We start from the raw sequence: 115343 nt of genomic DNA, 5'->3' as shown, positions 1-115343 counted from the left end.
GTCATAATAGTGCTCTCTGGATGATGTATGGTTCCAAGACCTAGATAGGCATCACTGGCTTGGCCACATTGCATATATAATTCATATGAAGACCAGTCGCCCATAATAGGTATACTTGCCCCAAATGTGGCATCTACTACTGCGCCTCCGCTCTCTATATATTGAGCAAGTACATTACCAAGAGCTATAGGATCACTAGGCTCATTATCTGTAAAGGTGAAGACCGCATCATACCCTTGTAATTCCTCAAGAGTAGGTGTGCCTGTAGTTGTGTTAAATGTGACAACATTATGTCTCCCTATTTCCTCTATTTTTTCCTCTACATCTAAAAGCCATACTTCGTGTGCTGGTGATGCTGCAATAAGCACAGTAGAGCTAGGTGAGTTAGGTAAAATCTGTTTACCAGAGTTATTTTGATAACCAGTAAGTGTAGGTAAATTTTGAGAGATAGCGCTGCTCCCCTGTGCAAAGCTTCGTAGACCATTTAGGAGTAAAAGGATCGAAAATAATAATGTTGTAAGTTTCTTCATAATAAAGGTTGTTTATTACGCAATTGCGTTGTTAATAATAAGTATGATTTGAGGGTAGTTAAATTTAATCGGTTAAAACAGTAGTTTATAGGTGTTTAGCCTGTTTGTTTAGTCCGAATATACTTACATTAAAATACTGAAAGTCAGAATATTACAAGTTAATAATCTCATTTTTTTATCAATACAACGATTTAGTGAAAAAACAGCTGTTTTTCTTACTTGTATTATTTTAAAGTATTGAAAATGAGCAAAAAATGAAAACGGCAGATAAAGGGAAGTTCGATCATCAAAATGAAGCAATTTTTACGTGTGCCGTTCTATAGTTATGAGTACTAGTACTTATATAAATATTGAGATTTTAAGCAGTACTCTCCTTAAAATCCCGTACTTTTACACCCCGTAAACGAACCTTCAGAAAATCCTTAAATGGCATCTACAAAATACATCTTCGTAACGGGCGGAGTATCCTCTTCACTAGGTAAAGGTATTATCGCAGCATCACTAGCAAAACTTTTGCAAGCGCGAGGATACAGAGTCACTATTCAAAAACTAGATCCTTATATTAATATAGATCCTGGTACACTTAATCCTTATGAGCACGGAGAATGCTATGTGACAGATGATGGTGCAGAGACAGATCTTGATCTGGGACATTACGAGCGTTTTCTTAATACACCTACCTCACAGGCTAATAATGTTACAACGGGACGTATCTATCAAAGTGTAATAGATAAAGAGCGTAGAGGTGAGTTTTTAGGTAAAACAGTGCAAGTAATACCTCATATTACAAATGAGATCAAGGAACGCATCCAGATTTTAGGGAAGAGCGGAGATTATGATATCGTAATTACCGAGATAGGAGGAACTGTAGGTGATATAGAGTCATTACCATATATAGAGAGTATACGCCAGCTCAAATGGGAGCTAGGTAAAAAGAACTCACTAGTTATACACCTTACACTTATACCATACCTTGCAGCAGCAGGAGAACTTAAAACTAAGCCTACCCAGCACAGTGTAAAAACACTTATGGAGAGCGGTATTATGGCAGATATACTTGTATGTCGTACAGAACACGAGCTAGGGTATGATCTTAAGGCAAAACTTGCACGTTTTTGTAACGTAGAGCAAGAAGCTGTTATAGAGTCTAGAGATGCTAGTACTATATATGATGTGCCAAACTTGATGCTAGAAGAAGGCCTTGATGCAATCTCTCTTAAAAAATTAGACCTGCCAGACGCCACACAACCAGAGCTTACGAGATGGAATGAGTTTCTAGCAAAGCATAAAAACCCAAAATCTGAAGTCACGATAGGCCTTATAGGTAAATATGTAGAACTTCAAGATTCTTATAAATCTATACTTGAAGCATTTATACACGCTGGTGCAGAAAATGAGGTTAGGGTAAATATAGAGAGCATACATAGTGAGCATATCACTCCAGAGGTGATTAAAAATAAAATTGCAAACCTAGACGGTGTGCTAGTAGCGCCAGGTTTTGGAGAGCGCGGTATAGAAGGTAAAATTAAGGCAGTACAATATGCAAGAGAGCATAAGATTCCGTTTTTAGGAATATGTCTTGGTATGCAAATGGCAGTTATTGAGTACGGAAGAAATGTTTGCGAGTTTACAAAAGCAAACTCAACAGAGATGGACCCAAACACTCCACACCCAGTGATAGATATAATGGAAGAGCAAAAGAGTATCACAGATATGGGAGGTACAATGCGTCTAGGGGCTTGGGCTTGTAAACTTGCGCCAGATAGTATTGTAAAAGACGTATATGGCGATGAGATTATTATGGAAAGACACCGCCATAGATATGAGTTTAATGACGCATATCGCGAGCGATTAGACAAAGCCGGTATGAAAATTACAGGTACTAACCCAGATACAGGTCTTGTGGAGATTGTAGAAATAGAAGATCACCCTTGGTTTGTAGGCGTGCAATATCACCCAGAGTATAAGAGTACGGTAAGCAATCCGCATCCGCTATTTGTAGCGTTTGTGAGAGCAGCCGTTAGTTATGCTCAAGACAGTACGCGTGCCAGTATGGCATAAATAAACCCTTTGGCGAGTAAATTGCTTTGAGAAAATCACGCTTTCGCGAAAGCGTAATCAAAAAACACCCACCTAAACAGGATTAATGAAAAAGAACTTTGACACAAATTCACTTATTGGAATGCTCCTTATGGGAGGTATCCTTTTATGGATCATCTACTTTAATAAGCCTACAGCCGAAGAGCTAGAAGCTGAGAAAGCAGCACAAACAGAGCAGGTAGAATCACAAGATACAGATGTGGCTAGCCTACCGGTTGCACAAACAGGTCCCGCAATAGCATCAGACTCTATTACAAATATTGCATTACAAAACAGATTAGGTGCATTTGCATATTCTGGCTCATTACCATCTGCAAAGGAGGGAGCAACCACTACCATTTCTAACGATGTTTTAGAAATTAAAGTGAGCAATAAAGGTGGGTATATAACAGAGGTGAAGTTGCTACAGCATAGCACTTATGACTCGATACCTGTATACCTTATTAAAGATGGTAACAGTACTTTTAATGTAAGTTTTAGTACGTCTGATAACCGTAATCTTAATACTAAAGACTTGTTTTTTGAGCCTAGTCTTTCTAAAAATGGTAATAACGATGTGTTGTCTATGAAGCTTAAAGTTTCTAATAATGAGTACCTAGAGTACCGTTATGAGCTTAAGGAAGGCGATTATATGATGGATTTTGGGATGCGTTCGCAAGGACTTTCTACTAGGCTTAACACATCAAACCCTATGCGTATGCAGTGGGACTTTAAAGGGATGCGTCACGCACGTAGCCAGTCTTATGAAAATAGATACACGCGTCTTACCTATAAGTACGAAGAAGATAAAACAGATAAGCTCTCACCAGCTGGAGATGATGATGAGATAGAAGAGGATCTTGTATGGATGAACTACCGCCAGCACTTCTTTAGCTCAATGCTTATTTCTGAAACTCCATTTAAAGAAGCGAGACTTACCTCAAAAGATCTTTATAAAGAAGCAGACGATAGAGATGAAGAAACCATATTTACAAAACAATATGGATCTGACGTTTTACTAGAAGCCAAAAACGGAGAGCTAGACTACGCTATGCAGATGTATTATGGCCCTACAGATTACACAATCCTTAAGTCTTATGATCAAGGACTAGATGAGGCTATGCCATTAGGGTGGGGGATATTTGGGTTCTTAAATAAGTACCTCGTTATTCCTTTCTTTGGGTTCTTATCTGGATTCTTACCAGCAGGTATTGCTATTATAGTAATGACTATTGTTATAAAATTATTTTTATCTCCTGTACAGTATAAACAGTACACGTCACAGGCTAAGATGAAGATTCTTAAGCCAGAAATTGCTGCTATCTCAGAGAAGTATAAAGATAACGCAATGAAGAAGCAGCAGGAGACTATGGCGCTGTATAGTAAAGCAGGGGCAAGTCCTGCCGCAGGTTGCTTACCAGCGTTATTACAAATTCCAGTGTTTTATGCGCTATTTACATTTTTCCCATCTGCGTTTGATTTAAGAGGAAAAAGCTTCTTATGGGCAGATGATTTATCTAGCTATGATGAGATTGCAAAGCTTCCGTTTGAGATTCCTTTTTATGGTGATCACGTGAGTTTATTTCCTATACTAGCTGCAGTTACTATTTTCTTCTCTATGAGATTAACTACAGGTAACCAGCAAATGCAACAGCCTACTCAAGAAGGTATGCCAGATATGAGTAAGATGATGAAGTATATGATGTACTTCTCACCATTGCTTATGCTTGTTTTCTTTAACCAGTATGCAAGTGGTCTGAGTTTATATTACTTTATTTCTAACTTACTTACAATAGGTATTATCTTAGTTATTAAAAATGTGATTATCGACGAAGAGAAGATTAGAGCAAAGATAGAAGTGAAAAAAGCTAAGCCTAAGAAGCAAGGTAAGTTTGCAAAGAAAATGCAACAAATGATGGAGCAAGCAGAGCAACAGCAGAAAAATAGAAAGTAAGCTGCTTCTTTATAAGTATCATATTAAAAACTCCTACCTCTTCAGGTAGGAGTTTTTTAAGTTTTATGGGGTATGAGAGCGCTTTCGCGAAAGCGTAAAAAGAATATGTAACAACCGCTGTAACAAAACCTATGATGTATCGTCTTCCTAATAACTAACCAATTAATCGATGGACCAACACTCGTTCATAAAGCTTGTAAATCCTTTTAAAGATAAGATATATCGCGTTGCAAAGCGATTGCTCGTATCACAAGATGAGGCGCAAGATGCTACGCAGGAAGTACTACTGCGACTATGGACAAAGAGGTCTAAAATAAAAGAATATCGAAGTGTTGAAGCATTTGCGATGACGATGACAAAAAATTATTGCTACGATAAGCTTAAAGCTAAGGGAAGCAATAATCTTAAAATCGTTCATAACAATTATGAAGATCACTCAGGTAATACAAGCAAGCATATTGAGGTTGCAGATGAGGTCGCGTGGGTGTTTAAACTTATGGAAGACCTACCAGAGCAACAACGACTTATTGTACAAATGAGAGATGTAGAGCAAATGGATAATGCAGAGATTGCCGTGGCACTCCAGATGAATGAGACCGCTGTGCGAGTAGCACTCTCTAGAGCCCGCAAAAAACTAAGAGAAGAATTGATTAAAAAACGAAATTATGGAATCTCATAATATAGAGAAACTACTAGAAGATTACTTTGAAGGAAGTACTACGCTCCAGCAAGAAGCACAACTACGTGACTACTTTACTGGTGATAACGTGGCGCCACATCTTAAAGAGTATGAAAGTATGTTTACAGCATTTGCCGTGGCAAGTGAAGAGACTTATGATAGACCTATTGTATTACCTAAGCAGCATAAGCCTAGATATAGATTTATGGCAAGTGCAGCAGCAGCGGTAATAGTAGGACTAGTAATCTGGACACAAGGTACTCAAGTAGATAATCGTATCTCTACAAATTATGAAAATGAAGAAGTAGCCATCTTAAAAACCAAGCAAGCCCTTGGTATGATGTCTCAAATGATTAACAGTAGCACCACACAGCTAGATGTGGTAGAAGAATTTGACAAAGCCTCTAGCACCTTATTTAAATAAAAATCAAAAAACAAAGAAGATGAAAAAGTTAATAATGATAGCAGCTCTTGCCTTAGTAACCCTAGCAAGTAACGCCCAGAGCCCTTTTGATAAGTACGAAGACCTTAAAGGAGTAAGCTCTATAGTAATGAACCAGAAGATGTTTAAGCTACTCAGTAAAGTAGACCTTAACTCATCAGATCCAGAGATGCAGCAGTACATAAACCTAGTAGATAACCTAGAAAACGTAAAGATGTATACCAGTGCAAATGCAGGTATAATGGACCAGATGAACGCCTCTATGAAAGGCTACATAGCAAGCAGCGGTTTACAAGAACTAATGAGAGCAAAAGATGATGGTAAGAATGTAAAATTTTACTATAAAGAAGGAAGTAGTGAAGACTATGTAAAAGAGTTTGTAATGTTTTTAAACGGAAATATGGAAGGTGAGCAACGCGCTGTATTCTTTCAGGTAACTGGAAACATAGATTTAAAGCAAATATCTAAGCTAGCTCAAGATCTAGATTTTAAAGGGAGTGAAGCTCTTAAGGAAGTTCAAAACGCAAAAAAGTCATAATATGTATAACACAATAAAAACAGTAGTAGCAGCCTTTGCAGTGTTGCTCACACTTGCAAGTTGTAGTAATAAACAATCGTTGCAAGAGTATTATGTAGATAATCAAGAAAACGGTGACTTTATTCTTGTAGACGTACCTACTAGTTTACTAGGTAAAAATGTAGAGGCGTTAAGTGAAGAGCAGCAAGAGGTTTTTAAAACCGTGCGTAAAATAAACCTTATGGCATACCAGACTAAGTCTGGTGACACGGCAGCAATGCAAGTAGAGCGAGACAAGGTAAAAGACATCCTTACCTCAGATGATTATGAGGAGCTTATGAAAGCCAGCGGAGATATGGGGCAAATGCGTCTCTATTTTAAAGGAGAAGAAGATGCTATAGATGAGGTGATCTTCTTTGGTGCAGATGATAATAAAGGCTTTATGCTTGCTCGCTTACTAGGTAATGATATGAACATAGGAGATATGATGCGTATGGCAGAGTCTCTAGAAAAGAGTGATATAGATGTATCACAATTTGGAAGCATTATGGAAGTTTTTGATAATAAATAAAGTCAAAAAATGTTGAACGCATAAGCCCTATTTGGCGATAGGCTTTCCATATATAGAGGTACCCGCAAGGGTACCTCTTTTTTTTGGAGCATATACAGCAGGTGTATTTACAAGAGCAGTATCCCGCTTTACGTTGCAATTCCTCGGGATGGCACAGCCAGCCCTGCGGGATTTACACTACAATCGGGGCTAGCTATGAGATTTATAGAGTACTCCCTTAGTACCCTATAATTGGCAAGTATATTTTCATCTAAACGTGTATCTTAGACAACCTAATTTTACGATATGAAAAAATACAGCATTCTCGCCATTTGTTTATTAGTCGCAACCAGCACCTTTGCACAGTTTTTAGATTCAAAAAAAGATCTAGTAACCTCAAAAGGATTTTTCACACTGCATTATGATGAGAGTGATGATAAGATATATGTAGAGGTAGATAAGCTAGATGAAGAATTCTTATACGTACACTCACTGCGCACAGGCTTAGGAAGCAACGACATAGGTCTAGATAGAGGACAACTAGGGGGTAATGCAGTAGTAAAATTTCAGAAAGTAGGTAATAAAATAATGCTCGTACAGCCTAATATGCGCTACAGAGCAAATACTACAAATGAGCTAGAACGCAAATCTATAGAAGAAGCCTTTGCAAAATCTGTGCTCTTTGGCTTTCCTATAAAAGAGCAAAAAGGAGGAAAGTACCTCATAGACTTCACACCGTTTTTACTAGAAGACACACACGGTGTAGCTGCGAGATTAAAACGTGGTAAGGAAGGTACTTATAAATTAGACAAAACAAGAAGCGCTATGTATATGGAGCGCACAAAGGCTTTTCCGGAAAACACAGAGTTTGAAGCGCTACTCACTTTTAAAGGCAGCCCAACGGGAAGAAACATACGCTCTGTTGCTCCAGATGCAAAGGCACTTACTGTGGTACAGCACTACTCATTTGTAAAGTTGCCAGATAATAAGTACGTCCCTCGTCCTTTTGATCCTCGAGCTGGAGTAAACGCAACTACATACCTAGATTATGCAACACCGGTACAAGAGCCTATAGTAAAGCGCTATGCAAACCGTCATAGACTGGAGAAGAAAAATCCTAATGCAGCTATGAGTGAAGCGTTAGAGCCTATTATCTATTACCTAGATCCTGGTACTCCAGAGCCAGTGAGATCTGCATTACTTGAGGGAGCAAGCTGGTGGAATCAAGCATATGAGTCGGCAGGATTTAAGGATGCATTTCAGGTAAAAATGTTGCCTAAGGATGCAGACCCTATGGATGTGCGTTATAATGTAATACAATGGGTACACCGAAGTACTAGGGGGTGGAGTTATGGAGCAAGCGTGCGTGACCCACGTACTGGGGAGATCATAAAAGGTCACGTAAGCCTTGGGAGTTTAAGAATACGTCAAGATTTTTTAATCGCTCAAGCGTTGATGAATAAACCTTTTGCAGAACGTGATGATAATTATGAGCCTATGCTAGAGATGGCGCTCGCAAGAATAAGACAATTAAGCGCTCACGAGGTAGGTCATACCATTGGGTTTGCACACAACTTTGCGGCTAGTTCAAATGGCAGAGCCAGCGTTATGGACTACCCGCACCCTACACTCACCTGGGACGGAAGTGAAGTAGATTTTTCTAATGCCTATGCAACTGGTATAGGAGAGTGGGATAAAGTTACTGTACAGTATAACTACGGAGTGGCTCCTAAGGGAGTTTCAGAAAAAGACTATCTCAATTCTATCTTAACTAAAGCAGAGCAAAGCGGCTTACGTTATATAACAGATAGTGATGCAAGACCACAAGGGGGAGCTCACGCTAAGGCGCACCTATGGGATAATGGGGCTAGTGCTTACCAAGAGTTAGATAAAATGCTTGCTTTAAGAAAAGGAGCTATCGCAAACTTCTCTGTAGATAATATACGTAGCAATGAGCCTTACTCTGTGCTTGAAGATGTATTTGTGCCACTATATTTTTACCACAGATATCAAACTGAGGCAGCGGTAAAAATGATAGGAGGTCTCGAGTATAATTATGCCGTAAAAGGTGATAGTAATCTTAGCATAACAAAGATTCTTGACGCTGGAGAGCAAAGAGCAGCGCTTAGTAGCGTTTTAAAAACCTTGACAGCTACAGAGCTGGCTATACCTAAAGACAAGTTGGCATTATTCCCTCCTCGAGCACAAGGGTATGGGAGATCACGTGAAAGTTTTAAAAGTAACGATGGTGTAGGCTTTGATGCTTTAGGTGCTGCAGCAACAGCAAGTGATATGACGTTGTCACTGCTTCTTCATCCAGAAAGAGCAAACAGACTTGTGCAGCAAGAAGCATTAGACCCGTCTCAAATGGGACTTGACGGAATGCTCTCTACGCTTGTAAATAGCACCATATTCAGTAACGAGCAAGATTCTTATAAAGCAGGAGTACAACAAACTATAAATTACAATGTGCTTAAACATCTTATGAATCTTTCGGCGCATAGTAAGTCTATACCACAGACTAAAGCTTTTACGAGAGCACAGCTTAAACAGGTGAGAGCAAAACTCGCTAGTCAAACTACAGATGCAAATGCAGTATTTATGGTAGATGAAATTGAGACATTCTTAAAAGCACCCGAAAAGTTTAAGGTGTTACCATCTCCAAAAATTCCAGATGGATCACCTATAGGATGTATGTAAATACGCTTTCGCGAAAGCGTAAACTTAAAACTCACCACCACATATTATAATTATATCATACACTAGAATTAATGAAAATAGATTTACGCTCAGATACACTCACAAAACCTACTCCGGCTATGCTCGATTTTATGATGCAAGCACAAGTGGGTGATGATGTTTACAAGGAGGACCCTACAGTAAACGAGTTAGAAAGTCGCCTGGCAAAAATGTTTAAGATGGATAGCGCTCTATACTTTCCTACCGGTAGTATGGCAAATCAAGCAGCCATTAAGTTACACACACAGCCAGGGGAGCAACTTATAGCAGATGCTTATGCTCACGTTTATAATTATGAAGGAGGAGGAGTATCCTTTAATAGTGGTGTGTCGTGCAAACTTATAAATGGTAATAGGGGTATGATAACTGCATCTCAAGTAGAGGCAGCTATAAATCCGCCGGATTTTTATCATAGTCCGCTCACTACATTGGTATGCCTAGAGAACACCACAAATAAAGGTGGAGGAGCTTGTTATGATATAGAAGAGATAAAGAAAATTAAAGAGGTATGTAATAAACACGGCTTAGGTTTACACCTAGATGGTGCACGATTATGGAATGCCCTTGTGGCAAAAGGAGAGGAGCCGTCTAGTTATGGAGAACTATTTGACACTATATCTGTATGTCTTTCAAAAGGCCTTGGAGCTCCTATGGGCTCTGTTCTTATAGGAAAACGACAATTTATGGATAAGGCAATGCGTGTGCGTAAAGTTTTAGGTGGTGGTATGCGCCAGGTAGGGTATATGGCCGCTGCTGGCCTGTATGCGTTAGACCACCACGTAGATAGAATGGCAGAAGATCACCAGAGAGCTCAAGAAATAGCAATATTATTAAAAGATCAAGCTTACATTAAATCTGTTGAGTCTACTGAAACAAATATTATAATATTTAACCTTAAGGATACTATAGATGGGGCTTCTTTTACTAACTATCTTTTTGAAAATCAAATAGCTATAAGTGATATGGGACAAGGTAAATTAAGAATAGTGACTCATTATGATTACGGTAAAACTGCTCACGCACGTGTTTTAGACGTTTTAGACAGATTTTGAGGCTGTTATTAGATTTAAATTATTTGAGTAAAATACATCTTTGCTTAAAGATTCGATTTTTTTGTGTTGTTGGTCGGTCTAAATACGTACTTAATCCCTTTTGAACTTTCTTAAAAAAAAGTTAACGTCTTTATAAGGGAAAGCGGTTATTTTTGTACTTTTAAATTGAATTCCAACACTTTAATCTTTTAACTATCAATTATTATGAAGAAAATTTTATTTTTATGTGCCCTAGTAGGATTTGCATTTGCAAATGTTCAAGCACAAGATTTACCTACTAATCCAGAACCAGGTAAATGTTACGTACGTTGTACAACTCCAGACATCTATGAGACTCAGAGTGTACAGATCCAAAAAACACCAGCTTACAAAGTACTTAAAGTTGTACCTGCTCAATACGATACAGTAACTGAGCGTGTAATGGTAAAAGAGGCTTCTAAGCGTCTTAGAGTAATACCAGCTACTTACAAAACTGAAACAGTAACTTATGTAAAGAGTACTTCTGGGTCTTCTTTAAGAGTAGTTCCTGCTTCTTTTTCTAACGATACTGAGACTATCGAAGTAAAATCTGCTTATGCGCAGTGGGAATTAGGTGCTCCAGCTCCTGATTGTGCTTCTTCTAACCCAGACGATTGTCGTTACTGGTGTTACAAAGGGTACCCAGCTGAGTATACTACAGTATCTAAGCGTGTACTTGCTTCAGATGCAACAGTACAGTCTACTCCAGGAGGTTCTGCAAACGGAACTTACACTAAGAGAGTTGTTGATCAGCCTGCAAGAGTAGTTGAGGAAGAAGTTCCTGCTGAGTTTGCAACTATCACTAAAACTGTTCTTGTAAAAGATGCTACTACTACTGAAGAGGTAGTTGCTGCAACTTTTGACACTGTATCTAAAGAAGTTCTTAAGCAAAAAGGTGGTCTTACTACTTGGAGAGAAGTTGAGTGTGCTCTTGTTGAGTACCAAGCACTTCCTATCAACTGGAATACTAACTCTGCAACTTTAACTCCTGCTGCAAAAAACATTATCGATACTAGATTAATGCCATTACTTGCTGAAAACCCAGGTGTAAAATTAGAGATCGCTTCTCACACAGATTCTAGAGGAGCTGCTTCTTCTAACCAAGATCTTTCTGAGCGTCGTGCACAGTCTGTAGCAAACTACCTTATCTCTAAGGGAGTAAACAACAGTCTTCTTGTAGCAAACGGATTTGGTGAGCGTAAGCTTAAAAACCGTTGTGCAGATGGTGTTTCTTGTACTGAGCGTCAGCACGCTGCAAACCGTCGTACTGAATTCCGTCTTATCAATAACTAAGACTTAAATTAGCACTAGCTAATCAGTTATATAGTAAAGCGCCTTCATTATGAAGGCGCTTTTTTTTGCTTCATATTTTAATAAGTGATTAGAACAAAAAAAGGCAACCACATAAAGTGGTTGCCTTTTTTAATACAGTATATATGTTGTGTTATTTAAACATATCCATTCCTGGTATGTTAGGCATACCTTCCTTAGCAACGGCAGCCATTTCTGTATCGTGTATATCTTGTGCCTTCTCAAGCGCTTTATTAAGGGTTAATACAAGATAGTCTTCTAGTTGTTCTTTATCTTCAAGTAAAGCTTCATCAAGGCTAATCTCTTTTATACGGCCACTTGCTGTCACAGTCGTTTTAAGTAATTGGTCTGACGATGCTTCGTCTATTAAAACTGTTTTAAGTCTTTCTTTAGTTTCTTCGGCTTTTGCTTTGGCTTCTTGTAGTTTACCCATTAAGCCCATCATATCTCCAAACATATGTATTGTTTTTAATCATTAGTGAGTACAAAGTTATTAAAAGCATTGATGACCTATTTCATACAACACAAAATAGTTAGACAGATGGGTTGTACTTTTGCATTTCTATAAAATATAAAGCTCTTGATAAAAAATAATATACCACCTGTAGCCAATAAATTACCTGTTCAACTAGAAAAGCATAATAATACCCGAGTAGATGATTATTTCTGGATGAATGAAAGAGATAGTCCGGAGGTGTTGTCACACCTTGAAGAAGAAAATAGGTATTACAATGAGATGACGGCTCATACCAAAGCATTTCAAGCTGAACTTTTTGAGGAGATGAAAGGTAGGATAAAAGAAGATGATGCTTCAGTACCTTATAAGCACAATGGCTACTGGTATTACAGACGTTTTGAAACAGGTAAGGATTACCCACTATATTGTAGAAAAGAGGGAAGTTTAGATGCTCCAGAGATCATCGTTTTTGATAATAATGAGATGGCTGTTGGTCATTCTTATTTTAGTCAAGCTAGCTACTCTGTCTCAGAAGATAATACCATTGCGGCTTACGGTATTGATACCGTAAGTAGACGCCAGTATACTATACGTTTTAAGAATCTCGTTACTGGAGAGATTCATAATACTGAAATTAAAAATACAACAGGCGGTGCTGTATGGGCAAATGATAATAAAACTGTCTATTATTCCAGAAAAGACGAAGAGACACTACGCTCTAACCAGATATTTAAACACACATTAGGTACAGATCCTAGTGAAGATGTGCTCGTTTATCAAGAAGACGACGAGACATTTTATACTTATGTATTTAAGTCCAAGTCAAAAAAATATATACTCATAGGTTCTGACAGTACGATGACGAGTGAGTTTAGATTTGCATCTGCAGCCCGAGGAACAACAGACTTTAAAGTTTTTCAAGAGCGTACACGAGGTCTTGAGTATGCCGTATCGCATTATGATGACGCGTTTTATATACAAACTAATAAAGATAAGGCTACTAACTTTAAGGTGATGAGAACTCCAGAAAATCAAACAGCGATGCAGTACTGGGAAGACCTTATACCTCACAGAGAAGACACGCTTATAGAAGACGTTGAGATTTTTAAGGAGTACTTAGTGATAAGTGAGCGTAGCAACGGGTTAAATAAGATAAGAATTAAAAGTTGGGATGATCGAGTAGACTACTACCTTCCTTTTGATAATGAGACCTATGATGCATACCCTACGACAAATATAGATTTTGATACTCATATTCTTAGATATGCTTACAATGCTCTAAACACGCCAGCCTCTGTTATTGATTTTAATATGGAGACTCAAGAAAAAACGGTTCTAAAAGAACAAGAAATTCTTGGTGGTAACTTCTCAAAAGATAATTATAAGATGGAGCGCATCTGGGCACCAGCCCAAGATGGTGTAAAAATTCCAATCTCAATCGTTTATCATAAAGATACAGTGCTAGACGGAAACGCTCCCCTACTGCAATATGCGTACGGAAGTTATGGAAGTACCATAGATCCATCATTTAGTAGTATACGTCTTTCTTTACTTGATAGAGGTTTTATCTATGCCATTGCGCATATACGAGGAGGGGAGTATCTAGGTCGTAAATGGTATGAAGATGGAAAACTCCTTAAAAAGAAAAACACTTTTACAGATTTTATTGATGTTTCAAAATTTTTGATAGCACAAAATTACACATCATCAAAACATCTATATGCATACGGAGGCTCTGCGGGAGGTTTACTTATAGGTGCGGTTATAAATATGGCACCAGAGCTCTATAACGGGGTTATCGCTGCTGTTCCATTTGTAGATGTAGTTACAACGATGCTTGATGATACCATACCACTCACAACGGGAGAGTATGATGAGTGGGGAAACCCTAATGATAAGGAGTATTATGAATATATGAAGAGTTACAGTCCTTATGATAACGCTTTCGCGAAAGCGTACCCTAATGTACTAGTAACCACAGGTTATCACGATAGCCAGGTGCAATACTGGGAACCTGCAAAATGGGTAGCAAAACTTAGGGAGAACAACATTTCTAATAACCAAATCATCTTCCAGTGCAATATGGATGCGGGTCACGGTGGAGCATCAGGGCGTTTTGAAGCCTTAAAAGAGGTGGCGCAAGATTATGCGTTTTTACTTGATTTAGAGGGGATTACTAAGTAGTGCCACAGCTTGATGTTTATAACTGTATGGAATAGAACCACTAAGAAAGATCTTATTTTTAAAAATTATAGTATTTTTGCTCTGTTTTGCGCGCACGTTTTAACCAGAAACTGCGCAAGGCACTAACCTAGATATATGAACAAGGACTTAAACGTTTATGATAACGCGTTACAACTTATAGGTAACACGCCCCTCATAAAATTAAATAGCATAACAGCCGATTTTGACGGTGAATTTTCAGCCAAAGTCGAAGCTTTTAACCCAGGTCACTCTTCAAAAGATCGTATAGCTCTTCACATTATAGAGGAGGCAGAGCGTACTGGAGTACTTAAACCCGGCGATACTATTATAGAGACTACATCTGGTAACACAGGTTTTAGTATTGCAATGGTGAGTATCATAAAAGGATATGAGTGTATACTTGCAGTGAGCTCAAAATCTTCGCCAGATAAAATAGATGCTCTTAAAGCAATGGGAGCAAAGGTGTATGTATGTCCTGCGAATGTGAGTGCAGACGACTCAAGATCTTATTATAGTGTTGCAAAAAGACTGCACGAAGAAACTAAGGGTTCTGTATACATTAATCAGTATTTTAATGAGCTCAATATAGATGCTCATTACTTATCTACAGGTCCCGAAGTGTGGAGTCAGACAGAAGGGAAGATTACTCACCTCATTGCTTGTAGTGGTACAGGTGGCACAATATCTGGAACTGCCAGATTCTTAAAAGAGCAAAATCCAGAGATAAAAGTGATAGGGATAGATGCTTATGGGTCTGTGATTCAAAAGTATCACCAAACGCGTGAGTTTGACGCTACAGAGATTTACCCTTACAGAATAGAAGGTTTAGGTAAAAACTTAATACCTACAGCTACAGATTTTGATGCTATAGATGAGTTTGTAAAAGTCAGTGATGAAGAGGCGGCACATAGTGCTAGAGAGATCGCTACTACAGAGGGCCTTTTTGTAGGTTATACAAGTGGTGCCGCTATACAAGGTGTAAAGCAGCTAGCTGCACAAGGAGAATTTACAAAAGATAGTAAAGTAGTAATAATATTTCCAGATCACGGAAGCCGTTATATGAGTAAGGTCTTCTCTGATAAATGGATGAGCGACCAAGGCTTTTTTGATAGTCAAAATGAAGAAGCTGTCGCAACTATAGAATACATAAAGTAATCTAAAATATTACGTATATTTAAACTCCTACCTTGTGTAGGAGTTTTTTGTTTTTGGCAATCATACTATTAGATTTTACTGTTAGGTAAAAATGTCAAAATTGTGTACTTTTGCACCTGTTTTCAAAACAAGCATATGAAAGATTTATTTGATAAAATTTACAAGGATAAGGGACCATTAGGTAAATGGGCATCAGTTGCAGAGGGATATTTTGTATTCCCAAAGTTAGAAGGGCCTATTTCTAACCGTATGAAGTTTCAAGGGAAAGAAGTGATCACGTGGAGTGTAAATGATTATTTAGGTCTTGCAAATCGTCCAGAAGTAAGAGCGGTAGACGCACAAGCAGCTGCAGATTATGGATCTGCTTACCCTATGGGTGCTCGTATGATGTCTGGTCACACAGAGCTACACGAGCAACTTCAAAATGAGTGTGCAGCCTTTGTACAAAAGGAAGCAGCTTACTTACTTAACTTTGGTTACCAGGGTATTATGTCTACTATAGACGCGCTGGTAGGTAAGGATGATATCATTGTGTATGATGTAGATACCCACGCTTGTATTATAGACGGTGTGAGACTGCATATGGGTAAACGTTTTACCTACAAGCATAACGATATGGCAAGTATCGAAAAAAATCTTGAGCGTGCTACAAAAATGGCAGAGCAAACCGGCGGAGGAATCTTAGTGATTTCTGAAGGTGTATTTGGTATGCGTGGAGAGCAAGGGAAACTAAAGGAGATAGTTGCTCTTAAGAAAAAATTTAATTTTCGTTTACTTGTAGATGATGCACACGGTTTTGGTACGCTAGGAGCTACTGGTGCAGGAGCAGGTGAGGAGCAAGGTGTTCAAGATGATATAGATGTATACTTTGCAACCTTTGCAAAATCTATGGCATCTACAGGAGCATTTATTGCTGGAGATCAAGAAATAATAGATTACTTAAAATATAACCTACGTTCACAAATGTTTGCAAAGTCACTGCAAATGCAACTTGTGGTCGGAGCACTTAAGCGATTAGATATGCTACGCTCTATGCCAGAACTTCGTGAGAAGTTATGGGAGAATGTAAATGCATTACAAGGTGGTCTTAAGGAAAGAGGTTTTGATATAGGTACAACACAATCTTGTGTAACACCAGTATATCTTAAAGGATCTGTGCCAGAAGCAATGGCACTTGTAAAAGACTTACGTGAGAACCACGGAGTATTCTGTTCTATTGTAGTATACCCTGTAATACCTAAAGGTCTTATACTTCTTAGAATGATACCTACGGCATCACATACACTTACAGATGTAGAAGAAACACTTAACGCTTTTGAGGCGATACGTGAGCGTCTTGATAACGGAACTTACAAGAGACTTTCGGCAAAGGTGGCTGAGGCTTTTGGAGCTTAAGTTTTAAGCATTATAAAAATGAAAACCCGTTACTAGTTATAGTAACGGGTTTTTTTATGCTTTCGCGAAAGCGTAATAACAACTATTCACTTTCATTTACCATTGATAGCTTGTTATCAAATTGAAGTGTTCTAATAGGGAATGGGATATTTACATCATTTGCATCAAAGGCTTTCTTAATTGCTAGCATCCCTTTATGCTTTGCTGTGAGCTTATCCTTACCGTTTTCACAGTCTACCCAGTAACGACATACAAAGTCTATAGAACTGCCGCCAAAGGCTGTGTAAAAGAATTCTACCTCCTCATTAGATCCCTGTTGTGCAAACGTATTGTTTATAGTATCCTTTGTGAGTTTTTCTACCATTTCAAGATCAGATTCATAGCCTACACCACATTCTATAATAATGCGTGCGCGGTCTGTGATAGAGTAATTTTTTAAAGGATTATCTGTAATTGTTTTGTTAGGAATGATTACAATATTGTTATCTGGTTCACGTATACTAAAATTATTAAGTTTTATATCCTCTACGTAGCCAGTATAACCACTTGTTTCTACCCAATCGCCTATATTAACTCGTTTTCTAAAAGATAGTATAATCCCTGCAATACCATTTGCAAGCGCTCCTTGCAAGGCGAGACCTATAACGAGTCCAGATACACCGGCACCGGCTATAAGTGTGTTGAGCGTTTTATCAAGATTAAGAACACCTAAGGCAAGAAATAAGCCTACAAGCACAACGATTACGGCAAGAGCTCTACCTATAAGTTTTGTAATAGATTTTTGCGGTACATACTTCTTTACTACTTTTTGTGAGTACTTATTTACTAGGCGTGATACAAAGTATGCGATCACGAGTACAAGTATAGCGACTGCTAGATTAGGAAGGTTTCTTATAAATGCTTCTACCCATCCCCATAATTTGGTCGATAGGTTATTTAATGATGCTGTTATTTTATCCATTCGGGTTTTTCTTTGGTTTGAAACCAAATTACCGCCAAATGTTAAAATTTTTATCTTATTTAACCTTCATTAACTAGTAAATGTGGGTATTTCTAAAAAAAATTAAGAAAAATAGGAGTACGCTTTCGCGAAAGCTATCTCGTGGCCTCTAGTTCTTCTTGCTCTGCAATGCGGGCAGAAATCTTTCCATCTGCTATGATTTCTTTGATGTCTTGAACTTCGTCTTTTGACATACTAGGGTTAGGAACATCTACATCTACGAGCGGGAAAGCGATATTGTAATACATCGCAAAATGATCTGAACCAAAGCGTGGCAAGCGCTTCATTTGTGTAACGTGCAAATCCTTTGAATAAAATAAATGATCTAGCGGAAATCTAAGTAACCAGTAGTTTGCGTGGAAGGATGGATACAACCCTCTTCCTACTCGTGGGTCAAGATATCCTGTCATTTTACTAAAAAGGCGTGAGGTTTTAGACCATACCACATCATTAAGATCACCACATACCACGGTAGCGTCTTGTGACTCTCTACATTTTTTACCCACAAGCATAAGCTCTGCATCACGTTCTTTTGACGTTTCATTTTCTGTAGGACTCGGTGGAGCTGGGTGTATTGCAATTAGATTAAATAGCTGGTTTGCGTAGTTTATCTCACAATGTATAGAAGGAATATCCTTTTCTACTAGATAGTGTATATCTGCACTCTTAAAGGGAATTTTAGAATAGATATGCATCCCATAAAAATTATCTAGCGTAGCCTTAACAGTATATATATACTCTGGAAATGCCGTAGAGATGGCATCATCCCACTTTTGGTCTGACTCCATCGTAATGAATATGTGAGGCTTGCTTTCCTTTATGAGCTTTATAAAGTCATCATAATTTGTATTGGTCTGTAAAACGTTTGCTGTGACCAGCGTGAGTTGTTCTTTGTGAAATTGCTGCTTAGGCTTACGTCTGTGATAAAAAGGCGTGTATGGTCTTATAAGAATGACCTGGTATAGCAGTACAGCTGCAATGGCAGTAATAGCAATTATTTGCACGACATTAAATTGCTTCCAGAAAATAAAAGCAAGGGCAATGAGTATAACTTGTATAACAGCCGTTTGTAATCGCACAAAATCAAAAAACCTAACGGTCCAGTGAGATATAGGCAATAGCGGTAGCAGTGGTGCTACAATAAACAAACAGATAAGCCCTATTAACATAGTAGTAAATGTAAAAAGGCTATATGATTTTTGCTATATTTTTTACAATACTTTGTGACGACAGCTTTTAGCTGTCACCTAAAAGCTCTTTCATTTTTGCACCTAGGGCAGATCCTCTTAGGTCTTTTGCGATAATAACGCCATTCTCATCAAGTAAAAATGTAGCTGGTATTGCACGCACACCATAACTTCTAGGTATTGGGTCTTGCCAGTAATTTAAGTTAGAGACGTGGTACCAGTCCATTTTATCATCTTTAATAGCTTTTTTCCATCTAGCTTCTTGACCTGGTCTGTCTAGGGATACACTTATAATATTAAGCCCTTTATCGTGATACTGGTTATATACGTTTACAACATTAGGATTTTCCATACGGCAAGGTCTACACCACGATGCCCAGAAGTCTATGATAGTATACTTTCCTAATGCATCAGATAAGGCAAGTTCTTTGCCTTCTGGAGTCTTTGCGCTAAACTCAGGCGCTTTATTACCTACACTAGCTAGAGCACTGGCAATACGTTGTGATTTGAGCTGTGCGATATAATTTTCTACGCTTTCACCTATAGGAGAATCTTGTATGTCTTTTGATAAGCTCTGGAAATAAGCATCAGACTCATCTACTTTAAGAACTTTTGCATTAATAAGGTCAGATAGGGCTATGATTGAGACCATCTTGTCTGTATTATTCTCTACTACTGCCTTTTTATCAACAATAAATTGCTCGTCTATATCTGAAATTTTTTCACGCATAAATGTGACCATTACGCCATCTGTCTCACGTTGCGCTTTTTGCATTTCTTTAATGTATTGTTGTTTTTTTACAGCTGTCTGTCTAGCGCTATTTCTGTAAGAATTAAACAATTCATTTTCTAAACTTCCTGTTACAATTGATGCGCCTAGACTATCTTTGTACAATTCTACAGTAAGAGGTTTTGCATCCTTTACTAGTAAGAGTTGGTTATTAGGTTTGCCTTGGCTCAAGATTAAGATACCAGTACCCTCTGTAATTGGTTTTTTAAAAGTAAAAGTTTCGGCAGTTACCTGGGCGGTGTCTAGAGCTATACGCTTATTGTTAGACCCCAGTTCTTCTAGATAAAGCTCTGTGCCATCTGGCATACCAGCAGCGGTTCCTTGTATTGGAGAAATATCATTATTCCCACAAGAATAAAGTAAGAAAAGTACGGCTATCGCTACTAATTGTTTCATAAATGATTATTTTAAGTAACAAAAATAAGAATAGTGCGTATAATAAAGAAAGAAAGAGGGCTATAGAAGCCAGAAGTTATGAAGACGAGTATGCAATTTAAAAATCAAGATTTTCCGTTGGACTTACGCTTTAGTGTGGAGAAGCTTATGGCGCACTACACCCAAGAAGCAGCAACAGATCATCTACAGGCTCAAAATAGAATTAAAGAGCTTACTCAAATAACACAAAAATTTCCTGAGCTTATCACAGGTATAAGCGATCTAGACAACTTATCACAATATCAAGAGCAGATAGATAATTTACTGTTAGATCTCTTTCCTGCAGTATTACAAAGCAATGAGATAAAGATAGTCTCAATGCCATTTCAGGAGACGGTATTACAGTCTACAAAGCGATATAAGTCTATTATAGCTAGCGGAGGAGAAGAGTATACTCCGGAAATAACAAACTTTGATGATAACCATTATTACATAATGGGCTGCAGCATTATCTTAATGCAGTATTATGGTTATAAAATAGACTTTAGAAGGCCATTTTATTACGAGATACCAGATGCAAGTGGTATGACACGTTCATATAGAATGCTATATAACGGAGACTTTGTAGGTATAGAAAAAAAGCCAGAAACTCCTGAAATCACAGAAGAGGATGTTGCCGTGTTATTAGATAACTTTGATAATATAGAGGTGTGGAAAGAAAAATTCCCCTCTCAAGGTTATATTTTTAAAGGCTTTGTAATCGCAAACCTATATGACGCTACGGTAGATGTATCCATATCAAATCTAAAATCTGGTCTATTACGATATGACCAAGATGATACAAACTTTACAGAAGATTTTCATAAAATCTTTCAAGCTATATTCAATTTACCAGAAATTCAAATAGGTTTTTCTAACTATAATGAGCAAGAAGGTAAATTTGAACTGGTACCACTTAAAAAAATAAACAGTTACATCCTTTACGGTGAGACTGAGGCGACTTGTACATCTGCCCTTTGTGAAGGATCATATGATGCCGTTTTTAAGACAGGTAAGTATTTTGCAGTATCAGATATTAAACAATATCATAAACGTTTTCCAGACATTAAGATGTATGAAAACTTTAAAGATCAAGGTATAGGAAGTGTGATACTAGCTCCTGTAAGGTATAAAGGTAACTTGCTAGGAATATTTGAGTTAGCTTCTCCCAATGTAGGTGAGCTTAACACTATTAATGCAAATAAACTAGAAGATGTAATGCCTTATATAGTCGAGGCAGTAGTGCGCAATAAAGAGCAGCAAGAAAATGAGATAGAACTCGTTATTCAAAACGAGTGTACGTCTATACATCAGAGTGTCTACTGGAAATTTGAGCAAGAGGCAAAACGTTTCTTAAAATTACAAGCTCAAGGAGATGCAAACGTTCAGTTTAGAGATGTTGTTTTTAAAGATGTATACCCACTCTTTGGGCAAATAGATATTAAAGGCTCTTCAGAAGCGCGTAATAAAGCTACACAAAAGGATATCTTATTACAGCTAGATAAGGCTATAGAAATTCTAAAAGAAGCACGTAGTATAGAATCTTTACCTATCTATGAGCAATTAGAATACAATCTCAATGAGTTTTTAGTAGAAACTAAAGAGCAACTGGAGGTAGATAGTGAGCGTAAGATTCTTAACTTTTTAAAAGAGAATATACGCCCATTATTTAGCCATTTATTAAAACGTAGTGATAAGCTCAAAGCACTCATTACATCATATAGAAGCCAGATAGAAGATAATCTAGGTCTTGTATACCGCCACCGTAAAGAGTACGACGAGTCTGTTATGTTACTCAACAAGCGTATGGCAGCCGTACTGGAAAAGAAGCAAAAAACAGCTCAAAATATGTACCCACACTTTTTTGAATTGTTTAAAACAGATGGAGTAGAGCACAATATGTACTTAGGAGAGGCTATTACAAAAGACGATAGCTTCAATAAAATTTACCTCTATAATTTACGACTGTGGCAACTACAAGTAATGTGCGAGATGGAAAATGAACATTTCTCGCTTTCGCGAAAGATGGATCACCCACTAGAGGTTGCCTCTATGATACTCGTGTTTAACACTTCACTATCTGTTCGTTACAGAATGGACGAAAAACGTTTTGACGTAGATGGCACTTATAATGCTAGGTATGAAGTGGTAAAAAAGCGAGTAGATAAAGCTTATATAAAAGGCACCCAAGAGCGTATTACACAAGCTGGTAAAATTACCATCGTGTACTCGCAATATGAAGACGAACAAGAATACTTACGCTATATTAAATTCTTGCAGACCAAGAATTATTTAGGATCTGAGATAGAGATACTTCAGTTAGAAGATCTACAAGCGGTTACTGGCCTCAAGGCACTACGTGTAAACGTGCTTTACGCTCAGAAAAAGGGAAAAGCAAAAAAGAGCTTCTATACTTATGAAGACCTTATGGAAGAGATAAAGGCATAAATAATATACCCTAGGCTTTATTTATATAAAGCCTAGGGTCATATTAGTAAGATCTCCCACACCTTCTACCACAGTTGCGGCTTTATCTCTATAGATAAAGAATACTGCAAACGTGATTACAGATATGATAATACCTATCATAAAGACATTATAGGTCATACGTAGCAACTTATATTTCCTGTCGAGTACGACTCCTAGGAAGTATAAATCTTTTGTAAGTGCAGAGTATATGTATTCTTTATCTTGCAACATCTCTCCTATAGCCCACTCATAATCTTCAAGTTTCATTTTATGAAAATTTCCAAAGAATAGTAGGTTTACCTTTTTTTGGCGCACATCCTCTTTGTCAAATTCGCCGCGGGTAACGTTTGGCCTGGTAGCTATAATAGACATTACCATAGAGATCATTGCAAAAAGTACAAATACCGCAGTAGGGTATATTAAGTGAGCATTACTTTCATTCTCAAGTTTTGGGATAAGATTTGCAAGGGCAAGAGAGATTACAATAGCATTTACAGAGAGTAAAATGTTTGCCTTTGTATCTGCAATATCACTAAGCTTGATGTGGTTACGTAAAGCAATACGATACATAGACTGGATACCCTTTTCTGGACTTGCGTCCTTGAGTTCCATTTTTATTTTTTCTTTCTTTCTAGCTTTTTTAGCCTTTTTACGTGCCTTTGTTAGATCGTTAAGATTGCTATCTTTTTTGGGCTTCCAGTTTTCTTGGGCATAGGTAGTATAGTACTTATGTTTTATTGTAAACATCTTTATGTTTGCTTTTGTCCACTCTTCTGGAGTGTACTCCTTGATGTTTTTAATTTTTAGTTCTTGACGCAAGTATTCACTAGCTTCCGGAAAATAATCTTTGGCAAAATGGGATGCATCTGCATCTCTTAGTACCTTTTCTAGATAGGTTTCTGGCTCAACTCGCATATCTGTTGCGAGTATTACTTTTTTAACTTCAGAGATAATATGATCATCTACACCTTCACCTTTTAAGAAGGTTTCTGCCATTTGTGCACTGCGTGCTTCGTGTTCTTTTGTGCCGTCTACATACCCTATATCGTGCAGTAGTGCACCTAGTTGAAGAATGAGTTTTTCTTCATCTTTAAGTTTTTCTTCACTATTATCTATAATTTCTTGGGTACTTTTAAGGACTCTCTTTGTATGTACATAATTATGATATATACACGTCTTAGGTAGTTCGTTATCAAAAAGTTGAGAGATATAGTTATCCGTTTTTTCGAGTAATTCGGTCATAGTAATTGCAAGCGATTAGACTTCTAAAGTACATTAAAATTAGCCATATGAACAAATATTACGTTTTTCTTAACTTCTTACTAGCCCTCTTCTTAAGTGGTTGTGCGACGTATGCCCCTAAGTATGCAAATGAAGTAGCTGAGCCTCAAAATTTTGATAGTAGTACGCTTTCGCGAAAGCGTATACATAAAACATTTTACCTCATAGGTGATGCTGGAGGTGATAGTGATGGCGGTAGTACATATGCGCTTGATGCTTTCAAAAAAGTAATAGATACGGCAGATACTAAGGATGACTATGCAGTCTTTCTGGGAGATAATATTTATGATGCTGGATTACCTAAAAAAGATCACCCAGAGCGCGCAGAAGCAGAGCGCAGGCTAGATATACAAATCGCAGCTGTAGAAAACTTTAAGGGAGAGACACTTTTTATACCTGGTAATCACGACTGGTATGCAGGTGGAGTAGAAGGAGTAAAACGCCAAGAAAAGTATATTGAAAAAGCACTAGATGATAAAGAAGCTTTTCAACCAGAAAATGGATGCCCTATCGAGATGAAAGAGGTAAGTGAAGATGTGGAGTTAATGATTATAGACACGCAGTGGTATCTAGAAGACTGGGATGAGAATCCTACTATAAATGACGATTGTAACATACGTACTCGTGAGGGTCTATTTTTAGAAATAGAAAATGAGTTTAAAAAGAATAATGAGAAAACGATAGTTGTTGTAATGCATCACCCTATGTATACAAATGGGGTACACGGTGGTAAATTCAGTTTTGATAAGCAATTATATCCTACGCAAAGTAAGTTTCCGCTTCCGGTGCTTGCTTCTCTTGTAGCACAGATTAGATCACAAGGTGGTGTATCTATTCAAGATAGATACAATAAACGCTACAATGAGCTTATGAAACGTATAGCGGTACTTGCTACAGATACAGATAAAGTGATTTTTGCTTCTGGTCACGAGCATAGTATACAGTATATTGAGAATGAAGGTATTAAACAGATTGTGAGTGGAGCCGGGGCAAAAAACTCTGCAGCAGCGCTGGGAGAAGATGGGCTTTTCTCATACGGAGGTCAAGGCTTTGCTATATTAGATATTTATGAAGACGAGTCTTCGGCAGTGCGATTTTATGCTGCAAACCAAGGAGAGCCAGAATTATTATTTACATCACAAGTACACCCACCTCGCGAGCCGGTTAATCTAGACTCGCTGCCAGAGTTCTATCCAGAGACGGTAATGGCAACGGTATATGAGCAAAATGATACAGACGTCTCAGATGTACATACGTCACTCTGGGGAGATCATTATAGAGAAGTTTATGGTACACCTGTTACAGCCCCTGTTGCAACGTTAGACACGCTTATGGGAGGTTTTACAGTAGATAGAAAGGGTGGTGGGCACCAGACACGCTCTTTACGACTTAAGGATAAAGACGGGCGCGCTTATAACTTGAGAGCCGTACGCAAGAGCGCAGTGCAGTTTTTACAGAGTGTGGCATTTAAGGATAATTTTATTCAAGAAGATTTTAGGGATACGTTTACAGAAGACTTAATTCTTGATTTTTACACATCTGCACACCCTTATGCTTCACTTGCGGTGGCAGAACTCTCTGATGCGGTAGGTATATACCATACTAATCCGCGTTTAATATATGTGCCTAAGCATAAAGCTCTTGGTAAGTATAATGCAGATTATGGAGATGAACTATATCTCATAGAAGAACGACCAGACGAAGATTTTACAGATGTAGACTCTTTTGGAAACCCAGATAGTATAGATAGTACAGATGATGTATATGAAAATTTAAGAGATGATGAGGAGTACCAGATAGATGAAGCAGCTTACCTCAGGGCTCGTATTTTTGATATGCTTATAGGTGATTGGGACCGTCACGCAGACCAGTGGAGGTGGGCACGATTTGATAACAAGGATACTAAGGTGTACAGACCCATACCTCGTGATAGAGATCAAGTGTTTTCAAAATTTGATGGAGCAATTTTAGGTCTTCTTAAAACGCTTATCCCAGCGGTAAAACAGTTTCAAAACTATGATGGAGATCTAGAAAACGTAAAGTGGATTAATGAAGCGGGTATCAAAATGGATCGCGCACTACTCAAAAATGCCGTAAAAGAAGACTGGCTACGTGAGGCTACATATCTACAAGAAAATCTAACAGATCAAGAGATAGATGAGGCTTTTAAAGCTTTACCTCTAGAGGTGCAAAACCTAGGAGTTGATGAAATTAAAAAGAGCCTGCGCGAAAGAAGGTCTAACATTGTAGATATAGCAGAGACCTACTATGACTATATCTCTACGCTCGTAATTCTTACGGGAACAGATAAAGATGATCACTTTGAGATTACAAGAGGTGATGAGAGTACCAGAGTACAAATCTCTAGAATAAAAGATGGAGAGGTTAAAAAACCTTTTGTAGATAGAATAATTTCATCGCAAGAAACCAACGAAATATGGATTTACGGTCTCGATGATGATGATGTTTTTAATGTAAGTGGAGGAGGGAAGAGACCTATTAAAATGAAAATTGTAGGGGGTCAAAACAACGACATTTATGAGATAAAAGACGGTCGTAGACTTAAAGTGTATGAGCATAAAACAAAGCCAAATACCGTAAAAGAAAAGAGCGGAGCAAATGTGAAGTACTCAAATATCTATAACTTTAACACATACGACCCACTCAAGAAAAAAAGTACAGCAAATAGTACATTACCAGCCATAGGCTTTAATCCAGATGATGGGCTTCTCATAGGCGTGACTAATGTATTTTCTACATATGGGTTTAAAAATGACCCATTTAGCAGTAGGCATACCCTTAATGCGACATATTCATTTGCGACAGAGTCACTTAATTTAAAATATGAAGGTGATTTTGCAAATGCTTTCGGACAGTGGAATCTGGTAGTAGGAGGAAAGTTTACAAACGAGGCATTCTCTCGTAACTTCTTTGGTTTTGGAAATGAAACAGTAAATAATGACGACGATTTAGGACTCGACTTTAACCGTGTACGTAATGGCGAGATTGGTGCACATATAGGTGTAGAGAGTGACAATACCTTTGGTAGTAAACTACGTTTTGTAGCAAACTTTGAGCGTATAGAAATAGAGCAAACAGGAGGACGTATTATAGATGATGCTACACTATTTACCCCAGATACAGATAACTTTTTTGGAGGGCAGTCTTTTATAGGTGTAGAAGGTTCATACAGTTATGTAAGTGCAGATAATCAAGCAAACCCAACTAGAGGTATGGAGTTTGAAACAGTTATAGGTGCAAAGCGCAACTTGAGCTCTGGTGATAGAATGTATGCATATATCAACCCAAAAATAGGGTTTTATAATGCGCTTTCGCGAAATAGGAAATTAGTCTTAAAAACACTCGTGCAATCACAAATAAGAATAGGTGACGACTTTGAATTTTATCAAGCAGCCTCACTAGGAGCAAGAACAGGATTAAGAGGTTATCGCTTTAATAGATTTACCGGGGAGTCATCACTAGCAGCTTCTGGAGATATAAGATATAGTTTTGATCGTTTTAGTACAGGTCTTATCCCTATACAGCTAGGAGTTTTTGGAGGAGCAGATGTAGGTCGTGTGTGGGTTGATGGTGAAGACAGTAAGAAATGGCACAACGACTTTGGAGGTGGTTTCTGGATAAATATGGTAGAAACCGTATCAGGACAAATAGGAGCCTTTGCTGGTGAAGACGGGATGCGTATAGACTTTAGATTTGGAGTTAGATTGTAAAAATCTATAACTCAAATAGCTTTAACAAAAAAGGCTCCCAAGTGGGAGCCTTTATTTGTTAGTTTGCCCCTCAAGCATACCTTTACAAACCTAATGATATCCCAAAACCTAGTCTGCCTCCTTCTGGACCGTAAAAATAATGTACATCTGTTTTAAGCACTGCAGCGGTAGTAAATTCTAATCCGCCGCCATAGCTGTAGTGTAATGTGCTATCTTCATTTCCACCAGTCCAGACGCGTCCCGTATCATAACCTATGTATCCTTGCGTACGCACAGGAAATAAAAAGGTGCGTATGGGTTTTAATTTAAAGCCTATATCTACAGATCCAGCAAGAGATTGCTCACCTCTAAAACGACCTTGTCTATAAGATCTTAATCCGTTATTTGCACCTAGCGTTGCGAGTCTATAAAATGGAATATCTTCACCAAATCGTAACTCACTAGCAATACTTGTTTTTAAAACTATATTGCGTGATCTATCTATAGCATTCCAGAATGTTATACTAGGGTCTATGGCTCCCACATATTGCGATGAGGTAAGCTCATCTGCTACACTCCCACGTATTGTAAAATGCATTCCCCTCGTGGTAAAAGCCTCATCATCTCTACTTTTATACTCATATTTCCCAGTGAGGGAGATATACTCTGTACTTGCTAGTGCAGGAGTTATGACATTTATATCTCTCAGATTTGTGTTTTCATAAGTAAGATCAAAAGCTGTAGAAGAGCCATATTCACCAGTATAGTATAGACCTAGCCCAGCTTGTAAATATTGAGTGTAAACTCCATTGTCATCAAAGCTATTTGCATTATTAAAGCTACCATTACCGAGTCCAAAAAAGTTTTCTGTATAATTTGCAGATGTCAATCGCCCAAAAGCTTTAAAATTCCAATCGTGAAAGAGGTGAGCCTTGTGCCACTCTAGTGAAGCGTCTACCGCCTGTGTAAGTGATATATAACGGGCATCGAGCTCAATCTTTGTTGTAAAAGGATGCCTCTCGTAACCCAACGTAGATTTTCCAAAAGTAATATGCGGTGAGAAGCCCTCATCTGGATTGTAATTTGCTTCAAGGCCAAAAGTACCGCCACTATCTGGTCTACGCTCGGTGTCATAAATATGATTCTCGTATATATCATCTATGTGGCGAGTTGCTTTCCCTTTGTCTACAATCGTGTTTTTATAAGACTTTTGATCATAAATGGTAACATTCTTTCCGCCATTTACAGTAAACGTGTCATTCTCTAGTCCTCCTACAAGCACTATTTTTATAGGACTAATAAGTGAGCCGTTTACTTCAAATATATCTTTATCATCAAGGCCATAAATCCATATGTTTTCTGTCACGTCTTTATCCAGTGTTTGGTCAAAGAGTAATGTACCTTTCTCACCGTCCTTAATACGATAAGCCATAACTCGTACATTTCCATTTGCCAGATTTTCAATGACAAAGTGATCATCCTTATCAGTTCCTTTAAGAGATACAAACTTGCTTAAATGGCTATAATAACGCTGTACGATATCGGGAAGATTACGCTTTCGCGAAAGCAAACTCTCCTGTATCTCCATCCACGTAGCATCTTGAACTTCTTTTGGAGCAGCTTTAAAAGCGCTTTGCACAACCTCTTCTGTAATGCGTTCTTGAATATAAGTTACCTCCTCTAGCCAAAGCGATAAATCTGCCTGTTGTAATATGGCTCTGTCTAGGTTTACGGCACTCTCACTAAATTGCTCAATAAAAGGAATGTCTGGCCCATAGTTACCAAACTGTCGCATCCCGCTCATTATTTTTTGTGCTTTTTCTAAAAATGCGCCGTCAAATTTTGCAAACACCTGATCTCTATCTCTGGGTACAGCAAGATATTTTATGACACCATCTGCCTCATCTACCTTATCTTGTGCCCAGCGCCACTGGTCTTCGTGTCTATCCCAGTCACCTATGAGCATATCAAATATGCGCGCTCGTATGTACATACGCTCATTAAGCTGGTTAGACTCATCTTCTCGTAGTTCTTTAAATAAATCTGGTGTGCTTTCTACCTCATTGCTAAATTCAAACATATGTGACTTATTAAAGTCACCACTAGGTTTTTCTACAATCATATAAAGCACATTACCGTGGTCTTTATTAAAGTTGCCTAGTGCTTTTTGCTTGGGTATATAATATAATTTTGGGTGTGTGTGAGGGACATCTATGGCACCAGCAAGTCTTGGTATTGCAAATGCGCCATAAGGATGCGCGGCTGTATAAAAGTCTTCAATTACAGTTGCGGGAACGGTATCTTCAAAATAATTTTCGGCATCAAGATCATTATACCCCGCCGATTTTAAAAAGGCAAGCGGATCTTTGGCAATAGCTCTCATATTATACTCACGCCCTTCTTTGTCCTCAAGGCGTAGACCATTAGTTTGATTTCCGCCACCAGCGCGTTGCACCGTAAGACCACCATATAAAGTATCGAGCAGGGCAACGGGAGCTTCAACAGGCACTCCATACACGTACCTATAGTGCTTTCCCCAGAATTTCTCATACTTAGCACTTTTTAAAACGCTTTCTTGGGGATAAATAGATGCCACCATCGTTTTTGGAAAACGTGTAGGAAGGCTGTCTATGTTATAATCTTGAGGTTTTTGAAAAGCTGTTTTTGAGTATAGCTCTGTCAGGCTCCCATCTTGTAGTCCATAAAAATGAACAGAAGATGCACCTCCTTCATACAGCCTCACTTCAGAAAAACCTGGTTTTGTAGACGTAAAAAGTCCTTTTTTACTCAATCTTGCAGGCTTTACAGAGCTACCCGTACCGGCAATGACTTGCTTTATTTCTCCCTGGTCTATGTATTGCATAGATCGCTCGTGTGAGGAGAGTATAATAACTCTAGGTGCATCAAAACTAGCAAGCTCTATATGAGACATAAGCTCGTTCATAAGTGGGTTATATCTGTCTTGTTTTGATAATCCTCCTTGTGATCGTAAAAACGACCAAAGAGTTCCCACGCCTGGGATAAAGAGATTCTCTGCCGTGGGGCGATAAGTAACCTCAGCAGGAATTTCTCCTCCGTATACACCATTTGCATAGAGTGGGTGGTGCATCCCTATAATAATTGTTTTGTGACGAGCCTTGCGTATCTCGCTACTTAGTAATGTGGTAAACTGCTCACGAGTTTTGAGCTCGCACTTGTCGTTCATCTCTTTTACTTTACTCCAGTCTTCTATATACCATTGTGAGTTAATGAGAATGAGCTCAACTTCGTCATTAACTTCTATGGTTTCAAGAGGGCAACCATTTTTAGGCATAAAATGATCTTCTTCGTCATAAAAGTCTTCTATGGCATCTTCTATTTCTTCCATTCCTTTTAGACCAGTCTCGTTCCACTCAAGTTCTCCTGGTAAAAAGAGTGCGGTGCCCTTAAAGTTTTTTGTGATCTCAAGCTGTTGTAAAAGTTGTTTTTTACTACGAGTATCTTTTAGGTCATTGCGATGTAGGTTATCGCCCGTAAATAAAAAGTAATCTTCTTTTTTACTATGCTTTTTAATATACTTACTTGCGTTATTAAGTAATGACTCATTTGCACCGCGCGCATAGGCACCAGCGTTACCTAGCTGGAAGAAACTTACATAATTTTGGCTGGTGTCAATATTTATGTTACGTGTTTGTTCTCTATACAAGTCGTGATGTACAGCACAAGATGCACATAGTACTATAGCTCCTAGCAGGAGGAACTTTGTAATTATAAATGAAAGGGGGTGTACTGTTTTATTCACGTTTAAATTTTATTCAATCTACATATCATTTTTCACAAAAAATCTTACAGAAAGTCTAATTTGTGTTAAATAAAATTGCCTATTTCAATTAAGAAATAGGCAATTTAAAAACTAACACACACTTAGTATTATATGCGAATGTAATTCTTGTTTAGGTTCGTGTCTGCTATCATATCACGCGTAAAACTTAAATGCCCTTTTGTGGTGATAATTCTAAAACGATAGTCTTTCATTTTTGTGAGGGTGTCTAGTAGTAGCCACTTGGTTTTAAGCAACTGAGGTTTTGTAGATTTTAAACTCACTTCAAAGAAGTATTTTATGCCACGCTTTTCGGCCACAATATCTGGTATGATGGTGTTTCCTGTTTCTTGTCTTGTAAAGGATGTAGGCGTCTCATAGCCTGCTACATCTGCTTTGATATTTTCAAAACCTTTGTTTTCAAGATAGGTAATGGTCGTGTTTAAAAATGCGTTGTTTTTGTTTTCTTCTTTGTCTAAATGTATCATAACTTGTAAGATACAGTTGTAACATCCCATTTTGTACTAATAAAGGGTTAAAAGAAAACGACACAATGTTAAAACCTAAAGGGTATAGAGTTGCGCTTTCGCGAAAGCGTAATTACTCCGAAGTGCTGCTTTATCTCACAATGAGTTTACGTGTTGTGGCTGTTGTACTTGTCTTCACTTTTACAATATATACACCGCTAGGTAGGTTATGAATTATAGGGCTACCACTCTGAAAGTTATCTTTATAAACCTCACGACCTAGAGTGTCAAACAAGAATACCTCACCAGTTTCTTGAGGAGTAGTTATAGTAATTGCACCAGAAGATGGGTTAGGATATATAGTCATATCACTAAGCTCATTATCTTCAACTCCCAGCGGATTAGTCCACTGCTCACCTACGTTTGTACCCCAGATGTACTCTACAAGGTCTGGCATATCTATAAAGGGATTACGGTTAAACTGCCAGTTGTAGATAACGTTATTACGATTCATCTCATAATCATCTGGTGGGTCGTTGCGGTGCCAGTCTAGTAAAATATCTAGGTCACCTAGAGCTCCTACAGTAGTATTTGCAGGATTACCAGATACTACGTCAAGCCCGTTATAGCGTATGGTTAAGAAAAAGATACTACGCGCTACATCACCATAAAAACTACCTTGATTACCTGTGGGGCCACTGTACTCGCCGTAGTCTTGGTTACCGCGAGAGCTATTTTCTGGTCCATCTGCTGCACGCAGTGCGTGGGCATCACTATTTGCGTGGCGTAGTGAGTCTGCCTTTGTGGTTGTAAAAATGTCTATGCCATCTGCTACTTGATCGTACTCTATGTCATTAAAACCTCCACGCGATCGTGGGTAGGTATGCTCTCTGTTCCATAAGCCCACGTTACTACCTCCAGAAGTTTGAAAATCTAACTTAGGTCGCTGCTGCTCTGTATAGACTAGCCATACCTGATTACTGTTAAGCGGGCTTTGGTCTGCCTCTTTTAAGATATCTATAATATCTGAATAGGTTTGTGCACGTACAATAGATGGATCTGCTATGATATCTTGTAAGGCTTGTATAAGTGCGTCATCTGCAAGTGTATCAATAGAGTCGTAATAGCCATCTGGTTGTGTACTTTCTACTTGGTCATAGGTAGGATCTAGTGGAGTACCGTATGAGGCAGTTGTAAAGTCGTTATCTATGATACGTATGATAACATTATCATTTGCTCTTTTAAAACCATCTGGCATCTCACCAAAGGTAATTTTTAGCTCCTCATCACCCTCGTCGTCTTGATCGTCTATGATTGTAATGGTAGTTTGTCCTGTAGAAGCACCTGCTGCAATGGTAACACTTGTGTCACCCGTAAAATCTGCCGAGTTAAAGCCCGCATTGTCAAGAGTAAATGTAAATTCTGTAGTATTTGTAACGGCTGTAGTCGTAGTGAAGTTTATTATAATCTCTTCACCTTCATTATAAGCTGTTTGAGAAGCGCTAGCGCCTATAAAATTAAATACCACTCCAGATCCATCATTAAGTTGTCCTGGGGTAGGGGTTGTGACATCATATCCTCCCGTACTATTAAGTTGGATGGAGTTGCTAGATGATGCACCATTACCACCTTCGTTTATTTGTGCCGTTTCTCCTAATAGATTAAGAAGGTTTGTATCATCACTATCGTTAGTATCATAAACCAGTGCATCTACAAGATTTGCTGTGGTAGCAAGTGTACCTTCGGGAAAGTCTTGTTCGTCTCCCTGATATATTGCAACGGCATCGGCACCGTTTTGTATCGTATTATCAAACAGTATAAAATCTGGCACAGGCACCACATTATTACTACCTATAAGCACAATACCATTTACATCTGCCACGAGGCCATCTAGATCAAGTGCAAAGTAGCTACTATCACCGCCACTGCTAGAACCATTAAATAAAACTAGTACATAGCCGTCTAGAGAAGCTTCTGGAGAGGTAAGGAGTTCTATAAACTCTTGATCATCTGTACTAGGTGTATCTGCATCAAGTTCATTTATAGTGACCTGCGCTATTAAAGGATTACAGCAAATAGAAATAAGAAAAGCAATGAAGTAAAAATGTTTCATACAAGTAATGTTGTAGATACAAAATTATTACTTCAGTGCTGTAGCTGTGTTAAGTGAGCGTTAAGTCCCAGCTCAAGAGGGTTACCAAAGCACTATTTCATACTTAAAGTAAGTAAATTCTGCTCTTTGAGCTGACTTTTTGCACTTTCTATTTCTGAGTCAGTGGGTTCTTGAGGAAGTTGTAAACTTGCTCCTTCTGGCTCAAAGGTAAGCTCTGAATATACTGGGAAATGATCAGATTTTATATGATCTGTGCGTTCTAGTCTTTTTACTCTAAACTCTTGAGAGGTAAAAAGGTGATCAAGAGGCCATCTCATCAGTATATTTTTCGCATTAAATGTGTTGTAAAAACCACGGCCTATGCGGGGGTCCAGTAGTTTGCTCACTTTTCTAAAGAGCGAAGTCGTTCTTGACCAAGCTACATCATTAAAGTCACCCATCACAATTACAGGTAGCGTTCTTTTGTTAACTGTGAATGCCGTTTTCATCATCTCTGTGTCTCTGTCAGAACTCATAGGGTTGTGTTGAGGCATAGGGGGAGTAGGGTGTATGGCATAAAGTTGTACCTGGTCTCCGCTCTCTAGAGTGACTATAGCCTCCATAGATGGAACTTCCTTATCTACGAGGTGTCTTATTTTTTTTCGCGTAAGCGGTAGTTTTGAATAAAGTAGCATTCCATACGTATTACCACGTGGCTCAAGTAAATGGTAGGAGTATGTAGATGCGAGACTGCTGTGTACTGCTTTTTTCCAGACTGTATCTGTCTCCATAAGTAATACAATGTCTGGATCATAATCTGCTACTTGAGATAGTAGAAGGTCATATTGTGTGTTTTTTTGTAAGACGTTTGCACTGTATATTTTTATAGACTTACTAGTGTCTGTGATTGTATTTTCTAGTGCTTCTGGAGCTGCAAGTGGTGTATAGTCATAAATTTTAATAAGCTGAAATATAAAACACGCAGCGAGAATACTCACAAAAATGTAATCTCCTACATACTTGATATTAAAGCGTATAAAATAGGTGATAAGAGCTATAAACGTAAGCAGCGTAAGCTGCGCGTGAGGAAAATCAAAAATGCGTATCCACCAGTAGTCTATAGCAATAAGCGGTAATAAAGTGAGGATAATGGCAATAATACCAAAACCTTGTAGGAAGTTTTTAAGTGAGAATTTCATTTAATGTGATTGGTTAGTACCGTAAAGTTACTCCTAACCTAGCCTAACTATCTTAAAACCATATTAAATGGGATAGATTTAAGATTTTAATTGTTTCATAAAACAGAGGCTATTTGCGCCAAATATGCATCAAGTGATGCGATGAGGTTACACGTTTTAAATGTCCCATTATCTTAATACAACAGCAGTACCCATTGCAGAGATGCCTAGTTTTGTATTTTGACTTATAACCTCTACATCCATTGTAACTCCCACAATTGCGTGAGCTCCCATTTCTTTAGCTTTGGCTTCTAGTTTTTTAAGAACTTCCTGTTTGGCCGCATCTATTCCTTCTTCACCACTTTTATAGACTTTACTCATACTAAAAGAATCTTTAAAACTTAGTCCCTTGGTGTCAAAAAGCTTTGCATACATAAAATCTGTAATCACACCTAAGTATTGTGTAATCTCTCTACCTTGTATACTGTTTGTAGTTGTTATAATCATTTATATGAGTTTATAAGTAAGTAGCATTTAAAAGGGTTTTGTTACGCTTTCGCGAAAGCGTAATATAAAACTATCATTGTGGCCTCTACTTAAAACTGCATAGGTACCTCGATAAGTAATATTTTAGAATCAGATTGTGCGGTAATTTCTAGCTCGGCAATGTCATAAACTCCTATGGCATCACGTCTATCTAGCAGTTCGCCAGCGGCGTGGGCGCTACCTTCAAGTATAAAAATAAAAAGGCCGTTCCCTTTTTTATGTAATTTGTGTACAAGCGATTGCTCTTGTGTAAACTCCCCCATATGAAACCAAGCGTCTTGGTAAATCCATACACCCTCATCATCTTGATTTGGTGATAGTATTTGTACAAATTCATTTTTGAGGTGATGCTCATTTATTTTAATCTGGTCATATCGAGGCGCTACTGGGCGCTGGTTAGGCATAATCCAGATTTGTAAAAACTGTACCTCGCGATCACTATTTTTATTATACTCACTGTGATCTATTCCAGTCCCAGCACTCATCACTTGGATGTCACCTTGCTGTATCACCGTCTGATTACCCATACTATCCTTATGCTCTAGATCACCAGAAAGTGGGATGGATATAATCTCCATATTGAGATGCCTGTGCATATCAAAACCTCTACCGGCCGCTACGGTGTCATCATTGAGCACACGCATCGCTCCAAAGTTCATACGGTTGGGGTTGTGATAACTCGCAAAACTAAAGGTGTGAAAACTCTGTAACCAGCCGTGGTTTGCGTTTCCTCGAGTGTTTGCTTTATATAGAATCGTTTGCATAGGTGATAAATTACGGTGTGAGTAGCTCTATTTTTGGTTATAAAGTTACGATATGTGAATTTGATTTTGAAAGTGTTTGTTACGCTTTCGCGAAAGCGTAAATCTCATACTAATCTACGTAGGCTATATTTTTAATAGTGAGTTTCTTCTCCTCATTGCCTAGCTGAAATGTAGTTGTTTCATCCAGCTTTTTGCCAATAAGCGCTCTAGCAATAGGAGCGGTGAAGGCAATTTTTTTGTCTTTTACACTAGCCTCATCTACGCCCACAATCTGGATGGTAATAGGCTTAGGCATACCAGCGATGGTATAGGTGACTGTGGCGCCAAAACGTATTTCTCCCTCATCCTTAATATGATCAAGTAGTCTTGCGCTCTGTATGCGTTCCAATAGTAAATTGCGCTTGCCATTAAGTACGGTAAGTGCACGCCTGCGCTCGCGCTCATCCGTCTCATCTAGGGTGGAGATTTTATGATCTAGCGTGTTAAGCTCTTCCTTAAGTTGTGTTAATCCGTGGCTAGTAACGTAGTTTGTGACACCATCTGGCAATGCTGCCCTAGGCGGAATTATAGGAGTTTCCTCTTGGTCATCTTCTTTTACAAATCCTCTGCTCATCTTCTTTATTTTTCGTTCTTCATTAAGGCTATACTGCGCTCAGACCAGTTTATAGTGCGCGGTCCAAAGCATTCTAAAATTGCATCGACACCTATCACACTTCCCTTAGATAATCTACCTAATACCGCTAGTGGCACAAAACTTTTACCCTCGGGTACTTCTACATAACCATAATCGTCTGTGCGTATGCCTAGATCTGTATGTTTAGGCTCAATCATTTCATAACTAAGCAAGTCTTTAATAATTGGTGTATCTACCGTAACAAGCTGTGGTGAGTCTAATACTGAGTTAAGCATTACGTCTATGTCAACCTTATTACTATCAGATTCAAGTTGCCAGCCTCCGTCTACACAAGTGATCTCTGGATTATTTACAAAGTCAAGATCTAAAACTCCTGCTTTTGCAAGCGCGATAAGTTGTTGTATGCTTTCAACGGGTGGACCGTAAGAATAACGTTTTGATGCTTCGTCTAGTGCAATAACTTCGGCAACCACATCATCTGTAATTGCTGGATATGAAAATTCTCTGTAGATGGTAGGCTGACAGTGTCGCCATACCTGACCTATAACGTAGTCGAGGCTTACCGGTGCTTCTCCTACTGCCATTTCCACTTGCTGTTGCATCATTTCTAATATGGGCGTATGGTGTGATAGGAGTAGGGGATGCGATAGTGATTTATTGTTGAGGTAATTTATGGTTAAGAAATAAACTTCTTCTTCGGTAAGATCGTGTTGTATGGCTTTGTCTCCTAATTTTAAAAACAAGGGAGCTACAACAGCTGCCATTGCTTCGAGTAGAAAGTATTGATCTTTTGCAGGGTGATCGCCGCAGGCGCCTTGGTGTATCGCTTTCGCGAAAGCGTTTATAGCATCATCACTTGGCATAAACCACTTGTCTAACGCTTTATTTATAGGTTTAGGCACCATAGGAAGTCCGTCTAAGGAAAAGGGAACAAACCGCTGCGGATGGCTTTCTCCAGCGTGAAAAGCTACTTCTTTGGTATCATTATCAATTATCTCAAAATGCGCGCCTTGCTGCAAGGTAAGCGCACGTATCTGATCAATCATTGCAAGTCCAAAACCTCTAAAAGCAACTACGCTCTCTGAGGTGATGTTTGCATTTATCATTTTTTCTACGGGATAGGCTTCTGTAAATAGGAGGGCGTTATCCGTTTGTGCAACGTGATCTTTCCATTCTTGCAGCTGCTCTGATAGTTCCGTATCCTGATGTCCTATTGTGAGGACCACTTCATCTATTTCTTCTACAGACTGCGTTGATGTTATTGCAGTAAAGTGTGGCGCTATATAGGTGAGTTTAGTGACAGTCTCCTCAACAATATTTAGTAATCCAAAACCTTTTAGTGCTTCCGCAAGGACTTCAAAACGAGCATTAAGGTAGGTTCCCATCTTTGCCCGTGGAGGAAACTGATCTGGATGCGTAGCTGGAGGGTTTTGTTGTTCTTCTGGTAACCACTCCGTATATGAGGGAAATGCAGGGATGATATCATCACCTAATTTCATTTCTGGTCTGCCAGGTAAGTCTTGTAAGGCGCGCTCAGTAATATTAAGCCAGTTGCTTTCTACTTGCTCAGGATTCCATACCCAGCCTGCTCCAGGATATTTAAAAGGTTCAAATAAAGTGACTTTTATATGAGCTTCTGGAGCGTTATTGTAGAGCGCAGTAAAAAGGCTTTCAAGAGCAAAAAGTCCTCTGGGACCTCCTCCTATTATGGCGTAGTGTTTCATAGGTTGGTTGTTATACTAACCCTTTATAAAAAGGCAAGTGTAACAAAGCTATGGCATTACTACGCTAGGCAGTAGTTGTTTAAGATTGTGTTAGGAGTAATTTAAGACCCTATACTGATAGTGACATCATTTGCAAAGCGCTCGTTATTTATCACAAACCGTGTGTGCAATTCTTTAAATAAATCTGTAAGTGGAAGCACAGGACTGTTCCAATTATCAAATTCTAGATGATATTTTGCTATTAATCGATAATGATCATCCTCGTTTGTACCCGTAATTATAGGCTGGAAGCTATCTTCTTGAGCAATTTCTTTTAAGATTGCAATACGACTGTTGTTTCTTAAAAAGTCAGTCATTTGAGAGCTGTCGCTATTGATGTTAAAGCGCTTTGATTTGCCTATAAAAAGTGATTTAATATGCGAGTTTGTAGTGAGTTCAAAAGTGTGACTCTCTGGCTGTTTTGGTAACTTCATAGAGATATGACCAGAAAATTCTTTTCCCGTGATATTAATGATGTTTATCTCAGTATCCCCTACAGGTATTTTTAATAAATACTGAACCTGAGGAAGGCGTATGCCGCCACCTATGCTAGTATCTTGATCTTGGTATAAAAATGTACCTCCTTGCTCTGTCGCTATGTTTTGAAAAAATGATTTATACATATCCGATATGTAGGAAAGTATTTCTCTTTGTTACATTAACTACGTTTTTTTAATCTGTTAAAGTCTAAAAACCAGCGCATACGCAAACTCAAGGTTTCTAGACCTGTGGCATCACTAAGTGTGTTTACTCCGTCAAAATAATCACCGTTCACATTATGTGCAAAGGCAGTTTTACCTACACGATACCCTAGTGATAGCTCACTTGCGGGAGCAAACTGCCAGCGCGCAACGAAGTCAAGATTAAAAGCATTAAATGTGCTGTCAAAACTATCAGGATCTATAGAGAGGTTATTTACCGCGAGGTTCCCGTCCTGCTGTAAAGCGTATTGATTTTTATAATCTACTTTAATCCAGTAGTGACGTAATCTTATATTCATATTAATTTTTGCGTTTACCGCATAGTTGAGTTGTATTGCATTTGTAAGCTGGTTTATAGAACGCTGGCCTATAATGATCTGGTCCTCTTGATTTGTGATATAACCTATATCGTTAGGGTTATCTGTATAATCTTGCTCAAACTCTGCAAAGAAGTGTTGCCCCAGTCTTGTACGTAAACCATAACCCATCAGGTATTGTTCGGTTTGTATGTTGTGATTTTTATAATCTACTGCTACAAAGTAGCCAGCCCACGATAGATTCTTATTTCTGTTAGTTTGATATTCTAGAACGATCTCAGAGAGCGCAGGTCTATTAAAAACGCGGTCTTGTACTCGTGCTTCAAAAAAGTCTTGACGTTTTGAGACGTAGCTTAGCGTGACAAACAGATTTTGGTTACCCTTGGTCGTAGCAAAACTTGAGAAGCGATATTGTGAGCGCTCACGTTCCATAAGGCTGTAGTAAAATCGCTGCTGGTGATCTAGATCTAGTTGATACTGCTGGAACCATTTTTTTGGAGCAGTATTGCGATAATTTACATTCCCACGGAAAACCATACTGTTATTACGCTGCAAGAAGCCAAAATCATTATTATCAAAATCTTCATCCTTTAAATTCCAGCTCACGCCTCCCGTCCAGGCGCCACTTACTTTTGAAACATAAGCATTATACTCGTGTCCAAAAACATTATCTCCGTCCAGTCCATATTGCTGCGACACGGCCTTCTTAAAGCTAGCCCTATAAGTGCGTTTTACATTAAACCACTCGTATAAAAGTGCGCTAAAGTTACTGTCATAAGCACTCCCAGATCGTAATACGGAGTTATTTATGAGTGTAACAGAACTATTGTTTTTGAGTTGTTTATCTATCACCAGCGCATTATAATTCGTGAGCGGATTTGTAATTACCTCCCTTACTTCATCTGTAGAGGTGTTTTTTATTTCCGCTTTCGCGAAAGCGGTTACCCCATTAAGCACCCCTATAGAGAGTCCGTTTTGTGACTTTCCGGTAAATTTCACAAGATTTATAATATTTGAACTTGTAGGGTTAGTAACCACCATCTCATTTTCTGAAAGTGTAAAAGCATTTGCATTTATAGGTCTACCACCTATGCGACGTGTAAAGAGATAGCCGCCTTTATCAAAAAGCTCTGTACCCTCAATAAAGAAAGGACGTTGCTCTGCAAACTGTACTTCAAAAGGAGAGAGGTTGAAAACCTGGTCATCACTGCGCGCCTGGCTAAAATCTGGAATAACAGATACATCAAGCGTGTATGCATTATCAATCACATACTTTACATCGAGTCCAGGGTTAAGCGTGGTCTCTGTAGCACCATCGCTATCTGTCTCGTGTACGGCAGACATAAAGGGTACAAGAGACAGGTTGAGCGGTGGGTTTACAGGCTCGACACCTGTAAGCGACCCAAACTGGTTGAGGTATCCGTCTATAGTAGGATCTATAGGACTCCAGAAAGATTCTTCATTAAGCGCCCCAGAAAAACGCTGAAAGTTAATCGTAAAATCTGACAGGTCTTCTTTTGGGAAACGTATGCTATTCCACGGGATACGTATCTCAATGTCCCAGTGAGTATCGTGCACGGTGACTTCACTTTCCCAGATAACATTAAAGTTTTCGTCTGCACCGGTGTTGCCAGATATCTTACTGTCAAACTGCACACCAGCAGCCGTAACAGTAAAGTCATAACCCTCGCGTGTTTGCCCAAAGGGATCAATTTGCACCCCAAAATAGTCTGCATTACCCACATCATCACGAGCGGTGAGGAGGCGTCTTATTTCATCTGTATCATTTGTATGGAGCACAGCGCCTACGTAGAGGTAATTATCATCATATAGTACGGCAATCTCTGTTGCTCGTAGAGAGGGTTGTCCAGCATTAGGTGCTTTTTGTGTAAAGGTTTTGGTTTCTAGTTGTTTTTTCCAGACTGCCTCTGTGAGGTTTCCATCTATTTTAGGAGCCTCTCCTGTGCGATGCGCTTTGAGAGATTGCTGTGCAGTGACGGTTGCTGTGAGTAAGGTGAGTATAAAAATGATTAACGTTTTCATAAGGTTGGTTCTTTTGTTTGATGGCACAAAAGTGAGATCATCTATTTGATAATCAGGTTAACCACGGGTTAAGGGCTAGGTTAATGTAAAAGCAAGAACACCAGTCGCTGTATTAACCTAAGAACGAAGTACATACTGAGTAAGGGTTACAAGCAATTTTAAGGTTAATGCTCGGTTAACGATGGGTATTAATTATGTCTAACTGTACTTTCCCACTACATTTACAACATCAATCAGCCACAGATGAAAAGTAAATTCTCTTTATTAATAGCAATATCTGCACTAGCATTACTAGCGTTATGTGCCATACAAGCTTATTTAATAAGTAATACCTACGAGCTCAAAAAAACCGCTTTCTTTAATGAAACCTCAAATGCGGTTTCTGAGATTGCAAATGATAGAGAACTAGATTCTCTCTACGACGCACTTATAGAAGTAGACCTAGAAGATCACCTAGCAGATTACTTTAATGAGAGTATAACTAAGCGACAGGTGGTAGAGCGATTTTACCGTAATGCAGATACTTATAACGAGCAGTATATGAAACGGTATGAAGCCTTGCAATTACAAAAAGAGTTGGGTTATGAGGTAGCATATAGACAGAATTTGATAAGCATTGTCATCATAGACTATCCTAATACAGACACCATTTTTCCTATAAAAGACAATGAGAGAAAGCGCATTTTTGGGCAGAAGTTTAAAACAGGAATTTCAAGAAGTATCAACTATGCACGCACCTTTGATACAAATGAGTTTATAGACCGTAGAGGTGATAGTATAAGTATTAGCTCGTACGATTTTGAAGTGCGCACCACACAAGAGATACAAGTACCTAACTGGAAATCTCTGGTGCTTAAAAGAATGTGGGTACTCATTGTAGGAAGTATCATTTTGTTCCTTTTTGTAATAGGGTTACTCTACTACTCAATAAAAAACCTAATTACTCAGAAAAAAATTGCCGAGGTAAAAACAGACTTTATTAATAACGTCACTCACGAGCTCAAAACACCTCTCGCAACACTAGGTATCGCTACCAAAAGTTTACGCAATGAAGCGATAAAAAGTAATCCAGATGCCTTTAATAACACGCTGGGCATCGTAGAGCGACAAAATAGTAGACTACAAAAACTCATAGATCAAGTACTTACTAATAGCTTGAGCGCAGAGGAGCTACAGCTCAATAAAGAGCAGGTAAGTGACAATGTATTTTTTAAGAACCTACTTTCTGATTTTGAGATTGCTACACAGCACGCGCATCTTACAGTTTTAAACAAGGTCTACAGTCCAGAAGTGCTCTTGCGCATAGACAGATTTCACCTCACTACAGCACTCCTTAATGTGCTAGAGAACGCAGTAAAGTATGGTAAAGACCAAGTTACCGTGACGGTCACCACGCGCCTTGTAAATAGAAACTATTGCATTGAGATATCAGATAACGGGATGGGTATCTCACCAGCAGACCAGAAAGCGATTTTTGACAAGTTTTATCGCGCTGGTAATAGTGATATACATAACGTAAAAGGGCTAGGTCTCGGCCTCTATTTTACACACCAAATTATTACCGCTCACGGGGGAACGATAACTCTTAAAAGCATAGAAAACGAGGGAAGCACCTTCACCATAAAATTGCCTTTATAATGATTGCAAAAAATAACATACTACTCGCCGAAGATGATTTTGATTTTGGGAGTATCCTCAAGCAATATCTCGAGATACACAATTTTGAAGTTACTTGGTGTAAAGATGGGGAAGAGGCTCATAACGCTTTCGCGAAAGCGCACTCAGAAGGAGTAACCTATGACATCTGTGTTTTTGATGTGATGATGCCTAAGATGGACGGGTTTACACTTGCAGAGAAAGTGATAAGTATCAACCCAGAAGTTCCCTTTGTGTTCCTCACAGCACGCAAGATGAAGGAAGACCGCATACAGGGGCTCAAACTAGGAGCAGACGATTATATCGTAAAGCCCTTTGAGGCAGATATACTCGTGCTACGCCTTACTAATATTTTAAAACGATCTAGACCTAACCTCGCAAAGGTTAGACCAGATATAAATGAAATCACTGCGATAGGAAACTATCACTTTGATGCTCACAATCACACGCTCACCTATGGAGAGACCGTACAATCTCTCACAGAAAAGGAAGCACAGTTGATTCAGTTTTTTTACGAAAACAAAAATCAGCTACTTCGAAGAGAAGATATTCTATCTAAAATCTGGGGAAACGACGACTTTTTCTCAGGCCGCAGTATGGATGTCTTTATCAGTCGGCTTCGAAAATATTTTAAAGATGATTCTTCCATTTCAATTGCTAGCACAAGAGGTGTAGGATTAACCTTTACAATTGAATTATCAAAAAATGAATAGGTAATCGCTTTCGCGAAAGCGGAAGACTAAAAAAGTAACAAAATGAAAACAGTAAGAAATATATGCACAGCAGCCCTCATAGGCTTAGGAATAAATGTAATTGCACAAACAGTGCCACCTGCTCCGCCTGCACCACCAGCAACGGTTTATGAAGATGCAACCACCACGGTAACCACAAACTCGTCTAACGTATCTGTGATTACCCAAAATGGTAATTATGGAAGTGGCGGCAGTACTTCGTACTCAGTAAGTAACTCAAATGATGAGTACCGAGTAAAATCTCGTTATCCGGGTAATAGATATGCCGCTATAAAAGAATTCTTAGTAGCCGAAATGGGTACAAAAAATATGCAATCTAGCGGGAAGGATATGGTCTGGAGTCTTGAAGGTGATGAGGATACCGTTTATGAAATCGCACTGAGTGAGAAACGCCTCAAGATTGAACTAGATAAAACAATCGCTGCACCAGATATGATTGCAAAGTTTACAGATATGGGTAACATCTTACGTACCCTTGTTTCTGGAGGGAGCGAGCGACAAGAGGTACAACGATTAGAACGCGATGCAGACCGTGCAAGACGTGATGCAGCGCGTATGCAACGAGAGGCTGCACGACTTAGAGAAGTTTCGGTAAGAGATGCTGCACGGCTAGAGAGAGAGGCACTGCGCCTCTCTAATGAAGCAGAGCGACTAGGTCTTAACTCAAAAAGAGGAGGAGGTATAGATAGTTATGTGCGTGATTTACTAGAGTTACCTAGTACAAAAATGGCAGCAAGTGATGTGAATAGTAGTTTCTGGCAATGGCCGGAGGTACAAGAATCCCTCATTAACACGCTAAATAATGAAGGACTACTTAAGGGTGAAGAAACGATTGTATTTGTAAAAGAAGATGCCGGAGCATATATAAACGGTACACGCTTATCTAGCACTCAATGGTCTAAGGTAAATAGCGTTTTTAGAAAATACGGTATGCAGGACGTTACAGAGGTAAGTTTCTATAAAAAGGGAAACCATATTGTTATTGTAGATGGCTTTACAGCTGTAGAAAAGATTGTAACGTGGTTAACACGTAATGATTACATAGCTAGTTCTAGTAGATCTGTAAAAATAATGCTTAACGGAAGCTCAGTTTTAGTAGATAATGTTGCCTTGCCTAGCAGTGATGTCAAGAAGATAAACAGCTACTTACTAACTGAGGGAGTAATAACAGCTCCGGGCAAATCGCTTGTCATAAAAGAGACCGGTATGTCGCTGGGTTACAGTTATGATAAAAGTACATTAGGCACCTGGGTAGGTAAGGACTAGTTTTTACTCCTCTTCGTCTTGAAAAGTATCTCTTGCAAGCAACTTAGGCGATACCTTGTAGGTTGCAGCGTAGGTAAGACCTGCTTGTTTTGTTTTTGAAGTTAAGAACGCTCTTTTAAACCAGCGATGGTCTGTGGCTCTTTTCTTTAAATCTTCGTGAGTGGTTGTGGCATATGGAGTTCCTTTAAAGAATGACTCAATGGTATAGATTCCCAGCCCATAATGCTCTGCACGATCTAATACAGTTTCAAAATCTGTTTCAGAAAATTGATAAGCAGTATCTGTTCCTGATCCATCATTTTTTGGGCTTAAACCTGCAAATACTTGTTGTTCTAAAAACTCTGATTTTTCCATAATGCAAAAGTCGTTATTTAATCATCAAATCTATCACGATTTATAAAATAAGAATACCCTTATGGCGTTTTACGCACGCCTTCTAATAATGATTTATTAAGCACACCATCATCATCTGACGATGAGGTGTGTAACACAGATATGTCACCTGTAGATTCTAGTACAACTGCCTCTACTTGTTCATAGGTAAGTACATTAGCCTCTCTGAGTTTAGCAATAAGTTGGCCTTTCTCTATACGGGCATACTTTAAGTTTTCTTCTAGAATGGTACTTCCGTCCATAAGGAGTAGGGGTTTATTTGATATAAGTTTGTTTATGGCCGGCACAGCGCGCTGTAAGTAAGAAAATACAAAAGTAAGAATCAGTAGGGCTCCCACAGCTACAGATCCGTGTGCAATTGAGGTACTAGAAGTTAGTGTAGAAGATATGATACTACCTATTGCGATGGTAAATGCAAAATCATAAGCCGTAAATTTTGCAAAAGATCGCAACCCAATAATACGTGTTAATATGATTACTACTATAAAAATCATTAAGCTACCTGCGAGTGTTTGCAAGAGCGGGTCATCTGTGCTATAAATCCAATCCATATTGTTGTTTTTTGAGCATAGTTTATTCACAAGTTGTGATAAGCTATTGTTGGTTAGACTGTAAATTATTGAATAATCATAGCTAACTCAAGACTCATAACAAAGGTTTAATATTTATTGTGAAGGTATTAACGTAGCTTGCGATGTTTCGGTTGTCTGGCTTATGTAGTAACTGATGAAAATATAAGTAATGCACGGGATGTTGTTACGCTTTCGCGAAAGCGTAATAATACACTAGTCAATATAATTTAAAGAGAAAGCAGAACTGTCTCTAAAATTTATTTGGTGTCTTCTTTTTTGCACCTAGCGGAATAAAGTTTAAAGTAAGACTTGCTTTAGCCTGTTTACTAGCATCTATGTAGAGTTCATCTTTTTTAAGAAGCTTAATTTCTTTTTTGGTCTTTTGTTTTACCTTAATTGTTTTTATAATCTCGCCGTCTTGCTGTATTCTTACAGAGAAAGGCGTATAACCATTATTACTCACGATGGCATAACAAGGTTCTCCATAATATGGGTTTATAGCGCCATCTTGACCGGGACCTTTTCCCGTCATAAGCATACTTTGTGAGGGGGAAAGCTCAAAAGTATCTTGTGCAAGGCCCGCTAGCGGTACAAAAATGACTAGAGTAAGGAGAAGAAGGAGCTTTTTCATTTTAAATAATTTATAAGTTATGTCCTTCTTAAAGGTAGTCAAAAATTATTTTTTCGGTAAAAATAGGGTAAGCCTATCTATTTCTAGATTGTCTAGATGTCCCATTTTGGAGGTGTCTTTTGTAATGAGATGTAGGTGAATGTTACTATCGTGGTGGGTGAAGATACCCTTATGCATTGTAGAGAAAAATCCTATAATTTCTACTTGCTCGTCTTGTAGTGTGTAATTTGTTTGGCCTTGATGCGCTTCTTGTGGAGAAGAAACTTTTGTGTCTCTAGGTAAATTCTGTATATGTATCTCTGCCTTAGATACAGTACCCTCTAGCTTAAATGCAAATGGTCGCTTTGCTTCTTTTGTGCGTTCACTTACAAAGTCTTCTATATCTTTTATAGTCTTCACAGATGCCGGAAGATTTACCTCATACCAGTCTGTCACGTTAGTATACACAAAAAAAGGTGCAGAGACATCATAAGTAGGTGTTACTGTCATTGTAGTGTCTGAGCTCACTTTTGATAGATAACTAGTACCATTTACAATGAGAAGTTCGCCAGTGAGATAACTCTCAGGGCCTAAGCCATAAAGTCCTTTCTTATTTGTGAGGGTATCTAGTAATATAGAACCTTCTAGTTCTCCTTTCCACATCACGTTTTTCATAGCGCCCACCACCTTTACATCTGGATACGTTGTGGGGGTGGCAGTTTCACCTTTTGAATTGCAGCTTGCTAGACATATAGTAAAGGCAAGTAGTAAAATGTATTTCAAAATATTGGTCTCTTAAAGTTTTATAAAGTACAATATAATACTAATTCATTTTATACTTCTGTCTGTACTGGCTAGGGCTTATGCCTTCTTTCTTTTTAAAGAGCCTTGAGAAATAAGGAGGGTATTCAAACCCCAGTTCATAAGCTACTTCAGAAATAGACTTCTGCGGATTAAGTAAGGTATTTTTAGCCTCGTCTATTAAATACAAATGTAAGTGTTCTGTTGTGGTTTTACCTGTTTCTTTTTTGAGCGTGTCGCTCAGGTAGCGTTGTGATACAGAAAGCTTTCCTGCGATTTGTTCTATGCTGGGGATGCCGTTTTCTTGCAGCTGTCCGGTTTCAAAATAGGTGTCTAGTTGTTGATTAAATAGACTAAGTAAATCTGTAGAGAATTCTTTACGATTTAAGAACTGACGTTCATAAAAGCGGTTTGCGTACTTAAGTAGGGTGCTAAGTTGTGAGATGATAATATCTTTACTAAACTCGTCTTGATTATTATGATACTCTGTATTTATGTTATTTACTATAGACTCTATTTGCTTTTCTTCTTTTGGCGAGAGGTGTAGAGCTTCATTAACATTGTAAGAAAAGAAGTTGTACTTCTTGATTTGAGCCACAAGCTCTGTACCTTTTATAAAGTCTTCGTGAAAGGTAAGAGAAAAACCTTTTTGATCATAAATCACACTACTATCCCATTGAAGAACTTGTCTAGGTGCAATAAAAATGAGTGCACCATTTGTAAAGTCATACTTAGTGCGACCATAGGTCAAGTCACCTTTTATTATTTTCTTAAGGCTTATGGTGTAGCAATCATTTGTGATAGGAGGGGAGCTTTCTCTTGGACAAGGTAGATATCCATCTCCCACGGTTGTAAAAACACTAAGCATAGGGTGCTCTGCTGGAGGTAATCCTAAGTAGTTAATATATGATGATAAGGTTTTAAAATGTTCCATATTAATAACTAATTATGCTAAGTCGCTTTTGTGAAGTTACTTATAACGTTTTAGATCTCTATTTTATTTTAACTATCTAGTAGCTATTATCCTTTTGTGCACTTACTAGTTGCTTGTTATAATCGTTTATTCTTGCATAAGCCGTACCATCTATAAGTAAGATTACGATAAGCATTGCAATGGTAGTGATACTTATGGCACGCCAGCTAGGTGTGTTTACAAATATAATGAGCAATGCAGCTATAATAATTATGACGGGGATAGCTCTAAACACAACTGTAGTATACTCCTTAAGGGTGGCTTCTGTACGGTCTATCTCTGAGGCAATAAAAGCTGTTGCATCCTGCTGGTATGCGGTCTCAAACTGTGTGACTCTAGCCTTATTTGTAAAAAATAAACCTAAACCTATGGTGACTAATAGTACTCCCGCTACCAGTGTAGGTATAATGTATGCTCTCGCAATATCTGTTTTGCCCAGTTGCCAGAAGCCTATACTTGAAGCGATAAACACCACCCCAAAGAGTACAAAAAAAGGTGTAGAAAATAGCTCTGCTTTTGCCCAGTCTGTTGCGGCTTTTAATATATCCATATCTTAAGGTTATAGTATAATTTGAATTCTAAATGTTTGTATAACAAGTTATAAATTCCAGCTAAATCCTGTTGCCTCTTCAGAAACTTTCCATAGTTGCTCCATTACCTCTTTATTTTTTGCGTGTGGTTCTAAGGTGCATTCGCCCACGGGTCCCGTCCAGTAGTTTCTTCCTGTGGGGCCATAAAAGGCAGTTTGATCAAGATCTTGCTCTGTAGCACACATAAGCTCTGGATATGCACCCTTCTCTGCAGATTGTACAAAAGGTGATAGCTTCATAAGTTGCCACACAAAACGAGTCATAAGGCTGCCACTTGTCTTAATTAATGAGGTACGTGAGGCACCTGGGTGACACGCATAGGTTTTTACATTAGTCTTACCAGCTTTTTTGAGTCTGTCTTGTAACTCATAGGTAGTCATAATTTGTGCAAGCTTACTCTGGCTGTATACACTATTAGGGTTATAGTTATGATCCCAGTTCATATCGTTAAACTGTATGGTTTTTATACCCATTTTATATCCTTCACTACCTACAGTGACAATACGACCATTAGATTGCTCTACTAGCGGAAACAACAAACCTTGTAATAAGAAATTACCGTAGTGATTGACCCCTAGCTGACTTTCAAAACCATCTACAGTAAGTTGTTGTTTGGGAACTTGGGCAATGGCTGCATTAAGCATAAGGGCATCTATGCGAGGTACTGTTTTAAGTACCTCTGCGGCTGCTTTTCTCACAGATGCAAGTGAGGCTAGGTCCATCTCGATATTAGACACATTAACGGTGTCTCCTATTTCTTGTTTTAAAGTAGCAATGGTATTTGCAGCTTTAGTATTATTACGATTGAGCATTACAACAGTCGCACCCTTAGCAAGTAAGATTCTTGCTGCTTCATAACCCGTACCACTCGTGGTACCTGTAATTAAAAAGGTTTTATCCTTTACATCTGTAATTCTATCTGGCGTCCATCCATCTTTTCCAAACTGATAATCTTTCATCTTGCTTCGTTTTTAATTACTAGGGCAAAGGTAAGAGGGAGAAGTGGGAGGTTTCTTATACAGATTTTCAGATGTAGTATAGATTTTGGTAATCAGTCCCTTAGAAGGTGCAACAAGTATAAGTTTATGTGGTGTTGAGGTATTACGCTTTCGCGAAATTTTAAAATCAACAAATGCTACCTAGATAAAATCTAGCTTTCTATTAGTATGTAGTTAATGATACTCTATGACCTGCTGAATGGTAGAAGGGTTTTAATTTGAATAAGTTTATGACTAGTGGATTGTTTTTAGTAGTTATTTTATTTTGATTTTATCTCTTAAATTCATAGATGGAATTTCAAAATATTTATAAATAAGGATTGAGATAACTATTGTAAGACACCAATATAAGGCATACCTAAATAGCAAAAATAAATATCCATTAAAGTCTTCTAGTACGCTCCAGTCTATATTTATTAAGATCCATTTTTGCACAAGTGTCAAATTAATTAAGTACATAGAGTATGATATCAGGCTAACATATGTAATTGATTTATAAATGAGCCCTCTCCCCGTTTTTATACTGCTTAAATATGGAAGTAAAAAAAGTGTAGCTAGCGAAGTAGCCGAAAAAGAGAATACACAATTAAATAAGCCTAATCTAGAAAACTGGAATAAGTTTATTTTTAATATTATAAAAATCCCTATGCCTAAGATAAGAAAATGAGTTTTGTAGCTACTCCAAAAATCTTTGAAGTAATTGAAGATATATGCACCAATTACGCCATACATCAAACTGTCTAATCTTGTAAAAACTTGCTTTCTTAATACTCTGTCCCAAGTTGAAATATCATTTATAGATAATAAATCATATCTAAAATATCGAAATAACGTGACACCAATGATTATACTAAACGCGGTAAAAAGGACTGCCTTATTAATTGAAATTTTAATTTTTTTTATTAAAAGATATAGTATAATAGGTATTAATAAATAGAACCATTCTTCAACACTTAAACTCCAAGCTTCAGGAAAGAAATGAGGATGCTCTGAAAATAAATTTTGGGCAAACAGAAAGAAAAGCTCTTTATTTAAAAAGCTAAAATTGTCAATAAAAATATAATTTAGCGTAAGAACTAATATTAATATCAAAAAATAATTAGGAAGGGTTCTAAACCATCTTCTTATCCAGAAATTGAATATTAGGCTAGTATCAATTTTATTTTTTTGAAGGAGGTTCATTAAAATTCCACCAATTAAAAAACCGCTTAAAACAAAAAAAATGCTAACGCCATCAAAAATGAAAAAATTAATGTACTTGTATTTGGCTTCTGGCATTAAATAAGCTCCGTGACCAATAACAACAAACAAAATGGCTAAAGCTCTCAGAATGTCTAATCCGTAAATTCTAGCTGGATTAATATCAATTTTTAGTATGTTTTTCAATTTAATTAGACTTTGATTTTGAAGATAATGCCTTAATTTTTTGACGAATCTTTATTAATTTGTTTTTTAATTATCGGCTTAAATATACATTTATTTATGAGGTTAAGGCCTTAGCTTCGCATTACTTACTTTTTTTTGTGAAGTATTACGCTTTCGCGAAAGCGTAAAAAGAAGAACGTGAAAAATCACCGATATCACAGCATCAAATGACCTTTTAAAACAAGCTATTACCATCATAAAATGAGGAAATCTTTATGATGAAAATTACAAATCACAATGAGTCCCAAAGCTACCGTTAAGCCTCGTCTAAGCAAAGGTGATTTTTAACTCAGTTTTTTGTTGTTTAACTTTTTATTAAATTATTTTCAATTATTATACCCTTATTTTTAACTATCAATTTTATTGTATTGATATTTTGAAGATTCTTCAAAATTAGGTAGTGTCAATATTAAATTTAATATTATGAAAAATTACATTTTAAGTTCAGTTTTAGCGTTATTTATTTCAGTCTCTTTGTATGCTCAAGAGCCTCAATTAAATTTTAATGAAGGAGATGTTTTTCAAATTGGTACGGTAGATTATAATAATTACAAGCATATCAATTTTCCGAAGGCAAACTTTATTATAAAAAAAGGAGGAATTGCAAATTACGAGAAAGTTAAAGGTCAAAGAGTGGTAATAACCTCGATTAAAGAGAAAAGTAATGGAAAGAAAGTCGCAACAATAAAACTTGCTGATTCAGGAAGGTTTTTTAACAGTCATAAATATATAACTGTAGATGTTGATGCGGCATTAAAAGATCAAGAGTTGTTACCTGTTAAATAAAAAAAACACTTTTAAAGGCTTTCTAAAATAGAAAGCCTTTTTTAATAGAAGATCGAGAAGACTCTATATAGATTGTTGTAGATCAATAGTTTTAAGATTCTACTCCAGGCGCACTTAGAGTAGACTTATTTTTACTTATTAAAAGAAGGGAAATGGCGTTAATCTTTATCTATTATTGCTGGTAAAATATATTCACTTATCATCTTATCAACATTAGTATGGGCACTGGGACTATTATATGCCGAAGAAGTTATAACGATGACAAATGGGATGTTTTTGAAAATAAAAATCTTATTTCCACCTCTTCCGCTACAATAAGATACTTCATATTCTTTGTCGTTATATTTATAGACTTTATTCCAAAATAAATAGCCATAGTGACCATTTTCTGTTGGTCGTTTTACTTGCTTAGCTAAGCTCTTTTTAACCCATTGTTTACTTAAAATTTGCTTGCCATTCCATTTCCCATTATTCTTATATAATTGTCCGTATTTAGCAAAATCAATAGCTCTTAACTGTATCCCGCCTGCGGTATTACCAACTTTTTGAGGTGTGTATTGCCACTTATAATCGGTTATACCAAGAGGGTTAAATAGTTTTTTATCTGCGTAAGACACTAAACCGTTAGGGACAGATTGATGTATGACATCTCCTAGTACCACTACACCTGCTGTAAAATAAATGTAGTCTTCTCCTATAGTTCTGCCTTTTTGCATAGGTAAATCAAGTGTAAATTTTACCCAATTTTTTGTAGGGTACATATTTTCTTCATTTCCCGGGTTACTATAGTCTGCATCATCACCAAGAAGCCCAGAACTCATTGTTAAAAGAGATTTTAAGGTTATAGAATCTTTTTTAGGACTATAATTATCAAAAGACTTTAGGTCGTAGAAATCTTTTAATAAGATGTTTTCGTTTTTTATGAAACCCTCTTGAATTGCAATTCCCATCATTGTAGAAGCAATAGTTTTACCCACAGATCTTGGGTCGTGCAAGCTATTTCTGTTTTCACCATTAAAGTATTCTTCTATTAAAAGCTTATTATCTTTTATAACCACTACGCCATTAATATCTTCAAAACGTCCTTGTGCAATTTTTTTGTTTAGAGCTTCTATTTTAGTACTGTTGTAAGTATCATTTGATAATTCCCAACCACTATCAGGTTGTATTTTTTGAATAGGGACTAAGCTCTTATCTATAAAGGCTTGAGTGTTAATAGTGCCTTTTGCAAGAATCTCGCCTATCCTTATAGTATCTTCTTTTATATATGGTCTTACTTCGATACTTAAAGAATGATTGCCTTCTAGAAGAACATCTTGACCTCCTCCTAGTTTCATAAATTTTAACCACATAAACCAACCCCAAAAGTCAATTTGTGTGGGATAAACTAATGGTACTAAATGTTTGAGTTGCGCAGTTTTTGAGTCAATTGTTCCTGCTCCCTTGTTTAGGTTTTCTACATAAATTACTTCACCATCAACTAAAAATGAGAACTGAAAATTTCCCTTATTTAATAATTGATCTTGTGATAAGTGTGGTGCTAACGATTTAATACTTTCAATAAGGGGTTTTTCTAAGGTAAAGTCAATGCTGAGAAATTTATCTTTATTGAGAGTAAAACTATTTGAATAATTATTGGATGTAGGCTTATTTTCTCTAAAGTCAACTTTTGAAAAATGCAAATTCTCTATTTCATTTGTTTGAGAATTTTTTGCGGTTGATTGCGTCCTGCCTTTGCAAGATATTATTAAACAAGCAAGGAGCACTAAGTAATAGTTTGAGTTCATAAATGTCATTTGATTTTTGATTGAAATATTCATCAAATCTAGTACTTAAGTAAAGTATCAAAAGCCCCATTTTATAGAATGGCACTAATTTTAATCCTTCTTAGGGGTACTTTTTATTGACTTTTTATAATATATAGGAGTTACGCCCGTAATATTTTTAAAAACTCTATTAAAAGTCGTTTTTGAATTGAAACCGCATTCATAAGACATTCCTAATAGCGTTATGTGATTGTATTTATCACTGTGTAATTTATCAATAATGGCCTTTACACGATATTCATTTACAAAGTCAGAAAAGTTTTTACCTAAGCCATCGTTTATTATTTTGGACAATAAATTGGGATGTATATTGAGATTATCTGCCAGAGACTTTAATGTTAATTCTGAATTAAGGTAAAAAAGATTAGTTTCCATCTGTTCTTTTAGCCAAGATGCTTTGGTTAAGATTTCTTCAGAGGGACTTTTTGTGGTTTCTTGAGATGAGTTAGTCTTGTAAATATCATTTTGTTTGTTAGCCTCAAGTAAAATTATTTCAGGTCTTAAAAATGCTTCTGCACTAATCCAAATTGTTATAATAGAGAGTAGCATATATATAGGGTAATAGTCACTTATATCTAATTGAAAATCATAGATTAAATAGTCTATAAACGTATAGGGCACTAATAAAAACCAAAGTATTGCAAATAAAATAAGTAATTTGTACAACCACCTTAAACTATATGCATCATTATTACTATAGTTTTTCTTGAGCCAAGAATGATAGGTTTTTATTAATCTAAGTGCATATATACAATAGGTTATAATAGAGATAATTGCAAGAAGTTGAGTAATAGGCATTAGTATAAGATAAGTTTCTGTTTCTATACCAATAACATTATTTGAAAGTGCATCTTGACTAATAATAATATGTACACATAGTTCTATAATTACAGGCAAAAAATGATTACTATCTCTCTTAGAAAGGTGGTAACTATAGTCAGTTGTCTTTTTTACATATAAATATAATAATGGACCAAGAGCTAATGAATAGTTCAACGGTATTAAGTAAAAATGTGGTAGATAATTTGTTATTTGAAAATCTATACTCAATACCCATATATTCCAAAAAACGATAATGAACGTTACTAGGCCCAGTAATACATTAGCTTTTTGATTTATCCGCCTAGTGAAAATAAGTAGTAGCCCAAATGTAAAACCTATAAATACAGATGCTATTATAATAAGGTTAAAAAAATTTAAATTGAATTCACACATTAATAAATGACGTTCTTTTTACAATATGAAGCTTATCAAAAGCCAGTCTTTGATAACGTGGTTAGTAAAACGCTCTTGGTTTTAATTTGTAAAGCTCGTTGCACAACTGGCCACTTTATAACCAAGCGAAACTCCCGGTAACTACCGAGATTGCTAGATAGCCTGTATTGTTTTGTTTTTTAATTGATGGCTTAAATATACACTTATTTAAGACGCTATCATTTTAGCTTCGGGTGACTCAATTTTTCTGGAGGTGATCCCGCTTTCGCGAAAGCGTACATAGAACTATAACCGCCGCAATTCAATTTCCCCCATCTTAATGGCAACTAGTATAATAGCAATTACAGCCTCCAGTCCATCGCCAAAAAATAAGCCATAAAAAAAGCCTCCCAAGATTAAAAGGAGGCTTCTACGCACTAATAAAACTAAGATTTTATAAGTCTATCGTAATCTATCTACAGATTTTACAAGATCTTCATCGCGCTTGATTGCCTTGTTTGCCAAGACTAGTAAAACGATAGAAACAAGCGGAATGATCATCCCAATACCCTTCTCAAGAACCGCCGTCCCTCCAGATAAGATTTGTGATCGATATACCAATACACCTAATAAAACAAAGTTCAATAAGATATTAAGACGTCCTAAGACGAATTGGTTTTGTCTTTTGCTCCATAAAAATATGGAAATAAATGAGAGTACAGCACTTACACTAAAAAGAGTAATGTAAAGTACCTCATCTGCAGCCCATACAGCTTCACCAGTAGCATCTGCATAAAGGCTAAAGGCATACGGCAAGCCTAAAGAGGCAAGCGCTGCAAGTAATAAATAAACGGTTTGAATACGTTGTATCAAATCTTTTACATTTTTTATATACCAGCAAAAATAAGTTTCATTTTGTGATATTGCTAAGAAAACTTTAAAAATAAAATTGTATCATTGTTGTATAATATCATAACAAGCTCTCCGCTTGTTATTTAATTACTTCAATATTCGTATCAAATTCTTCTTTTGGTACATAATAATCACTCGATTTTTAATTTACTACATTATTAGATGTTTGACATTTCAGAATTAAAAGCAAAGAAGCTTCCCGAACTTCAAGAAATTGCAAAAGGGATAAACGTTCCTAAGTTTAGATCCTTAAAAAAACTAGATCTAGTTTATAAAATACTAGACCTGCAAGCTGCAGACCCAAAAAAGGTAGAGGCTGTAGTGCCAAAAGGTAAGGAAGAAGCTGCTCCAGCACCTAAGCCTAAGCAAGAGCGTAAGCCACGTACACCTAGAGCACCTAAGGCTACTACAGAGGCAAAAGCTACCACTCCAGAAGACAAAAAAGAAGCCCCAGCACAAAAAGAGGCTCCAGCAAAGAAGGAAGCCGTAAAGCGTGAGCCAGCAAAAGCTAAGGTAAAAGATAAAGATACAGAAGAGACAAAGACACCTCAAAAACGCGATACTCATAAAGACAAGCGTTCTAATAATAATAACGATAAGCGCTCTAGCAATGATAACCGCCAGAGCAACGACAAGCGCTCATCTCGCGATAATAATCGTAACAATAATAACAACCGCAATAACAACCGTAATAACCGTAACCAGAAAGATGGTAATACACACGGTAACAACGGTAATAAGGATAATCGCAACCGCTACCGCGAGCCAGATTATGAGTTTGAAGGTATTATAGAGAGTGAGGGAGTACTAGATATTATGCAAGATGGTTACGGCTTTTTACGTAGCTCAGATTATAATTACCTAGCATCACCAGATGATATTTATGTATCACAATCACAAATACGTCTCTTTGGTCTTAAAACCGGAGACACTGTACTAGGTGTGATACGCCCGCCAAAAGAGGGAGAAAAGTACTTCCCACTTATTAAAGTAAGCCGTATCAACGGTCTTAACCCTAACATAGTGAGAGATCGTGTCTCTTTTGAGCACCTCACACCGTTATTCCCTACAGAGAAATTTAACCTAGCAGAGCGTCAAGCCAGCATCTCAACACGAGTGATGGATATGTTTGCGCCTATAGGTAAAGGGCAGCGTGGTATGATAGTATCACAGCCTAAAACGGGTAAAACAATGTTACTTAAAGACGTTGCAAATGCCATTGCTGCAAACCATCCAGAGGTATACCAGATTGTACTCCTTATAGATGAGCGACCAGAAGAGGTAACAGATATGCAACGCAATGTAAAAGGAGAGGTTGTAGCCTCTACCTTTGATAAAGAAGCACACGAGCACGTAAAAGTGGCAAACATTGTACTCGAGAAGGCAAAACGCCTCGTAGAGTGTGGTCACGATGTAGTAATACTACTAGATTCTATCACACGTCTCGCAAGAGCATATAACACCGTACAGCCAGCTTCTGGTAAGATACTTTCAGGAGGGGTAGACGCAAATGCACTACATAAACCTAAGCGTTTCTTTGGAGCAGCACGTAATATAGAAGGTGGAGGGTCACTCTCTATCATAGCGACAGCACTTACAGAGACCGGTTCAAAAATGGACGAGGTAATCTTTGAAGAGTTTAAAGGTACCGGTAATATGGAGCTACAGCTGGATCGCAATATTGCAAACCGCCGTATCTTCCCAGCTATAGATCTTACCTCTTCATCTACACGTCGTGATGACTTACTACACAGTAAAGATACCTCACAACGTCTATGGGTATTACGTAAGTATCTAGCAGATATGAATCCAGTAGAGGCAATGCAGTTTATGAGTGATCGTATACGTAGCACAAAAAATAATGAAGAATTCTTGATTTCTATGAATCAGTAAGACTACTTCATAACCCTTATAAAAAACCTCTTGAGCTATCTTAAGAGGTTTTTTTTGTTTAACGTATTCTTTTAAGGAGCACTAGGGTAGTAGCATCTCATTAAAAGTAGTATCCCGCTTTACATTGTAATTCCTCATTGCGCTGCGCTACATTGCGGGATTTTCATTACAATCGGGGCTAGCGAGTAGGGATATGGCATTTTTTCTAAATGACGAAGTGAGTTTATATATAAGGTGGTGTAAGTAATCTGTTGTTTGTCAATATGTTGAACTATCTGTGAGCTATGGGTAAATGTAAAAGCAATGCTAAAATTGTTGCTCAGCGCAAAAATTTACTTACTTTTGCCCATTAGTCTAGTAATCCCATAGATTAATAGATGTATATTAGACAAAATAATGATTTTAGATCAAATCTTTTTACAAAGAGACAAAGAGAAAAGTAAATCATACCAAAAAGATAAAACTTCAGAAAAGCCTATGCGTAGTATCGTAAAGGCACTAAGCTGGAGACTCGTTGGTACATTAGATACTCTTTTTGTTTCATACCTATTAACAGGGGAGTGGTTACTAGCCACTTCTATTGCCTCTATTGATTTTTTAACAAAACTTATTCTTTACTTTGCGCACGAGCGCATCTGGAATAAAATTAACTGGGGAAAAACCGCATCATAACTATGTACACAGCAAGTGATATAGACGCCCTCAACGCGCGCTTTGCAACTGCAACGCCGCAAGAGGTAATAAGCTACGCCATAGCACAGGCTAGCAAAGCTATTATAACAACAAATTTTAGACCCTACGAGGGAGCATTGCTACACGCAGTGACACAAGTAGCACCACAACTGCCTGTTGTATGGTGTGACTCGGGTTATAACACAAAAGCAACTTACACACACGCGCAAGAGCTTATAGAGACCCTAGACTTACAAATAGACCTCTATGTGCCTAAACAAACGAGGGCTCACAGAGATATCCTTATGGGTATCCCATCTATAGATGACCCACAGCACGCAGTGTTTACAGAGCAAGTAAAGATTGAACCATTTACTAGAGCAATGGCGACACAAAAGCCAGATGTGTGGTTTACGAACTTACGCAAGGGGCAAACTGCTCTGCGCGACTCACTAGATATTTTTAGTGTAAGTAAAGCAGGCGTACTTAAAGTGAGTCCGTTTTATAATTATAGTGATAGTGATCTAGATGTCTACCTTAAGGAGCATAACCTTCCTAACGAGACAGATTATTATGATCCTACAAAAGTGCTAGCACATCGTGAGTGCGGCATACACCTTTAAAAAAATTATGGATACTACAACACAACCTATTACAGATACTAAGGCTACGCTTGCACTCAATCCATTAGAGAGTGAGGCGGTTTACATTTTTAGAGAAGTCGTAGCTCAGTTTGACCGTCCGGTGTTATTATTTTCTGGAGGGAAAGACAGTATAACGCTTGTACGACTAGCACAAAAAGCCTTTTTTCCGGCTAAGATTCCTTTTCCATTATTACATATAGACACTGGGCACAACTTTCCAGAGACAATTGCCTTTAGAGATAAGCTTGTAAAAGAGCTAGGTCTTGAGCTTATAGTACGTAACGTACAAGATGCCATAGATGAAGGTAGAGTGACAGAAGAGACGGGTAAATATGCCAGTCGTAATATGTTGCAAACCACCACACTTCTAGATGCGCTAGAGGAGTTTAAATTTGATGCGGCTATAGGTGGTGCACGTCGTGATGAGGAAAAAGCAAGAGCTAAAGAACGTATCTTTTCTGTGCGTGATGATTTTGGACAGTGGGATGAAAAAAACCAGCGTCCAGAGTTATTTAACTTCTTAAACGGAAATATTGATCACGGTCAGAATGTACGCGTGTTTCCTATAAGTAACTGGACAGAACTAGATGTGTGGAGCTATATTGCTTCAGAAAAAATAGAAATTCCTAGCATCTATTTTGCACACCAGCGCAAGACCTTCTTAAGAGATGGTATGCTTTGGTCCGCACAAGATGATGTAGTTTTTAGAGCAGAAGATGAAGAGGTTGTAGAGCGCACAGTGCGTTTTAGAACGGTAGGTGATATGTCTTGTACAGCAGCAGTACTCTCTACAGCAGACACTATTGAGAAAGTAGTAGGAGAGATACGTACCTCTACCATTTCAGAACGAGGTGCTCGTATAGATGACAAGCGCTCTGAGGCCGCAATGGAAAAACGTAAACAACAGGGATACTTCTAGGAGGTAAGGCTGTTTAACTTTTCGCGAAAGCGTAAAAGAAATTCAAAGATTAAGACACAATACAATGGACGTATTAAAGATAGCAACCGCTGGAAGCGTAGATGATGGTAAGAGTACTCTAATAGGGAGGTTACTATACGATACAAAATCGCTCACTACAGATAAGCTGGAGGCGATAGAAAAGAAGAGTAAGGCAAATGGATTTGATTATCTAGACTTCTCACTTGCAACAGATGGTCTGGTAGCAGAGCGCGAGCAAGGGATTACTATAGATGTAGCACATATCTATTTTAGCACGGCAAAGAAGAGTTATATTATTGCAGATACGCCTGGGCACGTGGAGTATACTCGTAATATGGTGACTGGAGCATCTACATCACAAGCATCTATTATTCTTGTAGATGCACGTAAAGGAGTGGTAGAGCAAACGTACCGTCACTTTTTTATAAATGATTTACTACGTGTAGAAGATATTGTAGTTGCGGTAAACAAGATGGATCTTGTAGATTATAATGAGGAGGCTTTTAACAAGATTGTTTCAGATTTTGGAGCGCTTACGCAAAAGCAACAGTTTAAAGCGCAACGTATCACTTTTGTGCCTATAAGTGCTTTAAAAGGTGATAATGTGGTAAATGCCTCTACTGAGATGCCTTGGTATGACGGTGAGACTTTACTAGAACATTTAGAACAATTAAATCCTTCTCAAGTAGAAGAGGTGGGAGCAAGGTTTCCAGTGCAAACTGTTATACGCCCTAAGCAGGATCAATATCACGATTTTAGAGGATATGCAGGTAAAGTTTCTGGAGGAGCGCTAGCAGTAGGTGATGCTGTGACGGTTCTTCCTTCTGGTAGAAATTCTGTAATAAAAGATATTTTATTTTATAATGCATCTTTTACTAAAGTTGATGCTGGTAACTCGTGTACCATCACGCTAGAGGATGATGTAAATGTAAGTCGTGGTGATATCTTAGTTAAAAGTGCGCAAGCACCTAGTCTTACTAAGGAGCTACAGGCTACCGTATGCTGGATGGATAATAATGCACTTGTACCTGGTACAAAATACTTAGTACAGCAGGGTACGGCTCAAATTTTAGGAAAAGTAAAAAGTATAAATAGCATTGTGCATACAGACTTTTCTGGTGTAGATGCTACAGATAGACTTGTGCTTAACGATATAGGTAAGGTAACTATACAGCTTAGTAAGCAGGTGCTTAATGATCAGTTTTTAGATAATAAGCAAACAGGTTCATTTATACTTATTGATACGCAGTCACACGCAACAGCGGGTGTAGGTTTTATAAGTTCTTAATATGTCATAGTTGTTGGATACTATTCGATATTAAAAAAGGCGCTTTATAGCGCCTTTTTTTGTCTTTCAACTCAATTGTTGATGTGAGTATTTTAGCTCGTTATAGATCGTCTCTATTGTTTTTAGAGAGGTGTGCCCCATAGACAAGTTTCATTTTTGATGTTGCTAGGCTTCAGTATCAAGTACTCCAGAAAGTACGTGATAACGAGGGTCATCTACACTTTCTTCAATTACTTTGTCAAATTTAGGAGAGGCTTTGCGCATTAAGTCTTTACACTCTGTACTGAGGTGCTTGAGTGTGATTGTTTTGCCTACAGCTTCATACTTCTCAAGGAGTACAAAAATAGCTTCTAGGGCAGAGTGGTCTGCTACTTTTGCCTCTATGAAGTCAATTTCTATATGGTCTGGATCACCGTTTATGTCAAACTTAGAATTAAAACTCTGAATACTTCCAAAGAATAATGGGCCCCAGATCTCATATACCTTTGTGCCATCTGCTTTAAATTTCTTTCTAGCTCTAATTTTTTTAGCGCTACTCCAAGCAAATGATAAGGCTGCTATAATTACACCTACAAATACAGCTATAGCAAGATCAAAAAATACAGTCACTGCAGATACTATAATAAGAACAAACGCATCTGATACTGGTATTTTCTTTATGATTCTAAAACTAGACCAAGCAAATGTCTCAATAACCATCATAAACATTACACCCACGAGTGCAGCAATAGGCACTTGCTCTATAAAACGGTCTGCAAATAAGATAAAGGTAAGTAGCGTGACTGCCATCATTACACCAGAGAGTCTACCACGACCTCCAGCGTTAATGTTTATTACTGTTTGACCTATCATACCACAACCACCGGTTCCTCCAAAAACACCACTCACGATGTTACCAGCTCCTTGTGCGACGCATTCTCTGTTTCCATTACCTCTAGAGTCTGTCATCTCATCTACCAGATTCATAGTCATCAAGGTTTCTATAAGTCCTACAGAAGCTGCAAGAAATGCATAAGGTGCGATAAATTTAAGTGTATCAAGGTTAAATGGTAGACTGCTCCATAGGTCAAATACATTGAGCTTGCTTGAAATTTCTGCCATACCATTTAAACCGGCACCACCACCATCTCTTATAAACTCACCTACGTTTACAGCATCTAAGCCTCCAAAAATCGATATTAAGGATACAATAACAATAGCGGTAAGCGCGGCAGGAATTTTTGGAGTTAGTTTTGGTAATCCCCATACAATGAGCATTGTAAGCAGTACAAGGCCTATCATTGTAAAGAGGGACTTGCCTTTCATCCAGGTTTTTACAACTCCTTTGTCTTTTACAGAGTAAAAGCCATCTTGTGACGCATTAAAAACTACCTTTTGTGTATTTGTATCATAAACTTGTCCGTCTGAGAGTACAAATACTTCCTTGTTTGTGGCTTTGTTTATGACTGAGTTTCCTTCTATTGTAAATAGTACGGTATTAGAAACTTTGTCTTTTACTTCATTATCAGATACGGTATAAACGAGCTCTTTTGAAGCTGTTTTACGCATATTGTCACCAGCATAATCTTTCTTATTTTCTTTAAACATCCCTAGTTGTGCAAGAAATATAACGATGGCTAGACCGTTTACAAACCCCATCATTACTGGGTGTGGTATCAAGCGCACAAACTTCCCTAGCTTGAATAAGCCAGCAAATACCTGAATAACTCCCATTAATACCACAGCGGCGAGTAAATAGAAGTACCCCATATTTTCAACAGGCTGATCAAATAGTAATCCCTTTGCGTGGCCTTCTTGAATCATCTGTACAAAAATCACAGCAACAGCTCCTGCAGCACCAGAGATTAATCCTGGTCTACCGCCAAAAAGCGCAGAGATAATACCAATTACAAATGCCCCAAATAAAGCAACAATAGGGCTTATTTGTGCTACAAAGGCAAAGGCAACTACCTCAGGTATCATTGCTAGAGAAACGGTGATACCAGATAGAATATCGTTTTTAGGATTTGCAGTAAAGTTGTTAAAAATGCGTTTCATAGGTCGTTTTTAAGAAGCCGCAAAGATAGGGTATTCTTAAAGGATAGACAGTGCTCGTTTTAGGATAATTATGACGCCTATTTTCGCGAAAGCGTAAATTTAAATGTATAAGAAATCTGAGCTATACTGTCAGAACTACAACTCGGTAGCTTATTTGTTCAATTGGGTCGTATGGTTTTTGTAATCCTTAAGATACGGTTCATATTTGTAGTGTCAATCAATAGCCGATATCCTCAACATCAAAATATATCAATTATGGACTATGCTACTTTCTTTAAGATATTTATCACGCTACACGCAGTAGGTGGGTTTATTTCTCTCATCTCTGGTACTATTTCTGTCATAGCTCGTAAGGGTAATGTGTGGCACAAAAAGTCTGGAATGATTTTTTATTATGGGATGCTTACAGCGGGTATTTCGGGTATTGTGGCTTCGCTACTTCCAGATCACAACAATCCTTTTCTGTTTGTGGTAGGACTCTTTAGTGTATACCTCGTGCTTTCTGGCTATAGAGCGCTTAGGTTTAAGAGGGTACGTAAAATGGCAGATCTACGCTGGGACAAAGTTATCTCTTGGTCTATGGCTATTATAGGTGTGGGTATGCTAGCTTATGGAGGTTACTTACTTTATTATGGACTTACAATAGGCTGGGTACTCCTTGTTTTTGGTACTATAGGTTTGCTTAATGCCATAAACGATCTAAGAGCAATGCGCGATTTAAAGCTTTTGCGCAAGAAATACTTACGACTACATATCGCAAAAATTTCTGGGGCATACATTGCTGCTTTTACTGCCTTTTTTGTCACAAATAGCGTGTTACCATCATTGTTGAGTTGGCTATTACCTTCGGTTTTTGGGATAATTTTTATCTCTTACTGGATGCGTAAGACGAGACTTGGCAAGAAAATTACAACTGAGACTGTATAAATGACAATTGGGTAGATTACGCTTTCGCGAAAGCGTACTTAAAACCATCTTTACATCATCAATCAAAACAACACTATTATGAAACACTTACTTCTTATTATCGCATTATGCAGCAGTACCTTCCTTATAGCTCAAACTAAATATGAGCAGGGTATGCGCAAAGCAATGGAACTCTGGGATCAAGATAAACTTGATGAGGCTTCAAATCTTTTTGAACGTATCGCAACGGTAGAAAAGGATAACTGGTTGCCCTCGTACCACGTGGCACAAATAGCTATTGTGAAGAACTGGCGAGATTTTGAAAACCAAAATGAAACAACGCTCAAAGTAAATGGAGATAAGGCGCAGGAGTATATTAATGCAATGTGTACGATAGAAAAGGATAACCCATATGCAGATTATCTACAAGCGCAACTATATACTGTGTGGGTAGCTTATGACGGTATGAAGTACGGAATGAAATATGCCGGTACCATAGGCGAACTGTACCAGAAAATGGTTAAGAAAGATCCAGATAATCCCATTTTTATAGCAGATAAGGCGCAATGGGATATGGGGAGTGCAAAGTACTTTGGCAGCTCAATTGAGCCATATTGCGCAGAGTTAAAGCGCGCCATTGAGCTTTTTGCTACCTTTAAACCTGAGACAGAGTTCCATCCCAAAGGAAATGTAAAAAGAGCTTTAGAAAGTGCAGAAGCTTGTAATTAAGAAGAAATGAAGTATTATCTAACAGAGTTTGCAAAGGCAAATATTGTAGGCTTAACCATATTTATCGTTCATAGTATCATACTGTACGTGCTGGGTAACCCTTGGTATGGAGATGGAGTAATAACCTTTTTTATCCAAAACCAAATCTTTTCTGTAGCGCTGTATGCAGTAAATAAGATGGTTATAGTAAATTTTAGAAAACGTTTTACCGCTACTCTGTGGAATTTTAAGGTGCTTACTTATGCGCTTATTGCGCATATTGCTGTGACTTTAGTTACGGTGTTTGTACTGCGATTACTACTTATTACGAAGTATTACAACATTCCTTTAGATCAATATTGGGCTAGTGAAGGTCTGGAAGATTATATATTTCCTTTTATAATAACAGCTGTCGCAACAACCTCGTTTTATGCGGTGAGTCGCTGGAAGAGAAAGCAAGAGAGTAAAGTAAAGGAATCTAAAATTATTGCAGGAGCCGCCTCTGCAAAGTTTGATGCACTTAAAAATCAGCTGGATCCTCATTTTTTATTCAACAGTTTAAATGTGCTAGCAAGTCTTATAGAGGAAAACCCTAGACAGGCAACCAAGTTCACCACTTCGCTTTCAAAAGTATACAGATATGTACTAGAGCAAAAAAATAAAGAACTAGTACCACTAGAAGAGGAGCTTGCCTTTGCTCGTACGTATATGAATCTTATTAAAATGCGTTTTGAAGACAGTATTGTGGTAGATATACCTGAGCAATCTTCTCACTCAGAGTATAAGGTGGTGCCGCTCTCGTTACAATTACTACTAGAAAATGCTGTAAAGCATAACCAAGTCACTCCTTCAAATAAGCTTCACATAAGAATCTATGAAGAGGGAAATACGCTATATGTGACTAATAACATCCAGAAAAAACAAGTAGTAAAGAAGAGTAGCGGTGTAGGTTTACAAAACATACGCCAGCGCTACGGCCTGCTTACGAGTAGTGATGTTGTTATAAAAGATGATGGTGCAAACTTTCAAGTAGGTGTGCCGTTACTTACACAAGCTGGACAAGCTAGTTTTGAACCTAAACAAACAGAGTATCTAGAAGATAAACGTTATCAACGTGCAAAAAAGAAGGTAGAAGATCTCAAAGGATTTTACATACACTTCACCATTTATGCGATTATGGTGCCTGTCTTTATTTATTTTAATGTGATGTCTACCAGTTTCCCTTGGGCACTTTTTCCTATACTAGGATGGGGCTGGGGTGTTGTAGGTCACGCCTCTGAGGTGTATGGATGGAGCCCTATATTTAATAAAACCTGGGAAAAACGTAAGATAGAGAGACTTATGGATGATGATGATTTCTAAGTTGTAAAACTAAGCTCCATAGAATAGATCGATAATTTATTACATAAAAAAGTGTCTTTAAGCCGTAGCCTAAAGACACTTTTTACATTCTGAAAAAAAGATGTTAGTCCTTTTTGAGGTGCTCTACATTTTTCTTCATTTGTATTTGTGCTCCAGAGTCTTTTGTTTTCATTGCTCTGTATTTGAAGTTTATAAACTCTACCAGTAATGAGAAGGCAATAGTAAAGTATAAATAACCCTTAGGGATGGCTCCTACGCTTGATCCAAAGATTTCTAGGTGTGATAGGTGCGCGCCTTCTGCAATAAGCATAAAGCCTATTAAAATTAAGAATGACAGCCCTAAAATCTGTAAAGATGGGTGCTTTGCAATAAAGTTTCCTACAGGGTTTGCAAAGAGCATCATTATCCCCACAGAGATAACAACTGCTATCACCATAATGATTAATGCATCTGTTGGATTGTCAGAGAGCCCGTTAGTCATCCCGACAGCCGTAAGTATAGAGTCAAAAGAGAATACAAGGTTGATTACTGCAATTTGTACAATGGCATTACCTAGCGTAGTAGAGCTCTTTTTTGAAATCTCTTCTTCTTCTAGTCCTGTCTCATCCACCTTCTCGTGTATCTCGTGTACAGACTTCCAGATAAGGAAGATACCCCCTGCAATAAGTATAACTGCTTGCCAGCTTATGCCTCCCGTTATCCAGCTCGCGTTTATATGCCAGAAAGGAGCACTTAAAGCCACAAGCCACGATATCCCAAAAAGTAATGCGATACGCATACCCATTGCAAGTGCAAGACCAATATTAGTCGCTTTTTTACGATCCTTTTGCGGAAGCTTTTCTGCGGCGATAGATATAAAGATGATGTTATCTATACCTAATATAATTTCAAGAAAGGTAAGCGTAAGCAGTGCAATCCAAGCATCTGCAGAGGTAAGAATGTCAAACATTAGTTAGTCGTTTTTTTTTGCGGTTCCGCGTTGTTTGTTGGTTTCTCCTACGAGGGAGTACTCAAAGGTATAAAAATCTCCGTCAGTAGCTATGATTTTCATATGGAGTGCTTTTTCCTCACTCATACTTTTTGGGTTCAACTTCTTAACGATGTACTCACAATCATTAATCCATCGCACAGAAGAGGAGTCTGCTTTACCATTAAAAAAATCTACTTCAAGAGTATCGTTACGTGTAAATGTTGTGGCTACAAGTTCGCCATCTAGAAGTGTCTCAAAAGTGAAGGTGCCCGTCTTAAAATTTGCACAATCTCGCTCTGGACTTTTACAGCTTAAAGCGAAAAAAAAACAAGCAACAACCGAGTAAAAAAAGATACGTTTCATAGACTACAAAAATAATATACAAAGAGTTGGAACTCGTAATTTGAAACCTCTTTTTTAGAAGGTTTTTAATTGCCGAAAATGAGCTAGATTATTTAATTTGATAATGAGGCAAACTACATTTCATAACTTTCAAAAGTTCCATCTTCTAAGAAAATAATCACTCTCTTGATTGCCGATTTTGAAGAAGAAAAATTGCCTATATTTTCTATGCTTTTTTGAGCTGTTTTTGGGGACTCCTCTTTGGTAGTTTTTTGGAACGAATTAGGGAAGTTTTTTTGTGAGTTTTCTTGTGGCTCAATTATCGTTTTTTGTGGAGTAGGAGGTGGTGGTTTTGGAGTTGTTTTCTTCCCGTAAAGTAACCACTCTAATTCTATATTTGGAAAGGTGTCTACTACCTTCATAACAAAGTCTAAGCTGGGCTTGTTTCTACCCGCCATAAGATGGGAGATTGTTGCACGACCTACAGATAGTTTTTCTGCAAATGATGTGGCACTAAGCTCGTGTGACTCCATAATTTTTTGAAGTCGCTTTGCAAATTTTGTATTGTCTAGTAGTGTTTCCATTTGTATACAACAAAGATACGTTACAATTGTAAACTATAGCTATCTATACTTGTTAAACATAAAAATCACGTGTAAATAGATTAAACTTTAAGTTTATATTTAAATATATAAATGTCTGATTTATAACATTTAATTTGTATTAGGATTGTAATTCGTTCATTTGAACGGTATTTTACAATATTAACGTTCCATTTGTGTAAAGATTCCTTGTTTACAATTGTAACACAACACTTGTAAGAGCTAATTTCAAAAAAAGTATCTTTGTTATTCAAAGTAAGATTATGATATTATCTAAGGTTTTAGAAGAGTTTACTAATTGTCGTGAGGAAGCTATTTCTGGTCGCTACATTTCACCAGAATTTATTACAAATTTTGTTGAGAATTTACCACAAGAATTTACTGTTTCTATAGAAGGTAATTCTATAGAAAAACGTCCTATTTATTCGGTGAAATTTGGGTCTGGAAAAACTAAAATTTTAATGTGGTCACAGATGCACGGTAACGAATCTACGACCACAAAATCTTTACTTGATTTTTGTAATTTTTTACAAAAAAATGAGCATCAAAATGATGTTAAAAATGTGCTTGATAATTGTACGTTTTATATGGTACCTATGCTTAATCCTGATGGGTCAAAAATGTGGACTAGAAATAACGCAAACGACATTGATCTCAATCGAGATTCTCAAGATTTGAGTCAGCCGGAATCAAAATTATTACGTCAAATTTTTAATGATTTTAAGCCAGATTTTTGTTTCAACTTACACGGGCAACGCACCATTTATGGTTTTGAGAATACAGGTAAACCATCTATACTTTCTTTCCTTGCGCCTTCGGCAAATGAGGAGAGAAATTTTACATTTTCGCGTAAGCAATCTGCAAGTGTAATCACACATATTTTTAAAAATTTGCAAGACGATCTTGCTGGTAATATTGGGCTATATAATGATGCTTTTAATAACAATTGTGTAGGTGATGCTTTTCAAGAGGCTGGAGTAGCGACTATACTTTTTGAAGCAGGTCATTACCCAAATGACTATGCTCGCGAAAAAACAAGAGCATACATTTTTGCATCATTATGGTATGCTGTTGAGGCTTGTCAAAAAGATATATCTTACCCTGTTGAGGATTATAAAATGATACCTGAGCATAGTAAGTGTTATTGTGATTTGCATAGTAAAGGAGTAGTTATTGAGAAATTGCAGTATAAAGAAACGGTAGAAGATGGGGTTATTTTATTTAGCCCAGAACCTCTTGAAGAGGTGCTAGGTACAGGTGTTTTTTGTCATCAAGAAGTAGATAATGCATCTAGCTTCAAACTTGTGTAGTATAGTCTCGATTTAAGGTAAAAAATAAGGGGTAAAAAGTTTACGATAACGTTTTAGTAAATAAGAGGTAGTTGTTGCAGAATAATCAGTAATATTCTATTATTTTTGCATTATATTCAAAAAACGCAGATACAATGGCAAAGTTCAAATTAGACGAAGTAGACCACCAGATACTCGATATGCTTATCGAGAATACAAGAACTCCTTTTACAGATATAGCAAAAAAATTACTCATCTCTGCAGGTACTGTACACGTACGTGTTAAGAAGATGGAAGAAGCAGGAATTATCACAGGTTCCTCACTTACACTAGATTACGGAAAACTAGGTTATTCTTTTATAGCATATGTAGGTGTTTACATTAATAAAACATCGCAAACTACTTTTGTGCTTGAGCGCATTGCTCAAATCCCGTTTGTAACTGTCGCTCACGTAACTACAGGTAAGTTTAATATCTTCTGTAAAATAAGAGCAAGGGATACGAATCACGCAAAGAATGTTATTTTCTTACTAGATGATATAGATGGTGTATATCGCACAGAAACGATGATCTCGCTAGAAGAGAGCATTAATGACAAGAAAAGATTAATGCACTCTATCTTTCAAGATCTAGTATAATTAGAACCGCAGAATATTTTAAAACCCTTTCTCATAAACGAGAAAGGGTTTTTTATTACTTTTAACTTAAATTTTTTAGACTATGACAACGCGAGGAGAAGTTCAAGAGCCAGAGTATAACACCTATTATAACCAGTATATCTCACAGGTGCCAGAGGACACAGATTTGCTTGAGGCTTTACAATCTGGACTGGATTTTACCGTGTCATTTTACAATGGTTTATCAGAAGAGCAGTTACTATTGCGTTATGCGCCTGGTAAATGGACTCCTAAAGAGGTATTGTTACACCTTATAGATACTGAGCGCATATTCTCATATCGTGCATTACGCTTTTCTAGAATGGATGCTACCCCTTTACAAGGTTTTGAGCAAGATGATTTTGTGGCTTCAAGCAATGCAAATGAGCGTACTATATCATCTCTACTTGAGGAGTATGCTAGTGTGCGTCTAGCAAGCTTAAGTCTCTTTACATCTATGACAAAAGAGACTGTGCGTGTAATAGGAGAAGCAAGTCAAAGCCCGTTAAGCCCTCGCGCAGCAGGTTTTATAATCGCGGGTCACGAGCGTCATCACGTAGCAATAATTAAAGAAAGGTATTTATAAAGTAGCTTGCTGCGTGCTTTCTAGATAATGGTCAAAGGCCTTATATATAAGTTCGTTTGGAGCTTGTTTATCTATAACGGCACTTGCTATACTTTCTAGAAGTACAAAATTTACATTGCCATTTGTATTTTTCTTATCGTGCTTGAGGTATTCTATAATGGGCTCTATGTCCGCTTTCGCGAAAGCGACCTCCTCATACATATCATTAAGCGTAGTTGTAATATCATCTAGCGCATCCTTACTAAGACCCGTAAGTTCCACCGAAAGATAGCTTTCTAAAATCATCCCAACCGCTATTGCCTCTCCGTGTAACAGCGTCTTTCTAGTGTCTGAAGCTAGGCAGTATGACTCAATAGCGTGACCCAGTGTATGGCCGTAATTAAGTGTCTTTCTAATACTTTGTTCTCTAGGATCTTGAAGTACAATTTCATTTTTTATGATAATGCTCTCATAGATGAGTTGGCTCAAATCATCTGTGGTCATTTCGCTCAAGTTTTTAAGCTTGTTCCAGTAAGATTGATCTGCAATGAGTCCGTGTTTATACATTTCTGCAAGTCCAGAACGAAGTTCTTCTGGTGGTAATGTAGCCAGAAAAGCACCGTCTATAAGTACCATTTGTGGGTTGTTTATAACACCTATGAGATTCTTAAGTGTGCCTAAATCAACACCTGTTTTACCACCTACGCTGGCATCTACCATAGAGAGAAGAGAGGTCGGGACATTTATAAAGTCCATACCACGTTTAAAAGTACTTGCTACAAAGCCGCCTAGATCTGTAACAACTCCTCCACCTACGTTAATCACAAGTCCTTTTCTATCTGCATCTAGTGCTGCAAGGGCGTCCCAAACTCCACTACAGGTTTCTATCGTTTTATTAATCTCACCGTGCGGTATCTCTATGACTTCTATAGGAATTTCGGTAGCTAGATTGCCTAAAAATGGAGCAAGACAATCTTCGTGGGTATGATCATCTACTATTACAAATATCTTACTGTAAGAGCTTTGGAGTAATAGTACATTAAGGGCATCATATCCAGATTGATTAAAAACGATATCGTATGAAGCAGCTTGAATGGTAGTCATTATAATGTGATTTTAACAGTTGCAAATTACTCACTTTTGGTTTAAAAAAGTGGAATCTAGATGTATATTTGTCCAACTAATTTAAGCATATGCAAACCTCTCTTTTTGATAATACAGAAAATGCCTTCAAGCTCAAATCTGATAGTGAGTTAGAACGCGCGTACTTTCTTTTTAAAATGATTTCTAAAGAACCACTTGTACGTATAGGTACGGCAGCAACTCGTTTTGCACTTAATGCAAACCTGCCAGTAGAAGGTCTTATACGATCTACTGTTTTTGATCACTTTTGTGGAGGTGTTAATGAAGAAGACTGTATGACATCTGTAGATAAACTGTATAGTGCAAATGTGTGTTCTGTTCTAGATTATTCTGTAGAGGGTAAAGAAGAGGAAGCCTCCTTTGATGAGTGTATGAATAAAGTGATAGGTCTTGTAGAGTTTGCAGATGAGAAAGATGCAATGCCTATCGTGGTTTTTAAACCTACTGGAGTAGGTCGTTTTGCAATATGGCAAAAACTTACAGAAGGAACTGCACTTACTTCAGAAGAACAGGTAGAGTGGGAACGCATAAAAGAGCGTATGCACGCTATATGTAAGATAGCAAAAGAGCGTGATGTAGAAGTGCTCATAGATGGGGAAGAATCGTGGATGCAAGGTGCCGCAGATGATATGGTGGCAGAGCTTATGGCAACTTACAATAAAGAAAAGCCTATCGTCTATAATACTTTACAGTGCTATCGTCACGACCGTTTAGAATACTTAAAAAAGCTACATCTTGAAGCGCGTGCTAGAGGTTTTAAAATAGGTATGAAGATTGTGAGAGGTGCTTATATGGAGAAGGAAAATAAACGCGCTAAAGAAAAAGGATATCCAACGCCTATATGTAAAGATAAGCGCGCCACAGACGAAAACTTTAACGCGACGATGCGTTATATTTTTGAAAATATAAATGACATCTCTCTATTTTTAGGAACACACAATGAAGATAGCTCTTTACTTGCAGTGAAGCTTATGGGGGAGATGGGAATCGCAAAAGATGATAACCGAGTGTGGTTTGGTCAATTATATGGTATGAGTGATCATATAAGTTTTAACTTATCTCTTGAGGGGTATAATGTGGCAAAATACCTTCCTTTTGGCCCTGTAAAAGATGTAATGCCCTACCTCATACGTCGCGCCGAAGAAAACACCTCTGTAGCGGGGCAAACTAATCGTGAGCTAGAGCTTATTAAAGCAGAGCGTAAGAGAAGAAGATTATAGTTATTCTACTATTTCCGTAGTATTATTGTTTTCTCGATTGGTATAGAGATCTATTGCATTGAGATAGTTAAGGCCGCCTTGAAGTGTTTGATCTATCATAAAGCCATCTAGCTCCTTGTGGTTGCTAGCAATCCACAGGGTAAGACCTTCCTTTTGCTCGGTCCATAATTTCCAGTTGGTATCGATAAAATCAACGTTATCTATCCTACTTATTTTACCATTAGTAAAACGTACTAAATGTTTTGTAACAAGAGGATTGTTTTTTAAAAACTCAAATCGTTTTGAGCTTGATGATAGAGTTACGAGAAGGCCATTTTCTTGTTGCTCGATATTAATAATCTTTACCTGAGGCATAAATACAGAATCCCATTTAAAATGAGTTTCAAAACTTTCTGGAGTAAAATTCATTACATAATCACCTTCTGTGATTGTGAGGCTGTCTGAGAATTGATTCTTAATTAATTCATAATCGCCGCTATTAAAACCGCTGTAGTAATTTTTTACAGTCGCAATACGTGAAGCTTCTTTTGAGGAACAAGCACTTATGACTAGTAGTAGAAGTATAGTGTATGTTGCTGTTCTCATAGTGGTATAGCGTTACTCTTTTATTTCTTTTATAGAAACTATGCGTACGGACTCTTCACAATTGTCCAGTGTCATTTTAAGATCTTTGCCAGTTTCATCCTCTCCGGTAATCACATAAAAACCACAAGGCTCTTTGCGTGTTTCGCTCTCACCAAAGTCTACTTCTCCTAGTTTTAAAAGTCTATTTATAGTTACAGTATCACGCTGCATAGCAGCAAGCTCTGCTGTAGCACCTGGTGATAATGTATAGGGTTTAATTCGTAAGTTTTTTAAAACCCGCTGCTGCGGAAAATAGGCACAACTTGTTTTTTTACCGCTAAAAAAGAATGCGAGTACGATAAGTCCTATAGAAAAACCACCTAGGTAATAACCTATACGTTTTAGAATGTGCATATGCTTGCTAGAAAATCAAAAGGTTGATGTCTCGGTAAGAAAGGTTAAACCAGTCTGCTACCGATTTTTTGGTTAAAATACCGTGGTAAAAATACAATCCATTTTTTAATCCTCGGTCAAAGCGTAACTTATTTTCTATACCACCTTCCTCTGCAATATCTAGCAAGTAAGGAGTAAAAATATTACTAAGCGATACAGAAGCAGTACGCGCAAATCTAGCAGGTATATTAGGCACGCAATAATGAGTCACTCCGTGTTTTTTATATGTAGGCGCATCGTGTGATGTCACCTCAGAGGTTTCAAAACAACCACCCATATCTATACTTACATCTATAATTACAGCGCCATTCTTCATAGCCTCTACCATCACCTCGCTCACAATCACAGGCGCACGGTTTGCACCTCTTACAGCACCTATTACTACGTCACAGCGTTTTAATGCTTTTACAAGGTTTTTAGGTTGTATAGTAGAGGTATATAGTGGTCTTCCTACATTAGTTTGTATAGAGCGTAATTTTGTAATAGAGTTGTCAAAAATTTTGACATTAGCTCCAAGACCTATGGCAGATCTAGCTGCAAACTCTCCCACAGTTCCCGCACCTATAATAACAACTTCTGCCGGAGGCACACCGCTTATGTTACCTAGCAACATCCCAGTGCCCGTTTCTGAGCTAGACATAATCTCTGCAGCCATTTGTACGGCGGCGGTTCCTGCTATTTCAGAAAGTGTGCGTACGGCAGGGTAGGTGCCATCTTCATCTTTTATAAACTCAAAGGCAAGTGCTGTGATGCGCTTGCTGGCAAGGGTTTCAAAATATTTTTTTTCTTGTGTTTTAATTTGCAAGGCAGATATGAGTACCGTCTGTGGGTTCATCATCTCGATTTCTTCTAGTGAGGGCGGTTCTACCTTTAAGATCATAGGGCAAGAAAACACCTTTGCTGTATCTTTTGTGATTTCGGCACCGTTTTCTGAGTAATCTTTATCGGTATATCTAGCGCCCTTTCCAGCTTTAGACTCTACCATCACACGGTGACCATTTGCAGTAAGTGCACCTACAGCATCTGGCGTGAGACATACACGTCGCTCTTGAAAATGCGTCTCTCTGGGGATGCCTATAAAGAGCTCGCCACGTTTCTTTTCGACCTCAAGGCACTCTTCTTGAGGGAGTAACATTTCTTTGGTAAAAGGTGAGTTGCTCGTGTCCATTCTAGTTTGGTTGGTAGTTACTCAAAAGTAAGGAATTATTTACCAAAACTTTACTTATAGTGCCCTAGAGGTGCTTATAGAGGTTTGTATTGCGCTTTCGCGAAAGCGTACTCACACCCTTACTAATTATTTGTAATGCGGGTGATGCATCTGCGTCTTACTAAGTATCTTTGCAATCAAAAATAAAAGGAGATGAACTACGCCGAAAATATATTAGGTACTATAGGAAACACACCTATGGTAAAGATGAACGCACTTGTAAAAGACTTGCCTTGTCTTGTCCTTGCAAAGTATGAGACTTTTAACCCTGGTAACTCTGTAAAAGACCGTATGGCTTTACAAATGGTAGAAGATGCAGAGGCTGCAGGTGTTCTTAAGCCCGGCGGTACCATTATAGAAGGAACCTCTGGTAATACAGGTATGGGACTTGCTCTTGCTGCTATCATAAAGGGGTATAAAATGATCTGTGTAATCTCAGATAAGCAGTCTAAAGAGAAAATGGATATTTTACGTGCCGTAGGTAGTGAGGTGGTAGTATGTCCCACTAATGTAGATCCAGAAGATCCAAGATCTTACTACTCTACATCAAAAAGACTTGCAGAAGAAACTCCAAATAGCTGGTATGTAAATCAATATGATAATCCATCTAATTGTAAAGCACACTTTAATAGTACAGGACCAGAAATTTGGGATCAGACAGAAGGTAAGGTAACGCACTTTGTGGTAGGAGTAGGAACTGGAGGGACTATATCTGGCGTAGGAAGTTATTTAAAAATGAAAAACCCAAATGTAAAAGTTTGGGGAATAGATACCTATGGTTCGGTTTTTAAGAAATACAAGGAAACTGGCATTTTTGATGAAAACGAAATTTATCCTTACATCACAGAAGGAATAGGTGAAGACATATTACCACTTAATGTAAATTTTAGTGTGATAGATGGATTTACTAAAGTGACAGATAAGGATGCTGCGGTATATACAAGAAGACTAGCAAAAGAAGAGGGAATGTTTTTAGGAAACTCTGCCGGGTCTGCCATAAAAGGGTTACTGCAACTTAATGAAGAAGGTAAATTTGGTCCAGATGACGTAGTGGTGGTCCTTTTTCACGATCACGGTAGCCGTTATGTGGGTAAAATGTTTAATGATGACTGGATGCGTGAGCGAGGTTTTTTAGATCAAGAGTATAAAGTTGCTAGTGATCTTATTAAAAACCACATAGACAAACCATTAATTACTGTAAAAACAGAAGAGCTTGTATCGCACGCTATAGAGCGTATGCGTGAGTTTAAAATATCTCAAATCCCTGTAGAAGATACAACTGGCATAGTAGGATCTGTAGATGAGGCCGACCTTTTTAGAGCCTATATGGAAAATAATGATGTGGCAGATACACCTATTAAAGATGTTATGGGAGCTGCATATCCAGTAGTTCAAAAAACTGCAGTCATTTCTGAAGTGTCAAAACTTATCACAAAAGAAAATAATGCAGTGCTTGTAGACCTAGGAGAAGGTAAACACCACATAATTACAAAGCACGATATCATAAACGCTATCTAGTCGTTGCATAGATAAGGTAAGAGCTAAAGAGGTGGACATTGTCTACCTCTTTTTTTTGCTCTCTCATAGAAGTAATAGCGTATCCTTATAATGTTTGTTTACAATCTAATTGCTTGTAATTAGTAACATTAGTTGTGAGAATTTTCTATTTTAGAACCTTAATACTTGGTGTCTATGCAAGAAGATTTTCTTCATTATTTATGGAAATTTAAAAAGTACGCTTTCGCGAAAGCGAAAACCACCACAGGCCTACCTATAACCTTAGTAGCTACAGGACAACATAATGAACTTTCGGGTCCAGATTTTTTTAATGCAAGTTTGCATATAGGTGATCAGTTATGGGCGGGAAATGTAGAGATACACTTAAAATCTTCTGACTGGTATGCTCATCATCACGAAAAAGATCCAGCATATGATAATGTGATATTGCACGTAGTATGGGAGAACGATGTTGAGATATATAGAGCAAATAATGACGCCATACCCACTCTGGTTCTCAAAGATTATGTCTCACCACAAGCGCTTAAGAATTACAAAAAGCTATTTGCAAATCAATCTCAAAAGTGGATAAATTGTGATGTAGATATCAAGCGTGTGCCAGCTATGATAGAAGAAAACTGGCTGGAGCGTTTATATTTTGAAAGACTAGCTCGTAAAACCGACCTTATCAAGCCTTTGCTAGAGATGGTAAATAATGACTGGGAGGCTACATTTTTTATATTGTTACTTAAAGGCTTTGGGACCAAAATCAATGCAAGTTCTTTTCAATCCATAGGGGAGAAGCTCACTTTTTCTGTAATACGTAAATGTGCTCCAGAGCCCTTTAAGCTAGAGGCATTATTGCTTGGTATGGCAAACCTCCTGCCAGAAGAAACTATAGATTCTTACCCTATGCAGCTGCAGGGTGAATTTGAATTTATACTACATAAATTTGCTCTTGACAGTAGTGGTATTTTGCCCGTGCAGTTTTTTAAATTACGTCCAGATAATTTTCCCACCATACGGTTATCACAAATAGCGCAACTATATCACAAGCACCCTAATTTATTCAGTAAAGTGATGACCGCAAAAAGCGTAGAGGAATTATACTTACTTTTTGATATAAAGGCGTCCATATATTGGGATACACATTATTCTTTTGGAAAAGAACAAAAGAAACGAGTAAAAAAGCTCACAAAATCTTTTGTGGATATTTTGCTCATCAATGCTGTCTTGCCGTTACGTTTTTATTATTCACAATATCTAGGGAAAGATGAAGGAGAGTTGTTGCTCAAAATGATACAAGCTATAAAGCCTGAAAAAAATAGTATCATTAAGAAATTTGAACAGATTAGAGCAAAAACAAAAAACGCCCAAGAGACTCAGGCGGTTTTAGAATTAAAATCTCAATATTGTGATGTAAATAAATGTCTATCGTGTGCTATTGGAAATTTCCTCATATCAAATAATTGAATTCTATTGTTTGTGTGGTAAGTATAACTTATATAGATTATAGATTTTACTAATTGAAAATTAATAAAAATAAGTTAAAGCTATTAAAAATCAGTTATTTTAAAAGCTTCTAATGGGTTTTTAAATTTTCACCACCCAGTTGTGATAGTATTGCTATAAAAAGCTCTTAGAGCTGTTTAAAATTAATATTTTGAATAAATATTAATTTTTATGTCTTATTGTTTAATCTTTAAATTCACTCACGTAGTGCATTTTTACAGATGGATATTTTTGTTGTGTCATCTGTAAGGTAAAAGGGGAGTCTGCAAGAAATACGAGTTGACCTCTTTTGTCTTTGGCCATAAATCGCTGTTTAACTCTCAAGAATTCTTTAAATTCTTCACTTTTAGGGTCTTCTGGGTCCACCCAGCAAGCTTTTGATACGCCTAGAGGTTCATATGTACATTTTGCACCATACTCGTGTTCTAGTCTGTATTGTATTACTTCATATTGTAATGCACCTACGGTACCTATAACCTTTCTCCCGTTAAGTTCTAATGTAAACAATTGTGCTACACCTTCATCCATAAGTTGATCTATACCCTTTGCTAACTGCTTAGATTTCATAGGGTCAGCATTGTTTATGTATCTAAAGTGTTCTGGAGAGAAGGCGGGTATACCTTTATAGTGTAGTATTTCTCCAGAGGTTAAGGTGTCACCTATCTTAAAGTTACCGGTGTCGTGTAAGCCCACAATATCACCAGGGTAAGAGATGTCTACAATTTCCTTACGCTCTGCAAAAAATGCATTAGGACTAGAAAATTTTAGGTTTTTCTTATTACGTACGTGTAAGTATGGTTTATTACGCTCAAAAACTCCAGAAACAATCTTTATAAAGGCAAGTCTATCTCGGTGCTTAGGGTCCATATTTGCGTGTATTTTAAATACAAATCCAGAAAAAGCATCTTCATTAGGTAGGACAAGACGTTCCTCGCTCATTTTAGGCCTTGGTGGCGGTGCAATCTTTACAAAACAATCTAAGAGCTCTCTCACTCCAAAATTGTTTAATGCAGATCCAAAAAACACGGGTTGTTGGTGTCCGGCAAGGTATTCTTCTTGGTCAAATGCAGGGTAAACTCCCTGTACAAGCTCTAATTCTTCACGTAAATTATTTGCAGAATCTTCTCCTACTAACTCGTCTAAGATATTATCTTCAAGGTTTGAAACTTGAATAGTCTCTTCTATATTTTTTCTACTATCACCACTAAAGAGGTTTACGTTTTTCTCCCAGAGGTTGTATATACCTTTAAAGTCGTAACCCATACCTATAGGGAAGCTTAATGGGGTTACTTTAAGGTGTAGCTTTTCTTCAATTTCATCAAGTAGTTCAAAAGCGTCTTTACCTTCACGATCCAGCTTGTTTACAAACACGATCATAGGAATATTACGCATTCTACACACCTCTACAAGCTTCTCTGTTTGTGGTTCGACTCCTTTTGCTACGTCTACCACGACAATTACACTATCTACTGCTGTGAGTGTTCTAAAGGTGTCTTCGGCAAAATCTTTGTGACCAGGTGTATCAAGTATATTTACTTTAATACCATTATACTCAAACGCAAGTACAGAAGTAGCAACAGAAATACCACGCTGGCGCTCTATTTCCATAAAGTCACTCGTGGCTCCTTTCTTGATTTTATTCGATTTTACAGCTCCTGCTTCTTGTATTGCTCCCCCAAAAAGGAGTAATTTTTCTGTAAGAGTAGTCTTTCCTGCATCTGGGTGAGATACAATCCCAAAGGTTCTTCTACGTGCTATTTCTTTTTTGAAACTCATAAGATGTGCATTCTTTTAGCTTGCAAATATACTATATAGTGGTTAGTGTTTGGTTTATACTGTATGTGGTTGTTTTGTATATCTATTGAGTGTTTAAATGTCTGTAATAAAGCGTTTTGGGGTATGCGCTTTCGCGAAAGCGTTAAGGTTTTATTGTACTTTGAGTTGATTTGTATTTCAAACATTTCTGTTGAACAGCTTTTTTTGTGTATTTTGCCGAGTATAAAATGCAATTGGGCTAAAAGTTGATTTTTCAAATTTCGAATTTCAATAATGGCGTATATTTGTACCCCCAACTTAGATTGACATAACTTAACTAAATCTCAAATAGAGGTTTTTGAAGTATTTTGTGAATTTTTTGTTGTGGTCTAATTTTGCAAACCTGCATCAAAATATAAGTAGTGTGTGTTCTCACAATGCTTAAATCATAAAAACTTTATTAAACCAATTTTGAGTCGAATTGATTTCGTACTTAAAATGTATAATTATGCTTTTGCATAATAATTAAATAAGATGAAAAGAAAATTACAATTAAGCAGTTTTATTAAAATCTCTTGTATTGCTATTGTTGCAATGTTGAGTTGTTTTGAGGTGAGTGCACAGTCGCAGTCACCCTCAATTACTTCTGGCGTTACTTTTGATTATAGCGATGTTCAAGATGTTAATAATGATGGTCAAATTACAGGTACTGAAAGAAACAGGCCGGCTACTATTAGGTCTATAACTGTAGGTACAAATGAATATAATACATTTGTGGTGCCATCTAACTATCAATTAACTAGATTAGGAAGTGCTGGACATAATCCAAATGGAATTTTCCGTAATGGTAGTCTTATAGTTAATAATAGTTCGACAGCTACACTTAATATTAATGATTCTAACACTTGGGATGATGCGGCAATAGGCGCTTTTCAAGATAAGAACTTAAACCATTATTTTACTTCAAATCCAAACGGAGCTAATTTCTGCGGTAACTTTTCCGCTGCATCAACTACAAGTGCTCAGAAGCAAACATTGTTCTATAGCCCTGCAATACCATCTAATCAAGATGGTGTTCTTGCAGTTACTGAGCGTGGTGGTAACAACTGTTACTATATAGAGATGTGGGGTACGCCCGCGGGTGGAGGTGCTGAACAAAAGTTGGGAGAGACATTTGTAAGAACAAACGGTGATTTAAGAACTGCAAATGTGCAGCCTCCTAATCAAGGAACAGCAGCTAGTGGAGATGAGTCTGATTATTGGGCTTCTGGTAGAACACTTGAAAATGGGCAGTCTATTGCTATTGCACTTTTTGAACTAAACGATATAGCACCTGTAGGGTCAAAAATATCAAGAGTAGAATTTGTTGCTGCTTCCAATGATCACGGAGATGGAAAGTTATTTATTCTTCAGAAATATGCTGTAGATCAACTAGAGATAGGGTGTCTTGATGAGATGTTTGAAGGGAATATTGATCTTTCTAACAATGTGCCAGTTGGGTCTCAATATTCGTTAGTAAATGGTCCATCACCTGCTGGTGCGGCATTTAACTTAAATAGCGATGGTACTTTTAGTTACACGCCTCAAGCAGGTTTTACCGGTGATGTGGTTTTTGAATACCAAGTATGTTTACCAGCGCCTAACGCTAGTGTTTGTGATACAGCATTTGTAACTCTTAGTTATGTAAGCCCTCCCGAGACAGCACAGGTAGATTTAGATTGTAATTCGGATGGTACAACCGACTTAATTATTTTAAGCCCTTTAGGGGATAATTTGGAGTATAAAATTAACAACGGAACTTTTCAAACTTCTACAATTTTTAATAGCCTTCCTGAGGGTAATTATACCGTTACAGTTCGTGATATGAACACTGGGTGTTTTCAAACTTCTATGTCTGGTGTTATTATACAAAATTTAGAAGTTGCTGTACCTGTAGATGTTACAGATGTAAGTTGTTTTGAAGGTACAGACGGCGCTATAAACCTTGAGCCATCTGGAGGCACACCTCCTTATGAGTTTGAGTGGAGTAACGGAGCCACCACGGAAGATATAAGCGGTTTGAGTGCAGGCACTTACACTGTTGTGGTGTCAGATTCTTATGGTTGTGAGCTGGAGGTTACCACTGAAGTTAATGGCCCTACTATGGCTGTAAGTATAGCTCCTGATACTACTATAATGGATGTGTCTTGTTTTGAAGGAAATGATGGTGCGATAGATATAACTCCTCAAGGAGGTACACCACCTTATACATATGTGTGGAGCAATGGTGCAACTACACAAGACATTTCGAACCTTGAGGCAGGATCATATACCGTTACGGTTGTAGATGCTAACAGTTGTGAGGTTGATGGTACATTTAGTGTTGAGCAACCTACTGCTGCATTATCTATAGCTGATACCATAACTAATGTGTTATGTAATGGTGATAGTAGTGGTGTTGTGCAACTAACAGTAAGTGGTGGTACTGCTCCTTATACTTATGAATGGAGTGATGGGTCAACTGCTGCAAACTTGGAAGATGTTGCTGCTGGAAGTTATTCAGTAGTGGTTACAGATGCTAATGATTGTGAAATACAGCAGTCTTTTACTATTACAGAGCCAGACTCGCCACTAAGTATAAATCTTACTAGAGAAAATGCTACTACTGCTCAGAATTGTGCAGATGGAACTGCTACTGCAGCAGTTACTGGAGGAACAGCTCCTTATTCATATCTATGGAGTAATGGTGCAACTGTTGCAAGTATTTCAGATCTTTCAGACGGTACATATTCTGTAACTGTTACGGATGCAAATGGTTGTGAGCTTTCACAAAGTGTTGTGGTAGATTGTATAAACACTTGTGATGCAGTTATCGCTATTGGTACTGTGACAGATGTGTTATGTGCGTCAGAAGAAACGGGTTCAACTACTGTAAGTGCTAGTTCTGAGGCAAATCCAGACGCTCTTTTTACATTTACTTGGAGTAATGGAGAAGTCGATGCTGGTGTAACTTCTAGTACTTTAAATAATATAGGTGCTGGTGTTTATACAGTGAGTGTAACTATAGATGGTACTGTGTGTCAGCCAGTAGAGCAAAGTGTGACAATATCTGAACCTAGTTCAGCTGTAGGAGTTACAATTTCTACAGAAGATGAAACGGGTCCTGGGCTATCTAATGGAGAGGCTACAGCTTCTGCTACAGGAGGTGTAGCTCCGTATACATACTCTTGGAGCAATGGAGCAACTACAGCTCAAATCGATAATTTAAGCCCTGGAGATTATACTGTAGAAGTTACAGATGATAACGGGTGTACTGTTGAAAGTACTGTAACTATTAATCCAGGAAGTTGTAATAACTTATCAATTACAACTAGTGTTGAAAATGTAAGTTGTAATGGTTTTTCAGATGGTTCTGTAGGTTCTAGTACTACAGGTGGTGTTGGTCCATTTACTTATTCTTGGAGTAATGGTGCAACAACAGAAAATATTAATAATGTAGAGGCTGGAAATTATACAGTTACAGTTACTGATACATTTACAAATTGTACTGCTCAGTCTACAGTTGCTGTAAATGAGCCTACTGTGTTGAGTGCAGGTATAGCTGTTAATAATGTATTGTGTTTTGGAGAATCGACAGGTTCTTTAAATCTCACCGTTTCGGGAGGTACTTTAGATTATACATATGAATGGAGTAGTGGTCAAACTATTGAAGATTTAACAGGGTTACCTGCGGGTAGTTATTCAGTAGTTGTAACAGACGGTAATGGTTGTACAACTACAGCATCTGCTGTAATAAATGAACCGACTAGTGCTGTAACTGCTAATGTTTCAAGTACAAACGAAAATGGTGCAACTTCTAATGATGGTACTGCCACTGCAATCCCAGAAGGAGGTACTCCACCTTATACTATATCTTGGAGTAACGGTGAAACAACAGAAACTATTAGTGGTCTCGATGCTGGTGACTATACAGTAGTCGTAACAGATGCTAATGGTTGTAGATATGAAGAAACAATAACTGTAGCTTCTACAAACCAAGTTCCTGCTCCTGTAAATGATTCTGCAACTACAAGTGAGGATACCGCTGTAGAAATAGATGTTACGGATAATGATAATTTTGGATCTGATGGTCCAAATGATTCAGTAATAGTTATAACGGAGCAGCCAGATAATGGGACAGTTACGGTTGATGATGGTGGAACACCAAATGACCCAACTGATGATTCTGTAATTTATACTCCAGATCCTGATTTTAATGGAACTGATACTTTTGAATATGAAATTACAGATAGTAATGGGGATTCTGAGACAGCTACTGTAGTTGTAACGGTAACAGGTGTGGATGATGTCGCTGCTGATAGTGCGAGTACTGATGAGGATGTACCTGTAGAAATTAACGTATTAGAAAACGATACTTTTGATGCAAATGCTGATGTAGCAGTAACTGATGTTACTGACCCTGCAAACGGAACTGTAGTGATCAATCCTGATGGAACAGTAATCTATACTCCAGATCCTGATTTTAATGGAGAAGATACTTTTGATTACACGGTAACAGTAACCAACCCTGATGGAACAACGACAACTGAGACAGCTACTGTAACGGTAACGGTAAATCCTATTGCAGATGTTGTTGATGATGCAGATACTACTCCAGAGGATACTCCAGTGAATATAGATGTATTAGACAATGATACTTTTGAAGGAACTAATAATGAGGTAACTGATGTTACAGATCCTGCAAATGGAACTGTAGTAATCAACGATGATGGAACAGTAACGTATACTCCAGATCCTGATTTCAATGGAGAAGATACTTTTGATTACACAGTAACGACTACCAATGCTGATGGAACCACTACTACAGAGACAGCTACTGTAGTTGTAACGGTAACAGGTGTGGATGATGTCGCTGCTGATAGTGCGAGTACTGATGAGGATGTACCTGTAGAAATTAACGTATTAGAAAACGATACTTTTGATACAAATGCTGATGTAGCAGTAACTGATGTTACTGACCCTGCAAATGGAACTGTAGTGATCAATCCTGATGGAACAGTAATCTATACTCCAGATCCTGATTTTAATGGAGAAGATACTTTTGATTACACGGTAACAGTAACCAACCCTGATGGAACAACGACAACTGAGACAGCTACTGTAACGGTAACGGTAAATCCTATTGCAGATGTTGTTGATGATGCAGATACTACTCCAGAGGATACTCCAGTGAATATAGATGTATTAGACAATGATACTTTTGAAGGAACTAATAATGAGGTAACTGATGTTACAGATCCTGCAAATGGAACTGTAGTAATCAACGATGATGGAACAGTAACGTACACTCCAGATCCTGATTTCAATGGAGAAGATACTTTTGATTACACAGTAACGACTACCAATGCTGATGGAACCACTACTACAGAGACAGCTACTGTAGTTGTAACGGTAACAGGTGTGGATGATGTCGCTGCTGATAGTGTGAGTACTGATGAGGATGTACCTGTAGAAATTAACGTATTAGAAAACGATACTTTTGATGCAAATGCTGATGTAGCAGTAACTGATGTTACAGATCCTGCAAATGGAACTGTAGTGATCAACGATGATGGAACAGTAACGTACACTCCGGATCCTGATTTTAATGGAGAAGATACTTTTGATTACACGGTAACAGTAACCAACCCTGATGGAACAACGACAACTGAGACAGCTACTGTAACGGTAACGGTAAATCCTATTGCAGATGTTGTTGATGATGCAGATACTACTCCAGAGGATACTCCAGTGAATATAGACTTATTAGACAATGATACTTTTGAAGGAACTAATAATGAAGTAACTGATGTTACAGATCCTGCAAATGGAACTGTAGTGATCAACGATGATGGAACAGTAACGTACACTCCAGATCCTGATTTCAACGGAGAAGATACCTTTGATTACACAGTAACTGTAACAAACCCTGATGGAACAACGACAACTGAGACAGCTACTGTAGTAGTAACAGTAACTCCAGAGGAGGATGTAATGGATGACGCTGAGACCACACCTGAAGATACACCAGTAGATATTGATGTATTAGATAATGATACTTTCGATCCTGCTGCTGATGTAGAAGTAACTGATGTTACAGATCCTGCAAATGGAACTGTAGTGATCAACGATGATGGAACAGTAACGTACACTCCAGATCCTGATTTCAACGGAGAAGATACTTTTGATTACACAGTAACTGTAACCAACCCTGATGGAACAACAACTACTGAGACTGCTACTGTAGTAGTAACAGTAACTCCAGAGGAGGATGTAATGGATGACGCTGAGACCACACCTGAAGATACACCAGTAGATATTGATGTATTAGATAATGATACTTTCGATCCTGGTGCTGATGTAGAAGTAACTGATGTTACAGATCCTGCAAACGGAACTGTAGTAATCAATGATGATGGAACAGTAACGTATACTCCAGATCCTGATTTCAACGGAGAAGATACTTTTGAATACACAGTAACTGTAACCAACCCTGATGGAACAACAACTACTGAGACTGCTACTGTAGTAGTAACAGTAACTCCAGAGGAGGATGTAATGGATGACGCTGAGACCACACCTGAAGATACACCAGTAGATATTGATGTATTAGATAATGATACTTTCGATCCTGCTGCTGATGTAGAAGTAACTGATGTTACAGATCCTGCAAATGGAACTGTAGTGATCAACGATGATGGAACAGTAACGTACACTCCAGATCCTGATTTCAACGGAGAAGATACTTTTGAATACACAGTAACTGTAACAAACCCTGATGGAACAACAACTACTGAGACTGCTACTGTAGTAGTAACAGTAACTCCAGAGGAGGATGTAATGGATGACGCTGAGACCACACCTGAAGATACACCAGTAGATATTGATGTATTAGATAATGATACTTTCGATCCTGCTGCTGATGTAGAAGTAACTGATGTTACAGATCCTGCAAATGGAACTGTAGTGATCAACGATGATGGAACAGTAACGTACACTCCAGATCCTGATTTCAACGGAGAAGATACCTTTGATTACACAGTAACTGTAACAAACCCTGATGGAACAACGACAACTGAGACAGCTACTGTAGTAGTAACAGTAACTCCAGAGGAGGATGTAATGGATGACGCTGAGACCACACCTGAAGATACACCAGTAGATATTGATGTATTAGATAATGATACTTTCGATCCTGCTGCTGATGTAGAAGTAACTGATGTTACAGATCCTGCAAATGGAACTGTAGTGATCAACGATGATGGAACAGTAACGTACACTCCAGATCCTGATTTCAACGGAGAAGATACTTTTGAATACACAGTAACTGTAACAAACCCTGATGGAACAACAACTACTGAGACTGCTACTGTAGTAGTAACAGTAACTCCAGAGGAGGATGTAATGGATGACGCTGAGACCACACCTGAAGATACACCAGTAGATATTGATGTATTAGATAATGATACTTTCGATCCTGCTGCTGATGTAGAAGTAACTGATGTTACAGATCCTGCAAATGGAACTGTAGTGATCAACGATGATGGAACAGTAACGTACACTCCAGATCCTGATTTCAACGGAGAAGATACCTTTGATTACACAGTAACTGTAACAAACCCTGATGGAACAACGACAACTGAGACAGCTACTGTAGTAGTAACAGTAACTCCAGAGGAGGATGTAATGGATGACGCTGAGACCACACCTGAAGATACACCAGTAGATATTGATGTATTAGATAATGATACTTTCGATCCTGCTGCTGATGTAGAAGTAACTGATGTTACAGATCCTGCAAATGGAACTGTAGTGATCAACGATGATGGAACAGTAACGTACACTCCAGATCCTGATTTCAACGGAGAAGATACTTTTGATTACACAGTAACTGTAACCAACCCTGATGGAACAACAACTACTGAGACTGCTACTGTAGTAGTAACAGTAACTCCAGAGGAGGATGTAATGGATGACGCTGAGACCACACCTGAAGATACACCAGTAGATATTGATGTATTAGATAATGATACTTTCGATCCTGGTGCTGATGTAGAAGTAACTGATGTTACAGATCCTGCAAACGGAACTGTAGTAATCAATGATGATGGAACAGTAACGTATACTCCAGATCCTGATTTCAACGGAGAAGATACTTTTGAATACACAGTAACTGTAACCAACCCTGATGGAACAACAACTACTGAGACTGCTACTGTAGTAGTAACAGTAACTCCAGAGGAGGATGTAATGGATGACGCTGAGACCACACCTGAAGATACACCAGTAGATATTGATGTATTAGATAATGATACTTTCGATCCTGGTGCTGATGTAGAAGTAACTGATGTTACAGATCCTGCAAACGGAACTGTAGTAATCAATGATGATGGAACAGTAACGTATACTCCAGATCCTGATTTCAACGGAGAAGATACTTTTGAATACACAGTAACTGTAACCAACCCTGATGGAACAACAACTACTGAGACTGCTACTGTAGTAGTAACAGTAACTCCAGAGGAGGATGTAATGGATGACGCTGAGACCACACCTGAAGATACACCAGTAGATATTGATGTATTAGATAATGATACTTTCGATCCTGCTGCTGATGTAGAAGTAACTGATGTTACAGATCCTGCAAATGGAACTGTAGTGATCAACGATGATGGAACAGTAACGTACACTCCGGATCCTGATTTTAATGGAGAAGATACTTTTGATTACACGGTAACAGTAACCAACCCTGATGGAACAACGACAACTGAGACAGCTACTGTAACGGTAACGGTAAATCCTATTGCAGATGTTGTTGATGATGCAGATACTACTCCAGAGGATACTCCAGTGAATATAGACTTATTAGACAATGATACTTTTGAAGGAACTAATAATGAAGTAACTGATGTTACAGATCCTGCAAATGGAACTGTAGTGATCAACGATGATGGAACAGTAACGTACACTCCAGATCCTGATTTCAACGGAGAAGATACCTTTGATTACACAGTAACTGTAACAAACCCTGATGGAACAACGACAACTGAGACAGCTACTGTAGTAGTAACAGTAACTCCAGAGGAGGATGTAATGGATGACGCTGAGACCACACCTGAAGATACACCAGTAGATATTGATGTATTAGATAATGATACTTTCGATCCTGCTGCTGATGTAGAAGTAACTGATGTTACAGATCCTGCAAATGGAACTGTAGTGATCAACGATGATGGAACAGTAACGTACACTCCAGATCCTGATTTCAACGGAGAAGATACTTTTGATTACACAGTAACTGTAACCAACCCTGATGGAACAACAACTACTGAGACTGCTACTGTAGTAGTAACAGTAACTCCAGAGGAGGATGTAATGGATGACGCTGAGACCACACCTGAAGATACACCAGTAGATATTGATGTATTAGAGAATGATAGTTTCGATCCTGGTGCTGATGTAGAAGTAACTGATGTTACAGATCCTGCAAACGGAACTGTAGTAATCAATGATGATGGAACAGTAACGTATACTCCAGATCCTGATTTCAACGGAGAAGATACTTTTGAATACACAGTAACTGTAACAAACCCTGATGGAACAACAACTACTGAGACTGCTACTGTAGTAGTAACAGTAACTCCAGAGGAGGATGTAATGGATGACGCTGAGACCACACCTGAAGATACACCAGTAGATATTGATGTATTAGATAATGATACTTTCGATCCTGCTGCTGATGTAGAAGTAACTGATGTTACAGATCCTGCAAATGGAACTGTAGTGATCAACGATGATGGAACAGTAACGTACACTCCAGATCCTGATTTCAACGGAGAAGATACTTTTGAATACACAGTAACTGTAACCAACCCTGATGGAACAACAACTACTGAGACTGCTACTGTAGTAGTAACAGTAACTCCAGAGGAGGATGTAATGGATGACGCTGAGACCACACCTGAAGATACACCAGTAGATATTGATGTATTAGATAATGATACTTTCGATCCTGCTGCTGATGTAGAAGTAACTGATGTTACAGATCCTGCAAATGGAACTGTAGTGATCAACGATGATGGAACAGTAACGTACACTCCAGATCCTGATTTCAACGGAGAAGATACTTTTGAATACACAGTAACTGTAACAAACCCTGATGGAACAACGACAACTGAGACAGCTACTGTAGTAGTAACAGTAACTCCAGAGGAGGATGTAATGGATGACGCTGAGACCACACCTGAAGATACACCAGTAGATATTGATGTATTAGATAATGATACTTTCGATCCTGCTGCTGATGTAGAAGTAACTGATGTTACAGATCCTGCAAACGGAACTGTAGTAATCAATGATGATGGAACAGTAACGTATACTCCAGATCCTGATTTCAACGGAGAAGATACCTTTGATTACACAGTAACTGTAACAAACCCTGATGGAACAACAACTACTGAGACTGCTACTGTAGTAGTAACAGTAACTCCAGAGGAGGATGCAGTTGATGATACAATAGAAACACCTGAAGATACACCAGTAGATATTGATGTATTAGATAATGATACTTTCGATCCTGCTGCTGATGTAGAAGTAACTGATGTTACAGATCCTGCAAACGGAACTGTAGTGATCAATGATGATGGAACAGTAACCTATACTCCAGATCCGAATTTCAATGGAGAAGATACTTTTGATTACACGGTAACTGTAACAAACCCTGATGGAACAACGACTACTGAGACTGCTACTGTAGTAGTAACAGTAACTCCAGATAATCCATCACTAGATGTATTTAAAGAAGGTAATTATGAGGATACAAATGAGGATGGAGTAGTGAACCTTGGTGACTCAATTATATACAACTTTATTGTTTTCAATAATGGTGATGTACCATTGAGCGATATTACTTTAACTGATGAACTAGTTGATGTAATGGGTGGACCTATTGATCTTGAAGTTGGAGAAAGTGATTCAATGACTTTTACAGCTATATACGCAATAACTCAAGAGGATATTAATACAGGAGCTGTATACAACCAAGCAATTGCTACAGGTCAAGATCCAGCTGGAGAAATAGCAACAGATGCGTCTGAAGATCCAACTGGTATAGATCCTAATAATCCTCTTAATGATCCAGATTGTATGGAATGTACTATTACAGTTCTTAATCAGGATCCGGAGATTGCAATCGTTAAGACTGGAACGTTTAATGATGAAGATGGAGATGGTTTTGCACAAGCTGGTGAAACAATCACTTATAACTTCACAGTGACAAATACAGGAAATGTAACAGTAATAAACATTATTGTAACAGATCCATTAGTAACTGTAACTGGCGGTCCTATTGATTTAGTACCTGGAACTAATGATGATACTACGTTTATTGCTGAGTATGTATTAACTCAAGAAGATGTGGATGCAGGTATGGTAGAAAACCAAGCGCTTGTAACTGGTCAGGATCCAAATGGAGATGATGTAGTTGATACTTCTGATGATAATAGTACAGTAGAAGGAGAAGAGGATATAACAATCACAGATTTACCAGAAGATCCAGGAACAATAGCAATTGTTAAGACTGGAACGTTCAATGATGAAGATGGGGATGGTTTTGCACAAGTAGGTGAGACAATCACTTATAACTTCACAGTGACAAACACAGGAAATGTAACGGTAACAAACATTATTGTAACAGATCCATTAGTAACAGTAACTGACGGTCCTATTGATTTAGTACCAGGAGCTAGTGATGCAACAACGTTTGTAGCTGAGTATGTATTAACACAAGACGATGTAGATGCAGGAATGGTAGAAAACCAAGCACTTGCAACTGGTCAGAATCCAAGTGGAGATGACGTAGAAGATACATCAGATGATGATAGTACAGTAGAAGGTGATGATGATATAACAATCACAGATTTACCAGAAGATCCAGGAACAATAGCAATTGTTAAGACTGGAACGTTCAATGATGAGGATGGAGATGGTTTTGCACAAGTAGGTGAGACAATCACTTATAACTTCACAGTGACAAACACAGGAAATGTAACAGTAACAAACATTATTGTAACAGATCCATTAGTAACAGTAACTGGCGGTCCTATTGATTTAGTACCAGGAGCTATTGATGCGACTACGTTTGTAGCTGAGTATGTATTAACACAAGACGATGTAGATGCAGGAATGGTAGAAAACCAAGCACTTGCAACTGGTCAGAATCCAAGTGGAGATGACGTAGAAGATACATCAGATGATGATAGTACAGTAGAAGGTGATGATGATATAACAATCACAGATTTACCAGAAGATCCAGGAACAATAGCAATTGTTAAGACTGGAACGTTCAATGATGAGGATGGAGATGGTTTTGCACAAGTAGGTGAGACAATCACTTATAACTTCACAGTGACAAACACAGGAAATGTAACAGTAACAAACATTATTGTAACAGATCCATTAGTAACAGTAACTGGCGGTCCTATTGATTTAGTACCTGGAGCTAGTGATGCAACAACGTTTGTAGCTGAGTATGTATTAACACAAGAAGATGTAGATGCAGGAATGGTAGAAAACCAAGCACTTGCAACTGGTCAGAATCCAAGTGGAGATGACGTAGAAGATACATCAGATGATGATAGTACAGTAGAAGGTGATGATGATATAACAATCACAGATTTACCAGAAGATCCAGGAACAATAGCAATTGTTAAGACTGGAACGTTCAATGATGAGGATGGAGATGGTTTTGCACAAGTAGGTGAGACAATCACTTATAACTTCACAGTGACAAACACAGGAAATGTAACAGTAACAAACATTATTGTAACAGATCCATTAGTAACAGTAACTGGCGGTCCTATTGATTTAGTACCTGGAGCTAGTGATGCAACAACGTTTGTAGCTGAGTATGTATTAACACAAGAAGATGTAGATGCAGGAATGGTAGAAAACCAAGCACTTGCAACTGGTCAGAATCCAAGTGGAGATGACGTAGAAGATACATCAGATGATGATAGTACAGTAGAAGGTGATGATGATATAACAATCACAGATTTACCAGAAGATCCAGGAACAATAGCAATTGTTAAGACTGGAACGTTCAATGATGAGGATGGAGATGGTTTTGCACAAGTAGGTGAGACAATCACTTATAACTTCACAGTGACAAACACAGGAAATGTAACAGTAACAAACATTATTGTAACAGATCCATTAGTAACAGTAACTGGCGGTCCTATTGATTTAGTACCAGGAGCTATTGATGCGACTACGTTTGTAGCTGAGTATGTATTAACACAAGACGATGTAGATGCAGGAATGGTAGAAAACCAAGCACTTGCAACTGGTCAGAATCCAAGTGGAGATGACGTAGAAGATACATCAGATGATGATAGTACAGTAGAAGGTGATGATGATATAACAATCACAGATTTACCAGAAGATCCAGGAACAATAGCAATTGTTAAGACTGGAACGTTCAATGATGAGGATGGAGATGGTTTTGCACAAGTAGGTGAGACAATCACTTATAACTTCACAGTGACAAACACAGGAAATGTAACAGTAACAAACATTATTGTAACAGATCCATTAGTAACAGTAACTGGCGGTCCTATTGATTTAGTACCAGGAGCTATTGATGCGACTACGTTTGTAGCTGAGTATGTATTAACACAAGACGATGTAGATGCAGGAATGGTAGAAAACCAAGCACTTGCAACTGGTCAGAATCCAAGTGGAGATGACGTAGAAGATACATCAGATGATGATAGTACAGTAGAAGGTGATGATGATATAACAATCACAGATTTACCAGAAGATCCAGGAACAATAGCAATTGTTAAGACTGGAACGTTCAATGATGAGGATGGAGATGGTTTTGCACAAGCTGGTGAGACAATCACTTATAACTTCACAGTGACAAACACAGGAAATGTAACAGTAACAAACATTATTGTAACAGATCCATTAGTAACAGTAACTGGCGGTCCTATTGATTTAGTACCTGGAGCTAGTGATGCAACAACGTTTGTAGCTGAGTATGTATTAACACAAGAAGATGTAGATGCAGGAATGGTAGAAAACCAAGCACTTGCAACGGGTCAGAATCCTAATGGAGATGACGTAGAAGATACATCAGATGATGATAGTACAGTAGAAGGTGATGATGATGTAACAATCACAGATTTACCAGAAGATCCAGGAATGATAGCAATTGTTAAGACTGGAACGTTCAATGATGAGGATGGAGATGGCTTTGCACAAGCTGGTGAGACAATTACTTATAACTTCACAGTGACAAACACAGGAAATGTAACAGTAACAAACATTATTGTAACAGATCCATTAGTAACAGTAACTGGCGGTCCTATTGATTTAGTACCAGGAGCTAGTGATGCAACAACATTTGTAGCTGAGTATGTATTAACACAAGAAGATATAGATGCAGGAATGGTAGAAAACCAAGCACTTGCAACGGGTCAGAACCCAAGTGGAGATGACGTAGAAGATACATCGGATGATGATAGTACTGAAGAAGGTGAGGATGATGTTACAATTACAGATTTACCAGAAGATGTTGGATCTATTGCAGTTGTAAAAACTGGAACGTTTAATGATGAGGATGGAGATGGTTTTGCACAAGCTGGTGAGACAATCACTTATAACTTTACAGTATCAAATACTGGAAATGTTACGATATCAAATATTGTTATAACAGATCCATTAGTAGCTGTAACTGGGGGTCCTATAGATCTTGAGCCTGGAGCTAGTGATAGTACAACATTTGTTGCTGTATACACACTAACACAAGACGATGTAGATGCAGGAATGGTAGAAAACCAAGCACTTGCAACGGGTCAGAATCCTAATGGAGATGACGTAGAAGATACATCAGATGATGATAGTACTGCAGAAGGTGAAGAAGATGTTACTATTACAATACTACCAACTGGAGCAAATTCAATAGCTCTTGAGAAAACTGGAGAGCTCATAGATCTTAACGGTGATGGTGTGTACGAACCAGGTGAAATTATTCAATATACATTTACAGTAACAAATACTGGTGAATTAACTATTGAAGATATTGTAATTACAGATCCACTTGTAGATGTAGAGGGAGGACCTATTACATTATTACCAGGAGAGTCTGATAGTACTACGTTTACAGCAACATATCTAATTACCGAAGAAGATATTGAAAATGGACAAGTATTAAACCAGGCAACTGTAAGTGGTGTATTACCTGATGGTACAGAACTAATGGACTTATCTGATGATCCAACTGATGATACAAACGTTGATGTAAATGGTGATGGTAATCCAGATGATCCAACGGTAACAATCATACCAAGTGTTCTTAATGTTACAGACCTTGAGGTATTTACTGGAATTTCTCCAGATGGAGATGGACAGAACGATATATTTATTATTGAAGGAATTGTAGACTTCCCAGATAATAATGTTCAGATCTTTAACAGATGGGGTGTTCAGGTATTTGAAGGAAATGGATATGATAACCAAACAGTTGTATTTAGAGGATTTTCTGACGGAAGAGCTACTATCAATTCAGATAAAGAACTTCCAGAAGGAACATACTACTACCTGATTAACTATCAGACAGAAGATGGACTAAAAAGATTGAGTGGATATTTATATATTAACAGATAACAAGAAAACCGCTTTCGCGAAAGCGTAATAACAATAACATTAGGTAAAACGATCAATCGGCTTAAACAGCGGAGGTCGTTTTACTAAATGATTTAAACTAAGATTAGAATGAAAAAGCTACATCTCATTGTATTGCTATTGATTACAATGCTAAGTTTTACTGAAGTAAGCGCTCAGCAAGATCCACAGTACACACAGTATATGTATAATACGGTGGCAATTAATCCTGCCTATGCAGGAAATAGGGGAGTTACTAGTATTGTAGGTCTTCATAGAAGCCAGTGGGTTGGTCTCGACGGGGCACCACGTACACAAAGTTTAAGTGTGCACTCACCTATAGGAGAGGGTAAAGTTGGACTTGGTCTATCTATAGTCAATGACGCACTTGGACCATCTCAGGAGACATATGTGGGAGTAGACTTTAGTTATACAGTTAATACTTCAGATACTGGTAAACTTAGCTTTGGACTTAAAGGAGGAGGTCACATACTCGATGTGGATTTTACTAAACTCACGCTTTTTGATGTGACAGACCCAAGGTTCTCACAAAACATTGATAATAAAATATCACCTATTATAGGTGCTGGTTTATACTATCATACTGATAATTTTTATGCTGGTGTAAGTGTGCCTAATCTTATTCAAACAGAACATTTTGATGTAGGTAATAATAGCAATGGAGCTAGTTTTATTGCAAAAGACCGTATTCATTATTATGGTATTATGGGCTATACTTTTGACATAAGTGATCAACTTAAATTTAAGCCTAGTACACTTGTAAAAATGGTACAAGGTGCCCCATTACAAGTTGATCTTACTGCAAACTTCCTAGTGATGGAAAAACTTCACCTTGGGGCAGCTTACAGATGGAGTGCTGCATTAAGTGGTCTTGTAGGTTTTCAAGTTTCAGATAGTATGTTGATAGGGCTTGCTTATGATAGAGAAAGCACAGACTTAGGTGACACTGTTTATAATGACGGTAGTTTTGAAGTCTTTTTGAGATTTGAGCTTTTCAATGAGTATGACAGAATGTTAACCCCACGATTCTTTTAATACAGTACTATGAAAAAAATTACATTATTTATATTTCTTCTTACTGCATTTTTTGGATACGCGCAGGAAAAAAAGATAGAAAGAGCAACAAAGAGATTTAATCAGTATGATTATGTAAATTCTCAAGAGATTTATCAAAAAGTAGTTGACAAAGGATATGAGTCTGGTGATCTTTTTAAGAGACTTGCAGATTCCTATTATTTGAACGCTAAGTATGAGGAGGCGGCAACGTATTATGGTAAGCTCATAGAGCAATTTCCGGAAGAAGTAGAGCCAGAGGTTTACTTTAGATATGCAACTTCACTAAGAGCTACAAAAGATTATGCATTATCTGATAAGATGATGGCTAGATTTTATGACCTTGGAGAGGATGATACTAGAGCTGTATTATTTAGAAAAGCACCAGATTACCTGAGAGAGATTGAAAAGCAAAAAGGAGCTTACGATGTTTCTATCACTCAAATTAATTCTGGATACTCAGATTTTGGATCTGCATTGTATAAGGACAAATTGATTTTTGCCTCAAACAGAGATACAGGCGGTTACACAAAACGTGTTCATAAATGGAACGGTCAGCCATTCTTAAACTTATACCAAGTTGATACTAGTAAAGTGGGACAAGATGGTGGAACTAAATTTGCTAAGCCATTTAGTGCTAATCTTAACACTCAATATCACGAGAGTTCTCCAGTTTTTGCAAAAGGAGATAGCGTTATGTATTTCACACGTAATAACTATAGCAATGGTATCTTTAGTAAAGATAGTACAGGCACAAACAAGTTAAAGCTATACCGTGCAAGTTATAGAAATGGCGCTTGGGGCGGAGTTAAAGAATTACCATTTAATAGTGATAATTATACCGTAGCTCACCCGGCTTTAAGCCCAGATGGTAAAAAATTATACTTCTCTTCAGATATGCCAGGTACTTTAGGTCAGGCAGATTTATGGTATGTAGCAATTAATGATGATGGCACTTATGGAGAGCCAGTAAACCTTGGTAATAGAATTAATACTGAGGGAAGAGAGAGTTTTCCATATGTAAGCGCAGCAAACGATTTATTTTTTGCTTCAAACGGTCACCCGGGCCTAGGAGGTTTAGATATATTCTTAACTAACTTAGATGCCACTGGTGATGATGTTACAATACTTAACATAGGAGAACCAGCAAACACTTCTAAAGATGATTTTGCATTTATAATTGATTCTGAAACTAAGACTGGATTTCTTTCATCTAACCGTGGTAAATCTGGTATAGATGATGACATCTATATGATAAGACAGCTTAGAAGACCAGAACCACTTTGTGAAATATTACTAACTGGTAATGTAACAGATAAAAATACAGAAGAGCTTTTAAAAGATGCTACTGTGGCTTTATATGATGATATGAATAATCTTATTGAATCTATTATTACTGGTAGAAAAGCAACTTTTGAGTTTGAACCAGAGTGTGATGCAAAATATCTTTTAAGAGGATCAAAGGATGGATACACTACAGTAGAAAAAAGAGTGTCTACTCCTAATCTGTCTGGTGAAATTCAAGAGTTTTTACAATTAGAACGTGCTACTCAAATTGCAAAACCAGGAGACGATATTGCAAAAATATTAAACCTGAATCCTATATATTTTGATTTTGATAAGTACTACATAAGACCAGATGCAGAGATTGAACTTGCAAAAGTTCTTGTGTATATGGAAACGTACCCTTCAGTACGTATAGACGTAAGATCACATACAGATAGTAGAGGTAATGATGAGTACAACCGCACACTATCACAAAACCGTAATGTATCTACTAGAGACTGGCTTATTGCAAAAGGAATTAATCCATCTAGACTTTCTGGTCGCGGTTATGGAGAGTCTCAGCTAGTTAATGAATGTTCAAACGGTGTTCAGTGTAGTGAAGAACAACATCAACTTAACAGAAGAAGTGAGTTTATAGTTTTAAGTAATAACTAACCTTACTTTCAATAATTTTAAGAGCGTCTCATATGAGGCGCTTTTTTTATGAGTTATTTGTATTTTTACAAAGCTTATGAAAGAAGAATTAGTCATCTTAGTAGATGAAAATGACAATAAAATAGGGCTAATGCCCAAAATGGAAGCTCACGAAAAGGCCGTTTTACATCGCGCTTTTTCAGTATTTGTCTTCAATGATAAAAAGGAGCTTATGCTCCAGCAAAGAGCACTTCACAAATACCACAGTCCCGGCTTATGGACAAATACCTGTTGCAGTCACCAGCGCGATGGTGAGAGCAATATAGAAGCAGGTACACGCAGGTTACAAGAGGAGATGGGTTTTACCGTTCCCTTAGAAGAAAGTATATCTTTTATTTATAAAGCTCCTTTTGATAATGGACTTACCGAGCACGAGTTAGATCATATACTAATAGGTCACTCAGAGCAAGAGCCTGTAATTAATGAGGAAGAAGTAGCTGCCTGGAAGTGGATGGGGCTTGAAGATGTAAAGCAAGATATTGTAAACAGACCAGAATTGTATACAGCTTGGTTTAAGATCATTTTTGATAAATTTTATAATCACATTGAGCGATGAGAATAACTGCACACAGAAAAGCACATTTTAATGCTGCACATAGGTTATATAGACCAGACTGGAATGATGAAAAAAATAGCCAGATTTTCGGTAAGTGTAGTAACCCTAATTTTCACGGTCATAATTACGACCTTACTGTAAGTGTTATTGGAGAGATAGATCCAGAAACCGGATTTTTGATAGATCTTAAAATTTTAAAGGATATTATAAAAGCTCAGGTAGAAGACTACCTAGATCATAAAAACCTTAACCTAGAGGTACAGGAGTTTAAAGAGCTCAACCCAACGGCAGAAAATATTGCAGTTGTCATTTATAATAGAATTAAAAAAGCATTAGAACCTAAATTTGATCTGGAGGTTACCCTATATGAGACACCGCGTAACTTTGTAACCTATAAAGGAGAGTAAATGGTATTAAAAGTAGGGGATAAGGCACCAGGCTTTAGTTTAAAAAATCAAGATGGCAAAGATGTTTCTATAGATTCACTGTTGGGGCAAGTACCTATGGTTATTTATTTTTATCCTAAAAATTTCACGCCTGGTTGTACTGCACAGGCTTGTAGTTTTAGAGATCAATACCAAGATTTTACAGATGCCGGGGCAAAGGTATTCGGTATAAGTGCAGATAGTGTGGCCAGTCATAAACGATTTAGAGCAAAGCACAACCTACCTTTTGACACCCTTTCAGATCAAAAAAATAAAATTCGCCGTTTATACGGTGTAAAGAACGAACTTCTAGGTTTGTTACCAGGACGAGAGACCTTTGTTATAGATGCCACAGGCACCGTTAAAATGCGTTTTAATAGTATGATGGCTGGAAAGCATATTCCTAAAGCGCTTTCTGTAATAAAAGGGCTGTAATCTTTTACGCTTTCGCGAAAGCGTACTCACAGCTCTAAGAGTTTTAAATACCCATCATAGCTTTAAAACAAAAAAGGCCTTCTAATAAAAGAAGACCTTTTTGAGCCGATGGAGGGACTCGAACCCACGACCTGCTGATTACAAATCAGCTGCTCTAGCCAGCTGAGCTACATCGGCATTGCGGGTGCAAATATAATAGCATTTATATCATATGTGCAACCCCAATTTGAAAAAAAATTAAAGCTTATTAATTCTTTCAATAAGACCGCTTGCATCTCTCTCAAGATCAGTACGTACGGCTTCTAAATTTTTTCCTCTATTTTCAACCTTACGGTCATTTACCTTTGCTATAAGGGTGTCAAATGTCTTAATTGCGTCATCTATAATCGCTTCACCTTTAGCAGCATCTTCTTTAGGGTTAAGCGCTTCCCATACATACACGGCATCAATGATGTCACCTAGTACAAAATTGATATCTTTCTTTAAATCTCTAATATTTGCCATTGTTCTTATTTTGAATGCAAAAATACTGTAATTTCTGAAGATGCGCTTCTGTTTATTAGGGTAAAATAAACCTAGTTTATAAACAGTGTGGCATTAATTTGCCTTGCGCTCCTCAAGTAGTCTTTTAACCTGTTTACCATATAAAGATTGCTTAGTCTTTCTTGGGAATGTCTTGTAAAGGGTATCTAGATATGATGTCGCAGCATCAGGTATTTGTGTTAAAAGTAGGTAAGGTGCTACCTCCTTGTCTTTATGTACAGCAGCAAAGTTACCTGTGTATAAATACTTTCTCTTGAGAAGGCTTTGTAGTGAGTCGTCGTAGGCCACAATATCTTCTTGTACACCGCTCTGTCTAGCCTCAAAAGAGCCTTTTATAAGATCAAGGTTTTTATCATTAAACTGCTTGTTCATATTTTGAAACTCTTGCCAGTACATTTGGTTTTCTGATCCTATTACTGCGGCAAACCCTTCAAAGTTCTTAAGTGATGTAGTGATATTGATAGCTCCCTCTTCTGCAAAGAAAGGTATACGATCATCATAACCAGACTCATTTTCCTTACTTAGGTGTAAATAGTAAACTTCTGGCTCTTTTATGTCTAGTATAAATTCAAACTCTGGGTCTCCATCTATTTCTAGAGAGTCTATGTTTACTAGTGCAGTGTCTTGTATATGCTGCACATACAGAGTCCCTTTTTTAAGTCCTTTTACGGTTCCTGTAAGTGTTAAGTTACCCGATTTTGAACACGATATAATTAAAAAACTTACTAATAAAAGGTATGTAATTCTAGTCATAATATAGTCTTGTTAAGGCCGCAAATATCTCATTATTTTACTAACAATACTAGCCTGCAGAGGCCATTTCCATTAAAATTGTGCACAATATCGCACCGTAGGTTCCTACCACGTAGCCAAAGACCGCTAGCAACACTCCCACACTCGCTAGTGACGGGTGAAACTCTGCTGCAACAACAGGAGCAGAGGCTGCTCCTCCCACGTTTGCCTGACTTCCCACAGCAAGAAAGAAAAAGGGAGCTTTTACAAGTTTTGCCATAAGTATAAGTAGGCCAGCGTGTATACCCATCCAGACAAACCCTATAGCTATAAGTCCTGGGTTATCAAGTATACTTAGTAAATCCATTTTCATACCTATGCTTGCAACCAGTATATAGATAAAAACACTACCTATCTTACTTGCTCCAGCACCTTCATAGTTTTTTGCCTTTGTAAATGAAAGCAAAATACCTATTGCCGTAGCAATTGTAATCATCCAGAAAAAGGTAGAGCCAAAAGACGCAAGGGCAGAGTCTTTGGGTATATCAGAAAACAGTGCAGACATACCACTCGCTCCCCAGTGTGCAATACCTACAGCGCCAAAGGCAAGCCCCAGCATTACCATAAGGTCATTAAGAGTAGGGTTGCGTTTTACACCTTCGGCAAAGGTTGATACCTTTTCTTTTAATTTTTCTATAGCTGTATTATCTGCTTTGAGCCACTTATCTATGCGTTTTGATTTTCCTATCCCTAGCAGTAATACCGCCATCCATACGTTTGCTACTACTATGTCTACGAGTACCATTTGCCCATACTTTGCAGGATTGTATTTATAAATTTCTAGCATAGCTGCTTGATTTGCACCACCACCTATCCAGCTACCTGCTAGTGTAGACAGCCCTCTCCATATCGCATCTGGACCAGCACCACCCACCGTCTCTGGTGAAATGGCAGAGATTAATAAAATAGCAAGTGGCCCGCCTATTACGATACCTAAGGTCCCTGTGAAGAACATAATAAGTGCCTTTGGGCCTAGATTTACAATAGCTTTAAGATCTATACTTAATGTCATAAGTACAAGCGAGGCAGGTAGCAAGTAGCGACTCGCTACATAATATAGCTGGCTACGCTCTGCATCTATTAATCCTACACTATTAAATATAGCGGGGATCAAATAGCATAAAAGTAAGGCTGGTACAACGCCATAAAACTTACCCCAGAAGCCTGATTTCTTTCCAGAGGTGTAAAATATGCCAGCCAGTGCAAGAGCGATGAGGCCAAAGACGATAGCATCATTTGTAAAATAAGGTGTGTTCTCCATAGTTGTGAGGGTGAGTACGCTTTCGCGAAAGCGTAAAAAATAATCGCTCCTAATTTATCTAGAAGCGTCCCGAAAATATGAAAATCCCTATAAATAGAGCCAGTAAGTGAGCTTTAAATTTATACTTCTGAAGCGTGGCGCAAAGGTGGTATCTGTAAAATAGTTGTCATTATAAACCAAAAATAAATCTGATAAAGGAGCAAAACGCCACTGCAATCTAGAGTTGATACCAAAGTTATCTTGCAAGGTACTGTATTGAAGCAAGGTGTTCCAAAATAGGTTTTTTGTAAATGTCACTTCTACACGAGGGTTTACGAGCCAGATGTCATTATCTGAGTAGGGGGCAGGAAGGTTTATTTTATCATAACGCGCGTTAAAACCTATAATTAACTTAGGTTGTAAACGTAGTGTTGCTCCTGCTCTTAGTGTTAAAATCTCACCATTAAAATAATCTCCATAGGTAGCATTTGAAGTATATGAAAGTGCCTTTCTTCTATCTGAATTATACTCAAGCTCTATACTATTATAACTATACTCACTGCCTTCTGGAAGTTCTAATCCTTCTGAGCGCGATGGGTCAAAGGTGTCAAAAAGCTTAGTAAAACGTGCTCGTGGCTTTACAGCGAGGCTGGCTGTATTTTTAAACTCTGCTTCCCACTGTGGAGAGAGCGTGCGATCACCTAGTGTGAAGTCCAGCTCTGGTCGCCATACATAAAATGAGTTGAGAGAGAATATATGTCTATTTATTGCTCCAGACTTGGGGAATATGAGGCGTTCAAGTTTTGAGAAATTTCTAAAAATATCTTTACGGGGTATAAAACCTAGGTCTGAGTTGAAGTCTTCGTTTACAAAGAGGGTAGCGCTGGTTGCTCTCCAGTTATTTCTATTATACTCAATGCGGGCTCCACCAGAAAAGTCTTTGCGCTCTACACCAGGGCTAAAGGATTTGTGTAGGTAAAATTTACCGTTCCAACTGTTATCCTCATTTGCAAGATTATAATCGAGACCTACTAGTCTGTTGTATTGCTCGCCAGGTTCTACAAAGGTTTCATTACCCGTGGCTTGTCTGTTTACAAAAATAGCAGAGATGTTTGACCGGCTAAAAACTCTATGCTGTAAGGCAATAACAGTATTATTATTTGCAGAGATCTCATTTATTTCATCTTTTTGGGTTTGCATATTGAGAAGCCCCACACGTAAGTTATTATTTAATTTACCGCTTAGCCTTGCACCTGCTACAATGTTATTTATAATTGTGTTACCTTCTACATCTTCGGCAATACCTATGCGTCTCGAAAAAAATGGATTTGCCGCTCTAGGATCTCCAAAATCTGCAAAGAGGTCACTATTTTCTATAAAAAACTGGCGTCTCTCTGGCAGCCCCACCTCAAAACGTGAGAGATTCGTGATAGCATTATCTACCTCTACTTGTGAGAAGTCTGGATTAATGGTAACGTCTAAATTAAGACTATTACCTATGGTAAAACGGGCATCACCTCCCACTTTTATTTCTGTAAAATCTTCGGGTATCTCTCTATCTTGACCTGCTATCGCATTTATATAGGGTATTATAGAAATAGGACTTTTTGAGTTGCCTAGCGGTTTTTCAAAAACCATATCTCCCATATAAGCCAGATTAAATATAAACTGATTTTGAGGTATGTTTATCCACGTGTTTCTAGTATTGTCTTGGGTGTCAAACTGGTAACTGTTAAAGCGCCACCTGGTCTCGCCTTCTCTAAATTTAAAAGCACTCATAGGGATTGCCCACTCACAAACATAATAGCCTTCATACTGCTTAGTCTCACCTACCCATTTTGTGTCCCAGCTAGTTGTAAAGCCTCTTAAGTCTGTACCTCCACCAGAGACCAGTGCCTCACGACGTATACCTAAGGGATTTGAACCAAAAAGGAAAGCATTGTTTCCATCATTAAAAGTGTCAAACATTAAGGTGATATTATCACTTCCGCCTGCTCTAAAATCACGCTTAAGCGAGGGAATAATATAGTCATCTCCTTGAGAAAAAACTTTAATACCTACATAAAGTGTCTTATCTGTATATAAAAACCTTATCTCAGATTGGTATGGAGCTTGTACACTATCTGTTGGAAAATATTGCCAAAAATTTGTTGCTACTTGAGTCTCATTCCAAACGTACTCGTCTAGAGATCCGTCTATGGTAATAGGAGTGTCAATAAATTTTACTCCTACTTCTTTTGATTGTGCGTAGGTCGTTAGGCTCACAAAGAATATTGTGATAGTTAAGGCGTATTTAAGCATTTATTGTGATTGGTTGTGCTTAAAAGTAGATAAAATGGCAATTTTATAACTTAAATTTAAGAAGCTTTTAACCTCATAAATAGATTTTACCCCTACAGTTATGTCACTATTATGCTAGTGAGTTTTTATAAATGTAGTTATCTCATTAACGAGAGCAGGAGCGATAGGGGCGGTTGTATTATTATATGATTTTGAGTTTTCTAGATTGTCACTGCTAGTAATGCGTAACACGTGATTCATATCCTCAATATGTTTTATGCTAGCGGTAGGTAAACTTTTAAGAAGTCTTGCAGACTCCTCAATAGAAACTTGTAAATCTTTTGTACCATCTACAATGAGCACAGGTATTGTAAGTTTTGCAATCTCGATGCTTGGGTCATACTGCATCCAGCTTGCCATAAAAGGTTGTACTGCAGGTCTAAATATAGAAGCCAGTGCAGGAGAGTAATTTTTTACCTTCCCTTCTTTTTTAAGCGTTGTAAAGGCTGTCGTAGCTTTGTCTTTAAGATCTGGCATTTGTAATGCTATTTGATTTATAATAGTCTTGTCTATAGACTGGCCAGCTCCTGCCAGCGATATAAAACCCTTAATTTCGGTTTGTTGAGCCGCCATCATCCCTATAAGTGACCCTTGCCCGTGACCTATTATATAGACCTCTTTAAAGCGTCCTTGATTATTAAAATAATTTACAACAGCAACAGCATCATTAATAAACATTGTGAAGTCTAGCTTTTCTTCTTGAAGTGCATTTTTCTTTAATAATGTAAGTACCCTTTTGTCATATCTAAAACTAGCAACACCCTCTTGAGCAAGACCTTCGGCGAGGAGTTTTAAGCTGTTATTACGCATCATTTGCTGGTTTCCATCGCGATCTGTTGGGCCTGAGTCTGGAATAATTATCGCAAGTTTTGAAGTGGGAGTTTCTGGGGTGAGTAAGGTTCCATAAACCATATCTGTGATACGGAGATCACTACTACCACTATAATTTTGAGAAAAGACCCCAGTTTGTACGAGTAAACAAAGTATCGGTATAAGTAATTTTAGCTTTAGTGAAGTTTGCATTAGTGTATGGAATTTATAGAGTTAAAGATAGTGTTGTTTACGCTTTCGCGAAAGCGGACTTATTCTTAATCTTTTTATAACACAGAAGAAGGTTGATTCATTGTACTTTTGCTCAAAATTTTATACAATGCGTTATTCTTTACTTTTAGTTTTTGTTTTACTTTTTTCACTACAAGCCACTGCTTTTGACTGGGGAAAAACGGGTCATAGAACCACTGGTGCTATTGCTGAAAAATACTTAACTAAAAAGACAAAAAGAGCGATTGCAGAATTACTAGACGGGGAGTCTCTTGCACTGGTATCCACCTATGCAGATGAAATTAAGAGTGATGAGAAGTATAGGTCTTTTGGACCTTGGCACTACGTAAATGTACCTTTTGACAGTTCTTTTGAACAGCACCCTAGAAGTGAGAAGGGAGATATTATAAGCGGTATAGAAAAGAGTATAGCGGTTATAAAATCTGAGACGGCTACAAAAGAAGATAAAGCATTCTACTTACGTATGCTTGTACATTTTATAGGTGATTTACACCAGCCTCTTCACACGGGTATAAGTGAGGATAAGGGTGGAAATGATTTTCAAGTGAGATGGTATAATGATGGTACAAACCTTCATAGAGTGTGGGATACGCAAATGATAGAGAGCTACGGTATGAGTTACTCAGAACTTGCAAATAATATGCCTGATCTTACTAAAAATCAAGAGAAAGCAATCGCCCAAGGTACTTATGTAGACTGGATGAAGGATAGCCGCGTTCTTTTAGAAGACATTTATGCTCACACTGAAAAGGGTGAAAAGCTAGGGTATAGATATATGTATGATTACTTTAATGTTCTCAAAGGACAGTTACAAAAAGGAGGTATACGCCTAGCTACTTTACTAAACGATATCTTAGGCTAGAGGTCTAACTTCTTCTTGCTTTTTAAACTGTTTTGGGGTCAAACCATTATACTTTTTAAAAATACGGGTGAGGTGACTCTCATCTGTAAATCCTAATTGATAGGCAATTTCAGAAACAGTAAAATCTGTATTTCTAAGTCTATACTTAACCAGCTGTATTTTATACATTAAAATATAGTGATGCAAGGAGTCTCCTGTTTGTTTTTTAAAGTATGCACTTATACCGCTACTAGTCATATTAAATTTATCTGCAATGGCACTCACCTTCATAAGGTCTGTGTCATAAACGTGCTGGCGTATGTAGCTTAGTAACGACTCTATAGTAGAGTGTTGATCTTTATTACCCTCTTTACGTAAAGGCTTTATGTCTCTCAAAATGTTTCTCGCAATAATACTCAAGGTAGTACTTACCATATTTGAGATATTATGTTTGTAAAACTCTTTTGCCATCTCATACTCTTGTATGATTACATTGTGCATATGCCATATGAGTGCTTTATCATAAGGGTTTGTGATAATATCACCCGGCATCTGGTTAGGGCTATGTATAATGCCTTCTATTCGATGTAGCCAGTATGACCTATCGGGCAAATTCATTTTACTAGAAAACAAAGACTCAGTAAACTGAAAATAACAAAAGGAGGTTGATCCCTCTATTTCAAACCAGTATTTATCTTCTGGGGCGATTAAAAATACGTCTCCTGTAGTATAAGTGACTATAAACTCATTGACAAAATGACGACCTTTTCCTTCTTCAATAAATATAATTTGAAAGAAGGAACGTTGATCTGTATCCTGATGCTTTCCAGTCTTTTCAAACTGCTTGATCAGAAACGTGTCTTGTAGACTAAATTGTTGCATAAAATGATAAGAAGGGGCTTTTAATTATGTTATATAAGATACAAATTTTATATGACAATGCATAATTACTGCTTATTATCAGATTGTTACAAGTTTTTTACAATTTTTTATCAATTTTTTACAAGTCCAGATTTACTATGCGTGCATAGTTTTGCGCCGTTAGAATATAGGAGTGTAAGAGTATGAAGTTTGAGGTATTGTCACGTTTGGTTTTAAGGTTAGTTGTTGGTTCCTTTTTACTCTTACATTCTATATATATGTTTATCATATATACACTGTTTGAATCTCAGGTAGATTTTTATCTAAGTTCCCTAGGTTTGTTTGTTAATGATTTTTTTTTGGTGGCAATACCTCTTTTTTTAATCATTGAGACCGTTGTGAGTATATTATTATTGCTAGATGTATGGGTAGAGCGATTATTACTAGTTGCTTTTTCTATTATCGCTGTACTTGGTACTGTATTATTTCTAATTAATGAAATAGTAATGCTTAGTGCAATGACGGTTATACTAGGTGCTCTTGTTGTACTCTTTAGAGTATTTTCAAGTAGTGAAGACTTTAAAGCGCTCAATAGTTATTATGCAAATAAAAAATACTTGTAAAAAATGACTTAGAAGTAGCTAGAATATGCTTAGTAACCCCTAAATTACTTACTGTTTTAAGCTTCTAAGTCTTATATAAATTGGCTTTCATCCCAAGAAAGATATCATTTACTCGTGCCCTCAATCGGGTGTGATGTTTAAAGCAGGCGCCTCCCCTAAGCGTTTGCTTTTTTATTTTACAACCCTAAAGGTCAGGTTTATACGTGGCGTCACTTGTTTTGCAGTTTTTGGTACTGTATGCTGCCAGCACTCTTGCGTAGAGCCTTTCATTAAAAGTAAACTTCCAGAGTCAAGCATAAGCTTTTTATTAATACTGTGATCTTTCTTATACCTAAGTTTAAAAGCTCTGGTTGCACCTAAGCTCACAGATGCTATTGCAGGGTTCTTGCCTAATTCTTTCTCGTTATCTGAGTGCCACCCATTGCTGTCATTTCCATCGCGATAGAGGTTAAGTAAGCAAGTAGAAAATGTAATACCTGTAATGGCTTCGACTCTTTTTTTTATTTCGCTTAAAGCGAAAGTAAATTCAAGCGGGTGCATCGTGATATTAGAGTAGGAGTAGAGTTTACCATTATTACCATAGAGGGCAGTAAGTCTAGGTTGTGCATATGTCTTTCCAAAGACGGTGATATCATCTTGTTGCCAGGGCGTTTCTTTATAAAGCGTATTATAAAAGTGTAGCGCCTCCTCTTTTGAAAGAAAGTCTTCGTAGTAGGTGACATCCCCTTCGGGAATATCAAGATTGTATGGCTCGCTAGAAAATAAGGACATCTATAAATATTGATAAGCCCAGTACATAAGTAAAAACTGTAGTGGTAGTCTTAACCATAGCAGCCACGCTGGGAATTTACCTTTGTGCTTTTCATTAGTAATCATATCTATATGAACCGTAAAAAATATAAGGAGCATTAAAATAATACCCCACACGGCAAATACTCTGGTAGTATCAAAGAGAAGTCCCACACCAAGTACAACCTCTGCCACACCACTCCAGAATACCATTGCTTTCTTAAAAGGTATGTAAGGAGGCATTATCGCTCCGTAAACTCGTGGTTTTATAAAGTGCATCACACCTGCAATGATGTACATTGCAGCCATAATATATAAGTGCCAGATCATAATTTTCTTTTGTTTTAAAGATACGGACTAAGGTAGTTTTATGGTGTCTTTACTGGTTAAATATACTTCTTACTGCTCTCAACAACTGTCTCATTTGTAATTTGTAAATGTTTTGGTAGTCGGTTATCGCGAGGAAGTACAGCTAGGTAGCGGTCTGTATTGCTAGTATATACATTTTTGTAAATAGGTTTCCTATTAAGATCGAGCATTATCACCAGCTCGTGTATAAACTCCTTGTGGTGTATGAGATCTGTACTACCTAAATGAAAGATGCCAGAGAGTTTTCTATTTATAATATAATGTATCTGCTGGCGTAGTTTTGCATCTGTTGTAGTGTTCATCACAAGATGTGGAAACACCTCTATGGCATCACCTAGTAATAGCTCATTTTTAAGAGCTTGTATACGTGGCGAACCTACCCCAAAAACCATAGGCAATCGCACAATGGCATATTGCTCTTCTGGTAGATGTCTCATAAGGAGTGTCTCCACACGTATCTTTAGTTTTCCGTATATGCTTTGTGAGAGGGTTTTATCATTCTCATAACTTGGGTAGTTTGAAAATGCGTCAAAAACATTTGCGCTTGACAAAAATATAATACGGCAACCAGTCTCTTGCGCATAACCGACCATAAGCTCGTGTGCCTCTAGCTGGTCTGTAAATGGACCTCGCAGCGCCGAGATTATTACCGATGGTTGTACTTGTTGCAATAATTCATACACATCATCATTTACAAGGTCAAACTTCAAATAGTGCTTGTTATCACTATAAATTCTGCCAGAATGATAGGTACCGTAGGTGTTATAATACCTGTACAATTCCTTGTATAGAGCATTGCCTAAAAAGCCACTGGCCCCTAGTATGAGTATCTTATCTTTTGACTTTTTAAATGCGATAGCTTACTTATTTTGTATAAAAAATCCCAAATTTCAAAAAGTAATCCTTTTTGAAATTTGGGATTAATTTTTCTGTTTATCTATCCTTTGTAAAATGGAGTCTTTACAACGGTTGCAGGTACTCTTTTCTTGCGTATCTGTATAAAGATTGCTGAGTCCGCTTTCGTGAAAGCGGTATCTACATACCCCATACCAATACCTTTATCTACAGATGGGCCCATTGTACCAGAGGTAACGTGACCTATTTTTGTTCCTTCTTCTGTAACGATATCATATCCTTGTCTTGGTATACCACGCTCTGTAAGTTCAAACCCTACGAGACGTTGCTTTAATCCTGCTTCTTTTTGAGCCTTAAGTGCATCGCTATTTACAAAGTCTTTTGTAAATTTTGTTACCCAGCCTAAACCAGCTTCAAGAGGTGAGGTAGTGTCATCTATATCATTACCGTATAGGCAATATCCCATCTCTAGTCGTAAGGTATCACGAGCTGCAAGACCTATAGGTTTTATACCCCAGTCTGCACCAGCTTCTAGAACCTTGGTCCATAGTTGCTCTGCCTCTTCATTTTTACAATAGATTTCAAACCCTCCACTGCCAGTATAGCCTGTAGCACTTATAATAACGTTTTCAAGACCAGCAAAAGGTGCTACCTCAAAGGTGTAAAATTTAATACCAGCAAGATCTACTTCTGTAAGGCTTTGCATTGCCTCGATAGCTTTAGGTCCTTGTATAGCCAGTAGCGAGTGCCCTTCTGATATGTTTCTAAGATCTGCATTATAACCTTTTTCTGCGTTTTGCTTTTCTACCCACGCCCAGTCTTTATCTATGTTGCTAGCATTTACAACGAGCATATATTGATCTTCTTTAATGCGGTAAACGATAAGGTCATCTACAATACCGCCTGTAGCATTTGGGAAGCAATTGTACTGCGCACCACCAACTTTTATTTTAGACACATCGTTTGAGCATACCCATTGTAATAGGTCTAGCGCCTTTTCTCCAGAAACAAGAAATTCACCCATATGTGACACGTCAAAAACACCCACACCGTTCCTTACGGTATCGTGCTCTGCATTTACACCCTCATATGATACGGGCATATTATAGCCCGCAAACGGGACCATTTTTGCCCCAAGGGCTTCGTGTACTTTTGTTAAGGCTGTATTTTTCATATAAAATCTACTTCGTTTTGATACACAAATGTAAGGAAAGGTCCTTATTTGATAGATAAATTAAATCTAAATTATCTACGTATATCGAGAGTGATTTTTAAGCCTATTGTCGAGTAAGATTTTATGCTTCAGTGTATGTATTCATTTTTTAAAGAGCAGAGATTAGCACTTTTTCCATCACTTCATAACCTGCTTTATTACAATGCACACCATCATAGGTGAGTAATGACTGCATCCCGTTTTGTGCATCTCTCATCACACTGTGATAATCTATGTAAGTGTGACCATTTTTAAGTGCGTAGTCTTTGAGTAATGTATTGAGTTCTGTGATTTTGTTAGCAGGCTGTAAACCAGTTTTCCAAGGGTAGTCATATACTGGAAGAATAGAACTTAAGAACACATCTATGTTATGAACTGTGGCAAGCTCTGCCATCGTAATAATGTTATCATAAATGGTTTGATTTGAGGTGACCCCGGTGTTACCTGCAATATCATTTGTACCCGAGAGAATCACTACTTTTTGCGGCGCTAGGTTGATCACGTCTTTTCTAAAGCGTAGTAACATCTGTGAGGTGGTCTGGCCACCTACGCCACGATTTATGTAATGGGGATTCTCTTCCCAAAACTCTGGGCTTGTACTCGACCACCCCTCAGTGATAGAATCTCCCATAAAAACAATGCGTTGTGAGTTGTTTGTAGTTTTTAACCGTTCATTGTCTTGTTCAAACTTTGTGAGTAGGCTACTTTCAGAAAATTTAAGCCACTCTGGTGTGCAGTCTTCAGTGATTACCTCTGGTGTGTCAGCTGGATCACCTGTTTCTTTAGTATGTCCATATACCCACGAGAAGAAATCTGGCTCATTAAAAGCATTTGTCCAGCTGTCGTGGTTTACGTTCGGATATAATGAAAATCTAGGCGTTTGACCGTTTTGTAGCAACGATTCTACCATAAGTTGAGAGTAGATTACTGGCACAACAGCATCTACCTCTCCGTGAAAAATCCATATCGGTGTTTGTTGTGCCCATCTCGCAGTATTTGCAGGATAGCCACCTCCACATATTGCCGTTGCAGCCGCAAAGGTATCTGGCTTGCTGGCGAGCAACTCATATGTTCCCATACCTCCCATAGAGAGCCCACCTAGATATATACGATTATGGTCTATATAGGACTCGTCAAGCGTTTCTTCTAGTAAGGCAGTAACCGCTTGCATTGCCCAGGTAGGGGTAGGATTTGCAGGATACTTAAAGACATTTTGGTTTTCTCCTCGTGTGACCTCAACATCTGCCCAGTAGTCACCTTTTGGACATTGCGGAAATATAACCACGGCAGGGTATTGCTCATTCATCTTTACAAAGAGATCACTACCGTGTACAAGCTGTGCTTGGTTATCACTACCGCGCTCGCCAGCACCGTGTAAAAATAAATGTAAGGGGTACTTCTTACTCGTATCAAAATTCTCAGGATACAGTATTCTATATGGAAGTTCTTTGCCTTTAAAGGCGTAGGTCTTAGCCTCAAAGGCTTTTAGTGCTTCACTAGACACTTGTTGAGCAGATATTTGTAAAGTTATGATACATAGTAAAAGCGATATATAATATTTCATTGCACTGGGTTTTCGGTCTATTATCGGGTATAACAACTGTAGAAAGTTACTATTTTTTTGCACGATAATGATACAGCTACCAGTATGATGGATGAAATGGGGTTATACGCTTTCGCGAAAGCGTTATTCTAACAAATAATTTTTGAGTTCTTGATAATCACTTATGGCGAGGGCATTTTTTTGAGCATTCATAAGTTCTTTTATTTGCTCAGGAAGGGCTAGCGGTCCTACTACTGGCTCTACAGCAGGTAAAAATTTTATGGGATGCGCTGTTTCTAAAAAGATACCGTGCGCACCTGGATGGTCTTTGAGGTATTCTTTTAGACCCAAGTATCCCACAGCACCGTGTGGATCTGCAGTGTAGTTGTGCTGCTTATATATATCAAGCATCGCGCCTCTAGTGGCATTATCACAGTATGAATATGATGAAAACTTAGTAGATAAAAGTTGTCTGCTATTTTCAAAAAGCTGAAGCACTCTCACAAAGTTGCTGGGGTCACTTACATCCATCGCGTTACTTATGGTAGGCACAGTAGGAGTAGGGCTGTAATCACCCGTTTTCATAAACCTAGGTATAGTGGTATTACTATTTACAGCCGCTACAAAGTGATGCACGGGCATCCCCATAAGGTGCGCCACCATACCAGCACAAATGTTTCCAAAGTTACCACTAGGTACAGAAAACACAATCTTATCTGCCTTGCCCTGTTTTTTTAATTCTTTATATGCAAATAGGTAATACAGTGATTGTGGTAACCACCTAGCAACATTAATACTATTTGCAGAGGTAAGCTGTTTTTTACTTGTGATATCTGTGTCTAAAAATGCTCCTTTTACCATAGCCTGACAGTCGTCAAAGGTGCCGTCTACCTCTAGAGCA

The 115343-nt window shown here is 37.8% G+C and carries 88 protein-coding genes and 1 tRNA gene (2 of these 89 cut by a window edge); 40 read left to right on the top strand and 49 right to left on the bottom strand.

Annotated features, from left to right (window positions below; genetic code table 11):
* On the bottom strand, window positions 1–530 hold the 5' portion of the coding sequence (locus ABVM49_RS13825) for a T9SS type A sorting domain-containing protein (protein WP_405202430.1). Its footprint begins 526 nt before the window's first position; 530 of the gene's 1056 nt are visible here — the first part of the coding sequence; its start codon is at window positions 528–530; its stop codon lies beyond the left edge, outside the window.
* A gap of 426 nt (window positions 531–956) precedes the next feature.
* On the opposite strand from ABVM49_RS13825, the gene ABVM49_RS13820 reads away from it, so the two are divergent.
* The 9 genes from ABVM49_RS13820 (at window position 957) to ABVM49_RS13780 (ending at window position 11853) form a co-directional block, all read left to right on the top strand.
* Window positions 957–2591 carry a CTP synthase gene (locus ABVM49_RS13820; RefSeq protein ID WP_405202429.1) on the top strand — a complete coding sequence of 545 codons (1635 nt, stop codon included), beginning with the start codon at window positions 957–959 and terminating at the stop codon, window positions 2589–2591.
* Window positions 2592–2676: 85 nt separating this feature from the next.
* Entirely contained in the window at window positions 2677–4563 is a 1887-nt protein-coding gene (gene yidC / locus ABVM49_RS13815) for a membrane protein insertase YidC (protein WP_405202428.1), read from the top strand.
* 169 nt (window positions 4564–4732) lie between these two features.
* Entirely contained in the window at window positions 4733–5242 is a 510-nt protein-coding gene (locus tag ABVM49_RS13810) for an RNA polymerase sigma factor (RefSeq protein ID WP_035328361.1), read from the top strand.
* Entirely contained in the window at window positions 5229–5666 is a 438-nt protein-coding gene (locus ABVM49_RS13805; RefSeq protein ID WP_035328364.1) for a hypothetical protein, read from the top strand. The genes ABVM49_RS13810 and ABVM49_RS13805 overlap by 14 nt, the downstream gene beginning before the upstream one ends.
* Window positions 5667–5685: 19 nt before the next feature.
* Window positions 5686–6222, top strand: a complete 537-nt coding sequence (locus ABVM49_RS13800) for a DUF4252 domain-containing protein (RefSeq protein ID WP_298354115.1) — start codon at window positions 5686–5688, stop codon at window positions 6220–6222.
* A 1-nt stretch (window position 6223) separates the two neighbouring features.
* Window positions 6224–6772 (top strand): DUF4252 domain-containing protein, encoded by a 549-nt coding sequence (locus ABVM49_RS13795; protein WP_038600500.1) that lies wholly within the window; start codon window positions 6224–6226, stop codon window positions 6770–6772.
* Between the two features lie 285 nt (window positions 6773–7057).
* Window positions 7058–9451 (top strand): zinc-dependent metalloprotease, encoded by a 2394-nt coding sequence (locus ABVM49_RS13790; protein WP_405202427.1) that lies wholly within the window; start codon window positions 7058–7060, stop codon window positions 9449–9451.
* 71 nt (window positions 9452–9522) lie between these two features.
* Window positions 9523–10542 carry a threonine aldolase family protein gene (locus ABVM49_RS13785; protein WP_405202426.1) on the top strand — a complete coding sequence of 340 codons (1020 nt, stop codon included), beginning with the start codon at window positions 9523–9525 and terminating at the stop codon, window positions 10540–10542.
* Between the two features lie 204 nt (window positions 10543–10746).
* A complete protein-coding gene (locus ABVM49_RS13780; RefSeq protein WP_038600509.1) occupies window positions 10747–11853 on the top strand; it encodes an OmpA family protein in 1107 nt (368 codons plus the stop codon).
* A gap of 151 nt (window positions 11854–12004) precedes the next feature.
* Here the strand turns inward: ABVM49_RS13780 and ABVM49_RS13775 are convergent, their stop codons facing one another.
* Window positions 12005–12328, bottom strand: a complete 324-nt coding sequence (locus ABVM49_RS13775; protein ID WP_035328382.1) for a YbaB/EbfC family nucleoid-associated protein — start codon at window positions 12326–12328, stop codon at window positions 12005–12007.
* Window positions 12329–12451: 123 nt separating this feature from the next.
* On the opposite strand from ABVM49_RS13775, the gene ABVM49_RS13770 reads away from it, so the two are divergent.
* The 3 genes from ABVM49_RS13770 to ABVM49_RS13760 all read left to right on the top strand — a co-directional run bounded on the left by ABVM49_RS13770 (window position 12452) and on the right by ABVM49_RS13760 (window position 17083).
* Window positions 12452–14512, top strand: a complete 2061-nt coding sequence (locus tag ABVM49_RS13770; protein WP_405202424.1) for a S9 family peptidase — start codon at window positions 12452–12454, stop codon at window positions 14510–14512.
* Between the two features lie 135 nt (window positions 14513–14647).
* Window positions 14648–15688: a PLP-dependent cysteine synthase family protein gene (locus ABVM49_RS13765; RefSeq protein ID WP_405202423.1), complete on the top strand. Its 1041-nt coding sequence runs from the start codon at window positions 14648–14650 to the stop codon at window positions 15686–15688.
* Between the two features lie 135 nt (window positions 15689–15823).
* Window positions 15824–17083, top strand: a complete 1260-nt coding sequence (locus tag ABVM49_RS13760) for an aminotransferase class I/II-fold pyridoxal phosphate-dependent enzyme (protein WP_035328391.1) — start codon at window positions 15824–15826, stop codon at window positions 17081–17083.
* Window positions 17084–17165: 82 nt separating this feature from the next.
* Here the strand turns inward: ABVM49_RS13760 and ABVM49_RS13755 are convergent, their stop codons facing one another.
* From ABVM49_RS13755 to ABVM49_RS13745, 3 genes are all read right to left on the bottom strand, one after another.
* Complete coding sequence (locus ABVM49_RS13755) at window positions 17166–18044, bottom strand: mechanosensitive ion channel family protein (RefSeq protein WP_405202422.1); 879 nt, start codon at window positions 18042–18044, stop codon at window positions 17166–17168.
* A gap of 134 nt (window positions 18045–18178) precedes the next feature.
* Window positions 18179–19252, bottom strand: coding sequence for an endonuclease/exonuclease/phosphatase family protein (locus tag ABVM49_RS13750; protein ID WP_405202421.1), 1074 nt, complete (start codon window positions 19250–19252; stop codon window positions 18179–18181).
* 67 nt (window positions 19253–19319) lie between these two features.
* Window positions 19320–20456, bottom strand: coding sequence for a redoxin domain-containing protein (locus ABVM49_RS13745; protein ID WP_405202420.1), 1137 nt, complete (start codon window positions 20454–20456; stop codon window positions 19320–19322).
* A 78-nt stretch (window positions 20457–20534) separates the two neighbouring features.
* Here ABVM49_RS13745 and ABVM49_RS13740 point away from each other — a divergent pair, with 78 nt between their 5' ends.
* Window positions 20535–22922 carry a GAF domain-containing protein gene (locus ABVM49_RS13740; protein WP_405202419.1) on the top strand — a complete coding sequence of 796 codons (2388 nt, stop codon included), beginning with the start codon at window positions 20535–20537 and terminating at the stop codon, window positions 22920–22922.
* A 21-nt stretch (window positions 22923–22943) separates the two neighbouring features.
* Here ABVM49_RS13740 and ABVM49_RS13735 read toward each other — a convergent pair whose 3' ends face one another.
* Complete coding sequence (locus tag ABVM49_RS13735) at window positions 22944–24185, bottom strand: Pycsar system effector family protein (protein ID WP_405202418.1); 1242 nt, start codon at window positions 24183–24185, stop codon at window positions 22944–22946.
* 47 nt (window positions 24186–24232) lie between these two features.
* Between ABVM49_RS13735 and ABVM49_RS13730 the strand changes: the two genes are divergently transcribed.
* Window positions 24233–27955 carry a metallophosphoesterase gene (locus ABVM49_RS13730; protein WP_405202417.1) on the top strand — a complete coding sequence of 1241 codons (3723 nt, stop codon included), beginning with the start codon at window positions 24233–24235 and terminating at the stop codon, window positions 27953–27955.
* 82 nt (window positions 27956–28037) lie between these two features.
* On the opposite strand, the gene ABVM49_RS13725 is transcribed toward ABVM49_RS13730, so the two are convergent.
* The 10 genes from ABVM49_RS13725 to ABVM49_RS13680 form a co-directional block, all read right to left on the bottom strand.
* Complete coding sequence (locus ABVM49_RS13725) at window positions 28038–31715, bottom strand: metallophosphoesterase (protein WP_405202416.1); 3678 nt, start codon at window positions 31713–31715, stop codon at window positions 28038–28040.
* 128 nt (window positions 31716–31843) lie between these two features.
* Entirely contained in the window at window positions 31844–32221 is a 378-nt protein-coding gene (locus ABVM49_RS13720; protein ID WP_298354070.1) for a hypothetical protein, read from the bottom strand.
* A gap of 130 nt (window positions 32222–32351) precedes the next feature.
* On the bottom strand, window positions 32352–34313 hold the full coding sequence (locus tag ABVM49_RS13715) for an endonuclease (protein WP_405202415.1): 1962 nt from the start codon (window positions 34311–34313) through the stop codon (window positions 32352–32354).
* A 92-nt stretch (window positions 34314–34405) separates the two neighbouring features.
* Window positions 34406–35491 carry an endonuclease/exonuclease/phosphatase family protein gene (locus tag ABVM49_RS13710; RefSeq protein ID WP_405202414.1) on the bottom strand — a complete coding sequence of 362 codons (1086 nt, stop codon included), beginning with the start codon at window positions 35489–35491 and terminating at the stop codon, window positions 34406–34408.
* A 168-nt stretch (window positions 35492–35659) separates the two neighbouring features.
* A complete protein-coding gene (locus ABVM49_RS13705) occupies window positions 35660–35977 on the bottom strand; it encodes a YbjQ family protein (protein WP_035328410.1) in 318 nt (105 codons plus the stop codon).
* 89 nt (window positions 35978–36066) lie between these two features.
* Window positions 36067–36780, bottom strand: coding sequence for a pirin family protein (locus ABVM49_RS13700; protein WP_405202413.1), 714 nt, complete (start codon window positions 36778–36780; stop codon window positions 36067–36069).
* Between the two features lie 109 nt (window positions 36781–36889).
* Entirely contained in the window at window positions 36890–37393 is a 504-nt protein-coding gene (locus ABVM49_RS13695; RefSeq protein ID WP_405202412.1) for a GreA/GreB family elongation factor, read from the bottom strand.
* A 5-nt stretch (window positions 37394–37398) separates the two neighbouring features.
* Entirely contained in the window at window positions 37399–39138 is a 1740-nt protein-coding gene (locus ABVM49_RS13690; RefSeq protein WP_405202411.1) for an FAD/NAD(P)-binding protein, read from the bottom strand.
* Window positions 39139–39239: 101 nt separating this feature from the next.
* Entirely contained in the window at window positions 39240–39800 is a 561-nt protein-coding gene (locus ABVM49_RS13685; protein WP_405202410.1) for a hypothetical protein, read from the bottom strand.
* Between the two features lie 35 nt (window positions 39801–39835).
* Window positions 39836–42238, bottom strand: a complete 2403-nt coding sequence (locus tag ABVM49_RS13680) for a DUF5916 domain-containing protein (RefSeq protein ID WP_405202409.1) — start codon at window positions 42236–42238, stop codon at window positions 39836–39838.
* Between the two features lie 243 nt (window positions 42239–42481).
* Here ABVM49_RS13680 and ABVM49_RS13675 point away from each other — a divergent pair, with 243 nt between their 5' ends.
* From ABVM49_RS13675 to ABVM49_RS13665, 3 genes are read left to right on the top strand one after another with little or no spacing between them, the layout of a single operon-like run.
* Window positions 42482–43876 (top strand): sensor histidine kinase, encoded by a 1395-nt coding sequence (locus ABVM49_RS13675; RefSeq protein ID WP_405202408.1) that lies wholly within the window; start codon window positions 42482–42484, stop codon window positions 43874–43876.
* The gene (locus ABVM49_RS13670; protein ID WP_405202407.1) at window positions 43876–44607 is read left to right on the top strand and encodes a response regulator transcription factor; all 732 of its coding nucleotides are present in this window, start codon (window positions 43876–43878) and stop codon (window positions 44605–44607) included. Before ABVM49_RS13675 ends, ABVM49_RS13670 begins: the two co-directional genes overlap by 1 nt.
* Window positions 44608–44649: 42 nt before the next feature.
* Window positions 44650–45912 carry a hypothetical protein gene (locus tag ABVM49_RS13665; RefSeq protein ID WP_405202406.1) on the top strand — a complete coding sequence of 421 codons (1263 nt, stop codon included), beginning with the start codon at window positions 44650–44652 and terminating at the stop codon, window positions 45910–45912.
* Between the two features lie 3 nt (window positions 45913–45915).
* Here ABVM49_RS13665 and ABVM49_RS13660 read toward each other — a convergent pair whose 3' ends face one another.
* The 8 genes from ABVM49_RS13660 to ABVM49_RS13625 all read right to left on the bottom strand — a co-directional run bounded on the left by ABVM49_RS13660 (window position 45916) and on the right by ABVM49_RS13625 (window position 52235).
* Window positions 45916–46266 carry a hypothetical protein gene (locus ABVM49_RS13660; protein WP_405202405.1) on the bottom strand — a complete coding sequence of 117 codons (351 nt, stop codon included), beginning with the start codon at window positions 46264–46266 and terminating at the stop codon, window positions 45916–45918.
* Window positions 46267–46325: 59 nt separating this feature from the next.
* Window positions 46326–46856 carry a DUF421 domain-containing protein gene (locus ABVM49_RS13655; RefSeq protein WP_405202404.1) on the bottom strand — a complete coding sequence of 177 codons (531 nt, stop codon included), beginning with the start codon at window positions 46854–46856 and terminating at the stop codon, window positions 46326–46328.
* Between the two features lie 271 nt (window positions 46857–47127).
* Window positions 47128–47508: a hypothetical protein gene (locus tag ABVM49_RS13650; protein WP_405202403.1), complete on the bottom strand. Its 381-nt coding sequence runs from the start codon at window positions 47506–47508 to the stop codon at window positions 47128–47130.
* 45 nt (window positions 47509–47553) lie between these two features.
* A complete protein-coding gene (locus tag ABVM49_RS13645; RefSeq protein WP_405202402.1) occupies window positions 47554–48270 on the bottom strand; it encodes an acetolactate decarboxylase in 717 nt (238 codons plus the stop codon).
* Between the two features lie 40 nt (window positions 48271–48310).
* Window positions 48311–49222 carry a helix-turn-helix domain-containing protein gene (locus ABVM49_RS13640; protein WP_405202401.1) on the bottom strand — a complete coding sequence of 304 codons (912 nt, stop codon included), beginning with the start codon at window positions 49220–49222 and terminating at the stop codon, window positions 48311–48313.
* A gap of 76 nt (window positions 49223–49298) precedes the next feature.
* A complete protein-coding gene (locus ABVM49_RS13635; protein ID WP_405202400.1) occupies window positions 49299–49811 on the bottom strand; it encodes a hypothetical protein in 513 nt (170 codons plus the stop codon).
* 48 nt (window positions 49812–49859) lie between these two features.
* The gene (locus tag ABVM49_RS13630) at window positions 49860–50810 is read right to left on the bottom strand and encodes an SDR family oxidoreductase (protein WP_405202399.1); all 951 of its coding nucleotides are present in this window, start codon (window positions 50808–50810) and stop codon (window positions 49860–49862) included.
* Window positions 50811–51104: 294 nt separating this feature from the next.
* A complete protein-coding gene (locus ABVM49_RS13625; protein ID WP_405202398.1) occupies window positions 51105–52235 on the bottom strand; it encodes an acyltransferase family protein in 1131 nt (376 codons plus the stop codon).
* Window positions 52236–52697: 462 nt separating this feature from the next.
* Between ABVM49_RS13625 and ABVM49_RS13620 the strand changes: the two genes are divergently transcribed.
* A complete protein-coding gene (locus ABVM49_RS13620) occupies window positions 52698–53060 on the top strand; it encodes a dihydroorotase (protein WP_405202397.1) in 363 nt (120 codons plus the stop codon).
* A 158-nt stretch (window positions 53061–53218) separates the two neighbouring features.
* Here ABVM49_RS13620 and ABVM49_RS13615 read toward each other — a convergent pair whose 3' ends face one another.
* The 3 genes from ABVM49_RS13615 to ABVM49_RS13605 all read right to left on the bottom strand — a co-directional run bounded on the left by ABVM49_RS13615 (window position 53219) and on the right by ABVM49_RS13605 (window position 56953).
* Complete coding sequence (locus ABVM49_RS13615; protein ID WP_405202396.1) at window positions 53219–54847, bottom strand: serine hydrolase domain-containing protein; 1629 nt, start codon at window positions 54845–54847, stop codon at window positions 53219–53221.
* Between the two features lie 90 nt (window positions 54848–54937).
* Window positions 54938–55936, bottom strand: coding sequence for a helix-turn-helix domain-containing protein (locus ABVM49_RS13610; RefSeq protein ID WP_405202395.1), 999 nt, complete (start codon window positions 55934–55936; stop codon window positions 54938–54940).
* 606 nt (window positions 55937–56542) lie between these two features.
* On the bottom strand, window positions 56543–56953 hold the full coding sequence (locus tag ABVM49_RS13605) for a DUF4293 domain-containing protein (RefSeq protein WP_035329128.1): 411 nt from the start codon (window positions 56951–56953) through the stop codon (window positions 56543–56545).
* Window positions 56954–57154: 201 nt separating this feature from the next.
* Between ABVM49_RS13605 and rho the strand changes: the two genes are divergently transcribed.
* The 5 genes from rho (at window position 57155) to ABVM49_RS13580 (ending at window position 62429) form a co-directional block, all read left to right on the top strand.
* Window positions 57155–58885: a transcription termination factor Rho gene (rho, locus tag ABVM49_RS13600; protein WP_405202394.1), complete on the top strand. Its 1731-nt coding sequence runs from the start codon at window positions 57155–57157 to the stop codon at window positions 58883–58885.
* 396 nt (window positions 58886–59281) lie between these two features.
* Window positions 59282–59557 carry a DUF2061 domain-containing protein gene (locus ABVM49_RS13595; protein WP_035328436.1) on the top strand — a complete coding sequence of 92 codons (276 nt, stop codon included), beginning with the start codon at window positions 59282–59284 and terminating at the stop codon, window positions 59555–59557.
* A 2-nt stretch (window positions 59558–59559) separates the two neighbouring features.
* Window positions 59560–60180 (top strand): phosphoadenosine phosphosulfate reductase family protein, encoded by a 621-nt coding sequence (locus tag ABVM49_RS13590; protein WP_038600638.1) that lies wholly within the window; start codon window positions 59560–59562, stop codon window positions 60178–60180.
* Between the two features lie 7 nt (window positions 60181–60187).
* Window positions 60188–61120 carry a sulfate adenylyltransferase subunit CysD gene (gene cysD, locus ABVM49_RS13585; RefSeq protein WP_380035844.1) on the top strand — a complete coding sequence of 311 codons (933 nt, stop codon included), beginning with the start codon at window positions 60188–60190 and terminating at the stop codon, window positions 61118–61120.
* Between the two features lie 64 nt (window positions 61121–61184).
* Window positions 61185–62429, top strand: coding sequence for a sulfate adenylyltransferase subunit 1 (locus ABVM49_RS13580; RefSeq protein WP_405202393.1), 1245 nt, complete (start codon window positions 61185–61187; stop codon window positions 62427–62429).
* 165 nt (window positions 62430–62594) lie between these two features.
* On the opposite strand, the gene ABVM49_RS13575 is transcribed toward ABVM49_RS13580, so the two are convergent.
* Complete coding sequence (locus ABVM49_RS13575) at window positions 62595–64466, bottom strand: SulP family inorganic anion transporter (RefSeq protein WP_375253301.1); 1872 nt, start codon at window positions 64464–64466, stop codon at window positions 62595–62597.
* Window positions 64467–64721: 255 nt separating this feature from the next.
* Here ABVM49_RS13575 and ABVM49_RS13570 point away from each other — a divergent pair, with 255 nt between their 5' ends.
* The 3 genes from ABVM49_RS13570 (at window position 64722) to ABVM49_RS13560 (ending at window position 67442) form a co-directional block, all read left to right on the top strand.
* A complete protein-coding gene (locus ABVM49_RS13570; RefSeq protein ID WP_405202392.1) occupies window positions 64722–65393 on the top strand; it encodes a DUF2306 domain-containing protein in 672 nt (223 codons plus the stop codon).
* A gap of 78 nt (window positions 65394–65471) precedes the next feature.
* On the top strand, window positions 65472–66101 hold the full coding sequence (locus tag ABVM49_RS13565) for a hypothetical protein (RefSeq protein WP_405202391.1): 630 nt from the start codon (window positions 65472–65474) through the stop codon (window positions 66099–66101).
* A gap of 6 nt (window positions 66102–66107) precedes the next feature.
* The gene (locus tag ABVM49_RS13560) at window positions 66108–67442 is read left to right on the top strand and encodes a histidine kinase (protein ID WP_405202390.1); all 1335 of its coding nucleotides are present in this window, start codon (window positions 66108–66110) and stop codon (window positions 67440–67442) included.
* A gap of 103 nt (window positions 67443–67545) precedes the next feature.
* Here the strand turns inward: ABVM49_RS13560 and ABVM49_RS13555 are convergent, their stop codons facing one another.
* From ABVM49_RS13555 to ABVM49_RS13545, 3 genes are all read right to left on the bottom strand, one after another.
* Window positions 67546–68391: a TerC family protein gene (locus ABVM49_RS13555; RefSeq protein WP_375252935.1), complete on the bottom strand. Its 846-nt coding sequence runs from the start codon at window positions 68389–68391 to the stop codon at window positions 67546–67548.
* Window positions 68392–68394: 3 nt separating this feature from the next.
* Entirely contained in the window at window positions 68395–68775 is a 381-nt protein-coding gene (locus tag ABVM49_RS13550; protein WP_038600655.1) for a hypothetical protein, read from the bottom strand.
* A 113-nt stretch (window positions 68776–68888) separates the two neighbouring features.
* Window positions 68889–69338: a helix-turn-helix domain-containing protein gene (locus tag ABVM49_RS13545; protein WP_405202389.1), complete on the bottom strand. Its 450-nt coding sequence runs from the start codon at window positions 69336–69338 to the stop codon at window positions 68889–68891.
* Window positions 69339–69619: 281 nt separating this feature from the next.
* Between ABVM49_RS13545 and ABVM49_RS13540 the strand changes: the two genes are divergently transcribed.
* The 3 genes from ABVM49_RS13540 to ABVM49_RS13530 all read left to right on the top strand — a co-directional run bounded on the left by ABVM49_RS13540 (window position 69620) and on the right by ABVM49_RS13530 (window position 71887).
* The gene (locus tag ABVM49_RS13540) at window positions 69620–70666 is read left to right on the top strand and encodes a M14 family zinc carboxypeptidase (protein WP_405202388.1); all 1047 of its coding nucleotides are present in this window, start codon (window positions 69620–69622) and stop codon (window positions 70664–70666) included.
* Between the two features lie 134 nt (window positions 70667–70800).
* Window positions 70801–71283 carry an Lrp/AsnC family transcriptional regulator gene (locus ABVM49_RS13535; protein WP_013751723.1) on the top strand — a complete coding sequence of 161 codons (483 nt, stop codon included), beginning with the start codon at window positions 70801–70803 and terminating at the stop codon, window positions 71281–71283.
* Between the two features lie 82 nt (window positions 71284–71365).
* Entirely contained in the window at window positions 71366–71887 is a 522-nt protein-coding gene (locus tag ABVM49_RS13530) for a DinB family protein (protein WP_405202387.1), read from the top strand.
* Here ABVM49_RS13530 and aroB read toward each other — a convergent pair.
* On the bottom strand, window positions 71882–72970 hold the full coding sequence (gene aroB / locus ABVM49_RS13525; RefSeq protein WP_405202386.1) for a 3-dehydroquinate synthase: 1089 nt from the start codon (window positions 72968–72970) through the stop codon (window positions 71882–71884). The genes ABVM49_RS13530 and aroB overlap by 6 nt on opposite strands.
* A gap of 89 nt (window positions 72971–73059) precedes the next feature.
* Here aroB and ABVM49_RS13520 point away from each other — a divergent pair, with 89 nt between their 5' ends.
* Window positions 73060–74229 (top strand): proline dehydrogenase family protein, encoded by a 1170-nt coding sequence (locus ABVM49_RS13520; protein WP_405202385.1) that lies wholly within the window; start codon window positions 73060–73062, stop codon window positions 74227–74229.
* On the opposite strand, the gene ABVM49_RS13515 is transcribed toward ABVM49_RS13520, so the two are convergent.
* From ABVM49_RS13515 to ABVM49_RS13505, 3 genes are read right to left on the bottom strand one after another with little or no spacing between them, the layout of a single operon-like run.
* A complete protein-coding gene (locus ABVM49_RS13515; protein ID WP_405202384.1) occupies window positions 74230–74814 on the bottom strand; it encodes a hypothetical protein in 585 nt (194 codons plus the stop codon).
* A gap of 12 nt (window positions 74815–74826) precedes the next feature.
* The gene (locus tag ABVM49_RS13510) at window positions 74827–75207 is read right to left on the bottom strand and encodes a hypothetical protein (RefSeq protein WP_405202383.1); all 381 of its coding nucleotides are present in this window, start codon (window positions 75205–75207) and stop codon (window positions 74827–74829) included.
* A gap of 7 nt (window positions 75208–75214) precedes the next feature.
* Window positions 75215–76414 (bottom strand): alanine dehydrogenase, encoded by a 1200-nt coding sequence (locus ABVM49_RS13505; RefSeq protein ID WP_035328469.1) that lies wholly within the window; start codon window positions 76412–76414, stop codon window positions 75215–75217.
* Window positions 76415–76606: 192 nt separating this feature from the next.
* On the opposite strand from ABVM49_RS13505, the gene ABVM49_RS13500 reads away from it, so the two are divergent.
* Both ABVM49_RS13500 and ABVM49_RS13495 read left to right on the top strand, forming a co-directional pair.
* A complete protein-coding gene (locus ABVM49_RS13500) occupies window positions 76607–77971 on the top strand; it encodes a pyridoxal-phosphate dependent enzyme (protein WP_405202382.1) in 1365 nt (454 codons plus the stop codon).
* Window positions 77972–78145: 174 nt separating this feature from the next.
* The gene (locus ABVM49_RS13495; protein ID WP_405202381.1) at window positions 78146–79423 is read left to right on the top strand and encodes a DUF2851 family protein; all 1278 of its coding nucleotides are present in this window, start codon (window positions 78146–78148) and stop codon (window positions 79421–79423) included.
* 222 nt (window positions 79424–79645) lie between these two features.
* Here ABVM49_RS13495 and ABVM49_RS13490 read toward each other — a convergent pair whose 3' ends face one another.
* Window positions 79646–81238, bottom strand: a complete 1593-nt coding sequence (locus ABVM49_RS13490; RefSeq protein WP_405202380.1) for a peptide chain release factor 3 — start codon at window positions 81236–81238, stop codon at window positions 79646–79648.
* A gap of 513 nt (window positions 81239–81751) precedes the next feature.
* Here ABVM49_RS13490 and ABVM49_RS13485 point away from each other — a divergent pair.
* From ABVM49_RS13485 to ABVM49_RS13460, 6 genes are all read left to right on the top strand, one after another.
* Window positions 81752–96904, top strand: a complete 15153-nt coding sequence (locus ABVM49_RS13485; RefSeq protein WP_405202379.1) for an Ig-like domain-containing protein — start codon at window positions 81752–81754, stop codon at window positions 96902–96904.
* A gap of 108 nt (window positions 96905–97012) precedes the next feature.
* Window positions 97013–97957 carry a type IX secretion system membrane protein PorP/SprF gene (locus tag ABVM49_RS13480; protein ID WP_038596626.1) on the top strand — a complete coding sequence of 315 codons (945 nt, stop codon included), beginning with the start codon at window positions 97013–97015 and terminating at the stop codon, window positions 97955–97957.
* A gap of 9 nt (window positions 97958–97966) precedes the next feature.
* On the top strand, window positions 97967–99916 hold the full coding sequence (locus tag ABVM49_RS13475) for an OmpA family protein (protein ID WP_405202378.1): 1950 nt from the start codon (window positions 97967–97969) through the stop codon (window positions 99914–99916).
* 76 nt (window positions 99917–99992) lie between these two features.
* Window positions 99993–100511, top strand: coding sequence for an isopentenyl-diphosphate Delta-isomerase (gene idi, locus ABVM49_RS13470; protein WP_375253475.1), 519 nt, complete (start codon window positions 99993–99995; stop codon window positions 100509–100511).
* Window positions 100508–100918, top strand: a complete 411-nt coding sequence (locus tag ABVM49_RS13465; RefSeq protein ID WP_405202377.1) for a 6-pyruvoyl trahydropterin synthase family protein — start codon at window positions 100508–100510, stop codon at window positions 100916–100918. The genes idi and ABVM49_RS13465 overlap by 4 nt, the downstream gene beginning before the upstream one ends.
* The gene (locus ABVM49_RS13460; RefSeq protein WP_405202376.1) at window positions 100919–101371 is read left to right on the top strand and encodes a peroxiredoxin; all 453 of its coding nucleotides are present in this window, start codon (window positions 100919–100921) and stop codon (window positions 101369–101371) included.
* Window positions 101372–101474: 103 nt separating this feature from the next.
* Here the strand turns inward: ABVM49_RS13460 and ABVM49_RS13455 are convergent.
* From ABVM49_RS13455 to ABVM49_RS13430, 6 genes are all read right to left on the bottom strand, one after another.
* Window positions 101475–101548 (bottom strand) — tRNA-Thr (locus ABVM49_RS13455).
* A gap of 60 nt (window positions 101549–101608) precedes the next feature.
* On the bottom strand, window positions 101609–101875 hold the full coding sequence (locus ABVM49_RS13450) for a hypothetical protein (protein WP_021779448.1): 267 nt from the start codon (window positions 101873–101875) through the stop codon (window positions 101609–101611).
* Window positions 101876–101968: 93 nt separating this feature from the next.
* Window positions 101969–102667, bottom strand: a complete 699-nt coding sequence (locus tag ABVM49_RS13445) for a DUF4369 domain-containing protein (RefSeq protein WP_375253032.1) — start codon at window positions 102665–102667, stop codon at window positions 101969–101971.
* A gap of 49 nt (window positions 102668–102716) precedes the next feature.
* A complete protein-coding gene (locus ABVM49_RS13440; protein WP_405202375.1) occupies window positions 102717–103967 on the bottom strand; it encodes a DUF819 domain-containing protein in 1251 nt (416 codons plus the stop codon).
* Window positions 103968–104054: 87 nt separating this feature from the next.
* Window positions 104055–106247: a DUF5916 domain-containing protein gene (locus ABVM49_RS13435; RefSeq protein ID WP_405202374.1), complete on the bottom strand. Its 2193-nt coding sequence runs from the start codon at window positions 106245–106247 to the stop codon at window positions 104055–104057.
* Window positions 106248–106361: 114 nt separating this feature from the next.
* Window positions 106362–107309: an alpha/beta hydrolase gene (locus tag ABVM49_RS13430; protein ID WP_405202373.1), complete on the bottom strand. Its 948-nt coding sequence runs from the start codon at window positions 107307–107309 to the stop codon at window positions 106362–106364.
* A 127-nt stretch (window positions 107310–107436) separates the two neighbouring features.
* Between ABVM49_RS13430 and ABVM49_RS13425 the strand changes: the two genes are divergently transcribed.
* The gene (locus tag ABVM49_RS13425; protein ID WP_405202372.1) at window positions 107437–108210 is read left to right on the top strand and encodes a S1/P1 nuclease; all 774 of its coding nucleotides are present in this window, start codon (window positions 107437–107439) and stop codon (window positions 108208–108210) included.
* On the opposite strand, the gene ABVM49_RS13420 is transcribed toward ABVM49_RS13425, so the two are convergent.
* Window positions 108202–109071 carry an AraC family transcriptional regulator gene (locus tag ABVM49_RS13420; protein WP_021779442.1) on the bottom strand — a complete coding sequence of 290 codons (870 nt, stop codon included), beginning with the start codon at window positions 109069–109071 and terminating at the stop codon, window positions 108202–108204. The two genes, ABVM49_RS13425 and ABVM49_RS13420, sit on opposite strands and share 9 nt — an antisense overlap.
* Window positions 109072–109448: 377 nt before the next feature.
* Here ABVM49_RS13420 and ABVM49_RS13415 point away from each other — a divergent pair, with 377 nt between their 5' ends.
* Window positions 109449–109673, top strand: coding sequence for a hypothetical protein (locus ABVM49_RS13415; RefSeq protein ID WP_405202371.1), 225 nt, complete (start codon window positions 109449–109451; stop codon window positions 109671–109673).
* 171 nt (window positions 109674–109844) lie between these two features.
* Here ABVM49_RS13415 and ABVM49_RS13410 read toward each other — a convergent pair whose 3' ends face one another.
* The 6 genes from ABVM49_RS13410 to thrC form a co-directional block, all read right to left on the bottom strand.
* The gene (locus ABVM49_RS13410; RefSeq protein ID WP_405202370.1) at window positions 109845–110444 is read right to left on the bottom strand and encodes an alpha-ketoglutarate-dependent dioxygenase AlkB family protein; all 600 of its coding nucleotides are present in this window, start codon (window positions 110442–110444) and stop codon (window positions 109845–109847) included.
* Window positions 110445–110792 (bottom strand): MauE/DoxX family redox-associated membrane protein, encoded by a 348-nt coding sequence (locus ABVM49_RS13405; RefSeq protein ID WP_405202369.1) that lies wholly within the window; start codon window positions 110790–110792, stop codon window positions 110445–110447.
* A 56-nt stretch (window positions 110793–110848) separates the two neighbouring features.
* The gene (locus tag ABVM49_RS13400; RefSeq protein ID WP_405203686.1) at window positions 110849–111661 is read right to left on the bottom strand and encodes a sugar nucleotide-binding protein; all 813 of its coding nucleotides are present in this window, start codon (window positions 111659–111661) and stop codon (window positions 110849–110851) included.
* A 107-nt stretch (window positions 111662–111768) separates the two neighbouring features.
* A complete protein-coding gene (gene gcvT, locus ABVM49_RS13395) occupies window positions 111769–112860 on the bottom strand; it encodes a glycine cleavage system aminomethyltransferase GcvT (RefSeq protein WP_405202368.1) in 1092 nt (363 codons plus the stop codon).
* Between the two features lie 148 nt (window positions 112861–113008).
* Window positions 113009–114463, bottom strand: a complete 1455-nt coding sequence (locus tag ABVM49_RS13390; RefSeq protein ID WP_405202367.1) for a GDSL-type esterase/lipase family protein — start codon at window positions 114461–114463, stop codon at window positions 113009–113011.
* A 123-nt stretch (window positions 114464–114586) separates the two neighbouring features.
* Window positions 114587–115343, bottom strand: the 3' portion of a protein-coding gene (gene thrC / locus ABVM49_RS13385; protein ID WP_405202366.1) for a threonine synthase. The gene runs 545 nt beyond the window's last position; 757 of the gene's 1302 nt are visible here — the last part of the coding sequence; its start codon lies off the right edge, out of view; it ends in the stop codon at window positions 114587–114589.

The sequence above is a fragment of the Dokdonia sp. LLG6352-1 genome (assembly GCF_045055815.1).
In the GTDB taxonomy this organism is placed as follows: domain Bacteria; phylum Bacteroidota; class Bacteroidia; order Flavobacteriales; family Flavobacteriaceae; genus Dokdonia; species Dokdonia donghaensis.
Note: the sequence above shows the minus strand (reverse complement) of the source record. Positions and strands in the feature narration are given on the sequence as shown.

Excerpts from the sequence above, each read along its gene's own strand:
- gcvT (WP_405202368.1), bottom strand. The coding sequence starts at position 112,860 with ATGAAAAATACAGCCTTAACAAAAGTACACGAAGCCCTTGGGGCAAAA.
- ABVM49_RS13650 (WP_405202403.1), bottom strand. The coding sequence starts at position 47,508 with ATGAAAAAGCTCCTTCTTCTCCTTACTCTAGTCATTTTTGTACCGCTA.
- ABVM49_RS13755 (WP_405202422.1), bottom strand. The coding sequence starts at position 18,044 with ATGGATAAAATAACAGCATCATTAAATAACCTATCGACCAAATTATGG.
- ABVM49_RS13475 (WP_405202378.1), top strand. The coding sequence starts at position 97,967 with ATGAAAAAAATTACATTATTTATATTTCTTCTTACTGCATTTTTTGGA.
- ABVM49_RS13490 (WP_405202380.1), bottom strand. The coding sequence starts at position 81,238 with ATGAGTTTCAAAAAAGAAATAGCACGTAGAAGAACCTTTGGGATTGTA.
- ABVM49_RS13665 (WP_405202406.1), top strand. The coding sequence starts at position 44,650 with ATGAAAACAGTAAGAAATATATGCACAGCAGCCCTCATAGGCTTAGGA.
- ABVM49_RS13690 (WP_405202411.1), bottom strand. The coding sequence starts at position 39,138 with ATGAAACACTACGCCATAATAGGAGGAGGTCCCAGAGGACTTTTTGCT.
- ABVM49_RS13795 (WP_038600500.1), top strand. The coding sequence starts at position 6,224 with ATGTATAACACAATAAAAACAGTAGTAGCAGCCTTTGCAGTGTTGCTC.
- aroB (WP_405202386.1), bottom strand. The coding sequence starts at position 72,970 with ATGACTACCATTCAAGCTGCTTCATACGATATCGTTTTTAATCAATCT.
- ABVM49_RS13530 (WP_405202387.1), top strand. The coding sequence starts at position 71,366 with ATGACAACGCGAGGAGAAGTTCAAGAGCCAGAGTATAACACCTATTAT.
- yidC (WP_405202428.1), top strand. The coding sequence starts at position 2,677 with ATGAAAAAGAACTTTGACACAAATTCACTTATTGGAATGCTCCTTATG.
- cysD (WP_380035844.1), top strand. The coding sequence starts at position 60,188 with ATGGATACTACAACACAACCTATTACAGATACTAAGGCTACGCTTGCA.
- ABVM49_RS13615 (WP_405202396.1), bottom strand. The coding sequence starts at position 54,847 with ATGAACTCAAACTATTACTTAGTGCTCCTTGCTTGTTTAATAATATCT.
- ABVM49_RS13465 (WP_405202377.1), top strand. The coding sequence starts at position 100,508 with ATGAGAATAACTGCACACAGAAAAGCACATTTTAATGCTGCACATAGG.
- ABVM49_RS13545 (WP_405202389.1), bottom strand. The coding sequence starts at position 69,338 with ATGGAAACACTACTAGACAATACAAAATTTGCAAAGCGACTTCAAAAA.
- ABVM49_RS13430 (WP_405202373.1), bottom strand. The coding sequence starts at position 107,309 with ATGCAAACTTCACTAAAGCTAAAATTACTTATACCGATACTTTGTTTA.
- ABVM49_RS13790 (WP_405202427.1), top strand. The coding sequence starts at position 7,058 with ATGAAAAAATACAGCATTCTCGCCATTTGTTTATTAGTCGCAACCAGC.
- ABVM49_RS13715 (WP_405202415.1), bottom strand. The coding sequence starts at position 34,313 with ATGAAACATTTTTACTTCATTGCTTTTCTTATTTCTATTTGCTGTAAT.
- ABVM49_RS13390 (WP_405202367.1), bottom strand. The coding sequence starts at position 114,463 with ATGAAATATTATATATCGCTTTTACTATGTATCATAACTTTACAAATA.
- ABVM49_RS13500 (WP_405202382.1), top strand. The coding sequence starts at position 76,607 with ATGAACTACGCCGAAAATATATTAGGTACTATAGGAAACACACCTATG.
- ABVM49_RS13805 (WP_035328364.1), top strand. The coding sequence starts at position 5,229 with ATGGAATCTCATAATATAGAGAAACTACTAGAAGATTACTTTGAAGGA.
- ABVM49_RS13630 (WP_405202399.1), bottom strand. The coding sequence starts at position 50,810 with ATGAAAGATTATCAGTTTGGAAAAGATGGATGGACGCCAGATAGAATT.
- ABVM49_RS13405 (WP_405202369.1), bottom strand. The coding sequence starts at position 110,792 with ATGATCTGGCACTTATATATTATGGCTGCAATGTACATCATTGCAGGT.
- ABVM49_RS13635 (WP_405202400.1), bottom strand. The coding sequence starts at position 49,811 with ATGGATATATTAAAAGCCGCAACAGACTGGGCAAAAGCAGAGCTATTT.
- ABVM49_RS13780 (WP_038600509.1), top strand. The coding sequence starts at position 10,747 with ATGAAGAAAATTTTATTTTTATGTGCCCTAGTAGGATTTGCATTTGCA.
- ABVM49_RS13510 (WP_405202383.1), bottom strand. The coding sequence starts at position 75,207 with ATGCACATTCTAAAACGTATAGGTTATTACCTAGGTGGTTTTTCTATA.
- ABVM49_RS13535 (WP_013751723.1), top strand. The coding sequence starts at position 70,801 with ATGGCAAAGTTCAAATTAGACGAAGTAGACCACCAGATACTCGATATG.
- ABVM49_RS13785 (WP_405202426.1), top strand. The coding sequence starts at position 9,523 with ATGAAAATAGATTTACGCTCAGATACACTCACAAAACCTACTCCGGCT.
- ABVM49_RS13485 (WP_405202379.1), top strand. The coding sequence starts at position 81,752 with ATGAAAAGAAAATTACAATTAAGCAGTTTTATTAAAATCTCTTGTATT.
- ABVM49_RS13705 (WP_035328410.1), bottom strand. The coding sequence starts at position 35,977 with ATGATTATAACAACTACAAACAGTATACAAGGTAGAGAGATTACACAA.
- ABVM49_RS13565 (WP_405202391.1), top strand. The coding sequence starts at position 65,472 with ATGAAACACTTACTTCTTATTATCGCATTATGCAGCAGTACCTTCCTT.
- ABVM49_RS13570 (WP_405202392.1), top strand. The coding sequence starts at position 64,722 with ATGGACTATGCTACTTTCTTTAAGATATTTATCACGCTACACGCAGTA.
- ABVM49_RS13520 (WP_405202385.1), top strand. The coding sequence starts at position 73,060 with ATGCAAACCTCTCTTTTTGATAATACAGAAAATGCCTTCAAGCTCAAA.
- ABVM49_RS13595 (WP_035328436.1), top strand. The coding sequence starts at position 59,282 with ATGATTTTAGATCAAATCTTTTTACAAAGAGACAAAGAGAAAAGTAAA.
- ABVM49_RS13640 (WP_405202401.1), bottom strand. The coding sequence starts at position 49,222 with ATGGAACATTTTAAAACCTTATCATCATATATTAACTACTTAGGATTA.
- ABVM49_RS13800 (WP_298354115.1), top strand. The coding sequence starts at position 5,686 with ATGAAAAAGTTAATAATGATAGCAGCTCTTGCCTTAGTAACCCTAGCA.
- ABVM49_RS13775 (WP_035328382.1), bottom strand. The coding sequence starts at position 12,328 with ATGTTTGGAGATATGATGGGCTTAATGGGTAAACTACAAGAAGCCAAA.
- ABVM49_RS13655 (WP_405202404.1), bottom strand. The coding sequence starts at position 46,856 with ATGGATTGGATTTATAGCACAGATGACCCGCTCTTGCAAACACTCGCA.
- ABVM49_RS13680 (WP_405202409.1), bottom strand. The coding sequence starts at position 42,238 with ATGAAAACGTTAATCATTTTTATACTCACCTTACTCACAGCAACCGTC.
- ABVM49_RS13420 (WP_021779442.1), bottom strand. The coding sequence starts at position 109,071 with ATGCAACAATTTAGTCTACAAGACACGTTTCTGATCAAGCAGTTTGAA.
- ABVM49_RS13425 (WP_405202372.1), top strand. The coding sequence starts at position 107,437 with ATGCGTTATTCTTTACTTTTAGTTTTTGTTTTACTTTTTTCACTACAA.
- ABVM49_RS13550 (WP_038600655.1), bottom strand. The coding sequence starts at position 68,775 with ATGAAACGTATCTTTTTTTACTCGGTTGTTGCTTGTTTTTTTTTCGCT.
- ABVM49_RS13740 (WP_405202419.1), top strand. The coding sequence starts at position 20,535 with ATGAAGACGAGTATGCAATTTAAAAATCAAGATTTTCCGTTGGACTTA.
- ABVM49_RS13820 (WP_405202429.1), top strand. The coding sequence starts at position 957 with ATGGCATCTACAAAATACATCTTCGTAACGGGCGGAGTATCCTCTTCA.
- ABVM49_RS13765 (WP_405202423.1), top strand. The coding sequence starts at position 14,648 with ATGAACAAGGACTTAAACGTTTATGATAACGCGTTACAACTTATAGGT.
- ABVM49_RS13675 (WP_405202408.1), top strand. The coding sequence starts at position 42,482 with ATGAAAAGTAAATTCTCTTTATTAATAGCAATATCTGCACTAGCATTA.
- ABVM49_RS13580 (WP_405202393.1), top strand. The coding sequence starts at position 61,185 with ATGGACGTATTAAAGATAGCAACCGCTGGAAGCGTAGATGATGGTAAG.
- ABVM49_RS13735 (WP_405202418.1), bottom strand. The coding sequence starts at position 24,185 with ATGACCGAATTACTCGAAAAAACGGATAACTATATCTCTCAACTTTTT.
- ABVM49_RS13435 (WP_405202374.1), bottom strand. The coding sequence starts at position 106,247 with ATGCTTAAATACGCCTTAACTATCACAATATTCTTTGTGAGCCTAACG.
- idi (WP_375253475.1), top strand. The coding sequence starts at position 99,993 with ATGAAAGAAGAATTAGTCATCTTAGTAGATGAAAATGACAATAAAATA.
- ABVM49_RS13575 (WP_375253301.1), bottom strand. The coding sequence starts at position 64,466 with ATGAAACGCATTTTTAACAACTTTACTGCAAATCCTAAAAACGATATT.
- ABVM49_RS13685 (WP_405202410.1), bottom strand. The coding sequence starts at position 39,800 with ATGTATAAATCATTTTTTCAAAACATAGCGACAGAGCAAGGAGGTACA.
- ABVM49_RS13745 (WP_405202420.1), bottom strand. The coding sequence starts at position 20,456 with ATGAAACAATTAGTAGCGATAGCCGTACTTTTCTTACTTTATTCTTGT.
- ABVM49_RS13410 (WP_405202370.1), bottom strand. The coding sequence starts at position 110,444 with ATGTCCTTATTTTCTAGCGAGCCATACAATCTTGATATTCCCGAAGGG.
- ABVM49_RS13720 (WP_298354070.1), bottom strand. The coding sequence starts at position 32,221 with ATGATACATTTAGACAAAGAAGAAAACAAAAACAACGCATTTTTAAAC.
- ABVM49_RS13670 (WP_405202407.1), top strand. The coding sequence starts at position 43,876 with ATGATTGCAAAAAATAACATACTACTCGCCGAAGATGATTTTGATTTT.
- rho (WP_405202394.1), top strand. The coding sequence starts at position 57,155 with ATGTTTGACATTTCAGAATTAAAAGCAAAGAAGCTTCCCGAACTTCAA.
- ABVM49_RS13710 (WP_405202414.1), bottom strand. The coding sequence starts at position 35,491 with ATGAAATTCTCACTTAAAAACTTCCTACAAGGTTTTGGTATTATTGCC.
- ABVM49_RS13660 (WP_405202405.1), bottom strand. The coding sequence starts at position 46,266 with ATGGAAAAATCAGAGTTTTTAGAACAACAAGTATTTGCAGGTTTAAGC.
- ABVM49_RS13620 (WP_405202397.1), top strand. The coding sequence starts at position 52,698 with ATGAAAAATTACATTTTAAGTTCAGTTTTAGCGTTATTTATTTCAGTC.
- ABVM49_RS13460 (WP_405202376.1), top strand. The coding sequence starts at position 100,919 with ATGGTATTAAAAGTAGGGGATAAGGCACCAGGCTTTAGTTTAAAAAAT.
- ABVM49_RS13480 (WP_038596626.1), top strand. The coding sequence starts at position 97,013 with ATGAAAAAGCTACATCTCATTGTATTGCTATTGATTACAATGCTAAGT.
- ABVM49_RS13700 (WP_405202413.1), bottom strand. The coding sequence starts at position 36,780 with ATGCAAACGATTCTATATAAAGCAAACACTCGAGGAAACGCAAACCAC.
- ABVM49_RS13450 (WP_021779448.1), bottom strand. The coding sequence starts at position 101,875 with ATGGCAAATATTAGAGATTTAAAGAAAGATATCAATTTTGTACTAGGT.
- ABVM49_RS13440 (WP_405202375.1), bottom strand. The coding sequence starts at position 103,967 with ATGGAGAACACACCTTATTTTACAAATGATGCTATCGTCTTTGGCCTC.
- ABVM49_RS13515 (WP_405202384.1), bottom strand. The coding sequence starts at position 74,814 with ATGAGAACAGCAACATACACTATACTTCTACTACTAGTCATAAGTGCT.
- ABVM49_RS13555 (WP_375252935.1), bottom strand. The coding sequence starts at position 68,391 with ATGTTTGACATTCTTACCTCTGCAGATGCTTGGATTGCACTGCTTACG.
- ABVM49_RS13590 (WP_038600638.1), top strand. The coding sequence starts at position 59,560 with ATGTACACAGCAAGTGATATAGACGCCCTCAACGCGCGCTTTGCAACT.
- ABVM49_RS13730 (WP_405202417.1), top strand. The coding sequence starts at position 24,233 with ATGAACAAATATTACGTTTTTCTTAACTTCTTACTAGCCCTCTTCTTA.
- ABVM49_RS13445 (WP_375253032.1), bottom strand. The coding sequence starts at position 102,667 with ATGACTAGAATTACATACCTTTTATTAGTAAGTTTTTTAATTATATCG.
- ABVM49_RS13505 (WP_035328469.1), bottom strand. The coding sequence starts at position 76,414 with ATGGACACGAGCAACTCACCTTTTACCAAAGAAATGTTACTCCCTCAA.
- ABVM49_RS13810 (WP_035328361.1), top strand. The coding sequence starts at position 4,733 with ATGGACCAACACTCGTTCATAAAGCTTGTAAATCCTTTTAAAGATAAG.
- ABVM49_RS13495 (WP_405202381.1), top strand. The coding sequence starts at position 78,146 with ATGCAAGAAGATTTTCTTCATTATTTATGGAAATTTAAAAAGTACGCT.
- ABVM49_RS13695 (WP_405202412.1), bottom strand. The coding sequence starts at position 37,393 with ATGAGCAGAGGATTTGTAAAAGAAGATGACCAAGAGGAAACTCCTATA.
- ABVM49_RS13760 (WP_035328391.1), top strand. The coding sequence starts at position 15,824 with ATGAAAGATTTATTTGATAAAATTTACAAGGATAAGGGACCATTAGGT.
- ABVM49_RS13540 (WP_405202388.1), top strand. The coding sequence starts at position 69,620 with ATGATATTATCTAAGGTTTTAGAAGAGTTTACTAATTGTCGTGAGGAA.
- ABVM49_RS13560 (WP_405202390.1), top strand. The coding sequence starts at position 66,108 with ATGAAGTATTATCTAACAGAGTTTGCAAAGGCAAATATTGTAGGCTTA.
- ABVM49_RS13750 (WP_405202421.1), bottom strand. The coding sequence starts at position 19,252 with ATGTTAATAGGGCTTATCTGTTTGTTTATTGTAGCACCACTGCTACCG.